The organism is Flavobacterium filum DSM 17961 (assembly GCF_000425465.1).
Taxonomy (GTDB): Bacteria; Bacteroidota; Bacteroidia; order Flavobacteriales; family Flavobacteriaceae; genus Flavobacterium; species Flavobacterium filum.
On sequence record NZ_AUDM01000004.1, the window covers coordinates 1 to 115,343 of the forward strand.

Below are 115,343 nucleotides of genomic sequence, written 5' to 3' on the forward strand. Positions count from 1 at the left end.
AAAAATACCCTGCAATATTTAGGAGCTGGGATAAAAACTGGGATAGACTAGCTAATATTTACAAGTATTCACCTCATTTAAAGAGACTAATGTACACAACAAATCCAATAGAAAGTTATCACAGAATGATACGAAAAGTAACCAAAACTAAAGGTGCATTCTCTTCAGAAAACGCAATCCTAAAACAGGTATACTTAGCTATTATGAATGCACAAACTAGATGGAATGGACAAATTTTTCACTGGTCTGCTATTCAAAATGATTTAAATGCGTATTTTAGTGATAGAATAAAATGAAATGACACAGTTTATTGAACACTCCCCTATTTAACAAAATACAAACCATTTAACCACCAACCCCTTTTAAACTTTTAAACCTTTAAACTTCTAAACTCTTAACTATTCCTCCTTCTGTCCCATCATCATCAAATACGCTTTCAAAAACGCATCAATTTCGCCGTTCATCACACCTTCAACATCACTGGTTTCGTGAGCGGTTCGAACGTCTTTGACTAATTTATAAGGATGCATCACATAGTTTCGGATTTGTGAACCCCATTCAATTTTCATTTTCCCGGCTTCAATATCGGCCCGTTGAGCCATTCGTTTGTTCAATTCAATTTCATACAATTGCGAACGAAGCATTTGCATCGCCCGTTGACGATTGTCTTGTTGTGAACGCGTTTCAGAGCATTGAATTTGAATTCCGGTTGGTTTATGAAACAACTGCACTTTCGTTTCTACTTTGTTCACGTTTTGTCCACCTGCACCACTCGAACGAGAGGTGATGATTTCTAAATCGGCCGGATTGATTTCAATTTCAATCGTATCATCCACTAACGGATACACATATACAGAAGCAAAAGAAGTATGGCGTTTGGCGTTACTGTCAAACGGTGAAATACGCACCAATCGATGCACACCGTTTTCCCCTTTGAGGTAACCAAAGGCATAATCGCCTTCAATTTCAAGGGTTACGGTTTTGATTCCGGCCACATCGCCTTCCTGAAAGTTCAATTCTTTTACTTTGTAACCTTCTTTTTCGGCCCACATGAGGTACATTCGCATGAGCATCGAAGCCCAATCACAACTTTCCGTACCACCTGCACCGGCAGTAATTTGCAATACGGCACTCAGGTTGTCGCCTTCCTCAGAAAGCATGTTTTTGAACTCAAGGTTTTCAATTAAGGTATTGGTTTGCTCAAAAACGGTATCTACTTCTTCCTCAGTAGCATCGCCGTCTTTGAAAAATTCAAAAACCATTTGTAATTCTTCCGATAAATTGACTGCTTTTTGGTAATCTTCTACCCATTTTTTCTTGGAACGTAAGTCGCGGACCACGATTTCAGCTTCTTTTGGGTTGTTCCAAAAGGTAGGGTCGAAGGTTTTTTCTTCTTCGTTGGTAATTTCAATTAACTTCTTATCGATGTCAAAGATACCTCCTCAACGCACCAAGGCGTTCTACAATACCTTTTATTTGTTCGGTATTTGTCATAATTGTTGTAGTTTTGTTCTTTGCAAAGGTAGGGACAAGATGTGATTTGTCCTAATCAAAAAGAAAAGTGATTTTTTGCCATAAATAATAATGAGCTTTGTCAAATTAAAAATAGAAATGCTATTGATTTAATGATTGGCTAATACTTAGATTTTTTGGTGATTATTTTGTTTAAACCATATAAGGCATATTAAGGATTGTAAGGGTGAAAATGAAGTAAATATAAAGTACAAATAAGAAAAAGAATATAAGCAATACAGTGTTTTACGCATGGAAATAAATTTAATTAGTGATACGGTAACCAAGCCTTCTTTAGACATGTTAAGGGCGATGTTTACGGCAAAAGTGGGTGATGATGTATTCAAACACGACCCTACGGTTAATGAATTAGAAGCCTATACGGCTGCTTTTTTTGGGATGGAAAAAGCCTTGTTTTTTCCTTCCGGAACTATGGCGAATCAAACCGCCATCAAATTACACACCCAACCGGGAGAGCAATTGATTGCCGATAAATATGCCCATATTTTTAACTACGAAGGAGGAGGAGTTTCCTTTAACAGTGGGGTTTCCTGTCGTTTATTGGAGGGTAATCGCGGGATGATTACAGCCGAGCAAGTGGAAGCCGCCATCAACCCACCGGATTTTTACCATAGTCCGTTAACCACATTGGTTTCCTTAGAAAATACAACCAACAAAGGTGGAGGAGCGTGTTATGAAATAGAAGATTTAATAGCCATTCGTAAAGTATGCGACCGTCACGGATTAAAATACCATTTAGACGGAGCACGATTATGGAATGCCTTGGTAGCCAAAAACCAAGACCCGTTGCAATTCGGGATTTTGTTTGACACCATTTCGGTTTGTTTTTCTAAAGGAATGGGAGCACCAATTGGTTCCGTTTTGTTGATGAGTGAAAAGGATTATCCTAAAGCCTTACGCATTCGAAAAGTATTGGGCGGTGGCATGCGACAAGCCGGTTATTTGGCAGCTGCGGCACTATATGCGATGGAACACAACATTGAGCGATTGACAGAAGACCATCGACGTGCAAAGGAATTAGGGGAGGTGTTATCCAAAACAAATTGGGTACAATCGGTGGAAGAAGTAGAGACGAATATTGTGATTTTTTCCGTTTTACCGCACATCAAAGACGAATTGGTGATTGAAAAATTAAAACAGAAAAACATTTCCATCAGTTCGTTAGGCAAAGGAAAATTGAGAATGGTGACCCATTTGGATTACAAAGAAGTGATGCATTCGTATGTAATGGAAGCGTTAGAGAAGATGTCGTTTTAGTGAATTATCCCGATTTAGAAAGCCATCTGAAAATGCCATTTTCATAGATAAGTTTACCGGAATATCTTCGTTTATCACCGGTATTTTGGTTGGTAATGAAATATTGATATTCCACCATTTTGTTTTGGGGGTTAAATTTCATACCAAAAGGAGTTCCGTCTTCCAATTCGGATTGTCTGGCGGTTATTTGTATTTCAGTTTCATTTTTGTTGCTTTGATGCATATTGGAAAGTGAAAATTTTCCAATCTTTATTTTGTTTTTGTTAAGCGTAATTATAGTTGCTACATAGTGTTCTTCTGAATAAATTCCGCCACCATCATAGCCTGAGTGTAAGACAATGTAATTTGATTCGTCCATTTGGATAATTTTATCAATTGGGAAGAAATTCGTTTCTACGACAGTTGGATATTTCTTATCTAAATTAAAATGGAGAAAAGAATTGTAAAAAGTATGGCAATTTGCCCCACAACTTTCTCCTTTGAAGATAAAGATTTTGAAACGGTTGTCAGGAGCATAAATGACTTTTCCATCCTCTATTCGATCATGTTCCGGTTGATCTACAAAGTTTTTCTTTACCAAATAATTTTGATATGTCGTGAGTATTTTTTGGTCTTTTAAGCCTGATATTTCGATTAATTCGATTTCCTTTTTGGGTAAAAAGTCATCATCATCTATGCCGTATTTCAATTTCTGTTTATTTATTTCTTTCAACAGAAAATTTTCTTTTTGTTGGAAGGTTTGGTCGCTAATAGAAGTCAATAATGCATTGTAGTAGTTGGATTTACTATTCTGGATGTCTAATCTTGTAAGCTTTTCTTCTTCGATGAAAAAAGTACCTTCTTTAAATGACAAATGTTCAATAGCAAATTGTTTTCTGGTTCCACCTTTGGTTTTAAAAACCAATTGCATGGTATCTTTTTGTTTGATAATATCAATAATCAAATCATTATAAACTACGCTTCCGCCCACCGAGAAGGTTTTGTTAGTTGGGTTAAAATGATAATTTGGGTGTTTATTTTTATGCTTGGATGGGTTGATAATGATATACTTTTTATCAAATTCTTTAGGTGTTAAGGGTTTATCATTTTCAAAGAATTTAAAATCAACAGATATGTAAAAGGAAGGTTGAGCAAAAGCACTAAATTGTACAACCACCAAAAGGAGAATGAAAAGATGTAGGCTTTTGCTCATTACTTTGTTTATCGAAACATATCCATACCAGGGATATTCGGCATACCTTCTTTGGCAACGGCAGCTAATTCAGCTTCATTTACGTTGGTTGCTTTTTGAATCGCTTTGTTCATAACCAAAATAAAATAGTCCTCTAGTTGTTCTTTGTCATCCAATAGAGAAGGATCAATTTCAATTGATTTTACGGTTCGATTAGCCGTTAACGTCACCTTTAAAAGTCCGTCATTGCTTTGTTCATCAATTAAAACGTGGTCTAATCGCTTTTTTGTTTCTTCAATTTTTTGCTGGGTTTCTTTCAATTTACCCATCATGCCCATTAAGTCGCCAAACATGTTAATAATTTTTATCGTTATTCATTTACAAATGTAGTATATTGCATAGTTTTGAGTAAGCATTTTTTTATGAAATTTACGATACGTTTAAGTTTAGTTTGCATTATTTTTGCAACTTCTTGTGCTAAAAAAGAGACAACCATGTCAGAAAACCTTGTTCCGCCGATGGCGGCGAAAAAAGATACCGTTTTAGAGAAACACGGTGACAAGCGAATTGATTCCTATTATTGGTTAAACGACCCCGAAAATCCTGAAGTAATTCAATATTTAAAGGATGAGAATACCTATTATGAAAAAATGACAGCTCATACGAAAGATTTTCAGCAACAATTATTTGATGAAATGAAAGCCCGAATCAAAGAGGATGATGAGTCGGTTCCGTATTTATACAATGGTTATTATTACATTACCCGTTTTGAAAAAGGGAAAGAATACCCCATTTTTTCAAGAAAAAAAGGAAGTTTGACCGCCAACGAAGAAATCATGTTTGATTGTAATGAGATGGCCAAAGGCAAAGCCTATTTCAAACTATCCGGACTCAATGTAAGCGAAGACAACAAATTGGTTTCTTTTGCTACGGATGAAACGGGGAGAAGAATTTACACTTTACAAGTAAAAAATTTAGAAACCGGTGAAATTTTAGCGGATAAAATTCCGAATGTAAACGGAGAGTCGGTTTGGGCAAATGATAACAAGACGTTATTCTATTCTACAAAAGATAAAAAGACGTTGCGTTCGGATAAGATTCACAAACATGTATTAGGAACGGATGCCAAAAAAGACGAATTAGTATATTTTGAAAAAGATGAAACATTCACCGTATATGTTGCCAAAACTAAATCGAAAAAATTTATTGTGATTGGGAGTACCAGTACGTTGACGTCAGAATTTCAAACTTTAAATGCAAATGAACCGAATGGAAAATTTAAGGTATTTCAACCGCGTGTGAGAGGATTGGAGTATAATATTTCACATTATAATGATCACTTTTATATTGTGACCAACAAGGATAAAGCGACTAATTTTAAAGTGATGAAAACACCGGATAATGCCACTGCTTCTTCCAATTGGGTGGATGTTATTCCACATGATGAAAAAGTGTTGATTGAAGGAATTGAGATTTTTAAAAACTATTTAGTAGTAGAAGAGCGTTCAAATGGTTTAAATAAAATCCGAATCATGCCATGGGACAAGAGTGGAGATTATTATTTGCCGTTTGACATTGAAACCTATTCAGCAGAGACAAATACCAATATCGACTTTGATACCGATATTTTACGTTATGGCTATCAATCATTGGCCACGCCATATTCCGTGATTGATTTTAACATGAAAACCAAAACCAAAGAAATCAAAAAAGAGTATGAGGTTTTAGGAGGAAAATTTGATAAGAACAATTATAAAGAAGAGCGAGTTTGGGCCACTGCGACGGATGGAACCAAAATACCGATTTCAGTAGTGTACCGTAAGGAAATGAAGAAAGACGGTAATAATCCATTATTGTTATATGCATATGGTTCGTATGGTTATTCAATGGAACCCAATTTTGATTCCACTATTTTAAGTTTGTTAGACAGAGGGTTTATTTATGCTATTGCTCATATTCGCGGAGGAGAAGACATGGGTAGACAGTGGTATGAAGACGGAAAATTATTGAAAAAGAAAAACACGTTTACCGATTTTATTGACTGTTCAAAATTTATGATTGAACAAAAATTTACAAGTTCAAAACATTTGTATGCACAAGGTGGATCTGCCGGTGGCTTATTAATGGGAACTATTGTGAATATGGCTCCTGAATTATACAATGGTGTGATAGCGGCTGTTCCATTTGTAGATGTCATTACCACTATGTTAGATGATTCTATTCCGTTAACAACCGGAGAATATGATGAGTGGGGAAATCCGAATGATAAAGTGTATTACGATTATATGAAGTCCTATTCGCCTTATGACAATGTTAAGGCTCAAGATTACCCAAACATGTTGGTTACCACAGGCTTACATGATTCGCAAGTACAATATTGGGAACCGGCAAAATGGGTGGCAAAGTTGAGAACTTTAAAAACAGATAAGAAAGTTTTGTATTTAGACACCAACATGGATGCCGGTCATGGTGGGGCATCCGGAAGGTTTGAAGCCTTGAAGGAATTAGCAAAAGAATTTAGTTTTTTATTAGATTTAGAAGGAATTAAGAAATAAATCAATTTTTTTTATACATTTGCATGGTTCTAAGGTTTACAAAAATTTTATAAAAATTTTACCTTGACTAACATATTTTTTATGAAAGAACAAATCAAAGCTTATAATAGTGTGTTGGATTTAATAGGAAACACTCCTCTAATAAAGCTCAACAACGTCACATCAAATCTAGAAGGTAATTATTACGCTAAAGTAGAAGCATTCAATCCTGGTCATTCTACAAAAGACAGAATAGCACTTTATATTATTGAAGAAGCTGAGCGTCAAGGAATACTTTCACCAGGAGATACCATCATTGAAACTACTTCAGGAAACACAGGATTTAGTTTAGCGATGGTAAGTATCATCAAAGGTTACAATTGTATTTTAGCGGTAAGTTCTAAATCATCTAAAGATAAAATTGATATGTTACGTAGTATGGGAGCAAAAGTGTATGTTTGTCCCGCACACGTTTCAGCTGATGATGAACGTTCATATTATAATGTTGCTAAACGTTTACACGAAGAAACGAAAGGTTCAATATACATCAATCAATATTTTAACCAATTAAATATTGATGCCCACTACAAAACAACCGGTCCGGAAATCTGGGAACAAACCAACGGTAAAATTACTCATTTAATAGCCTGCAGTGGAACAGGAGGAACATTATCCGGTACTGCAAAATATTTAAAAGAGAAAAATCCGAATATCAGAATTCTAGGCGTTGATGCGTATGGTTCAGTATTAAAAAAATACCATGAAACGAAAGAGTTTGATAGCGAAGAAATTTACCCTTACCGCATTGAAGGTTTAGGAAAAAATTTAATTCCTACAGCTACTGATTTTGACGTAATTGACAAATTCATTAAAGTAACCGACGAGGAAAGTGCTCACACTACTCGTGAAATTGCAGTTAAAGAAGGATTATTTGTAGGATATACCTCAGGTGCAGTAGTACAAGCCATTCGTCAATTTGCTGAGGAAGGGGAGTTTGATTCCAATTCTAATGTAATTGCGATTTTCCCTGATCATGGTTCACGTTACATGAGCAAAGTATTCAGTGATGATTGGATGAATGAGCAAGGCTTCTTTGACAGCATAAACATGGAAGAAGTTCAGAAAATAGAATTTATTAAGTAAGCTTATTTTTTAGATAATAGAATATAGATAAAACGCCAAGTGATTTGCTTGGCGTTTTTTTATTCTGAAAATTGAAGATTACTCAAGTTTTTATAGATACCATTTTCAACTTCCATTAGTACTTTGTGTGTTCCTTGTTCAGCAATAATTCCATTATTCAATACCAAAATGGTATCCGCTGTGCGAATAGTGGATAAACGATGAGCAATGATGATACTCGTTCTGCCTTTCATCAGTGTTTCCAGAGCTTCTTGAACTAGTTTTTCACTTTCACTATCAAGAGAAGAAGTTGCTTCATCTAAGATTAAAATACTTGGATTTTTAAGTAATGCACGGGCAATTGCAATGCGTTGACGTTGTCCGCCCGAGAGTTTAATTCCTCTTTCGCCTACGAGGGTTTCAAATTGTTCCGGAAATCCGTTAATGAATTCTAAGGCATTAGCTTGTTGAGCAGCCAACTTTATTTCTTCAAAAGTAGCATCCGGTTTGCCGTAGGCGATGTTTTCTTTGATACTCCCACCAAAAAGAATGACGTCTTGTGGCACGATACTCATGTTTCCACGAAGTTCAGCTAAATCATATTCTTGGATATTTTTTTCGTCAATGATAATTTCACCTTTGTCCACATCATAAAAACGAAGCAGTAAAGCGGAAATAGTGGATTTTCCGGCACCACTCGTACCCACTAAAGCAATTTTTTGTCCAAATGTCGCTTGAAACGAAACATCGGATAAAACCGTAATTTCTTTTCGGGAAGGATAACTAAATCCCACATGATTAAACGATACATTACCTTTTAATTTTAAAGAAGTTCCGTTTTGAGTATTTTTGATACCTTCAGGTTTTTCGTCTAATAGTTCAAAAACGCGTTCTGTTGCTCCAACCGCTTTTTGAATTTGGGCATATAATTCAGCTATTCCACCAAAAGAGGCTCCCACAAAAGTAGAATACAAAACAAACGTAATCAATTGACCTACAGACATTTCCCCTTCAATACTTAAAGTGACACCAAACCAAACTACACCCACAATAGCACCAAATAAGCAAAAAATGATGAAAGAAGCAAAATAGCCCCGGTATTGTCCGCCTTTAATGGCAATGGACACAATTTCTTTAATTTTCGATTGATAGCGGTCTATTTCATACCATTCATTTGAAAAGGCTTTAACGTTAGAAATACCCTGTAATGTTTCTTCCACAATCACTTGACTTTCTGCCACGGTATCTTGTACTTTTTTAGAATATTTTCGAATAAAACGACCAAAAATAACCGCCGCAACAGCAACTAGGGGCACAATGGCCAACATCATCAAGGTAAGCTTAATGCTTTCACTAGCTAAAAGAATTACACCGCCGATAATTAATATGAATTGTCTCAGAAATTCTGCTATGGTTGTTGTTAAGGTATCTTGTATTTGGGCAATATCAGAACTGATTCTACTGTTTAATTCACCTACTCTTTTTTGCGTAAAAAAGTTCATAGGCAATTTGATTAAGTTGGCATACAAAGCAAAACGCAAATTAGCTAACGTGTTTTCGGTAAAATTGACAAAAAGAAAAATTCTAAAAAAGGAAAAAAAGGATTGCAAGAATAAAATTCCGAGTAATAATAAGGCAACATTGTTGGCAGCACTAAGGTCTTTATCTTTTACACAATCTACTAGCATTCCCATGAGTTTTGGAAAGGCTAGGGCAGTACCACCGGTGAACAATAAAAAAAGTAAACCTACAAAAAACTTCCAGCGATGTGCACCTGCATATCTAAAAATGGTAATTGCTTTGTTTAATGAAGTTGTATTTATTTTTGATTTTGGTAAATCATTTTCTTTGAATCGGGCCATTTTTTTGTTGTAAAGTAAATAATAAATAAATTAAGAAATGGGTCAACAATGTATAAATTACCATTGTTTACTAACTAAAAAAACTCCTTTTGAAGGAGTTTTATATATAGCTATTCAAGTTGATTTATTCCTGCATGGTGTGGTACACATTCATCACATCATCATCTTCTTCAATTTTTTCCAATAGTTTTTCTACGTCTGCCACTTGCTCAGGGGTTAATTCTTTGGTTACTTGTGGAATGCGTTCAAAACCGGAAGATAAGATTTCGATATTACGGTTTTCCAGTTCTTTTTGAATGGCACCAAAACTTTCAAAAGGAGCATACATTACGATTCCGTCTTCATCAGCAAAGATTTCTTCTACACCAAAATCAATCATTTCTAATTCTAAATCTTCTACATTTTGACCTTCAGCCGGTATTCTGAAATTGCAGGTATGATCAAACATGAATTCAACAGAACCTTGTGTGCCTAATGCTCCATTACATTTATTAAAATAACTGCGAATATTCGCTACGGTTCTATTGTTGTTGTCGGTAGCTGTTTCAATTAAAATAGCAATTCCATGAGGAGCATAGCCTTCAAAAAGTACTTCTTTAAAGTTAGCAGTATCTTTATCGGAAGCTTTTTTAATCGCTCTTTCCACATTATCTTTCGGCATATTCGCCGCTTTCGCATTTTGAATAACCGCTCTTAATCGTGAATTGGTTTCCGCATTCGGACCACCTTCTTTAACGGCCATTACAATATCTTTTCCTATTCGGGTAAATGTTTTGGCCATGGCTGACCAACGCTTCATTTTTCGTGCTTTTCTAAATTCAAACGCTCTTCCCATTTCTATTTATTTCAAAGTTCTGTATTCGTTTTCCAAAGTTCAAAATTGTGGTGCAAAAATAGTATTTAAACTAAAATTTCAAAAACTTTTACTTCTTATAAAAAGGCATTTTGACCACTTTTGCCAATACTTTATTATTTCTGATTTGGATATAAATTTCAGAATCAATTGCTGAATGTTCTGTTTTTACGTAACCCATTCCAATTCCTTTTCCAACAGTAGGAGCCATTGTACCGGATGTTACAATTCCAATATTGTTTCCATTCGCATCTACAATCTCGTAGTCATGACGCGGAATTCCTCTTTCCAACAATTCAAAACCTACCAATTTTCGAGAAACACCTTCTTCTTTTTGTTTTTTCAGGTTTTCGGAATTGACAAAGTCTTTGGTAAATTTGGTTATCCACCCTAAACCGGCTTCAAGTGGAGAAGTCGAATCGTTGATGTCATTTCCATACAAACAAAATCCCATTTCCAAACGCAAAGTATCGCGAGCCGCTAGACCAATTGGTTTGATACCAAAAGGAGCACCTGCTTCAAATACTTTGTTCCATATTTGTTCTACTTCGGAATTTTTACAATAAATTTCAAATCCGCCCGAACCGGTATAGCCGGTAGCCGAAATAATTACATGTTCAATTCCGGCAAAATCGGCCACCTCAAAATGATAGTATTTGATTTCTGATAAGTTCACTGAAGTTAAGGCTTGCATCGCTTCAACCGCTTTTGGTCCTTGAATTGCTAACAAGGAATAGTCATCCGAAAGGTTTTTCATGTCCACACCTAAATCATTGTGAGACGAAATCCAATTCCAATCTTTTTCAATATTGGAAGCATTTACGACCAATAAATATTGTTCCTCTTTCATGCGATACACAATCAAATCATCTACAATTCCGCCCTCTGCATTAGGTAAACACGAATATTGGGCTCTACCTATGGTTAATGTTGACGCATCATTAGAAGTCACTTTTTGAATCAAAGCCAGTGCATTTGGTCCGGTTAGTAAAAATTCACCCATGTGGGAAACATCAAAAACCCCAACACCGTTCCGTACGGTTTCATGTTCTGCTGTTACTCCTTCATATTGTACCGGCATATTAAATCCGGCAAACGGAACCATTTTTGCTCCTAAACTTTCGTGAATATGCGTTAACGCTGTATTTTTCATGTGTAATATTTGTAAAATTTGAAGTGGCTAATGTATTAAAAATAATGCGATTTTGAGGTGGTATTTTGTACATAAATTTGATAATTGTGAATAAAAAGAGGCTTTGCTTTTCATTCTTTCAGAAATGCATCAACCTGAAAAAAAATTTTTTATCATGAGCGGAAAGGCCTATATTTACTCATTATTAAATTTTGAATACGAATTACCTCGTACTATGAAGCCGGAAGAAAATACGCTATCGCACCAAACAGAAAAAGAAATCATTGATCCTCAACTGAATATCCTGCTTACTACCGATGAAGATGATGACCGACCGGTGTATATTTCAGGGAATTTTAACCAATGGATTACGCAAGATAAGCGTTTCCAAATGGATAAAGTGGCCAAAGGTTTATACCATTACACATTTGCTCCTGATTTTGTATATCCTGAAGAATTATTATACAAATTTACCCGTGGCGATTGGAGTGAGGTTGAAATTGACAAATACGGAAACCGAACCGAAAACCGTTCGTGTAAACAACATTCCGGAGTACGAAAAGAACATGTGGCCAAATGGCGACACAACTGGTTGCCTTTTAAACCCAACTTTTTACCCAAAGTTCACTTAATTTCGAAAGAGTTTGAAATTCCACAGTTGAACAAAACCCGCAAAGTTTGGGCCTTGTTACCGCATGATTATGAAACATCAACCGAACATTATCCGGTGATGTATTTACAAGATGCTCAAAATTTATTCAATGAAAAAGCCCAATACGGCAATTGGGAAATTGATAAAAAACTCGCTGTTATGGCAGAGTATAAAATCGGTAAAATCATTGTTATTGCTGTTGAGCATGCTGATAATGAACGAATCATCGAATACAATGTGGGCAATACCGTTTTAGGTGCCGGTCAAGGAAAAAAATACATTCGTTTTTTAACCGATACGTTAAAGCCTTTTGTAGATACTAATTTTCGCACCAAACCCGAACGGGAGCACACCGGAATAGGTGGGAGTTCGATGGGAGGATTAGTGAGCATTTTCAGTGGCATTATGTATCCGGAAGTGTTTGGGAAGTTGATGATTTTTTCGCCCTCATTGTGGGTAGTACCAAAAATAAAATTATCGTTTTTAGATATGGAAGAACCACAAGAAACCCGCATTTATTTGTATGCCGGCGGAGATGAAAGTGCAACTATGATTGACCATGTAAAAAACTTTAAAAAGCGATTATTAAAACGAAAATCGTTAGAAGACAAAATGAAAGTGCGATTAAGCATCAACGAATTTGGCAAGCACAATGAAATCTATTGGAGTGACGAATTCCCCAAAGCAATCGAATGGTTGTTTTTTAGTACAAAAGAAGAATAAAAATTATGAAAATAAAGCATTTAAACAAAGTTAGTTCAACAGAAAGTTTAGTATTGGTTCCCGTTTTGGAGATAGAGGAAACTGTTCAATATTTATCGTTATCGGTTTCTAATTCTATTTTTTCCGGAAAGAAAGATACCCATTATGCGTTAGAGAAAGTGGGTGTTGTTTATCTTTTTATTGGTTTGGGAAAGAAACCGATGGTAACCGATTTTAAGAAAATATTCAGACGTGTGGCTCAAAAGCAAGCCTCTTTTTTTCAAAAAGAAACGTCTCTGTTTTTACCTGACTTTTTTACGGATGAATGGGCTGCTGCGGCTGTGAACGGATTAGTTTTAGGCACCTATCAATTGGGACATTACAAAAAAGAGAAAAAAGTACATCCGTTACAGGAAGTGCGATCGGTATTGAATATTGTGAGTGCCACCAATCGCCAAAAAGCAGTTGAATTGGGTTTAAAAACGGCTCAAGCTCAATTGGAAACTTTTCATTTGGTTGATTTGCCACCTAATAAAATTACCCCTAAACATTTGGCCAATTGGTCAATCGATTTAGGCAAAAAATTCAAATTGGAAGTGGAGATCATCGGAGCAAAAAAAGCCAAAGAAATCGGATTACATGCCTTTATTTCTGTTGGAAAAGGTAGTGCCAATGAAGCCCAATTTATTGTTTTAGATTACCAACCGAAAAACGCTCAAAAACATTTTGGTTTGGTGGGTAAAGGCATCACGTTTGATACGGGAGGTTTGAACATTAAAACTGCCGGAATGGTACATATGAAATGTGATATGGCGGGTGGTGCGGCCGTTTTAGGTGCCATGCAATTGATAGCCGATTTGAAATTACCACATCGTGTTACGGCAATTGTACCGGCTTGCGAAAATTCAGTAGATGCTCAATCCTTTTTGCCTAGTGATGTCATAGAAAGTTATAGCGGACATACGATTGAAATCATTGATACCGATGCCGAAGGCCGTTTAATTTTAGCAGATGGATTATCATATCTCATCAAAAATTACAATCCCGAAACGATTATAGATATTGCTACCTTAACCGGAAGCAGTGTAGCTACATTTGGTTATGAATGTGGTGCTTTGTTTACGAATAATGAACAACTATCTAAAAAACTTCAAGAGGCCGGAACCAAAACTGGGGAACGTTTGTGGCCTTTGCCACTTTGGGAGGCGTATCAATCTGATATTGAAAGTGAAATTGCCGATGTAAAGAATTATTCCGGGAAACCGGTTGCCGGAGCGATTTCAGCTGCGAAGTTTTTAGAATTTTTTACTGACAATCATCCTTCTTGGGCACATTTGGATATTGCCGGAGTGTCATTTGTGGACGATGAATTTGCCAAAACCAAACATGCCACGGCATTTGGTGTACAATTAATTACTACTTTTATTCAAAATCAATAGGTTATGGAGCAAACTACCAAAACATTTATTTGCATTTCCAATTATTTTAAGGGAAATGATTTTTTAATTAACATGAAGCGATTAGGAAACAAGGTATTCTTGATTACTTCCGAGAAATTACGGGATAAACCTTGGGCATTTGATTCCATTGATGAAATTTTTTACATGCCCGGACAAGATATCGATTGGGATTTGGATATGCTTTTGCACGGTGTGGCCGGATTGATGCGAAAAGAAAAAGTAGATGCCATCGTAGCGTTAGACGATTTTGATGTGGAAAAAGCTACTTTTTTGCGAGAAAATCTACGAATGGCAGGTATGGGACAAACCACCGGAAGGTATTTTAGAGATAAATTGGCCATGCGGGTAAAAGCCCAATCTGAAGGTGTACCTGTGCCGGCATTTAGTGCGTTGTTCAATGATGAGTATATCAATCACTTTGCGGATACTGTTTCTCCCCCTTGGGTGTTGAAGCCCCGTTCTGAAGCTTCTGCTTCCGGAATTATGAAAGTGCATACTAAAGAGGAATTGTGGCAAAAAATTCACGAATTAGGAGATAATCGTATCAAATATTTAGTGGAACAATTCAAACCCGGAGCGGTGTATCACTGTGACGGATTGAATTTTAACGGAAAAGTGTTGTTTAGTATTACTTCACAATATTTGGCTACGCCAATGGAAATTTCGCAAGGCGGTGGGATTTTCAGAAGTGCCAACATTCCGTACAATAATGCTGATGATAAAGCGATAAAAAAAGTAAATGAGCAAGTAATGAAAGCGTTTGGAATGAAACACGGTGCCACGCATACTGAATTTATCAAATGTAATGAAGACGGAAAAATTTACTTTTTAGAAACGTCTTCCCGAGTAGGTGGAGCTCATTTAGCGGAAATGGTGGAAGCCGCTTCCGGAATTAATTTATGGGGTGAATGGGCTAAAATTGAAGATGCATTAGTTCGTTATGAAACCTACAAAGTTCCAACTCCTAAAAAACAATATGCCGGAATAGTGTTGACGTTATCCAAATACGAACATCCAGATTTGAGTGGGTTTAACGATAGTGAAGTCTGTTTCAGAGTACCTTTAGAATACCATGCCGGATTGATTGTAAAATCAGATAAGCACGAACGTGTTCGGGAATTGTTAGACGATTATGCAGAACGATTGGTGAAGGATTTTGCGGCTGTTGCTCAACAACAGGAAGTGAAGAAGTTGCATTAATTTATTTTTTAGCCACGAATTACACGAATATACACGAATTATCTGATTGACAAACTGTTATTTTTTTAAATTAGTGAAAATTCGTGAAATTTGTGGCAAATAACTTTATGAAGAAATATTCAGCTTTAAACTTCCACAAACACTGTTTTTGCTTTTAAAAATTATGTTTACACCTGACAGGTTTCAAAAACCTGTCAGGTGTAGTTAACTTAGAGAAAATATTTTTATGATTAGATTAAGTTGCCTTATTTTTTTTGTTGCTATTTAGTTGCAAAAACGAAAAAGTTTTCAAAGAGTCTGATTATGATAAAAAACAGGCCTTGGTAACAGAAACTAAAATAGTATATAAATCTTTTCGAATAAAAGAATACCTTTTAAACTATAAAGTATTCATAGATTCAAATTTAACTTTGTCCAAAAAATATTTGGAAGGAGATTTTAGAACAAATGAAAATCAACCTATTGTAGTTTATATCAATAAAAAAGATTCTTCCGATTATTTCATTGCACATAAAGGAATAATAGATAATGATTTGTTGTTTAATTATTTAAAAAAGGAAAGAGTTCCATATTACATAAAAAACATAAAAAGAATAAATCTCAAACATTGAAGAAATATTCAGCTTTAAACTTCCACAAACACACTTTTTGCCTTTGGAAAGAAGTTTCGCAATCGGATTTTGATTTACAGCAATCGCAGTTCAAAAGCAAGTCGGGAAGTGAATATTATTTTACAGAAGAGGGTGTTTATCGGATTTCTAATCATTGGGGTAGGGTGGCTAATTGCCGTTGGCGTTTGCTTCCGTTAAGTGATTATAAAAATCAACATACAAAAATTGGTTTTGCCAATTGGATCGATTTTTATGCGAATGATGAAACCGCCAACTTATTTTTTATTCAAGTCAATTGGGAACAGAAAACAGCTGACTTTTTTCATAAAGACATGCCTTTTTATAATGGAAAAGCTACGTTGCGAAATGCATCAGAAACCGCCAAAACTCTCAAAAAAATCAAACTCATTTTGAATGAAGATACTTGGGCGAAGTATTTGAATTATGAGAATTTGGAGGAGTTGAGAATAGAAATGGTGAAGAAATTAATCTAAAATTAAACATTAAGCAATTAAGAAAAATTAAGGTATTCATTAAGGATCAATGAAAAAAAATTAATTTCTTTATGTTAAAAATTATCGCTCAAACATCCCAACCGTTCCACCCACCCAATCTTTATCTTTATTGAATTTCACGCCAATCATTTCGCCACGGCTTAAACGCACTAAATTCGTTACCGGAATAGGAGCAGGGGCATTATCGGGCCAAACACAAAGAATGCGAACTTCTGCTTTGACTTTACCATCCGGTGATTGAATGATTGGGATGTAATTCACTTTTTTCTGTAATATGTATAAGTCTTTTTCTACAACCGCTTCGATATCTTCTTTTTTAACATGGAAAATCACACCACTACCGGAGAAAGAAAACAAAGGTTTCAGCACATAATTCTCTAAATCGGTTGGAATTTCTTTTAAATCACTCAACAAAGTCGTTTCAATGAAATAATCTCCTTTCAAATATGATAAAATGAACTTACTGATGCGGAAAAACCAATTCGGATGTCCGGCCCATTCTACATCTAAATCATCTGAAAAATCAAAGTTCAATTGTAAATCGGTACGCAAATCTAATTCGTCAAAAATAACCCGATTGTAGATGCGTTTTACTTCAATTTCTTCACCCTTTTTGTTGGTATAGTAGAGATTTTTACCTTTTTGAAAGAGTTCTGTGACACATACAATCGGAATACCAAAGTCGCGTTGACAGTAATAAAAATCGATTTTAGTGTTTTGTTTTTCCGGTTCAATTTCCAATAGAATTACTTGCTCTTTGGGATGACGGTTTAGTAGTACTTCTTCCATTAACGCCAAATAACTTTCATGTGTATAACCACTTAAAAAAGGGGTTAATTCATTAAGAAAAGGGTAGAGGTTAACAAATTTCTTAGATAATTCATTCTGAAAATTAAACAAGGATGGAAAGCCTTGCACTTCGATCAATTTTGGAATAATTTTTCCATTATCTTCACAAATACCAAAATCAATCGCCAAGAAAGTAGTATGTTGATCTTCATTGGGTACTTTACGGTTGAGTTCTAAAGCTTTGTTGGTTAAAGATTTGAAATCCGGTTTTTGTATAAAATCAATCACCTCTTGGCATCCTTGCAACAATTGTGCTTTCAATTCATTTGGAATGAAAAAAGGAGTTTCACCAATACGAAATGTAGGACGATAATCAAAATCGTTTGTGATAGAATCGATGAGTTGGTTGTATTTTTCTTCTGAAAATTGTGCGTTGAATACCTTTCTATAATGTTGATTCATACTATTTTGGTTTTAAAAAAGGCACAAAAGAAAAACTTGAGTGCCTTATTTAGTGTTGTGTATCGATTAATTTGATAATGTCTTTTTATGCTTTAATAAATCATTAATAGAGGTGCGAAGAAAATTGGGGATGATGGTTTCATTGGTCAAATAAATTTTATCTTCTTCCACTAAGTATTCCAACATTTTTGAATATTTAACTTTGCCTTTCATTTCAATAATTTTTTCTCTAAAAGCTCTGTTTTTCATATGTGCCAGGAAACTCAGCGGATCGGCTTCCGGGTGGAATTGAACACCCACAAACTCCTTTGAAAAACGGATTCCCATGATAGCACGTTCGTATTGTACATGGTCGCGAATTTTTTCCAACGCAATAATTTGTGCACCTAATTTCTTAATGTTTTTAAGGTGAGGTTGTACCACTTGAAAATCACGACTATCAATCGTATAAAACGGATTTTGGAGGCCTTCAAAAAGTATGTCTGTCAATCCTTCATTTACTTTGTGCGTGGTCATAATACCAAAAGAAGTATCTTTTCGCTTGTTGATTTCGGCTAAGCCAAAGTGTTTACAAGCCATTTGAAAAGAATGACAAATGAACAAAACATGTTTCTTCATTTCATTTTCTTTATTCCATTTCCATAAGGCATCAATCAATTCATAATATTTTTTATCCCAAACACCGTCACCTTCTAAAGGATTTCCGGGACCGCCGGTTGAAATATAGATGTCAAATTTTGTTATATCCGGAAATTCTTTTTTTCCTCTGATATCAAAGATTTGAAACGAAACCATTTGATTAAAACGGTTAATGATATCGATGATACACCGCATTCCCTGGTTGGGTTCGCCATTGTACATGTCTAACACCGCTATTCTGATATGTGAATTCATAAGGTCACAATTAATTGATGCAAATATACCAATTTTGATTTAGTTGACTTCTAAGCTTTTATTGTTCTTTATTCAATAGAAATTAACATTATTTATTGAATACTGATTTTATAGATTTTTTCAAGATTTACATTGAAACTTTGCTAAAGATTCAAAATGTGTAAACATTTTTGCCCGTAAAGACGGGAGATTCCTCTTTCGACTTCGTCATCTTTTCGGAATGACAAAAATGCTTTTAAATTCCTTTTGTAAATTCACTCGTAATAAAATCTACTACTTTGGTTAAATCTTTTGTTTCTTCATAAACGGCTAATTGTTTAGCTGCTCCGGTTCCGTCTCTCAGAATATTGTGGACGTAATTGATTTCTTCACGGCTTCCGAGTTCATCCACTACATCATCAATAAAATCAAGCAATTCTAGAATTAACTCTTTAGTTGGTACTTCTTTTTGCAAACCAAAATCAATCATATTTCCTTGTACACCATAACGAGCTGCCCTGAATTTATTCTCCTTAATTAACGCCAAGCGATACACATTAAAACTTGTATTAGCCGTATTTAATTTATACAATTTTGCTACGATAGCTTGAATAATTGCAACGATACAAATGGTTTCATCTACTGTCAGACTCATATCGCAAATGCGGAATTCAATGGTATTATAGAATGGGTGCAAACGTAAATCCCACCAAATTTTTTTGGGATTGTCGATACAATTTGTTTTCACTAATGTTTCCAAGAAATTGTCATACGATTGAACAGAGTCAAAATATTCCGGTAATCCGGTACGGGGAAATTTATCAAATACTTTGGTTCTAAACGATTTATATCCCGTATTTCTTCCTTCCCAAAAAGGTGAATTGGTAGAAAGTGAAAAAATATGGGGTAAAAAATAACAGGCTTGATTGATTAGCTGCAACCCAATTTCCCGACTTTCGATTCCCACATGGCAATGCATACCAAAAATCAAATTGGAACGAGCCGCATCTTGCAATTCATTTACAATATTATGGTAACGAGGGTCATCCGTAATGGGTTGATCTTGCCATTTAGAAAATGGATGCGTTCCGGCGGCACCTACTACTAATCCTTGTTTAGCAGCCAATTCCACAATCTTTTTTCGTAGAAAAGTGATTTCCTCTCGAGCTTCTTTAACGTTTTTGCAAATATTGGTTCCGACTTCTACCACCGATTGGTGCATTTCGGCTTTTACTTGCTCTTGTAAAATAATTTTGGCTCCATCCACAATTTTCGACATGTGCGATCGAAGGTCACGCGTTTCGGGGTCGATAATTAAATATTCCTCTTCTACACCTAATGTAAAAACAGGTAAAGGTTTCTTCACACTCATTTTAATTCAATTAGCAGTTTTTTAAAAACGTTTAGCGTCATTTACGGAATCTTTCATAAATGTTCCCCAAGTAAGGTTCATCTGTCCTTCTTTGTGTTTTTTGGCGTATTCAATGGCCATTTTAGCGGCTTCTTCTACTACCCATTCAAAATTTTCTTTACCTACCGAAGTAATTTCAGCATCGGGAGCCGGATTTCCAAAGTCGATTGCATAGGGAATACCGTCACGTACGGCAAATTCAACTGTATTGAAATCATACCCCAATCCTTTACAAAGTCGAATCGTGTAGTCTTTAATCGTAGCCAATAATTTTTTATCTGCCGGAGGACCATCCACTACATAACGCAAATGATGCGGATTTCTGGGTTCATAAGGCATAATTCGCACCGACTTTCCGCCCAAACAATATACTCTGAAATAAGATTCAAACACAATTTCTTCTTGTAAAAGCATCACTAATTGTCCGGTTTCCCGGTGAATATCCCAAAACTCATCACGGTTCTCCAAGCGATATACATTTTTCCATCCGCCACCGGCATATGGTTTCATATAAGCTGGAAACTTGACATAGTCAAAAATGGCTTCCCAGTTGAGTGGATATTTTAAATTACGAAAAGATTTACTGGAAGTATCGGTTGGATGTTCAGCAGAAGGTAAAATTACTGTATTGGGTAGCGGAACACCTAAAACATCAGCAAGGCAATTGTTGAAAAACTTATCATCGGCACTCCACCAAAATGGATTATTGATTACGGCAGTACCGGTGAGAGCAGCATTTTTTAAATAGGCTCTATAAAAAGGTACATCTTGTGATATACGGTCAATGATTACGGCATATTCCGTAGCTTTATTTTGAACCACTTTATCGATGGATACTGCTTCTGCTACGATTCCTTTTTCATTTTTTGAATTTACGCGGTCTATAAACGCTTGTGGGAAGGTATCTTCCATTCCGAATAAGATTCCAATTTTTTTCATATTGTTTTGTTTTTAGTGCTGTTTAAAAATATTTAATTCTGGATAAATAATGAGGAAACATTTCCCGCCACACCGGCCAATCGTGTTCTCGGTCCTGTCGAATATCCAACCAATGTGGAATATCACGATGAGCAAGCACTCTACTGAGTTTTAAATTGGCATCGAGACAAATATCCCAATTGGAAGTACCTAATATAATATCCATGTTCCAAAGTTCGCGGTCATTTAAACCATGAAGAAAATCTTCTGGACTATTATAAAATACATTTTCGTCATGATAACCATCCATAAAGCTTTTAATGCTGAATGCTCCACCCATTGCAAACACATGACTTACATAGCCTGGATGTCGAAAAGCAAAATTGGCAGCATGATAACCTCCAAAACTGCAACCTGCTACAGCAACTTTTCCGGAGTAGGTGTTATTTTTGACTTTCTCTACAATTTCATGGCAAATCATTTTATCATACCAAACATGGTTTTGGATGCGATGGGAAGGATGAATTTTCTTGTTGTAAAAACTATCTTTATCAATGCTATCCGGACAAAATATTTGAATTAGTCCTTGTTCAATATACCATTTTGCCGATTCAATTAAACCTTGGTCTCTATTTTCATGATAACTTCCCATAGAGGTTGGGAATAAAATCACTGGATAACCAGCATGACCAAAAACTAACATTTGAATTTCCCTACTTAAATTGGGGGAGTACCATTTGAAGTATTCTTCTCTCATATCAATCGTTTTAACAATAATAATGAAAAAATATCAGTATTTTACATAAATAATTAAGTTCCTTAAATTTTTATCATTAAGCTTTACACACATGTAAAACGATGGTAAAAAATCAAAAAAAACGATAAAATGGAGTATTGAATTTCAGTTTTTTCAATAAAATTAGCTCTCTGCAAAGTCCGAAAACAATAAAATTAAGAATTGTTTACACCACAAAACAACTTTTTTTGGTGTCGTAGTGAAAAACATGTTATCATTATTCATCAAAATTGAGTAAATTTATAGTTCAATATAAATTTGACTAATATGAAAAGAATAGTAATTATTTTGTTTTTTATCGGTTTTTTAAGTTGTGAAACTACTAAAAAATCATCTTCTACTATAATGACAAAAGAGGCAAATTTGTTAAAGTCTAAAGAGGAAGGATATTTTAAAGCAGTTGGAAAAGATTCAATGTGGATATTAGAAATTTCTGAACAACAAGTTCGATTTAAAAATAGTCAACAACAAATTGATTTTACTGCTCTTCACGTTGAACCCATTCGAGCAGCTGATGCGAATATCAAATTATATACTGTTCGATCCGGTGATGAAAACGTACAAATTTCTATTTATGCACAATCTTGCGAGGGTTATAATAATCAAAAAAGTGATTATAAAGTTGAAATAAAATGGAAAAAAGGGTTTAATTCTGAGGAAGAATTATTTTCTGGTTGTGGAAAGTATAGTATTGATTATCGATTGTATGATAATTGGATTTTGGAATCTTTAGAAGGAAAAGAATTGGACAGAACACTATTCCAAAACAATATGCCATCAATTGAAATTAATTCTTCTACCAAAAAAATTAGTGGATTTTCAGGATGTAATCGATTTAACGGAAGTATTTTTCAAGAAAGAGATTTACTCCGTTTTACACAAATAATTTCTACTAAAATGGCGTGTAATAATTTAACTTTTGAAACTACATATTTTAAAGTCATTCAACAGTCAACAGGTTATAAAATTAAGTATAACCGATTATTTCTAACACAATCCGATCAAGTTATTGCTGTTTTTAGAAAAATCGATTAAGATGCTTGTTGAGAATCAAAAAGGATAAGTTGACTTTTTAAACGTTCAATTAGCATATTCATCATACGTTTATTTAGGTTTGATGAATTTTTTAAATATTCAGCATATTCCTCAACTGTAAATAAACCAATTACCATTCCTTTTAAAGCATTTCTAAATTTGATATCTTTTTGAATAGACGTTTCTATAAATTGATTTTTCTTTTCAATTGAATAACTATAAAAATCATTTTTATGCTTGGTGATGTAGTTTTTAAAAACTTCAATAAATAAATCATTTTGCAATTTAAGAATAGGGCGGATGGTTGCATTTTGAAATCGTTCTTCCGCTGATGAAAACTCAGTAATCATTCCAAGTGATTCGCCTCTGTTTTCAGTGATATAAAGATCTCGCGTAGTCATGATATTTTTTCTTTTAAAAGTATAAAAAAACCTCTGTTAAAAAACAGAGGTTAATTTATAGTTATTAAGAATTGACTGTTAATTATTTCACTTTGAAAGTTACTCTTCTTACCAATCTTCTTGCACCAGCAGAATCTTTATCAACAGAAGCATCTTCTCCTTGTGAAACTACGTTTAAACGATTTGGATCAATACCAGCTTTAACTAATATTTCTTTAACATTATTTGCTCTATCGTTAGCTAACTTATCGTTGTAAGGTGTTTTACCGATTTCATCTGCATGACCAATAATATCAACAGTTGATTCAGGATTGTTTAACAAATAAGTACGGATAAAATCTATACCTTCTGTAGAAACATTTGTAGGTTGCTTTTTGTTGAAATCAAAATAGGTAGCAACATAACCATCATTGATGAATTTAGCCATCATTTCAGCATTATTATTTCCTGAATTATACGTTTCATTGGTAACATATGTATTGTTCAAGAATTTCTCCAATTCATCAGGAACACCATTTTGATTAATATCAACCATTCTTCCTTTTGTATCAACCGCTACACCGGCAATAGAGTTTGGTTCAACATCAAGATAATCAGGCACCCCGTCTTGATCACTGTCCGTCATGTTGTTCTCAATTTGTCCAACTCTTTTCTCAAGAGCAGCAATTTCTTCTTGTTGTTTATTGGTTAACACAGCCCAATCACCGTGGATTTTATGAGCACCAAAAGATACAGAAACACCCATAGAAATAGTATACATACTACCTGCTAAATTGTTATTAGCATCTGAATAAGCACCATCCCAATTAAAATGTTGTCTCACATTTGATAACATTGTAAAATCAGCATTTAGTGCAAAGTTTTTAGTAATTCTGAATTCCGGAGTAAAACCGAACATTACACCACCATTCCATTCATCTCTACCTTCGTTTATGCCCATTTTAGGAGTCATTTGTGCAACTTGAACACCACCATGGAAAAGGAATGAGAAGCGACCCAATGATTCTTGAATGTCGAATAAACGAGCTCCATTAATTACTCCTTGAAAACCAATTCTAATGTTTTGCATTTCAAATTCTAAACTTTCATCACTCAAGTTCTTTAAACGATCAAAACCAAAATCTAATTTTAATCCAAATTTTGGACTAAACATATATCTAACACCACCATTGTAATTATTAATTGTTACTCCACCGAAAAACTTTCCTGGGTCACTTCCAAAATAACCAATAGAATAAGGTTTAATACCTTTGCTTTGTCCAGCATTTAATTCAAATGTCCATTTGTTGTATTCATCTGTTTTTTCTTCTTGAGCCTTAACATTAAAAGTACTGAAAAGCAAAACTGAAAAGGAAAGAATAAGTAAACTTTTTCTCATTGTTCGTTAATTATTGATTATAAATATCATTTAAACTAGTGCAAATATAAATGAATTGTTCAGATAATCTAATGATATGTTAAAAAAGTGAGTGTTAAATGAAAGGTTTTTATAGATTAAATGCAACTTATTCCTTATTACGTATGAACTTTCTTAAAAAAAATGTCTCATTTTCGTTTCTTAATAATAAAAAATAAAAAAATAGTAATTTTGAAAAAAAAAGATATGCGATTTCATACCAGAAAATGGGTTAAACCCGAAGATTTAAATCCAAATGGTACATTGTTTGGTGGACGATTATTAGCGTGGATAGACGAAGAAGTTGCTTTATATTCTATTATTCAGCTAGAAAATCCAAAAGTTGTCACCAAACACATGTCAGAAATTAATTTTAAAAGTTCTGCTAAACCCGGAGATATTGTTGAAATTGGAATTGATGTAGTTAAATTTGGTAAAACATCAATTGTCTTGACTTGTGAAGTGAGAAATATCATGACAAGAGAAACCATCATTACTGTAGAAGCAATTACCATGGTTAATTTAGATGAAAATGGAAAACCAAAACCTCATGGCAAAACCCAAATTGAATTTATCCAAGACCGCTTAAAAAAGGATTAAAGGTATTTTTTTTCTAAATAAAATGTTCCAAATGGTATAAGTGAAGCCAAACAAACTATCATAAATAATTTAGTGTTCCACTTTTCGGTGTATTTTAAAATTATGGCTAAGAAAATATAGGCTATAAATAAAATTCCATGAGCCATTCCTATTATTTGAACATATTCTTTTTGATCCATCACATACTTCATTGGCATGGCAAAAAAGATTAGTAATAGCAATGAAAGTCCCTCCAACAAAGCAATTTTTTTGAAAAATGATAACATAGTATTATAACATTTGATAAATGGCAAAACCGTAAATGATAAAGCGAAGTAATCGCAACAAAGCAAACAAAAGGAAATTTTTAAAATTAAATTTAATCATTCCTGCGGCCATAGATGCCATTGCAAATGGTAATGGTAATAATGCTCCTACTGCAATTAAAAACCCACCCCATTTTCGCATGTTGGTAATGTGTTTACTCATTTTAGTAAACATAAATTTGTTAACTGAGGGTATCAATAGCATCGCTTTTCCTGACAAATAAGATACAACTCCGCCCAAGTATGACAATAGTGCTAGGATTGATAAAAATAGTATTGGATGATCTGTATTTTTGGTCCATGCAATAAAAATATCTGGAGGAATTAAACCTAAAATGGATTCTGAAGCAAAAAATACTGAAAATATGGCAAAGTCACTGTAATTTTGAGTAAAATTTACTAATGCAACATTGATATTGATTACATTATAATGAACATAAAGAAGGGCACCTACAATAATAACGGTTGGCAAGAAAGCACTCTTTAAACCTTCTATTATGAATTTATAAAATCCTGTATAGGTATAATATAAATGTAATTGTTTCCATTTATTTTTTTTGATTCTATCTTTTTGCATATTAATGAATGTCAGAAGGTTTAAGTTTAGATTTGGGATGACTAAAATATAAAAATGTAAATCCTATAATTCCGCCAATTAGCGAGGCAATTAGAATTCCGATTTTTGCTTGATGAATATAAATTGGATTTGTAAAAGCCAAATTAGCAATGAATAACGACATTGTAAATCCGATGGATGCTAAAAATCCTACTCCAATTAAATGTTTATAGTTCATTCCATCAGGAAGTGGTGCTAGCTTTAACTTTACAAATAGGGAAGAGGTGCCAACAATTCCGATGAATTTACCCAATAATAAACCAAGAGCAACACCTATAGCTACATAACTTGTGCCTGTTTCTGCTGTTTCAGCTGATAAGGTTACACCGGCATTGGCAAGTGCAAAAATTGGCATAACAACAAATGTTACAAAGGGATGCATTCCGTGTTCTAAACGTTGAAGTGGTGTCATGGCTTGTTTAGAAAGGGTACGCATATCTTCAAGAATATGAAGTTGCTCAGGTGTAACCGTAGGAACGTCATTAGGATCTGCTTCTTTAAATTTTTGCAAATATTTTTTCATTTTTTCAATGAACCCAACTTCATCAATTTTTACGTTTGCCGGAATGGTAAATGCAGCTAAAACGCCAGCAATAGTTGCATGAACACCAGAAACTAAGAAGGCAATCCATAAACCACCTACACCTAATAACCCGTAATAAAAGGTATTTCTAACGCCAATTTTATTTGAGAAAATGAGCAATAATAAAAATATTGAACCAATGATTAGACTCGTGAAAGAAATATCAGAAGTATAAAAAAAGGCAATCACCAAAACGGCACCTAAATCATCGGCAATGGCCAAAACAGTTAAAAAAACTTTCAAAGATGTTGGAACTCTTTTACCTAACAGAAAAAGTACACCAAGAGCAAAGGCAATATCTGTAGCCATTGGAATTCCCCAACCACTGTGAGCTTCACCGGTTTGGTTAAAAAGCAAATAAATCAAGGCAGGGAAAATCATACCGCCTAATCCGGCAACAATTGGCAAAATGGCTTTTCGAGGATTGGATAATTCACCACCTATTATTTCTCTTTTTAATTCGAGACCAACCACAAAAAAGAAAACGCCCATTAATCCATCATTAATCCAATGATGCAACGTTTTATCGAGAAGTATATTTTCACCAATTCCGAAACTTATTTTATGTTCCCAAAAATGATGATAAGCATGTTGCAACGGTGAATTAGCCAAAATTAAAGCAACAACAGCCGATAAAAACAAAACAATTCCACCTGTTGTTGATTTACCGATAAATCGGTTAACAGGATCTATAATCCATTTGTCAACAGGTGTTATTTTTAATTTATACTTCATAAAACGACTGAAAAGGCTTTTAAAGGGGCGTAAAAATAATAAAATCAGTAGTATTATTTGTAAATTTTGAAATGAATAAATAATTTTTAAGTATAATTTAACCTTTTTATGAACAAAATGTAAATTTTCAACAATTAATGCTATAAAATTATTATTTAGGGTTTTAACTGATTATTTTTGCAAAATTTTATTTTTCAAATCAATGTCAAAAAAAGATATTTTATTGGAAATAGAGGAGAAGAAAAAACTCTATGGCTATCAATTAAGTGATATTGATCTTATTTTTGACAAAATAGAAAATTCTTCAGTCAATCATCATTTACTTTATCAATTACCAACCGGAGGAGGAAAAACGGTAATATTTTCAGAAATCGTTCGTCGATATCTTGAAAAGTATGATAAAAAGGTAGTGGTGCTCACTCATCGAATAGAGTTGTGTAAACAAACTTCTAAAATGTTAAAAGCATTTGATGTAAAAAATAAAATCATCAATAGTTTAGTTAAAGACTTGCCTGATCAAGATGATTACAGCTGTTTTGTTGCCATGGTGGAAACCTTGAAAAACCGCTTAAATGATGAAAAATTATTGATTCATGATGTAGGATTATTAATCATTGATGAAGCTCATTTTAATTCCTTCAGAAAATTATTTCATGCTTTTAAAAACTCCTTTTTTCTTGGAGTTACAGCTACACCATTGAGTTCAAATATCAAACTTCCGATGAAGGAGAATTATCAAGAACTTTTGGTTGGTCATAGTATTGATTCTTTGATAGATAATGGATATTTAGCCAAAGCAACAACGTATTCCTATGATGTAGGTTTAACTTCTTTAAAAGTGGGAATCAATGGTGATTACACCGTTAAATCATCTGATGAATTATATACCAACATGATGATGCAAGAAAAATTGATTCATGCTTATCAGTACCATTCGCAGGGAAAAAAGACATTGATTTTCAACAACGGAATTATAACCTCTCTTCATGTTTTGGATAGTTTTAAAGAAGCCGGATACAAGAATATCAGGCATTTAGACAATACTAATAACAATGAAGAACGTAAAGAAATATTGAAGTGGTTTAAAGATACACCGGATGCAATTTTAACTTCAGTAGGTATTTTGACCACCGGATTTGATGAACCTACTGTTGAAACCATTATTTTGAATCGAGCAACCAAATCATTGACTTTATATTTTCAAATGATTGGAAGAGGGTCAAGAAAGCTACCCAATAAAGATAAATTTACGATTATTGATTTAGGTAACAATGCAGCCCGATTTGGCTTGTGGACCGATCGAATTGATTGGCAACATATTTTTAAATTTCCGGAACAATACATTCATAATCTAAAAGGAGATGCAGAAATTGAATTAAATTTTACCTATAAAATGCCGGATGAATTAAGGCAAAAATTTTCTAAGACAGAAGAAATAACTTTTGATATTGAGGAAGCTTACAGATTGGCTATTAGAAATCAAGAACGACCTAAAGTTGTGATTGATAAATCGATTCGCCATCATGCACAAATGTGCGTAGATAATTCTGAAACCCTTAATGAAGCCAAACAATTAGCCAAAGAGTTAGCTGATGATATTGAAAGCAGAGTGCGTCATTTTACTACTTGCTTGGCTAACTCCACCAAAAACTATCGCGATTGGTTAATTGAAGATTATAAAGTCCGATTACTAGTTGAAATAGGCAAATTACACCGTGAAAAAATATTTGCTTCTGAATAGTTTATTCTTACTAAAAAGACTCCATTAAGTTTGTTAAAATCAATAGCTTACTACCGTTAATCGGTAATATATGCAACTGGTCTAAAGCATAGTGCATTTCATCGATAAAATGAGTGTTTTCAACAGATTTCAGAGGATTTATTTTGTGCTCTTTTATATTCAATTTACATTTGTCTAAGATTTAAAACATGAATCAATTACAAATAAAATGTTAATGATTGATGAATTAAATTCAGATTAAGTCGTCCCCAAAAACCGGCGTATCAAAAATACCACAAACCACCCTAAGATTGTTTAAGTGCATCAATTTGCTATGTTCTTATTGAAAGAACCTATGGCGTATGGAATTTTATTAAGTAAGCGTTATGAAAAGAAAGCACGATGTAATGTTAATTTTAGAAGGTACGTATCCTTTTAATGGTGGTGGAGTTTCTACTTGGGCTCACATGCTCTGTAATGATGTGAAAAATTCTAATTTCACTCTTTACTCTATCAATGCAGATTTCGAATCTAAATCAAAATATACACTAAGTGATAACGTAACTAACGTTATACAAGTTCCAATGTGGTCACCGCTTGAACCACAAGAAATGATTGACTATGGAAAAAAATATTTTAAAATCATTTCTATAAAAGAAAAAAATGATTTGAAAAAAATCAATGAAATTTTCATTCCAATTTTTCAAGATTTATTGCGTCATATTTTTTCTAACACTAGAGATGTAAGAGCTTTTGATGAAACGATGAAAAAAATGTGGCGTTATTTTCAAAAGCATGATTATAAAAAAACCATGAAGAGTGAATCGGTTTGGAGAACTTTTTGTTACATGGTAAGTGAGTTAAATGGAGATGATGAGAATGAAAAAGTTACTTTATTTGATTTAACTTCGGGAATGCGTTGGATTTATCGCTTTTTGATTCCACTTTCCATTAATGTTCCAAGAGTTGATGTTTCACATTTGACCTTATCCGGGTTTCCTGTAATTCCTGCTTTGGTTTTAAAATATAAATATGGAACACCAATGGTTGTAACTGAGCACGGCGTATTTATTCGTGAGCGATTATTAGCCATCAATTCTTCAGAATATTCATTTTTCTTGAAAAAGATGTTGATTAAATTCTCAGAATGTGTTACAGAATTGGTGTATTACAAAGCAGATAAAATTCTCTCAGTAAACAAATTCAACATGAAATGGGAGAAATTATATGGAGCTGACCCTAAAAAAATTGAAGTGATTTATAATGGTATTGATCATCAATTATTCAAACCACTTCCAAAACCAAGTCACTTAAAAGATGTACCAACTGTTGTTGCTGCTGCTCGTATATTTGATTTGAAAGATATCATTACGATGATTAGATCTTGTGCTGTTGCTCAAAAACAAATTCCAAACATTCAATATTTGGTATATGGTGATAATAATGCCGTACCTGAATATACTGCTGAATGCGAGCGTTTGATTGATGAGTTAGGTATTAGAGCTAATTTCAAATTAGCCGGATATCACAGCAAACCACATGAATTATTTTGTGAAGGCGATATTTCTATTTTGACTTCCATTTCAGAAGGCTTCCCTTATACCGTTTTAGAATCAATGAGTTGTGGAATTCCGGTTGTTGCTACTGATGTTGGTGGAGTTACCGAAGCATTAGATGAAAACTGTGGATTTATTTGCAAGCCAAAAGATTATGAAGAAATCGGAAACAGTGTAGTGATTTTATTAAAAGATAAAGCGTTAAGAGATAGAATGGGTGAGTATGCCAGAGAAAAAGTAATTCGTAACTTTACCATTGATAAATTTATTAATGCTTATGAAAATGTTTACGAACAAGTTGCCAATAAAGAAGTTAAAGAAGTTCAATTACCAATTATAACAATAGAAGAAGAACAAACAATTAAAGCCTCCTAAAAAATCTACCGCCCCAATTTATTTAACCTAACAACAATAGAATATGAGTTCTACTAATGCATCATGGAAAAGCATAGTGAAAATATAAAGATATTAATAGAAAATGTAAAAGATAAAATAGGAAAACCGGTAAGCAGCAGAGTTGTTGCCGCAACTATTGAGTCTTTTGGTATTCGGGATATTGATACGGAAGCTGATTATGGCGTATCAAATATTCAAGATTTGGCTGTATATATTTACAGACAATTAACTACTTCGATTGAGCACAAAGAAAGTTTGAATGCAAAAGAGAAAGAGTTTGTTGCTACTAATCCTGAAACCATACAACTTTCTGATTATATGAGGGTTAAAGCTAAGCTTTTTGCCCAATACTACCCATTAGGAATTTTTCATCTTTTACCGGTATTTCTTCAAATTGCTGCTATTGTAGCTTTTGGTTATTCGTTATGGACACACGTTCATTTTAATCATTTACAATCTACAGCTGTTGTTTTAGGGGTTATTATTGGTATCGTTTCTACCGGTGGATTTGTACAAGTTATTGGACGGCAAGCAACTTTTTATTGGAATTATCACGATTATTCCATGACAAAGAAAACGGTAGATTCTTTATTGAAATTGGGCGTAAAGACATTATTAGTCGTTTTTGCTTCCATTTATTTTATCAATGTATTTTTTCATATTTTTCCATTTAAAGTTTTATTAGTCATTTTTGCTTATGCTTTTTTAATTGGAACTTTATTATTAGTCTTAGCACCTTTACATACCATAAGACAACGATGGATGATTACCATTTCAATTGTAACCGGAACAGTGATTACAATTGCTTTAAACCAATTTTCAACTTTACTTATATATTATACCCATTGGATTGGAATTGCTGTTGCAATTTTAATTACTAAAATTTATCTATCTTTATTCTTCCGAAAATATCTAAAAAAACATCCCCCTAAAGCTGATTTAACAATTAAAGATACAGTATTAATTTATCAAAATCATCGTTATTTCTTGTACGGCTTTTGTGTTTATTTGTTCATATTTATTGATCGAATATTAGCATGGTCAACCTCTAAAGACGGACAATTACCCTTTATCGTATATTTTGAAAAAAACTATGAACTTGGAATGGACATGGCTATTTTAGTATTTCTTTTATTGGCTGGAGTTTTAGAATACAGTATAGCTTCATTTACTCGCTTTTTGGACATCACTCAGAAAGTAATCAATTTTCAAAAACCAAAACAATTTAATAAAGAGTTGTTCAAATTATATTGGCAAAATGTAATTGTTTTATTAGTTTCAACATTAGTCATTTATTTGCTTATATATCAAGTAATGTTTGCTTCATGGGGTTATAAAGGTCAGTTTAATGAAGAGCTTGATAATTTAAGTGTAATGGTATGTTATATTGGAGGAACTGGCTATTTCTTTCTGGCTTGGGGCATGTTAAACACCCTTTATTTGTTTACACTTGGACAAACTTTACAACCTGTTAAGGGAATTATTTATGCTATTGTAATCAATTTTATGGTTGGTTTTGTGTTAAGTAGATTTGTAAGTTTTGAATATAGTGTAGTAGGGATGTTCTTAGGCTCTCTATTTTTTATGGGATATACAATGAAACATATTTTTCATTTTTTCAAAAAATTAGACTATCATTATTATGCGGCGTATTAATTTATTTTTTTGGCTTTTGCCATCGATAATGATAGCATATTTATCTGAATCAAAGGTAAATAAGAGTTCCGTTTTTGTTTGCTATGGTAAAATCAAAACAGATCAAATCAAAGGCTATTCTTATGTCATTTTAGAAGAAAAACATTATAATAAAGAAGAAATACGCCTTTTGAAAAAGCAGAATAAGCATGTAGTTGCTTATATTAGTTTAGGAGAAGTAAATAGCAATGCTACACATTTCAACCTATTAAAGGATAATACTTTAGGAAAAAACAACAATTGGAACAGTCATTATCTTGATTTATCAAAAGATAAAACTGTAATTGTATTATCACGATTAGTAAAAAAATGTTTAGACAAAGGTTTTGATGGAATGTTTTTAGATAACATTGACAATTTCACCTCATTTGGTCCACAAAAAAATCAAAAAAAGGAATTATTTTCTTTATTAAAAAAAATTAGACAAGCCAATCCGGATGCTTTCTTTATTCAAAATGCAGGTTTTGAATTAATAAACGATACTAGTTTATATGTAAATGCAGTGCTATTTGAATCTGTATTTACCAATTATCAATTCTCTACCAAAAAATATCAATTAAGAGAACAAAAGGAAACAGATATTTATCTAAATAAATTAAAGACAGTTACAGAAAAATATAATTTACCAGTTTTATTGGTTGAGTATGCTGATAATCAAGAACTGTATAAAAATATACAACAAAAGATAAATAATTTAAATGTGAGTTATTTTATCGGAAGCATCGATTTACAAGGAATTCCCTCTTTTAGTAATAGTAAAAAATGATTTTATCAAGCTCCATATTAATAGGTTTTATAAGGATGGTTTTACTAATACTATTCTTATATTATTGTAATAATAAATTAGTAAAACGTGAAGGAAGTCACACACTTATACAATTTATCGTAAATGAATGGTTTAAGTATGGAAGTCTTACTTTAATAATAGTATTTGTCCTGATTCAGTTAAACGTTTACAGTTTAATTAACTTCTTGTTTGTCATTTTAATCTTTATTCTATTAGATGTTGTTGGGATAAAATACTTTAAAAATCCATTGAAATTTTTCAAAAAATCATCAAAAAACAGATTTTTTGAATTTTTAAAAGATACAGAAAATAAAAAATCAATCATAGAACGAGTAAAGCTTGAGCGTCCAAAAAACCTAAAAGATGACCGTGTTTATGTATTTTATTGTACATTAATATTGATAACTCTCGCATTCTTAGGAAGATATTATTTTTACACTTACGATACCTTCTTATTATCTGATTTATGGATAACAGATTTATATAAAATTATTCAATTTGATAATTTTCACTGGTTTGAAACAACAGTAGAGGTGGAGGGTGAGTTGGCTTTTGCTAATATTTATTCTAAACTTGTTGATGTGAGTCCGGAAACGGGCTTGCAAACATTAGTTATTATTGAAGATGTATTACTAAGTATTATCGTTTTTTGGTCCATTCGGAAAATTACCGTTTCTGCTGTATTTGCTCCTATGATTGGTTTCTTTGCCTATATTTTTCTTTACTTTTTATCACCGGTAGAAATTCATTATTTATTGCAAAATCATCCTGTTTTATTAGCCTTAACCCTTGCTTTACCGGCTATGATTTATACTTTGAGACCAGATGTTATTAATTTTAAGAAGACCAATTTTTTCTTTAGTTTAACAACCTGTTTTTTCGCGATTGGATTAATTGATTTGTTTACATTACTTATTTTAATTCCTCCTTTTTATGTCATATCAATTCTTTTTGTAAACAAAAAATATCTATATTTTAAATGGCTATCATTAGCGGCTTATTTGGTTGGAACTGCTCTAATTTTAGGTGCCTACTTTTTAGCTTGTATGCATAAGCAAAATGATTTCATGATTTTTCTTCAATCTAGTTTGATATCTGTCAATTCATTTACTTATATGCCAAATCTGATGGTTCCATTTGAAGAGTTAATTACCTATTATCAATATGGTTCAATATTTGGAATTATTATTCTTCCCATTTTAATTTGGATCAAAAAAGAAGAATGGAAACCTTCTTTAGTATTTTTACTTTATTTTAATCTATTAGTAGCTTTATATTTCTTGGGTTATGAATGGATTGACAAAGATTCACTTCGTTTAGCTTTGTCTGTTTTTATCCCAATTTGTTTTGGAATAACTGCGGCAATTCTTTTGCGATTGTTTTCATTCTTAACCAAATATTTATATAAATTCAAATATACTTTTGCAACATTTGCTTCCATAGTATTACTCACTGGCATTATATATTTCCAAAAAGATATTTTTAATAACGTTAATACTTCTGACAAAACACCTAGGATGGTTTTAGATGCTTATGATGAAATTCTCCACGAATATTTCCCTTTTTCGTATGCAGTAGTTAATGATAATATTGCTCAAACCATGAGTATTAATAAACATTTCTTCATCAATTATGAAGATTTCCTATATGGATATTTGGAAAGTGATGAAATGTATCATAAGAACAAGAAAAAGCCCAATTTCTTAGTTGAAAATCCTCAATATGTCATTCCCAAAAGCATATTAGTATTTGTATATCATGATAATTCGGAACGAAACAATCATTTTGCAGATCAAAGTGAAATTGAACCGCTATTAATGGACCAAATTGAAACATTAAAAAAGCGTGGTCGAGAAGTTTCTTTATTTTATAAAAGCCCTTATGTAAATGTATATGAGATTGTAAATGAACCCAAATCAAGTAAAATTGATGACCTAATCTATTAAGTATGAAAAACCGTGCATTTTTAACTTCCATACCAAAAGCAGTTTTATTTCTGTTTATGATGCTGTCATTATTCAGCTGTGCTGATTTTGATGCTTTAAATCCTTTAAAAAATGATTTGTTTTCTAGCGAAAAAGACAAATTATCTAATTTAAGAAGATATAATGATGCTGATTTAAATTTACCTCCAGTGGTTGAATATATCATTGATTTTGAAAATCCGATAAGTGTAAAATACAGTAATCATTTGAAAAAAATGTGCAATTACACTAAAATGCCTTTTCGAAATATAAATGTTAAAAGTTGGAATGCTAATTTAGCTATTCAAGAATCAACTCGCGTCATCTGTGTTTTAGAAACAAAAAAACTATCGGATGCTTCTGTAGAAAAGCTATTAAAATTTGTATCCGATGGAGGAACCCTTTTTCTACCTTTTGCCTGCGAAGACAAACGTTTTGGTTTTATGGCAGGAATGAAAGTTAATGCAGAATACTCAACCGATATTACTTCTCTGGGAATCAATTTCACGGAATCATTTCTTCCAACTATGAAAAATTCCGAAGTAAGAAAAGCGATTACTCATTATGGAATGAGCGGAGAAAATTTTGATAAAACAAAAGTAAAGATCCATGCAACGGCTATTAATAATACTTCATTCCCTTTTATCATTGAAAATAAAATAGGAGTAGGGAGGGTTATCAATTTCAATACCACTTTTGAATTAGAAAAAATGGATCGCGGATTGTTATATTCCGGAATCATGATGGGCTTAGAAGCAATTCCATATCCGGTTGCCAATACCAATACTATCTTTTTAGATGATTTTCCATCTCCATTATACGATACCAAAATGGAACCTATTAAATCTGAAATGAATTTATCTATTTCTGATTTTGTTAGAAAAATCTGGTGGCCGGATATGAAAGAATTAGCTAAAAAATACCAAGTGAGCTATACAGCTGTACCGGCATTTGATTATAATGTAAAAACCAATCCTCCCTTTCTTTTTTCACAATGGGATGAGAAAAAAGTAACCTTAAGCAATAGAGTAGAACCGGTTAGTAGTTGGCTCATGCGTGATTGTTTGAAAAATGGTCACGAATTAGGTTTTCATGGTTATAATCATGTTTCATTAGTAAAAAGAGATTGGAAAAAACCAGAATTTATTGTTACTGCTTTAGAAGGGGTTCAAAAAAAATGGAAAGTCAGTAGTTTTGGTGATTTGCCGGTTTCTTATGTTCCTCCTTCCAATTATATTGATCAAATGGGGTTAAAACAATTAAAAGAAGGTTTACCAACCATTAATTATATGTGTAGTTTGTATTTAGGTGAAACTTACGAAGGTGGAAATAGAGAATATGATTTTGATCCTTATCATCACAACATGTTTGATTATCCTCGAATTTCAAGTGGTTTTGTGGTAGATGATAATTCTAAATACAATATTCATTCTTTGTATTTATATTCCGGTATATGGAATCACTTTGTACATCCTGATGATGTCTATCAAATACCTAGTCCATTTAACAAAAGTGCCGGTAATTTTGAACTACGCAATGCAAAAGGATTAGGCTGGAGAAAAACAAAAGGAGTAGAGGGTGGGCTTTTAGCAGAATTTGATGCTTACATGAAAGAATTTACGCGTGCTTTTCCTCATTCACGCTTTTTAAACGCTGCTGAAGGTGGTCCGGTTACATTAGACTGGAGAGCTTCTAAGTTCAATCATAAAATCTACAATGGTCAATACATAGTGGAGGAAATTAATCCGGAAACTTCTTTGTCAAACAGTCAATATTGGTTTTTATATGGCACATTGGAAAAAGCTGAAAACATCGAATCACAATTGAAACAAAATGCTGTTACTTTTTCAAAAACACCTTACTTAAATGGATATTTATATTCAATTTACACCAATGAACCAAAATTGTCCTTAAAAGATTATCGAGAATACCGAGACAAAGAATTGGATTTTATTTTCAGTAAAATCAAGTCCGATTATTACACGTATGTTGTAAAAGTTAGAGAATTTGAAAATGGTGCAGATAGTTTTGATGATTATGAAGAACAACTACGAATCGAAAAAGAAGCTTTGAAACAACGAATGTTGAGCGAATCAAAAATTGATTATGCCGTTTGGAACAAATATGCAGAGTACATGTCATGGGAAAATAAAGGAGAGGATGTATGGAAAATGTTAGAAAAACATTGCTCCAAATATCCAACCAAAGAAAATGTAATGTATTCTCAAGAGTTGGATAAATTAATTGGTTATCCGAATGATTTAGCTATGGAAAAATGGATAAACGCACAATTATTAGTAAATCCAAGAGATAAAGATTTACTCAATCGATATGTGGCCGACTTTAATACTCCTGAAAATAAAGAAAAAATTAAACAAGCCCTAATCACTTTATTAAGCGTTGATACAGGAAAAGAAAGTTTATTTAATTATATTCAACATTTGTTGTGGTATGAACCGCAGACTGCTTTACAAGAATTAGAGAAAATTCAACCCAATTTAGATTTTAAAGATTTGGCCACCAACATAACCTGGTTATATGCGAATGAAAAACAGTTTCAAAAAGCATATGATTGGTCGTTTTATAGTAATGAAATTGATTTTGCTACAAAAATGGAGTGGTTAATGGAGTTAAAGCAATATGATATCCTGATCAGTGAATATAATAATTATATCCAGACTAATCCAGATGATTATAAAACAAAAGCCTTGATGAGTAATTATTATCATGAAATGGGTAAATTCAAAGAATCATGGGTCATTGCAAATGAATTACCAGATTCCAAAGAAAAGGAAAGCCTACGAAAAATGCTTAATGAAGATGTTATTTATCAAGATGAAATGTTACAACAAGATTTATTACAAAATCATTCTGAATTGTTTTATGATAACGTAAAAAAATCACTCACAAAAACCAATCGACTTAAATATGGCAATTTTATTGAGTCTGAAAATGAATTGCAAACCAATCAAACTCGAAGAGCTTCAATAGCAACAAGACATTCTTACAATTTTTACGATAAAAAGAAAAACTTACATCGTATTGCTGCAACCTATTCTGAGTTTTACCCTTTAATTCGTTCAACTATTGATACGATTATTGTTGATCCAACCTTTACAAGAATGATGAATAGAGCAGAGGAGGAGACAACTATTCCAATTTCTGAACAAAATAAATTTAGAAATCTTTTCGGAATTGAGTATCAGTATAAAAATCCATTTTCTTATGATAAATTTCAGTATTGGTCAAGAATTCGTTTAGAAATGGATAATTTTAACGAGCTTTATATGCAATTTGGAGCGGGAATTAGTAAAACATACAATAAAAACTTTAGTTCTGCTCAAATAAATGTTATGCCTGTTCAAACCGCTCCTGGTCATGCTAAAGAAATTTATCATGTACAAACAAACCTTTATCAGAGTATGTATTTTTATAAAAAGATAAATGTTAGTTTGGCAATTGAATCAAGCTATTATTCAAAAAGTAATTATAATACTGATTTTATAACCGATAATAATATTGATATTACGTTTACCTTAAGAACCGGTTGGGATGATGGAGAGGAAAAACAATTTAAATGGGTTCCATTCCTTGAATCTTCATTAGTAAGAGGATCTACAAATTTAGGTGACGGTTATCCGTATTGGATGTTAGATAAACGATTTTTTGGTGGTGCTGGATTGTCTTTTAGTTATGGTTTGGAAAAAGATGATTTTAAAGCAAAAGCTGAAGCCGCCTATTTCTTAGATGATTATGCAGATGAATTTCAACGTTTCTCTGGAACAATTTCCTATAGATTGTTTAATTACACTGCTCTAGTTGGTAGTTTTGAAATCTTTAACCAAGATAAGTTTTATTCCAATACTATTCAATTTGGGTTAAAACATAGTTTCAAAGAAAAAAAGAAAAAATAAAAAAATAGCCGTCCAAAATGAGACGGCTATTTTATTTCAATTAATTTATTATTTAGTGTTTCACAACAAAACGTCTTGAATCTTTGGTTTGTCCATTCTCAAATTGAAGGAAATAAACTCCGTTGTTTAGATGTTGTACATCAAAACTAACTTTGTTACCAACTTGAGTTGCATTCAATTTAATTTGTTGCCCTACTGAATTGTAAATAGTAAAAGTATAGTCTTCAATTGTATCCATTTCTACAAACAACTCATTAGATGCCGGAACCGGATGTAAAGTAACTTTAGCTCTATCATTATCTGTCAAACTAAGTGCTTGATTTACGATAATGGTATGTTTTAAATCGTTATATCCTGTTGACGATTCCCACATATTATTGTTTGCAAATCGTATAGCGTATTCAGGTCTATTAGCAATGGTTTCATAAATATCCGGTAAATGTAAATATACTTTATAACTTCCCGGAACCATATTTGTTGGCAATGTTAAATTCTCAGTTATCGATTTTGTTCCCATCCAATCTCTTGGATCTGCTTCTAGCATTAAAGAATAGGTTTGATTTGTAACTGCATTTTTCAACACGATATATGCATATCGTTCATTAAATGGGGCAGAATATCCAACATTTTTCAGATTTAAAGTTACCGGTAAAGTACTGTTAGCAGTTATACTTTGTGGAAAAACTGCAGATGTCAGTTCAAAACGATACCCCAATTTCTTTTGAATATCACCAAAACAATCACTTGTTTGCCATCCATTAATAACATTTGGATGATAATCTAAATTTAAATACGACCAATGAAATTTTGCCATTTCTAATTGTGCAGTTGCACAATTTGTTCTGGATTCAAAAACAGCACACGTTTCACCACCCATTGGTAGAAATTTAGTTTCTTGTTCTAAATATGGATATTCTGTATTCACATTTGTGTAGGTACCAACATCTGTATTACTTGATAAAAAACAATCATTATGGTGACCAATTCGAGCCAAAGAAGAGTTTGTAAATGCTTGATTTGCAGGTAGAGGAGAAGTTGCATTATACATTTGCTGTTTCATTTTTGGGTAACGAATTTGAACGGCTCTTGTATTGGGTAATGCTGCTAAAATGGCATTCGTAATGTCCTTTCTATGATTATAATTAGCAGTGGTTAAATTTGTTTGATTATATCCCCAACCGCCAAATTCTGCTTGGTTGGTATAATACCATTCTCCCCAAGCTCCAATAAATCCAGCTTGCATTACAGCAATTACATCGGTATTGGCAATTAAAATTGGTTTAAGTTGATTGATATGCTCTAAAATTCTTGTTTTAGTTGCATCTAGATATTGAGCATTTTCATCATCAGAATAGGCAAATCTAATAACAGCTTTTAATCCTGCATTTCTAATCCGATTAAAATCAGTTTGCATGTTATTTAAATACGATTGAGGAATTGTTGTATTCACAAAATCATTCAAATAAAAATACCTAAAAACTAAAGAAATATTCTGACTAGTTCTATAATTGGTTAATGTTGATTGGTTAATCAAATTATAACCACTTGAAGATTGTGTGTCACTGTATTTGTAAAAACCTCTTTCCGGATTAGGAAAGTTTGCAGTCGAAGGGCTGTAACTAACTGTTACATTTTGTGCCGCAAGTTGTAAACACAACATGGCACTCAAAAAGGTAAATGCTTTCTTCATAGTAGTAGGTTAAGTTGCTAAATTTGGGTTTAGCGGGTTACACGGATTAGTTTTTTTCTCTGTTAAACAACTTGTGGTTTATTGTTTCAACAATTCAAATATAGATGAAATGCATTTTAATATCGATTAAATGCGTTAAAAAAATGCTCAAAAAATCGATGAAATGCAAAAAAATATTTTTTTTGTAATATATAGATTACGTAAAATTTTTATATCAGCATTTTATTTTCGATGTATTAGAACTATAACTAATTGTTAATAAGTTGTTTATAACTATACTAGCTGAAGACAATCTGTAAGTTTTGTTTTATCAATAAATCTAAATTATTCAAAATGAATTATAATTTATAGTAAGTAAAATAAAACGTATATTATTAAATGATTTAAATAAAATTAAATCATGGCAAAAAAGCAATTAACAATGTCCGAATTTGAATTTATGATTTCTCAAATGAGAGAAACTTCAAAAGTTAATCTCAACACATTAGTGAATTTTTTAAGAAAATTTTGTAATACTAAACGCTCCGGTAATTATTTATTAATTAGACCAAAAAAACAAAATAAAGTTGCAATATTTTGCACTTTTAACATCAATGATGGTTTAGTCGAAATTAGAAAAGCTTATTCAGACCACACATATAGATTAAATGTAAAAAACAATAAAGAATTTTTAAAAAAAATAGTTAAACACGAACTTTTAAAAACTGTAATATGTCAAAATTAACAATTGAGACAGTTTTTTTAAAAGATTTGGTTACTATGTCTTTGATAGCAATTACAAATCTTCCTAAAGATAAACTTTTCTTTCATCTACAATCTATAGATAATAGAATACAAAAAGGCACACTTTTAGAATCTGAATTGTCATTTCAATTATTAAATGCTTATCATTATTATATTTTATATATGCCTATAATTGACAAAGATCATTACCAAAAAACTAGGCAATAATTGATTGATACAATTGAAATAGTATTGCATGATATTAATTCAAAAAACATTCATTTAGATAAACCATCTGGTTACGATTTTAAAAGTGATTTTAATCATCAGTTATATGATAGATTGTTACATTACCAATCTGTATATATTGAAAGACAAAAAGCTTTTATAGCAGAACAAATACATATTGAACCTGATGGAACTGAATTTAAAAGAAAATCGATACCTAAAGATTTTGTTTTAACTAAACGTGAAGGAATATTTTTTGATGGCATGAACGGAACGGATTTATTTTTTCGTCCCGTACGTGGTTCATTAAACAATCCATCATCTGATTATCGCGTTCAGTTTTCTGCTAATGAAAATATGGACGCTATTACATTTTCTTTTTCAATACCTAAATATATATATAATCATAACATTGCTCAATTTGTACCCAATATAGAAAGTCAACGTTATAAAAATAACATTTTCACTATGCGAAATTGGAGTACCCAAATTGAGCATATACGTCAAAGATTAATTGAATTTTTATATACTTTTTTTGACGACCTTTCTATTATTTTAAATCTTCCTGATTTAGCAAATTTTTCTTTAAATAACGTTGAAATTAAACGTTTAGACTTATGCTATAATCAATATTTTTCTGAGCATGCAATGGTACTTGATTATTTGAATGCTCAACGTAAATTTTATCGGACCAAAGTACGCTCCAATACTATTGTTAAAGATGACCGAGATACATCCTTTTTTTATAGGCATTCTAAAGATGGTTTTTTCTTCAAAATATATTCTAAAGGCGAAGAATTTCTAGTAAATGATTTCCCAAAATTATTTAAAGAAAATGAACAGTATTTTGAAGTAAGAAAAGCAGATTTAATGCCAAAAGCAAAAAAAATATTTGAAAAATATTTCAATCAAACTTATAAAAAATTGAATGGCAAAGTTGAAGATTTAATATTTTCTTATTATAAAACATATCTTCCAAAAAATGAAAATATTTCATTTTGTGAAGATTTAGACAATATTTTAAAATGGAAAATAAAATCTTTAATAATTGAATCTAATAAAATTTTAAGGTATGAAATGTCTTTTACTAGAACGTATCTTTCCACTTTATATAAACAAAATTTTTTTAGAAAGTCATGTAAATATTGGAAAGTTTTTCAAAATTCATATAATTTAATAACTAGATATAATCTTCTATTATCTCAAGGTAAGTTAAATCAGGCTAAAGCTTTTAAATTAAAAAATCTTATCACAACAAAAACTTTTAAACAATACGAAATATACGACCGTTCCATTAATAAAAAACATGAGTTTTTTTTACTTACAAATAATAATTTAAAAAATCATGAAAATGAATTTTTAGATTATAAAAATACAATTATTAACCAAAATTATAAAATCATTGAAATGAAAGAGGCTTCTTTTAATGATCAATTATTTAAAATAATTTTTAAAAGATTTCAATCAGAAATTGAATATTTTAAAGTAAAAGAATTTACTGAAGTAAAATCAATTTTGGAACAAATTGATTTATATAACAAAAAGGTAGAAAAAAGAGTTGAACAATGGAAAAAAGATTTTCCCGAAACTTTTAAAAATCTATCTACAACAAAAAAAAGAAAAGCAAATTTGATTAAGTTAAATAAACCTCGCATGAAACTTATATTAGATTTAATGGATAAAGAATTTTCTATTAATCAAGTTGTTCAACAATTAGGAATGTCAAAAAGTACTTATTATGAATTATTAAAACAACTTGAAAAATTTAACATACACAAACAAACTATCAAACATAAATATGACTTCACTCATATAAAAACTGATTTTTCATCATATTACGAAAAATTTTATATAGAATCTCATTATCATAGAAAAATATTTCATAATCCTTATTTGATTTCTTATGACGCATTAAGGCAGCATAATCATTAACCTTAAATAAATGTTAAAAAAAATCAAAACACTTGACAAAACTAAAAACGTAGTTATCTTTTTATTCTCTTCATTAAATAAAATAAAAAAATATGAGATTTTTATCACGTTTGCCTTGGCTAACATTGTTAGCCGTTGCGGGTCTTGTCATGTATTTTCACAGTGACATCAAAGAATTCATCAATTCAAAAATGCCAAGTTTGGGCAATTTTTTAACTAAAAAGTAAAAACATGAAAATTATTGTTGCACCAGGCGAAAGCAGATTTGAAGTGTTTGAAAAAGGAACTACAGCTGGTTTATTAATTTCTATTGAAACTGATGAAGCTGCACTTGTTTCTTCAATGCTTGCTAATATGCAAATTGAAGTACATAATACTTTAGATGGTCAAAAAGTACATCAAATCACACCAAACAACTTCAAGTTAAACCATTTACATGGAATTATTTTTGCAAATAACGCACCGTTATCTGAAAAAACTTTTGAAGTTGCAAAAACTATCAACGGTACTAAAACTTACATTTTACCTTTCTACTTTGGCACAAATGAAGTGTTAAACAAACAACGTGGTTTGTATGTTGAAATTAAAAACGGTAACCTTTCCGGTTCTTCTGAAGATGCTACTGTTGTAATTGAAACCATTCCTTCTGTAGGATTGAAAACCTCTCAATTAACAATTGAACGTTTAACTTTAGAAGCTACAAAAACTAACCACACATTAAAACTTGGCTCTTTTGTTAATCAGTTGGTGTATTTTCCTCCGGCTGATGACGATGTGTTTTCAGTTGATGAATTGGAAGTTTCTTCTGATAAATTAAATGAAGAATATTCTGCTCGTCAAATTTACAACCAATTGAATAACACAATTGAGCCGGATATTGCTTACGCAAAAACTCCGATTAATTTGATTAAAGAAGATATTGGCTTAAATGGAGTTTCAATTGATATTGACTTCCTTACTGCTAAAGCCAGTAGAGAGTTGTTTATTGTACGTCGTATTGTAACTCCCCAAATTGCAAACGAATTAGTTACAAAAACTAACGAGCATTCCTCAGAAAACATCCAATTTATCAAGGCTACTACCTTGAAAAGTGCTTGCGGTTGTAATTAAAAAAAATATCACACAAATAACAAAAAACCCTGATTTTATCAGGGTTTTTTTTAAATAAAAAAATATTATGTCTGCATTTTTAGAAATTGCCGGAAGTCAATTAAATGGATCGGCTGGTCAGGCTGCAACTAACGCAATGAATCAAGGAATTGCGGGTATTACTTCATTTGCTACTAATCTCTTTTCTTCAACATTGGGAGCTGTTTTTGCAAATGGTTTCGATTTATCATGTTGGGGTGCTTCCCTAACTCCGGCTGATGCAAAAAAAGAATTAGAAGATATTTTTATCCCACATCTAACAGTTTTAAACAATAAACTTTCAAATGCATCATCTAAATCAGATATGCAATTGTCAATGAATGAATTGTTAAAATATGTATTTGTTTGTGATGAGTATTTTACAAATGTTAAGCGAAAAATGGCTTCTTGGTCTGCATGTTCAATAAAAGGAATCAATGCACAAAGAGATTATTTCAAAGGCATTATAACTGAAATTAACACTCTTTTAGAGTCTTATATTTCCAAAGGTGCAACTACTTCACAAGTTCAAGTTGCCATTCCTTATACAATTCCCGCTTCATCAACAAAAAGCGGTTCTGCTTATCCTTTTGCAAAAAATCGTCAGGAAAAAGTCACTTATCCAAATGTTAATTTATCTAACTATAACCTACAATCACAAAGTCAAAATTTTGACGGTTCAAACGGTTCTACTGTAGATACTCCTGATTCAGAAACAAAAAAAGAAGGTAGTTCTGTACCTTTATTGCTTGGACTTGGTTTATTACTTGCAAAATTATCTTAAAAAAAATATTATGAATTTAATCAAAATTTTTCAAAGAATTTACCTTGAGCAATTTGGATGGGCTTTTGAAGATGAAATGTCAATGACTAGAACGTTTAACGATTTGGATAATTTTCATAATCGGGCTTTACCCGATTCAGAAAATAAAATTGAAGCGATTTACGCAAAGCTTTTCAAAAACAATCTTTTTTATCTTTTAGCACCAATTTTATTTTTATACTTGAAATATCTCGCGACTAAATTTACTCATCCTGAGTTTTTAAATAGACTTGTTGAGAAAGAAATGGAAGAGTAATTTTCACGTAATAAAAAAATCGTATCCGGATTGATCTAAACAAATAAAAAAATAAAATAACGTGATTATCTTTTACCTGGTTTAATCCGGAAAACCATTTTCACGTTAAAATGTTTAACTTTAAAATAAATAATCATGGGAATGTTTTCAAATGATCCACTTGCTAAAGCTCTTGGATTTGGTAAAAAAACCACTCGTAAAAGACGTAAAAAAGGCACAAAAACTGCCGCCGAAAAAAAAGCCTATTTAGCTGGTAAGCGTACCGGATTGAAAGTAGGACAAAGAAAAGGTTACAGAAGAGGCAAAATGTCTGGAATGATGTCTCGCCGAAGATATTAATCTAAATCAATATATATGTCTTTAAATTATAAAACTATCCGTCATTTATCTTTAAAAAAGAAAATGACGGAATTAGAAAAACTTACTTTACAAGAGTTAAAAGATTTTCTAACGAATTATAAAATACCTTTTCCAAAAGGTAAAAAAGCAACGAAAGAAGCTTTATTAAAAATCATTTTAGCAAAAACCTAGATTATGCCTAATTTTACTGTTATAGCTGTTTTAATCGTTTCTTTTTATTTTTTGTTTACAAAAAAAAAGAAAGTAGATTTATCAGATTTAGTTATTACTAACCCTGATGGAACGATTCAAGGTTTTGGATTGCCTACAATTAACCAAGCAAAGGCAAAAGGTATTGCTAACCGTCTTTGGGATGAAATGGGCTCAACTTTTATAACAAGTGAATCTAAAGTGCTTGCCGAGTTGCAAGGACTTAACCAAGCAGACTATGTACTTGTTTTTGATGCTTTTGGTTTAAAACCTTATGATACTATTTTTTCCGGTAGTGGTACTTTTTGGGGCAAAGACCAAAATTTAACACAATGGATTTCACATGAAATTACTAGTTCATCAAACCTTGCTAAATTGAAAACTTGGTTTCCATCATTTTTTTAAGATTGGTTTTGCAAAAGAAGTATTGCCGTTTGAAATTTCCCCAGTAAGATGGCAATACTTTTCTTTATAATGAATGTTTTTATAAACATTCCATTTTGCAAAAGCTTCTTTACAAAATGGTTTATTCGGATTGAAATTTATTTTAACTCCGGTTCGAATACAAAAACCAATTTTATTGTCAAGTTTATTTGACAATTTTTCTAAAAAAGAATTTTCTATAATTTCTGATGCTGCATTTAAAATTTCTTGATATCCTTTTTCATTTTTTTCAAATAAAACACTTAATTCAAAATTGTTTTCTTCTGAAAATTTGTAAAAGTTCATACTTGAAACGATACATATTTTATCGCTATAATATATTTTAGCGTGTAAATTTTCACAAAATAAGATGCTTAAGTTTTTTATTGAATGTAGATTATTTTCAAGTTCCGGTAACATATCTGTTTTACCGTAAACAATTGTTATATCTATTTTCTTATTAATAATTTCATCTAAATATTTGTTTTTTATCTGTAGATACGGACTTATAATACCGACAAATTCATCAGCTTTTTTTATCATTTCAAGTATTTTTTTACTTGTTTCTTTTGTTTTTAAAATTTCCACATTAATAAATTTATTTCAAAATTATGAAATTTCAATATATTCTGATTTTAATTTTAGCTTTTTTCTTTTTTTCTAAAAAGAAAAACACACCAATTGTTGAAGGTGGCGGTTTGGTTTTAGATGGTGTTACTGATGACTTTGGCAATACTATTGCCGCTGTCGGCAATTATAACACACCTGAACAAATTGCAGATAATACACCTAAAGTATCTATTCCTAATGTTCCAAATTTAGTTGTTGTTGAAACAACACCACCACCGAAAACAAGTGATTTTTCAACGATTCCACCAAGTACATCAAATCCAAAACAACTTATATCACTTGATATAAACCCTTTTGAAATTGTTATTGAAAAATTAGTAAACCATTACCAGTAAAAAAATGAGAAACAATTATATCATTATTGCTGTAATTGTTTTGTTTTATTTACTTTTTAAAAAAGTTAAAATGAAATATCCAATTATTATACCCTTTCGAATTACTTCGAAATATGGTAATAGAAAACATCCCGTTTCTGGAAATATTTCTTTCCATAATGGTATAGACATTGCTGTTCCTATTGGTACTCACATTATCAATCCATATAACGGTGTAGTTAAAAATATTAATACTCATTCTACTGGTGGAAAACAATTAATCATTCAACATGATAATGGTTTTACAACCGGTTACGCACATCTTGAAAATAATTCTTTTTTTCAAATTGGTGATAAAGTAAAACAAGGTGAAGTCATTGCCACTACTGGAAATACTGGTATATCTACCGGACCACATTTACATCTTACTTTGAGAAAAGATGGTGTTTTAGTTAACCCTGAAAGTTATTTCAATGTTTAAATTTTTTTTATCTCTGATAATTTTAGCTTTAATTATAATTATTTTAACAGCTATTGTCCTGATTTCTCCATTTATATGTATATATGCCACAACTTCACTATTTGTAAAGCCTAAAATAGAACAACCTAAAAGTGGTTTTTTAGGCTCAATTATTAAATCATTTATCCATGAAAACAACTCAAAACGGAATACAACTACTCAAAAATCATGAAGGTTTACGTCTTCGTGCTTATGATGATTTACAGCCCAATCTTACAATAACATCAGCTTCACAAATCAAAGGAATTTTAACTATTGGTTACGGTCATACTGGTACTGATGTTTATGTTGGTCAAACAATTACAGAAGCGAAAGCAGAAGAATTTTTAAAAGCTGATTTAATCAGATTTGAAAATAATTTAAATGCGAAAGTTTTAGTTCCAATTACATCAAATATTTTTGACGCTCTTATTTCCTTTTCTTACAACGTAGGAAATGGAAATTTTAATAAATCTACTTTATTGAAATTGTTGAATCAGAATAATTATACTGATGCAGCTGAAGAATTTTTGAAATGGACAAAAGCTGGTGGAAAGGTATTAACTGGATTAGTTCATCGTAGAAATGATGAGCGTGAATTATTTTTAAATGGTATTGGTGTACTTCAAATAGAAACACCCTCAAAAAATGGATTATCTGCACTTGCAAAAGCTGCAATAACTTTAACTTTATTAGGATAATGAAATCATTAACTATATACTACCTTGTTATATCTTTAACTTTTATTGAATTTTTCAATATTTTTAATCCTTTGATACTTGGTGCTATTTATGTAGCATCATTTATATATACATTATTCAAAGCTTTTAATGAGATACATAAGTACTTAATCAGAAACAATAATGATAAAAAATAGATATAGACAAAAATTTGTTTATTTCAAATTTGAAGTCGAAACTGATAAAAATCGATCTTGGGATAAAAAGTATTTTGTTTATAACAAAAAACGTAAAAGAGTACAAATATCTCAATTAAGATTTGATGAGGCTTTACAAAAAGCCTATTCTTATTCAACATCTTTTGCCGATGCTTATTTTTTTACAATTAAGCGTTATACAATGAAATTCAAAATCTAATGGAAAAAATATTAAAAGTAATAAACGGAATCTTTTCTTCTCCAATTCAAGGCGTACTTGATAAAATATTTCCAGATAAAAATGAAAAACTAAAATTTGAAATGCAACTTCGAGAAATTATTTTTAAAGAAATGGAGCTTGAATTTAAAGATTTAGAAAATGCTAGACAGATGCAAATTGAAGCATTACGACAAAATGATTTATTTTCAAAAAGATTTGTTTATTATCTTTCATTAGGTGTATTATTAAATTCTTTTTTCGCTGGTGCAATGGCTTTTTTTGTCACATTTCCATCTGAAAATAAAGAATTAGTAATGATGTATTATTCTTTTAGCTTTATTATAGCTGGTAGCCAAATTATGCAGTTTTTTTTCGGTAGATCTAAACACGAAAACTAAAATTTATGAAAAAAAAATATATAAAACAATTAATTGAACTTGTTTTAAAAGGTCACGACTATCAAATAGTTCCTTACTATAGTCACACAAATAAACCAAATCATACATTTAATGAAAGCAATATTATTTATATTGCTAAAATATCTGAGGTTGGTGCATTGTTATTTTTGCAAGACAATTTAATCAAACCATTAAATGAAAATATTTTTTACATATTTGATTCATGCAAAAGCAATCAAAATTTAACAATTCAAGGTTATTGCATAAAAACAAATGATAAAATTTTATTAACCAAATTACTTTCAGAATATTTTTATAAAGGTTAAAATAAAAGCATCTACTATTTTAGTGGATGCTTTTTTTTTGGCCAAATTTTGCACTTTTATTTTAACGTTAATTTAGTAACCGGTTCTGGAGATCTTTTTACCAAAATCACGTTAAAAAATTTATCTACAGATATTACCCGGATAATAAAATCACGTTAAAAGTAAAATTCCGCAAGCAAAGCACACCCGGAACTTAAAATTTAATCACGTAATAAATTTTTTAAATCAATAATAACATCTTTATATTTTTCTAATTTTTCAATTTTTTCAATTAGCAATTTATTATTTTCTTTTAATTTTTTTATTATTTCTTTTTTTTCATTTCTATCTCTCAAAGCAACTTCTAAAGCTTTTGAAGCTGTTTTAACTTCAAATTCTTTCATAACATCTTTGATGTTATTCTCAAAATCACTATTAATATTTCTGACATCTATATTCATTATTACACATTTATATAATTAAACATTAACCAATAAAATAATTCGTATAAGCAGTACATAATAACTGCTAAAACAATGTAAGGAATACAACCAAAGTACATTGGTAAATCTTCTTCTTTATTTTCAAATTCTTTTATTTCCAATTCTGTAAAACTTCTATTAAAATCTTCTTTAGGATTTTTAATATTTTTTTTATGATTGTATTTTTTTAAATTATTCATTTTCATTAATTTTTGAATTAAACATTTTTGTTTGAATACCTAAACCTTCACTTATTTCATATTTTTTTATCCACTTCATTATAATTAAAGCTTCTTCTTTTCTAGTCTTATCAGCATTTAAATGAATATAGTTAACTGAATCATTATTTTTTGCTAAAATTTTTGTGTTGTTATCTTCAAATGATATGTACCAATATTTAGAATATTCTTTTAAAATATCTTTACATATATCCACCATATCAAACACACTTTCTTTTCTTTTTAATACTGCTTCATTTACACGAATTCTTTCAATGTTACACACACTATTCAAAATTCTTTGTTCATACGTAGAATCTATTCTAAATGCCTTTTTTAGTCTTAAATGATTATCACTTACATTTTGTAATAATACTTTTTCTATACTTTTTAATATTTCTTCCATAATTTCTAAAAGTTATTTTGTTATAAATTCAATTTTAAGGTGGTTTCTAAATTTTTTGCTATATACTTGAGTTTTACAATCAATCGCCTCGTTAAAAGCTTTATTTGCTTCTATTTTACCAATTATCTTATGTAGATTACCAGCACCAACTAAAAAAGTTCGTGTAGGATTCTCAAAAAATCTATATCTAATCAAAAAGTTACGATTAATCAATTTAATCATTAAAGCATCTTTAGAAAGCAATCTTTCTAAAGATTCCGCTTTGGGCGGGTCGGGTGGGAATAATACAGGATTTTTTTCAAATCCTGTATTCATTAACTTTTTATTCTTCATACATTCTTCTTTTATCAAACAATTCTTTTATTTCTTCTGCACATCCTATCCAACTTTTATAATTTATGAAACTAACCTTTCCTTCATTTACTTTTTTTTCATCTTCTTTTAATAGGTTATCTTTTTCACTAATAACTATATCTGCAAAAGTCTCTAATCCTTGCATTATAAAAGCTTGTTGTAATGCTCCATACTTTGATGAGTTCATCAATTTATTAATCAATTCTGTATTTGTCATATCTATAAATTTTTAAATTAAATTTTCAGCTACCATACTCAAATAACCATTTTTCGTCAAAATAATATGGTCCATTACCATAATATCTAATAACATCAAACATTTTTTAATTTTTTCAGTGATTAAAATATCATTCTCACTTGCTTGTAATTTTCCTGATGGGTGGTTGTGAGCTAATACAACACTTATTGCTAAACTTTCAACGGCATATTTCGCCACAATACGTACATCTACTACAGTCCCGGTAATACCTCCCTGAGAAATTTTTGCATAACCTATTGTTTGATTTGAAATATTTAACATCAGTATGAAAAAAGATTCAAAAATTTCAATGTCATCATTGTATAATTCCCGTATAAATTTTGCCGCATCTTCATTTGTTACAATTTTTACTCTTGGAAAATTCGTTTGAATAGTTTTTAATTCGTACATTTTTGCATTCATAATTTTTAAGATTTTAGTTAAACTTTTTTTTGATACATTCAGATTTTAGATTTTAGATTTTAGAGCCTAATTTTTATTTCCTTTTCTGAACTGATTATTTTTAAGAACTTTTAATACATTCATCTTTTTGAGTTTTGAGTTTCTTCGCCTTTTACATTCCACCATATGAAAATTCCATTTTAATAAGCAATCGAAAGCCGTTTAAATCTAGATTTTAAGCCTTTTTTTTCTTTCAATAACATTGAAAAAAAAGGCTATAAAATCTTTTTAAGGCGGCTTGCGTAATTGTGTTTAAAATGGAATTTTTCAACTTTGAATGTAAAAAGCGGGGACACTCAAAATTCATGAATGTGTTAAAAGCTTAAAAAAGAAGTTCAAATTAAAAAAGGAAATACTCTACAGCGTAACGAAGTGAAGCGTTCCAAAAGCGTAGCGATAAAGAAAATAATAACTCTTAAAATTATGTTAAAATCTAAATTTTAAGTATCACAAAAAAATGTTGACGTCGCCAGTAACTACGTCAACTTACAGTCCGAATCTCGGAATTAAAAACGAATGTAATTATTTGTCTATAAGTGAATTAAACAAAAAAACAACTAAATGTTAAAAAACCCTTAAAATCTTTTGTTTTAAAATGTTAAAAACATTGTTAATAATTTAAACAACAATAAAAAAATGAATTTTCTTTTCATCGTTAAATTTACATACACAAAGCAAACCAATTCAATTAATCAATCATTCTAATAACATACTGATATTGAACTATAATTTATATTATGTAAAATAGAAATTATTAATAATTAAATTCGTTTATTACTGATATAAATGAAAACAATTGATGTTAGAACAAAAAGTATTGTTACACCTACACTATTTAGAAGAACAACTTTATAACCAATTGTATTCACATCTAAAAATGGATATGGATAATGTTTAATAAAAAAACCAAGAATTAATACCAAAGACAAATAAAATAATGGAAAAATTAAAATTTTGAATATATAACGATATGGAATTTGATAACGATTATTATTTTTAAACCATATTATAATAAATAATACAGGATTAATGACATGTAATAATTCATCTAAAATTTTACTTAATCCGGTTGGATTCCAAATAAACCTTAAAATACAATTATAAACAATAGCCACGATCGTAATATAAATTACAATTGTGATTTGAGTTGTATAAGAAATTAATTGTGATTTTTTATAAAATAAGCAAAAACTATAAAATAACGTAACCATTAGATTAGATAAAATGGTAAAATAAGTAAAGAATTTGAGATTTGTAACCAAAACATTTGTCTCACTATTTTTCACAAATATGATGTACTGAGCAATTAAAGTAAACCACCCCAATAAAAACCCAATTCGAATCAGATTGTTTTTTAAATTCATGTAAAAATATTTTCATAAAGTTAATAAATATGGTTTAATTTTTGAAATAAATTGGTCAATTTGACTAATTTTATAGTATAATTTACTTTTTGTATGAAAAATTCAATTGCTGAACGTATTGCCGATTTTTTAAAAAATTACCCCCCTTTTACTAGCTTGATTTATAGCGAATTAGTCGATATTTCAAAACAGATTCACGTGCTTCATATGGAGAAAAATCAAGTACTTTTTAAAGTTGGCGATCAAACGCATGGCTTTTTTTATGTTGTAAAAGAAGGTGCAATTGGACTTTCAGTAAATTCTGACACAGAAGAAACGCTGATTGATAAATGTGATGAAGGTGATATTCTTGGACTTCGTCCTTTTTTTGCAAAAAACAATTATTTAATGACCGCTAAAGCTCGAGAAGAGTCCCTAATTTATGCTATTCCAATCGAAATTTTTAAACCGTATGTAAGTCAAAATGCTGAAGTTTTAAGTTTCTTATTGGAAAGTTTTGCCTCCAATACAAGAAATCCTTATGACAAAGAACATAAAGGAAAACTGATTTCTGAAAATGTAATTTACAATGAACAAAGTTCTGAAATACAATATTTTCAGCCCATTAAATATACGTCTACTCCTATTACAGCATCCAGAAAAAATAGTGTTAAAGAGGTTGCAATAACAATGACACAACATAAAATTGGTAGTGTAATTATTCAAGAAAATAATTTACCTGTTGGAATTGTTACTGATAAAGATTTACGTTCAAAAATTGCCACCGGAAAATTTTCTATTGATATTCCAATCGAACAAATAATGTCAGCACCTGTAATTACGGTTTCTGAAAACATATCAATTGCTGAAACGCAATTAATCATGTTGAAACAAAATGTTGGTCACCTTTGTGTTACAGCTGACGGAACTACAAAATCTAACATTATCGGAATTATTTCTGAACATGATGTTGTAGTTGCACAAGCCAACAATCCCGGTGTTTTACTAAAGGAAACCAAGCGTGCCACTCGTTCAAAAGAGTTGAAATTGGTGCGTGAAAAACTGAATGATTTAATTCAAAATTCATTGGATAAAAATATTCCTATTCAACATATTTCAAATCTTGTTGGTGAAATCAATATTGCCATTACCAAAAGAGCAGTTGAGTTAGCTATTGAGAAAATGGATGAACAACCCCCTACTCGATTTGCTTGGATGAATATTGGCAGTCAGGGTCGTAAAGAGCAATTATTGATGACTGATCAAGACAATGCCTTAATTTTTGATGATGTAGAGGAAAACCGCTATGACGATGTGAAAAAATATTTTGTTGAATTAGCTGAAAAAGTAACCAAAACATTGAATAAAATAGGTTACGAATTTTGTCCGGCAGAAATGATGGCAAGCAACCCAATGTGGTGTAAATCAGTAACGGATTGGAACAAGCAATATAATTCCTGGATCAACAAACCTGGAGAAAAAGGAATCTTAATGTGTTCAATTTTCTTTGATTATGATTTCATTTATGGGGATGAAAACCTAGTGAATCAAATTACTGAAAACATCTTTGCTAACATTCATAATAATCAATTGTTTTATGCTTATTTAGGGACAGATGCATTGAAAAACCCACCTCCATTAGGCTTTTTCCGTCAGTTTTTGGTAGAAGATGACGGAGAACACAAAGATACTTTTGACATTAAAAGTAGAGCTTTAATGCCCTTGATAGATGCTGCACGATTATTGATTTTAAGTCAAGATATCAAAGGAATCAACAACACCTATCAACGGTATAAAAAAATGGCTGAATTAGAACCTCAAAACGCCGATTTATTTGAAAGTTGTGCAGATGCTTTTTCTACACTTTCTCATTTTAGAACAGAAGAAGGTTTAGCAAACAATAGCAACGGTAGATATTTGAATTTGAATGAATTATCTAAATCAGATAAAGTAAAACTTAAAAACACTTTTCAACCGATTCGCGAAGTACAAGATGCCATAAAAAATCGTTTTCAACTGACTTATTTTACTTAATTTATGGTATTTAAATGGTTTAAAAAAGTAAACAAAGAGTATCCTAAATTTTGGGAGAATTACCTCGAATATTTTGAGCAAGAACCTAATGATTCTAAACCAAAACGCTTTGTAGTTTTTGATTGTGAAACAACTGGCTTGGATCATCGCAAAGATGTTATATTATCCATTGGTGCAGTTGCAGTAGTTGAAAATGCTGTTATTGTAAATGATGCATTGGAAGTATTCCTAAAACAAGATGTATATAAACCTGAAACTGCCTCTATTCACGGCATTTTAAAAGAAGGAAAGGAAGAAAAAATTGTAGAAGCCGAAGCGGTCATTCGCTTTTTAGAATTCATTAAAAATGCTACTCTCGTTGGTCATAACGTGAATTTTGATATCGAAATGATTAACCAAGCTCTTAAACGCATAAACGTTGGAAAACTCAAAAATGACAGCATGGATACGGATGCCATGTATCAAAAATTCAAAGGTTTGCAAGAGGATCAACATTCAACTTTAGATGAACTTTGCAAAGTATTAAAAGTAGAAAAAAGCGACCGACACACCGCATCTGGAGATGCGTATATTACGGCTCTAGTTTTTTTAAAACTAAAGAAAAGACTTTTGATATAAACTAGTTAAGATAGTTGGCTAAAGCTAAATTTTGTTTTCATACTTCACTCACAAAAAGTTTGCAAATTTCTGTTGCTCCCAAAGCTGACAAATGCATAATATCTGTAATTCCATCCAGAAAATAAGCGTTTTCTCCTTCGGTAAAATGTAAACGTAATTTCTTTGATTCTTCCACATCAAATGAAACTTCCATTTGCTCTGTAAGATATTGTAATAAATGAACGGAACATTTACTTCCTGATCTATGCAAGGTATAATTTCCTTGTGCATCTAACAAAACACCTTGGGGATTAAATTTTCTTCTGGTAATCGATAAAAAAAATATTCCTCTTACCAACATAACTGCTATCGCTAATAAAATCAATTTTTTTGATGATTTAGCATTTTTGCTATAGCTTTAAATTTTAGATTTTGATAAATCTTACTCTTTCATAGAAAATCAAATTTATTGTTAAAAAATTAAATTTTTAATTAACAATAAACTTTTCTGTCAAAATTTTATATTCTGATTCTAATTTTAGAATATACATTCCGTTTGAAAGTCCATCAACATAAATTGTATTGTTGGTATTTAAATATCCTGATGAAACCGTTTTTCCCATAACATCAATTATAGAGTAATTTGAAACAACTCCATCAAAACCAACTTTTATAAGATCATTGGTTGGATTGGGAGAGATTGTAAATGAAGTGGATTTATTGTCGTTCAAAACTAAAACACCATATCTGCTAGCTGCAAAAATTGAATTATCACATTCGAATTCCAAAATATATTCTGATGGCAATGGCAGATTATCAACGATTCCTGTTACTGTATTTACAACTTTCAAATCGCGTTCACCAACGGTATCCACACCAACAAAAATAAATGAATCGGTTTCTTGGTCAAAAGTTTTGTTGCCCATTTCATATCCCGGAGTGTCAACCATGTCAACTATTGTAGAGACAGTGGCGTTTAGAGGATTTAAGACACCAATTTTAACAGAGATTGGTGTTCCAAATTCATATGAGTTGTTATACATGGTGTATATTGTATTCGTTTTGTTGCTAAATTCTAATCCGTAAAAATCTACTAACGTTGAATCCGTAATTGGAAGAATTGTATAAGAAAAAGGCTGAGAATTTACATTTACGGTAACTAGCTCCTTGACGCCATCTTCTTTTAATACCGTAAAATAAAATATTTTTAAATTAGAATCAAAACAGGAAGAATCATGATAATAACTTCTAAACGAATCAAAATTTATAACTCCTAAAGTGGTAGTGGTTAATGTTGATGGATTAAACATTTTAAATTCAGGGTTGTTAGGGTCTGAAAAATCATAACTGTAAACTAGACCACTCTCCATGTCTACTTCGCTTCCGCCGTTGAATAAGCTACTTTGTGGAGAAACAGTAATTATTTGAGAATTGGTATCATAACTAAAAAGTTTATTTTGATATTCTCCTGAATCATACTGGATTGCATTGACATAGAATTTTGCACTTCTAACATCAAAAGTTGAAGTTCCCATGTAAACGGATTGAATTGTGGAAGGTATACTGCTATTAAACGAACTAGAACCGGCATTCCACTTTACAATGTCCAATTCATTATTTTCTGTTATATTAAAACCAATTAATTTGATTTCCTGGGCATTTATAATTAGAAAATTACTGAGAAAAACGCAAATTGTAATAAATAATTTTAAGTAATTTTTTGTTTTCATAATAGTTTGATTTACAGAATAATAAATCAAAGTTACTTACATAATTTAACATCCATCATTAAACATAAGTTAAATGTTTATAAAATAAAAAAAACAATAAAAATCTATCCCAAAAAAAAGGGCTTATTGAGTCTGTAAACTTCAATAAGCCCGAAATAATTTTTTACAACTTCCCTTCTTTAATCTCCTCCACAATTTCAGGATTCAATAACGTAGTTATATCTCCAAAATTAGAATAATCTCCTTCCGCAATTTTACGTAAAATTCGTCGCATGATTTTTCCGGAACGTGTTTTAGGTAAACCACTTACAAACTGAATTTTATCCAATTTAGCAATTGGTCCGATTTGATCAGAAATTTGTTGGTTTATTTCTTTACGGAGATTTTCTTTATCACGGGTTTCACCGGTTTCTTTTAAAATCACAAAGCCATATAAAGCATTTCCTTTGATATCATGTGGGAAACCAACAATTGCACTCTCTGCCACTGCAGGGTGTTCGTTGATAGAATCTTCAATTGGAGCGGTTCCCAAATTATGACCGGAAACAATGATTACATCATCTACTCTACCTGTGATTCGGTAATATCCTACTTCATCACGTAAAGCACCATCTCCAGTGAAATATTTCCCTGGGAAAGCAGAAAAATAGGTTTCTTTATATCGTTGATGATCTCCCCATATTGTTCGTGCCATTGATGGCCAAGGGAATTTAATACACAAACTTCCAGTGACTTGATTGCCTTCAATTTCGTTTCGCAATTCATCCATCAAAACGGGTTGAATTCCCGGTAATGGTAAAGAAGCATAGGTTGGTTTTGTGGGTGTAACAAATGGAATAGGTGAAATCATAATTCCTCCCGTTTCCGTTTGCCACCATGTATCGACTAGTGGGCATCGCTTCCCTCCTACGTGGTCATTATACCAGTGCCAAGCTTCTTCGTTTATCGGTTCACCAACAGAACCAATCACTTTTAATGATTTTAATGGAAAACGTTGAACGTAATCCAAACTTTCTTTAGCTAAGGCACGAATGGCCGTTGGAGCGGTATAAAATTGAGTAATTTTATGTTTTTCAATCACTTCCCAAAAGCGACTGAAATCCGGATAAGACGGAACACCTTCAAAAATAACCGTAGTAGCTCCATTCAATAATGGGCCATATAAAATATAGGAATGTCCGGTTATCCAACCAATGTCAGCTGTACACCAATAAATATCATTTTCTTCGTAATTAAATACATTTTTAAACGTATAGGCGGTATAAACCATGTAACCAGCCGTGGTATGCAACATTCCTTTTGGTTTTCCGGTTGAACCGGAAGTATAAAGAATGAATAACGGATCTTCTGCATCCATAATTTCGGCAACATTATTGGGAATAGCATCGTCTAAAAGCGGTTGCAACCAAAGATCACGACCCCCTTTCATGTTCACGTTTTCGTTAGTTCTTTTTACGACCAAAACTTTTTCTACGCAAGGTGATTTTTCTAATGCTTCATCAATAATACCTTTTAAATCAATGGTTTTATTTCCACGATAACCTCCGTCCGACGTTATAACCATTTTACATTCACTATCGTTAATTCTGGCAGAAACAGCCGAAGCTGAAAATCCTGCAAAAACCACTGAATGTATCGCTCCAATTCGTGCACAAGCTAAAACAGCAACAGCCAATTCAGGAATCATCGGCAAATAAATACAAACCCTATCCCCTTTTTTGATGCCTTGATCACGCAATACATTCGACATTTTGGCTACTCTACCATATAAATCATTGTATGTAATATGTTGTGCTTCTTCGTCGGGATTATTGGGTTCAAAAATAATGGCCGTTTTTTCACCTCTTTTAGCCAAATGACGATCAATACAGTTTTTGGTAATATTTACTTTAGCATCTAAAAACCATTTGAATTTTGCTTCTTGCATATCAAATTCAAATACTTTGTCCCATTTTTGGTACCAAGTGAAATTCTCATCAGCAATACGGTCCCAAAATTTTCTGGGCTCACGTACCGATTTTTTATACATTTTGAAATAATTCTCGAGGTCATGTATTTTATAGTAACTCATATTGTTTCAACTTTAGTTTTAATATCATGTAAATTTATGTATTCTATCCTTTAATAGCAATATATCTTTGCTAAAAAGATATAGCTTATTTTATGAAATCTGTTTTATTTTTGCTTTGAATTTGTATATAACTCAATTACTCCTTGAATTTCGTCAATAATTGCTTCATCGTCAATTGTTGATGGAATTTGAAAATTTTCTTTATCAACAATACTTCTCAATAACTTTCTTAAAATTTTTCCTGAACGCGTTTTGGGTAAACGTTGAACAACCATTACATTTCGCAAACAAGCTACCGCACCAATTTTTTCACGAATCAAATGAACAATTTCGTATTCCAATTGAAAATGTTCCATTTCATTACCGGTTTTTACTACTATCATGGCTAAAGGAATTTGTCCACGAAGTTCATCATTTACACCAATTACGGCACATTCAGCCACCGCCGAATGCGAAGCTACAATTTCTTCCATTTCGGCTGTTGACAAACGATGTCCTGCCACATTGATAACATCATCCACTCTTCCGGTAATGAAAATATATCCTTCTTCATCTTTAAATCCTCCATCTCCTGAAAAATAATAACCGGGAAATTTTTGTAAATAGCCGGAATGAAATCGTTCAGTATCGTTCCATAAATCCAACATCGTTCCGGGTGGTAAGGGTAATTTAATGGTTACAAATCCTTCTTCATTGGAATTCAATTCTTGACCGTTTTCACCCAAAATTTGAATAGCATAACCGGTAACTGCTTTTCCGGCTGAACCAGGTTTGATTGGCAAAAACTCCACTCCCATCATATTAGCAATCATCGGCCAACCAGATTCCGTTTGCCACCAATGGTCAATGGCCGGAACCGGAATATGCTCATTATACCATTCCAAAGTAGCAACATCACAACGTTCTCCAGCTAAAAATTGGGTTCGTAAACACGACAAATCGTATTGTTTGATAAATTCCCCATTCGGGTCTTCTTTTTTGATGGCTCGAATAGCGGTTGGAGCAGTAAACATCACTTTTACCTGATGATCTGATATCACTCGCCAAAAAGTTGAAGCATCAGGAGTTTTAATTGGTTTTCCCTCAAATAAAACAGTTGTATTTCTATTGATGAGAGGACCATAAACAATGTAACTGTGTCCGACTACCCAACCTACATCTGAAGCGGCCCAAAAGACTTCACCGGGTTGAGCTCCGTAAATGTATTGCATAGAAAATTTAAGTGCGGTTGCATAACCACCTGTATCTCTGACAATTCCTTTGGGTTTTCCGGTTGTTCCCGATGTATATAAAACATATAACGGATGAGTCGATTCCACCGAAACACAATCAACTTCTTCTGAACCATACACTAACGCATCATAATCGACATCGTATTTTTTGAAAGGAACTCTCGCTCCTAATTTTCGGTTTAAAACCACCACTTTTTTGGGTTTATGACTCGCTAATTCAATGGCTTCATCAACTAAAGGTTTATAGGCAATCAAACGATCTACTTCAATACCGGAAGACGCCGTTAAAATAATTCTTGGTTTACAATCATCTATTCGGATTGCCAATTCATGAGGAGCAAATCCGCCAAAAACAACGGAATGAGTGACTCCAATTCGAGCACAAGCCAACATGGCAAAAGCGGCTTGCGGAATCATTGGCATATAAATAACCGCCGTTTCCCCTTTTTTAATGCCTAATGAAAGTAAACCTCCGGCAAGTTTTGCCACTTCTGTTTTTACTTCATTATACGTATATTTTTTTACGGTTTGCGTAACCGGAGAATCATAAATAATGGCAATTTGCTCACCATAACCGTCTTCAATGTGTTTATCTATTGCCAAGTAACACGCATTTAATTCGCCATCGGCATACCAAAGTGGATACTCGTTTTTGTCTTTTGATAAAATGGTTTGCGGTTTTTTAAACCAATGTATAGATTCAGCTTGATCGCTCCAAAATTGTTTAGGATTGTCAAGACTTTTTTGATATAATGCTAAATATTTCATTTTTGTGTGTTGTTTCTAATATTGTAATTCATTCTTCACTACTTACTAAGGACTATGAACTAAGGACTGAGAACTGAGGACTATGAACTAGTAGCAAGCAATTCATTCACTTGATCCACTAATTTTTTAATTGAAAAAGGTTTCGTCATATAGGCATTAGCTCCTAATTGCATACCTTTTTCAATATCACTTTCTTTGTTTTTGGCAGAGAGAAAAATGACTTTACAATGGGTTAATTTTTCATTCTTTTTAATCGATTCAATGGTAGCATAACCATCAACATTGGGCATCATGATGTCGAGAATAATTACATCCGGTTGTTCTGTTTTTAAAATATCCAGAGCTTCTTGACCGTCACGAGCGATAAATACTTCAAAATTTTGTTTTTTGAACGTATATTCCAACGACATGATAATGTTGGGTTCGTCATCTACTAATAAAATCTTTTTCATCTTTATTGTATTTTTTTAGGAAGAGTAAATGAAAAGGTTACGCCATTTTGAACGTTTTCTGCCCAAATTTTGCCTTTATGAGCTTCAATGATTTGCTTGCAAATGGCTAATCCTAAACCGCTTCCGATTGGTTTTTTAATATTTTGATTGCTGGATTGATAAAATTTGTCGAAAATAGACTCTAAATCCTCGGGATTGACTCCTTTTCCGTTGTTAAAAACATTCACTTTCAGATATTCATCTTCATGCTCAGAAAGGGTGATGATAATTATTCCATCCTTTTCATCAGCAAATTTAATAGCATTGGAAACCAAATTGGTAATCACTTGAATGATTCTTTCTTCATCAAAAGAAATAAAAGTGGTATTCTGATTTTCATCAAATTCAACGTGTATTTTTTTATTAGAAATCAATTGTTGCAAAGGCGATAGTGATTTTGAAATGGTTTGAACTATACTCCCTTGAGTTGGATAAATTTTCTGCTTACCGGTTTCAAATTTTTCCAAATCCAAAATTTTATCAATCAAACGATTTAAACGATCTGATTCGGTAATAATATTTTGAAGAAATTGCTTTTTCAATTCATCCGGAATTTCATCATCGTCATGTAAAATTTCGCTTGCGGCACGAATGGCGGTTATTGGCGTTCGTAGTTCATGCGTAACAGTATCCAAAAATTCATCTTTTTGTTTGTCTTTCAAAACCAAATTCTCATTGGCTTTTTTCAATTGAGAAGAAAGCTCTTTTAATTCATTGGATGTTTCCGTTAATTTTTTGTTGATAATAAGATTTTCTTTCGATTCCTCTAATATTTTTAAGACTTCCGGTAAACTGATTTTGTCTTCTTTGGTTACACTTTCAATTAAAATTTTAGCCGAAGCAGTGCCAATGTGTCCGGTTAGTAAGTTTTCTGCAAATTTGACTAATCGTGCATCTGCCATCAAATTATCAGGAGCGATATTATATTTCATTTTGAAAATAGAAAGTGCACGATTGGTTCGCTCTTCACCTAGAAAACGCTTTAAAACTTTTTGAATATCAGATACATAAGCCGTTCCTTTCCACACAAAAGCATTTTCGTGATTGTTGATGTATTTGTCGATATCAACATACATTTCTGCATAATTTCGTTCGCGATAATTTCCTTTGAAACTAACAGAAACAGCCATATAAACCAATACATTAAATAGCAAACTCCAAAAAAGAGCATGTGGAATAGGATCCAGATAATCCAATCCGAAAAGCTGAAAAGGTTGTAATATCGTGAATCCGAAAAAACCTTCTTTAAAGAAATTACTTCCCGGATTAATTGAACTCAGCAAAAAAGGCAACATGATGGTGTAAAAGCAAATTAACATTCCCACCACAATACCGGCAACTGCTCCGTTTAGTGAGCCTCTTTTCCAAAAAATAGCTCCAAAAAAAGCGGGACCGAGTTGGGCAACAATTACAAATGAAATCATTCCAACCGATACCAACGAAAAATCCATGATAAAGTAGCGGTAATAAATAAAAGCTAAAATGATTAGAAGAAATATACCAATTCGTCTAATGTTTACAATTCTTTCGCTATTGCTTTCCTGATTATCTTTTTGTAACGAACCTAAAACGCCATACGGAATCAATAAATTATTACTCAACATAGTTGAAAGCGTAATCGATGAAACCACAATCATAGAAATGGCGGCAGAAAATCCTCCCAAAAAGACCATTACTGTCATGATTGTATTGTCAAAAAGTTGTGGAATCAAAAGGGAAAACATATCCGGATTAACATTTTTTCCTTCAAATAAAATATTTCCACCCCATGCAATTGGGTAAACGAACAAATTGAACAACAAAAGATACAGTGGAAATAACCAAATGGCAGTTCTAATGTGCTTTTCTCGGTTGTTTTCTACAATTGACATATGAAATTGTCGAGGTAATAAAAATATCGAAAAGAACGATAAAACAATGAGCATCATCCAGTTCATTCCGCCTTCTAAACCATGAATTGTATTTCTTTCTTCGAAACTTTCCATCAAAGAAGCTTTGGCATAAATGGCATCAAAACCATCAAAAACATAAAAAGTAACATACAATCCAAGTATAATGAAAAAGAATAATTTGAGTAATGATTCCATTGCCACAGCCGTTACAATTCCTTTTCTCTTTTCGGAAGCATCTACGTAGCGAGTACCATAAAAAGAAGCAAATACGGCTAAAACAATCGCAACATAAGTAGAAGTATCAAAAAATACATTGTTAGATTCCTCAGAATTTGTAACAATATGAAACGTTTCAGAAATAGCTTTTAATTGTAAACCGATATAGGGTAAAATGGCTATTAATGCGATTAGTGTAACCAAAGCCCCCATGAATCGACTGTTGCCATATCGTAAGGAAATAAAATCGGCAATACTCGAAATTTTATTGACTCTTGAAATGCGAATTATTTTTCTTAGAATCAAAATCCAAGCCGGAAAGGCAATAACCGGACCGAGATAGATGGGAATAAAATTCAAACCTGAATTGGCTGCCACACCAATACTTCCGTAGTACGTCCAAGTGGTACAATACACCGCAAGTGAAAGTGAATAAACATAGGGATTATTTGTCCATTTTGAATTTCCTTTTCCTTCTGCCCATTGTGCAATAAAGAAAAGTAATCCAAGATATAAGAGTAATATGACTAATAAATACCCGCTATTCATTGTATTTTTTTAAAAAATAAAAGGATAAAATGATGGATAAAGTCCAAACAGAAAAAATATAAAAATAGATGATTGGAATTCCAAAAATTGCATCGGAGTTATTGAACAGCAATAGAATTGGGAAGTTAAACGCTACCCAAAGCAACAAACTAAGAATTACAAATTTTTGAAGATGCCTTTTTTTCATATTTTCATTTTTCATTTTATAAACAAACTCTGCTCTTGATATTCAAAAGCAGAGTATGTTATAAAACATTGATTATCAGTTAATGGTCAACAGCTTCTCCTGCTCCAGAGGGAATTCGAATGTTTTCCACAATTTCCTGAACATCATGAGGTGGTTCCGGTGTAAATTTATTCACTACCAAAGCTACAACAAAGTTGGCAATCATAGCTACTGTTCCGAAACCTTCCGGTGAAATACCAAACCACCAATCAGGTTTTAACGAATCTACTACTTCTTTTCCACCATCGAAGATACCGAATTTAAATTTCAACATGTAGTAAATCATCAATAACATTCCAACTACCATTCCACTAATTGCACCTTCTTTATTCATTTTCTTATAGAAAATACCTAAAATAATGGCCGGGAAGAATGAAGCTGCGGCTAATCCAAACGCTAAAGCCACTACGGCAGCAACGAATCCTGGTGGATTGATTCCGAAATATCCTGCAATACAAACCGCAACAGCAGCAGATCCACGAGCAGCCCATAGTTCACTTTTTTCTGAAATGTTTGGGTTGATCATTTTCTTAATTAAATCATGCGAAACAGAAGAAGAAATCACCAACAATAATCCGGCAGCCGTTGATAATGCAGCAGCTAAAGCTCCTGCCGCTACTAATGCAATTACCCAATTGGGCAAATTCGCAATTTCGGGATTAGCCAATACCATAATATCATTGTCAATTTTTAATTCGTTGGCATCTTTATCGGCTACATATTGAATTTTTCCGTCTGCATTTTTGTCTTCAAAAGTTAACAATCCTGTTTTTTCCCAATTCACAAACCATTGTGGCATAGAACTATATTCTTTATCACTTACAGTTTGAATTAAATTAGTTTTAGCAAATACCGCAACAGCTGGTGCAGTAGTATAAAGAATCGCAATTAACAACAATGCCCAACCTGCTGATTTACGGGCGTCTCGTACTTTTTTAACGGTGAAAAAACGAACAATAACGTGAGGTAATCCTGCAGTTCCAACCATTAATGCTAATGTTATAGCAAATACATCAATCATTGATTTAGAACCGCTTGTGTATTCATCAAATCCTAATTCTGTTTGCAATCCGTTTAATTTATCCAATAAATACGTTCCTGAACCATCGGCCATTGTTCCTCCCATTCCTAATTGTGGAATTGGATTACCTGTCATTTGAATGGAAATAAAAATAGCTGGAACCATAAAAGCAAAAATCAAGACACAATATTGAGCCACTTGTGTATACGTAATCCCTTTCATTCCACCTAAAACAGCATAAAACAATACGATTATCATCCCGATAATTACTCCTGTATTAATATCTACTTCTAAGAATCTGGAGAAAACTACTCCTACTCCACGCATTTGTCCCGCTACATACGTAAACGATACGATCAAAGCACAAAAAACTGCCACTGAACGAGCTGTTTTGGAATAATAGCGATCACCTATAAAATCCGGCACCGTAAATTTTCCAAATTTTCTGAGGTAAGGAGCTAATAATAAGGCTAATAAAACATAACCACCGGTCCAACCCATTAAGTAAACCGCTCCATCATATCCGGCAAAAGAAATAATTCCCGCCATTGAAATAAAGGAAGCGGCTGACATCCAGTCTGCAGCAGTTGCCATTCCGTTTGCGATAGGTGAAACACCACCGCCGGCAACATAAAATTCTTTAGTTGATCCGGCTCGAGACCAGATTGCAATTCCGATGTAGAGAGCAAATGTGATCCCTACTATAATATATGTCCAAATTTGTACATCCATTTTGTTTATTTTTTTGAGTTGCTGAGTAGCTGAGGTACTGAGCAGCTGAGTTACTTAAATTTTAATATTTTACAGAAAACTGATAACCGACAACAGAAGACTATTCCTCGTCGTATCCGTATTTTTTATCCAATTTATTCATTAGTCGAACATACACAAAAATCAAAATCACAAAAACATAGATTGACCCTTGTTGTGCAAACCAAAACCCGAGTGGAAAACCACCAATTTTGACTGCATTTAATGCGTCTTTAAATAATATCCCGGCTCCGTAAGAAACTAAAAACCAAATGGATAATAAAATTAGAAGGTATTTTAAATTTTCCTTCCAATAGGCTGTAGCGTTAGCTTGGTTACTCATGATTAGTTTGTTTAAGATTATAAATATATTTGTAATTGCAATAAAAATTCACCTTTATATGAATCTATTTTATCAACCGCAGTATAAACAGGACGGTTTGAATATTGTGCAGTTATTTTAGCATGATGACCATCTAAAAAGAAATTAGTTCCAAAATCAAATTGATTACTTGATTTTTCTAATGCTTCAAAATTTTTGTGACTTAATGCAGCATAAGGTTGAATTCTTACTTTAGGTTTCTCGCTTGAATTAGGCAACAAAAATCCTGCTTGGGTGTACCAAATTGTACCTGTTCCAATCATTGGTTGAAGATTTCCCGGACCAGCCAAAGCTTTATTACCGGTAAAAGCTGCATCAGCAACACCTTCGTTCATGATACCAATATTTCTCAAATAGTTTGGCCCAAAATCATACGAATAAAATACACTGTAAGCAGTTACAGCCATTTTTTTCTCTTTTTTTCCAACAGGTAAATCTAAAAAGACATCACCGGCAAATAAATTGGTAGCATGTTTTTCAATTTCACCATTTACAGAAATAACAGTCGAGCTTGGTGCGGTATAAAATCCGGCACCAACGTTAAACATCTTTTTAGTTCCTAAATACGTTCCCACTTTAAAAGGTAGGAAATTCGATTCTTTATCAAAAAAGTGATATTCAAAATAACCTGCTTTTGACCATTTGGCATTGTGATTATTATCTACAGCTCTTGCCAAATCTGAATTTGTTACATCAACCGGAACATTGTTGGTAGCAAAAGGTTTATTTAAACTCAAACGGTATTCAAAACGATCGTATTTTCCTTTTGCAAAAATTCCGATTTGACGTGCAAATTGATCGGAGTTTTCAATCAATGGCCAATTAAATATTGGTGCGTCAATGGTCAAATAATTCAACGTTGATGACATGGTCATACGAGACAATCCCATGTAATAATGTAAACCTCCACCTAAACTTAAACTAAAAGGTTTGTTTTCTTTTGGTAACACAACTGCGTATTCATTCCATGCGTCATGGAAAAACAATCCCGGTTTTTTACCATTACCATAACCGCCGGTTCCACCTGAACCTGAGGCACCGCCATTAATAAAGGTTTGATTGTTGATACCAATATGCGTTACAATCATATAACGCGGAGAAATTTGTGCGTAAGCCAATAAACGCAGACGTCTAAGACCAATGTCTTCTTGTTTAGTAATTGCTTCATCTCCAATCATGGTTCCCGGATTCATTTCAGAAGAACGCAACCAAATCTGATTCCATGCAATAAAACGCATGTATTTGGTTCCTTCCGGATTTAAATTAAATTTTAGTCCACCTCCGTAATCCGTTGAGCCTTGTGAAAAAGCAAAGCCGAATGACATCAAAAGACTAATTGTAAATAATACTTTTTTCATAAATAGAATTTTGGTTAAATAAGGGTTAGTTTGTCTATTTTGACAGCACTAAATTCTATTTTAAAAATCCAGAAAAAAATTTTGTTATATATTTTTGTAAACTACTATAGTTAATCTTTGAAACGTTCCCATTTTATAAGCATAAATTTATCACCTAATTCAGTAATAATCATCCCGGCTCCTTTGAGTTGATCCTTGTTTTTTAGGAATTCTACTAATTCTAAATGATTGTAAATCTTATAAGTGGGATGATAATCGGTGTGAGCCGGTTTTTTGATTTTAAACTCTTTTACCCAATTGCTCACGGTAACATGGGAAACTCCAATAATCCGTTCAATTTCACGGTAACTCAGGCCTTCCAAATACAATTGCAATGCTTTAGTTACATAGTAATCATCTATCTTTTTTCCTAACTTATTGACTGTAAAGTAATAGTTACATTTTTTGCACAAATACCGCTGTCTGTCTTTGATAATACCGCTTTTTACAATTTGATTATTTTGACATTTCGGACACGCTAAAATCTCCATATATAAAAATTTTGCATAAATATATTAATTTAGCAATAATATAAAAACATTATTTATATTTTATTTTAGGAAAATTTACGAAGTGCTTAAATTTATTAGGAAAAAATTACATTTTGTATAAAATTATGCTATTTTTAAAATAGTTTGATTTTAGGATGTTTAGAGCATCGTTAATAACTTACTATACATTTTTAGCTTTTGAAATGAAAAGATATTCAGTCAATTTTCTTTAATTTGTAGAAACAACACTAAATCTATGCAATTCAATACAAATGAAACAGATCCATCTGTTTTGTATAAATTATTAACCGGAACAATCATTCCAAGACCAATTGGTTGGATTTCAACAATTGACAAAGACGGAATCAATAATCTCGCCCCTTTTTCTTATTTTAATATGATTTCGAGCGATCCGCCGTGTGTAATGTTTTCCACCCGAAGAGATAATAATCAATACAAAGACACGCTGAATAATGTGTTGCACAATGGAGAATTTGTTGTGAATTTGGTAACCATGGATGTTGTCGAACAAATGAATGCCACTTCTGCATCGGTTCCATCCGATGTAGATGAATTTGAATTGACCAACCTTACTCCTATCGACTCTGTTTTCATCAAACCCAAACGTGTAAAAGAAAGTCCGATTCATTTTGAATGTGAAATGATTCATCACTATTTTATGGATAATAATGAGGGTGGCGGTGCTTGTATTGTCATTGGAAAAATAAAAACCATTCATATTGATGATGCTATTTTGATGGAAAACAATCGAATAAATTTAGACGTTTATAAACCCGTAGCTCGTTTAGCAGGTTCGAATTATAGTACGTTGGGAGAACTTTTTTCGATTAAAAGAGCGTAATTTAATGTTTAAGAAATCAGTGTAAATCGGTGAAATCCGTGTCAAATTAAAAATGAAAAAAATAACAGTAATCGGTGGCGGCCCAGGCGGACTCTACTTTTCCATACTAACCAAAAAAGCAATGCCAAATTGCCAAATTGACGTGTACGAACGCAACAAACCCGACGACAGTTTCGGTTTTGGCGTGGTATTCTCAGATGAAACGTTAGGCGAATTTTTAATGCGAGATTTAAAATCCTATGAACTCATTCGAAGCGAATTTGCCTATTGGGATGATATCATTATCGCCCGTGACGGTCAAAACGTAAACATTTCCGGAAACGGATTTTGTGGTTGTTCCCGAAAAACGTTACTAAAATTATTGCATCAACGTTGTCGTGAAGAAGGTGTCAACCTACATTTTGAACAAAATGTTGATGATTTAAGTCAGTTTGCTGATTCGGATATTATTGTCGCCTGCGACGGAATTGGAAGTGCCATTCGAACACAATATGCTTCTGAATTCGGCACCAAAATCGAACTCAAAAAGAACCGTTTTGTTTGGCTAGGCTCCACCAAACCCTTGGATGCGTTTACCTATTTTTTCAGAACAACACCTTTCGGCACCATCGTGGCTCACACCTATCAATACGAAGAAGGTATGAGTACCTGGATTTTTGAATGTAACGATGAAACTTGGCAAAATTTTGGTTTTGAAGTCACTAACGAGGAAGATACCATTCAAAAAATGGCTGAAATCTTCAAAGATGAATTAGACGGACATCCACTTATTTCTAACAAATCACATTGGCGACAATTTCCGCACGTAACGAACGAAAAATGGTTTTACAACAATATCGTTTTACTGGGTGATGCGAAAGCTACGGCCCACTACTCCATTGGTTCCGGAACAAAATTGGCGATGGATTCCGCAATTGGTTTGTCAGATGCTGTAATTGCAAATCCCAACAATGTGCAAGCCGCTTTTGAACAATATGACAAATCACGTAGAAATACGGTGGAAATGATTCAATACGCCGCTTTGGTTTCGTTGGATTGGTTTGAAAATATGGATAGACACATGCAACATCCTTTCTATCAATTTGCTTTTGGATGCATGACGCGTTCCAAAAAAGTGACATTTGAAAATCTACAAATTAGAGATAAATCATTTACGGATAAGGTTTTGAATGAATTTTTTGAAACTCAAAACTCCCAATTCTCAACTCTCAACTCAAAATCAGCGGCATTTTCTACTTTTAAATTAAGAGATTTAGAATTACCAAACCGAATTGTGATGGCTCCGATGGGTCAATACTCCGCCGAAAACGGTTTGGTGAACAATTGGCATTTGGTGCATTACGGAAGTCGAGCAACGGGTGGAGTTGGATTGATTTTAACCGAAATGACTGCGGTTTCTTCAACCGGACGTATCACTTTAGGTTGTACAGGTATTTACAATGAAAATCAAGTGATTGAATGGAAAAAAATTACGGATTTTATTCATCAACATACACAAACAAAAATAGGAATCCAACTCGGACATTCCGGTAGAAAAGGAGCCATCAAAAAACCTTGGGAGGGGCAAAATGAACCGATTGATGAGGCTTGGGAATTACTTTCCGCCTCTCCTATTCCATTTCATTCCAACTTGGCAACGCCAAAAGAAATGACTTTGGAAGATATGGATAAAATCACTGCAGAATTTGTTCAAGCCGCCAAAAATGCCGACCAAGCCGGTTTTGATATGATTGAATTACAAGCTCATCATGGATTTTTATTAGCTTCGTTTTTATCGCCATTGACAAATTGTCGTTCAGATGAATTTGGAGGAAATATCGAAAACCGAATAAAATTTCCATTAAGAGTATTTTCAGAAATGCGAAATGTTTTTCCGCAACACAAACCCATGTCAGTTCGAATTTCTGCTTGTGACTGGGCGGAAAACGGTATTTCAGAGGAAGAGGTGATTTATATTGCCAATGCATTTAAATCTGCCGGAGCAGACATTATTAATGTTTCCACCGGAAATACGGTGGCAAACCAAAAACCGCAAATGGGCAGAATGTGGCAAACGCCTTTTTCTGATTTGGTTCGAAATACGGTTCATATTCCCACCATAACAGCCGGATTTATCCAAGACATTGATCAAATTAATACGATTATTTTGAATGGAAGAGCTGATTTAGTGGCATTAGGCCGACCATTATTGGCGGATGCTAACTTTGTTAGAAATGCTCAAGCGTATGAAAATGTGCAAACGGATGATATTCCGTTACCATATAAAATGGGAAGTTCTCATTTATATTCGTTAAAAGCAGCTGAACGGAAGCAATTGGAAGGAATGAAAAAAGCATTGAAGCCGAAGAGTAATAAGAAATAACAATATCAATGACAATGACAAAAATCAATAGGAATTTTTCGTCCATAAGAAATGCTCTATTACTTTTGATGATAGTACTATTTTCTTCTTGTAAATCAACTCCTTTTATTGAAATAAAAGAAAACGAAAATGCTTATTTGATTCGAAATAACAATAGTATTGGAGAAGTCTTTAATGAAAATTTTGAATCCAATGCAATTGAAAATTCACTTAAAAGATTTACCCCTACTATTGAAGAAGTTAATCTAGCTGAGCATATTTTAAGATTAGGTTTAAAAAAATTAAAAAGTAAAGATGGAAGATTCATTTCCAGAAATTTAAAGGATTATAAAAGACAATATTTAGGCTATATTAATTCTGATGGTGATAAAATGCTCCATATTTCATTTTATTTAGACAAGAATAGTAAAAAACAAGATAATCGATTTTGGAAAGAAGAATATAAAATGATTTTGGACGGCGGAATTTCCTATTGGATTATGAAAATAAATTTGAACACAAATAAACTAGAAAATATCGCAATTAACGGTGTTGCCTAAAATCTCTGCAACTCAGTTTCTAAGCAATAAAAAATGAAAGAAAAAAAATCTAAAATAGAAGTTCAAGGTTTTGAAATTACTATTTCATCAAAAAATAATGATGACTATATTTCATTGACAGATATGACTGCCAAATTTGGCGGTGATGACCTCATTTACAGCTGGATGCGAAACAGAAATACATTGGAGTTTTTAGGTATTTGGGAACAAATACACAACCCAAATTTTAAAGGTGGCGGATTCGAGACCTTTAAAAAGGAAGCCGGTTTAAATTCTTTTCACTTAACACCAAAAAAATGGGTTGAAGCAACAAATGCAATCGGTATTTATTCAAAATCAGGTAGGTATGGCGGAGGAACATATGCTCACAAAGACTTGGCTTTTGAGTTTGGTAGTTGGTTAAGTCCTGAATTTAAATTATATTTAATCAAAGAATTCCAACGATTAAAAGAAAGTGAAAACGATCGTTTGAATTTAGAATGGAATTTACAACGTACGATTTCAAAAATTAATTATCACATTCATACGGATGCGATTAAGGAAAATTTAATTCCGCTTGAAATTACAAAGCAACAAGTGAGTTTTGTTTATGCAAATGAAGCGGATTTACTGAATGTAGCTTTATTTGGAATTACAGCCAAAGAATGGAGAGAAAATAATTTGACTCAAAAAGGAAATATTCGAGATTTTGCCACTTTGGAGCAATTAGTAGTCCTGAGTAATTTGGAAAGTATAAACGCACTACTTATTCAACAAGGTTTGTCACAAAGTGAACGGCTTATTCAACTCAATAAAGTTGCCATTACTCAAATGAAATCGCTAGTTCATTCTAAAGAAGTAAAAAAATTAAAGTAGTAGCTCATGAAACATTTTGACGACAACTTCGCCCACAATTTCCTTCCAAGCATCGACTTGCAGCCTACTTATTTAAAAGGAAAGTACGAAACCGAAATGCTCAATTGTGTCGAACGTCTTTTAGATGCTCACATTCTAAATGGTCATGGTAATGCTCCATGCCTTCGTACTTTTGAAGAAACCTGGGCGTATCAAGGCTTATATGAAAAAGCAAATCAAATTGCACATGTTTTGATTGACGATTTAGGATTGCAATCCGGAAATAGGGTTTTATTACGGTCTGCCAATAATCCCATGATGGTTGCTTGTTGGTTTGCAGTCTTAAAAGCAGGCGGAATTGTTGTTGCAACAATGCCTTTACTGCGTTCGAAAGAATTGACTACCATTATCGATTGTGCTGAGATTTCTATTGCCTTGTGCGATAAAGAATTGGAAGAAGAAATGCATTTAGTAAAATCGAATTTTCTTCAAAAAACGTGCTTCTACGGCAATGCACAATTAGAACAATTAATGGCATTCAAACCGAAAACATTTGACAATTTTCATTCCAAATCAGATAGTGTTGCCTTAATCGGTTTTACTTCGGGAACAACCGGTTTGCCCAAAATGACAGCTCATTATCACAAAGATATTTTGAATATTTGTGAGGCTTTTCCAGTTTATTCGCTTCAACCGAAAACAAATGATGTCTTTACAGGAAGTCCGCCCATCGGTTTTACCTTTGGTTTGGGTGGATTGGTTTTGTTCCCAATGTATTTTGGTGCTTCCACATTTTTAATTGAAAAACCAACGCCGGATATTTTGTTGCAAGCCATTCAAGACCATAAAATCACGATTTGTTTCACAGCTCCAACGGCTTGGCGAATCATCACAACAAAAGTAAAAGACTATGATATTTCCAGCTTACGCAAATGTGTCTCTGCAGGAGAAACCTTGCCTTTAAAAGTGTGGGAAGATTGGCACAACGCGACCGGATTAAAAATTATCGACGGCATTGGAGCTACCGAAATGTTACATATTTTCATTTCATCCAACGAAGAAAACATGAAACCCGGAGCCACCGGAGTCGCTATTACTGGTTATGAAGCAAAAATTATTGATAGTAATGGCAATGAAGTTTCCAGAAACGAACCCGGCCGATTAGCCGTTCGTGGAATTACAGGTTGTAAATACTTGAATCGTACAGAAAAACAGCAAGAATACGTTCAAAATGGTTGGAACATTACCGGAGATATTTTCAAGCAAGATGAAGAAGGTTACTTTTGGTTTGTGGCTCGTGGCGATGATATGATTATTTCTTCAGGATATAATATAGCGGCAATTGAAGTAGAATCCGTACTTTTAACCCACGAAGAAATTCTGGAATGTGCCGTAGTAGGTTTACCCGATGATGATCGTGGCATGTTAGTTTGTGCTCATATTGTTCTAAAAGATAAAGCTAAAGCAACAGACAATATGAAAAACCATATTCAACACTGGTTCAAAGAAGTAGCTGCTCCATATAAATATCCGAGAGTGATTTACTTTACGGAAGCTTTGCCTAAAACGGAGACAGGGAAAATACAGCGGTTTAAATTAAAGTAGCCACGAATTACACTAATTTACACAAATTAAATTCGTGAAAATTCGTGTAATTCGTGGCTAAGAAAAACAAATAAAGATGAATAAAACTTTCACCAAACAAGAAAAAATAAAATTCAAACACATTGACTACGCAGGCATTGTGTTTTATCCACGATTTTTGGAAATGCTCAACGATTTAGTAGAAGATTGGTTTGAAGAAGCACTCGACCGACCGTTTTCAAAAATGCATGAAACGAATGGTATTCCAACTGTTGATTTAAAAATCCAATTCAAAAATCCAGCTCGATTGGGAGAAGTGTTGACCAAAAAATTATGGGTAAAAGATATCGGTTTTGCCTCTGTATTATGCGGATTTCAATTTGTGAATGAAAAGGAATTAACCGTTTTAGAAGGCGAAGTAACTCTCGTTAACGTAAAAATAGCCGAAGACCGAGAAAAAATCAAAGCAGAATGTTTTTCTGAGGAAATGAAGGAGAAAATTTCAAATTTTAAAATATAAAATGGGAACACGGATTTGAAAAATTAGAGAAATCAGAAAAATACAATTATTCAAATTTTTAAAATTTCTTAAATCTGTGTTAAAAAAAATATTAATTATGATTCAATTCCACAAATTCAAAGCCGCCGCCGTTCAAACCTCACCCGTTTTTTTAAACGTTGATAAAACCATTGAAAAAGCGATTTCTTTCATTAAAGAAGCCAGTTCAAATGGTGCTAAATTAATTGCATTTCCGGAAGTTTTCGTTGCCGGATATCCTTACTGGAACTGGATTATGACACCTGTGCAAGGCAGTAAATGGTACGAAGAATTGTATAAAAATTCAGTTGCTTTATCAGATGAGTCGATGAAACCGATATTTCAAGCTGCAAAGAACTTCAATATGCACGTGGTCATCGGAATTAATGAACGTGGCGATAGTTATGGCGAAATTTACAATACCAATCTCATCATCGATAACCACGGAACGCTTATCGGAAAACACCGAAAGTTAGTCCCCACTTGGGCAGAAAAACTTACTTGGTCAAGCGGTGATGGTTCCTCCTTAAAAGTATATAAAACCGAAATCGGTCCCATCGGCACTTTGGCGTGTGGTGAAAACACGAATACATTAGCTCGATTTACGTTATTATCACAAGGCGAATTGATTCATATTGCCAATTATATTTCGCTTCCCGTTGCTCCACCCGATTACAACATGGCGGAAGCAATTAAAATTCGTGCCGCAGCTCATTCGTTTGAAGGGAAATTGTTTACCATTGTTTCCTGTTCCACGATTTCAAAGGAAATTATGGACGTTTTGAAACCGGATGTTCCGAATATCGAAGAATTATTGACACGAAAGAGTTCTGCTTTCTCGGGAATTATCGGTCCTAACGGAGCTGTTGTGGGCGAACCTTTGATTGATGACGAAGGAATTGTGTATGCCGACATCGATTTGGAAAAATGCATTCAACCAAAACAAATGCACGATATTTTGGGACATTACAACCGATTTGATATCTTTGATTTACGGGTAAATACCGCTCCAACGAGAAAGATTACGTTTATTGATAATCAGGAGGAGTTTAATAAGAAATAAATATTAATGTTTCTACACCTGACAGGTTTTTGAAACCTGTCAGGTGTAAAAAAATTTAAATAAACAATGGACGCAAAACATTCAGACGACGTTTACGGAAGAGCACGAGTGCAAGATTCTGATGAACTAAAAGCTTATTACAAAGAATTAAAAAATCTGGGTGCCGGTGCTTTATGGACGGTTGCCAATGATATAGAACCTTGGGAACCACGTGCCAATTCTGTTCCGATGCTATGGAAATATGACGATTTACGAGAATTGGTCCTTAAATCATCCGAACTTGTTACGCCTGAACAAGCCGGACGTCGTGTGGTGTATTTGGTCAACGACAAACGTAAAGACGTTGCCGCTGCTGTGGGATGGTTATACACCGGAATTCAAGTCACTCGTCCGGGTGAATTTACATCTGCTCATCGGCATCGTGCTTCTGCCCTACGTTTTATTATGGAAGGCGAAAAAGGATATACCGTTGTAGATGGTAATAAAATTATGTTGGAGGTGAATGATTTTGTCATCACACCCAACTCTACTTGGCATGAACATGGTGTTGAAGAAGGTGGAAAAACCTGCATTTGGCAGGACGGACTCGATATTCCGTTGGTGAATGCTCTAGAAGCCAATGATTATGCAGTTTATGATGGTAAACAACCCTTGACAGCTCCATTAAACTACTCACCAATGACCTATGGTTGTGCCGGACTCATTCCAGCTGATAAAACGTGGAACAAACCCTATTCTCCTCTTTTTAAATATTCGTGGTCAAAAGTTTATCCATCATTACTTGAAACACAGAAAGTGAAAGAACCTAATCCTTTTGATGGAATTTTCATGAAATATTCTAATCCGTTAACCGGAGGTCATGTGATGCAAACGATGGGAGCTTCGATGCAATTATTGCCTGCCGGATTTAAAGGAAAAGCTCATAAGCATACCGGTTCATTTGTTTACCAATGTGCCAAAGGAAAAGGCTATTCTATCATCAACGGGCAACGTTTTGATTGGAAAGAGCGAGATATTTTCTGTGTTCCATCTTGGGCTTGGCACGAACATCATAATCTTTCTGAATCTGAAGATGCGTGTTTATTTGCCTTTAATGATTTACCTGTGATTGAAGGATTGGGATTGTATCAGGAAAAAGAGTATTCTGAAAACAATGGTTTTCAATAATATAAAAAATATATGTAAATGATAAGATTAAGCAAATTACTGGTATTTTTATTTCTATCAAGTCCATTATTTTCCCAAAAATTAGCTTTAGATAAAGGGAAAATTAATCAAAAAGATTATTATCAGGAAATTGATTTTGAGATAGTCAATGATAAAATTATGCTTCCTGTGGTTATCAATAATAAAACGTATTCATTTTTGTTAGATACCGGTGCTCCCAACGTCATTTCAAAACGAGTTTTAGAAGATATAAATTCTACAAAATCAAAAAAGATAAAAGTATCTGATGCCAATAGTCAATCAGATGAAATGGAATTAGTAGCCATTCATTCAATAGAACTTGGTGATTTATCTTTTGAAAATAATGTAGCATTAGTTAGTGATTTAGAAAATCATTTTATATTGAAATGCTTTAAAATGGATGGTTTTATTGGGAGCAATTTATTTCATAAATCAATTCTGAAAATCAGTTTAAAAAACAAAAAGATTATTGTTACTGATGATATCAAGAAATTAAATCCACAATCTAAGCCTTCAAAGTTATTATTAATTGGACAACAAAAATCACCATATATTGAAGTGGATTATTCTTCGGATAAAAAAAATCGTGTAGTTGAAGATGTCTTAATTGATACCGGAATGGATGGCTTTTTTGAAATGTCAAAAAGGGCTTTCGGCATACTTTCCAAAGAAAATATTTGGAACGAATTATCAAGAAGTTCCGGTTCAAATGGTATTGGCCTTTTTGGAACAGCTCCTGTTAGCGAACAAGTACTATTTAATTTACCGTTTTTCAAATTAAATAACACCACCTTTAAAAACCTGATAAGCAATACTACTGATGATAATAATTCTCGAATTGGATTAGATTTATTACAACATGGCGATATCATTATTGATTTTAAAAACAAAAAATTTTATTTCGAAGCCAATGAATCTGTCGTATTAGATCAAAAAGCTCCAATGTATAGTGCAACAATTATGGATAATAAATATTCCATTGGATTTGTTTGGAATGAACAGCTTCGCGAAAAAATTAAGTTTGGAGATGAAATAATTAGGGTAGATTCTTTTTATCTTGAACAAATGGATTTTTGTGATATTGTGAAAATCAAAAAATTTCGTAAAAGTAATCAATCCTATGAATTGGAAGTAAAATCTAAAGAAAATTCTACCACTCAAATTTTGAAAATAGAATAATACGTTTTCACTTCTACATATAACCTTAATACCTTAGAACCTTAATAAATGAAACTACTTACCTATAAAACACCTCAAACCGAACCCCGATTAGGCTTTTTACACAACAATCTTATCATTGACATGGAAGATTTTGGAGAAATATCCAATTTTCCGTTACCAATTGATATGTTAGATTTAATTGATTTGGGATTTGAAATCATTGAAGAAATCACAGAAATGATCAAAGAAACCCGTGAAATCGACTTTGAACAAATTGGTTATACGTTTGAAGAAGTTGAAATTTTGGCTCCTATTCAGCGTCCACGAAAAAACATTATCGGAATTGGTTTAAATTATACAGAACATGTTGCAGAAAGTGCAAGAACTCTCGACACGACAGGTAAACTTCCTCAAAAACCCATCATATTTTCAAAACCACCTACAACGGTAACCGGTACTAATACCAATATTCTGTTAAACCCAAAACTAACCCAACAACTAGATTGGGAAGTGGAATTGGCCGTTGTGATTGGAGAATATGGAAAGTATGTACCCAAAGCTGAAGCTTTAGATTATGTGTTTGGTTATACGGTTATCAACGACATTTCCGCTCGTGATTGCCGGAGAGAAGGACAATGGATTGTTTCCAAAGGACAAGATACATTTGCCCCGATGGGACCGTATTTGGTTACGAAAGATGAAATTCCGAATCCGCATAACTTGAATTTGTCATTGAAAGTTAACGGTGTGGAAAAACAAAATTCCAATACCCAATTCATGCTGTTTAACATCAATGATTTGATTGAAGATTTAAGCACTGTTTTCACTTTAGAACCCGGTGACATCATCGCTACCGGAACACCAGCCGGAGTAGGTGCCGGACGAAATCCGCAAGAATGGATGTGGGATGGCGATGTGGTGGAAGCGACTGTGGAGGGAATTGGAACGATAATTAATACCATCAAGGAAATATAAATTTCTGAACACAGATTTAAGAAATTTTTAAAATTATTATAATTTCTAAAATCTGTATTCCAAAAAAACAATTATAAAAAACAAATAAGATTTTTAAAATTTCTCAGATTTTATCAATCTGTGTTCATAAAATTATACCAAATGAAATACAAAATAGGCCAAATCGTCCCTTCCTCAAACATAACAATGGAAACTGAAATTCCTGCCATTTTCAGAGCAAGGGAAACCATTTTACCGGAACGATTCACCTTTCACTCCAGCCGTATGCGAATGAAAAAAGTCACTAAAGAAGAGTTGGAAGCCATGGACGCCATGAGTTTAAAATGTGCTCAAGAATTATCCGATGCTCATGTAGATGTGATGGGCTATGCTTGTTTAGTAGCCATTATGAGTATGGGTCGAGGTTATCACTGCGTTTCCGAAGTGAATTTGCATCAAGAAACCATTGCCAACGACTTCCCTACTCCTATTGTGACCTCTGCAGGAGCATTGATTAACGGATTGAAAGTACTAGGAGCGAAACAAATTTCCATCATTACACCTTATATGCGTCCGCTTACCGATAAAGTGGTAGATTATATTGAACACCAAGGCATCAAAGTGAAAGAAAGCATTGCCCTGGAAATTCCTGATAATTTAGAAGTAGCGGCTCAAAATCCAATGAATTTATTGGAAATCTACAAACAATTGGATTTAACGGATGTAGATGTTTTAGTGACTTCCGCTTGTGTGCAAATGCCTTCGTTAGAAGCTATCGATTTGATTCAAGCCGAATGTGGTATTCCGGTAACCTCTGCTGCGGTTTGCACAACCTATGAAATGATGAAAAAGTTAGGAATTGAAGCCAAATCAACTATTGGAGGCGAATTGTTGAATGGAAAATATTGATTGAAACAATTGATATTTATTTATAAAAATTTAATCAAATGAGACTTTATTTTACTTTACTATTAATTTTTGCTTTGACTGTAGTAAATGGTCAAACTTTTTCCGGAAGTATCGGAAACATTACGGATGACGGTCAACCAAATAATTTTAATTTATCAGTAAATGATGTTTCATTAAATTCTTTATCTTCAAACTTAGGCTTAAAAGAAGTTTGTTTGAACATTACTCATACTTGGAATTCTGACTTAAATGTATTTCTAATTTCTCCATCCGGTACTCAGGTTAATCTGTTCTCTGGAATTGGTGGTGATGGAGATAACTTTACAAACACTTGTTTAAACCAAACAGCTACTATATCAATAAATTCAGGAAATCCACCTTATACGGGTCAGTTTAAGCCTCAAGAAACAATAGGGAATTTTAATAATAATCAAAACGGTAACGGAGTTTGGATATTGCGTATCATCGATACCTATCCGGATGCTGATACAGGTTCAGTTTTGAATTGGTCAATCACATTTGGTGAGGAAGCTCCAACTCCATTTGTATTTACTTCCTCCAATCTTCCAATAATAATTATCAATACAAATGGATTGACCATACAAGATGAGCCGGAAATAAATGCAACAATGGGTATTATTTATAATGGAGAAGGTAATATGAATATGATTACTGATATACCAAATGAATATAATGGAAATATAAATATAGAATACAGAGGGAATTATTCTCAATCATTACCACAAAAGCCATTTAAAATTGAAACGCTTGATGCATCATTTCAAGAATCAGATGTTTCGGTTTTTGGTATGCCGGAAGAACATGATTGGGTATTGATTGCCAGTTATAATGACAAAGCCTTTATGCGAAATACACTTGCTTATTCACTATTTCAAAATATGGGACATTATGCTGCTCGACATAAATTTTGTGAAGTTGTTATAAATGGAACATATCAAGGAGTTTATATTTGGATGGAAAGTATCAAAAGAGATAATAATCGCGTCAATATTGCCAAGTTAGACCCCGATGAAAACACAGGACTTGACTTAACCGGTGGGTATATTTTAAAAAATGATTTATGGAATCAAAATGATAGTTGGCAATTGAATTATAGTCCAATTGACCATCCTGAATTAGATGTTCGATTGGTTTATCACTATCCGAAACCGGAGGATATTAGTGCACAACAGCAAGCTTATATTCAGTCTTTTATTAACGATTTTGAAACTGCTTTGTATAGTCCAAACTTTACTTCTTTAACAGATGGTTATCGAAAATATATGGATACAAATTCATTTATCGATTATTTTATTATTAATGAATTATCCAGAAATAACGATGGTTTCAAAAAAAAGTAGTTATTTTCATAAAGATAAAAACAGTAATAATCAATTGGCCAAATTAAAAGCCGGACCAGTGTGGGATTTTGATTGGGCCTGGAAAAACATTAATGAATGTGGAATATTGGCTACAACAGATGGTTCCGGTTGGGCACATTTGATAAATGATTGTAATCCCGATAATAATTCTACCGGTTGGTTTGTTCGCCTGCTGCAAGATCCAGCTTTTCAAAATGAATTAAAATGCAGATGGCATAACTTACGTCAAACACTTTTGAGTGAAACTGCACTAAATGCTTATATCGATTCAAATGCTTCCTTTTTACAACAAGCACAAGCAAGACAATTTGAACGTTGGGGAAATCTAGGAATCAATACGGGAACGCCTGAATTGGAGAATGACCCTACTACTTTTGAAGGACAAATTATAAAATTCAAGAATTGGATAACAACCAGAATGAATTGGTTAGACAATAATTTACCAGGTGATTTGACGAATTGTTCTCTATCATTGTCAGATATAAATGTTGAAAAAATCAATTTATATCCCAATCCAACAAATGAATCATTTTATATTCGTTCTGAAAATATAACTGAGTACGAATCTATTTCTTTATTCATTTATGACTTAACTGGTAAAATTATTAAAAAATATATACTTGAAAATAAGTTTCAAAAAGTAGATGTTTCTTATCTTTCAAAAGGTACTTATTTTGTTAATATTATTTCAGAAAAAGACAATGTAATGAAGAAACTTATAATTGAATAATTTAAAAATAATTCTTTATTTCCCTAACTAAATCATTTTTAAAAACCAATCCCGATTGTCGCCAAACCTGCTTACCGTTTTTAAACAGTAACATGGTGGGAACTCCTCTCACTTGGTATTGTGCTGCTAATTGTTGATTTTTATCTACATCAATTTTTAATATGCTAACGTTGTCACCCAATTCGTCTTTCACTTCTTTTAGAATAGGAGCCAATTGTTGACATGGACCACACCACGTGGCAAAAAAATCAACCAAAACAGGTTTTTCTGATTGTATCAATTCTTGAAAAGTTGCCATTTTATTCTATATTTAATTCCAAGCCATGTAACCACCTTGTAAATCTATGATTGAAGTAAAACCCATTTCAGACATTTTTTTGGCTGCCTTTTGACTTCTGGCACCACTTCTGCAATAAATATAAACCGGTTTTGATTTGTCTAATTTTTGAATTTCTTTTTCAAAAACGGCATCATTTGTTACATCAATGTTAACCGCTCCGAATATTGCTCCAGCCGAATATTCACCGGGTGTTCTTACATCAACTAATTGCACCTTTTCTTTTGAAATTAGTGTTTTGTATTCTTTCGCAGGAAGTACTTTCACTTTAGGATTTTGTTGCGATTGACAAGCGATTGAAACAAAAGCAAGCAACACTAAAACTATTTTTTTCATATTTTTTCAATTATAAAGTACTAGGACAAACATAAGCGGTTCTTGAAATTCCGGTATTTTTAATAGCGGCAAAACCACCTTTTACATCAATAACATTGTGATAACCTCTAGCTTTTAAAATAGATGAAGCAATCATACTCCGGTAACCGCCGGCACAATGCACATAAAAATCTTTTTCTTTTGGAAATTCGCTTAAATGTTCATTCAAAAAGTCTAAAGGAGTGGATGGAACATCAACAATGTGTTCAGAAGCATATTCGCCCGGTTTGCGAACGTCAAAAACCAATGCATTTTCATTTATTTTTTCTTCTAAAACAGTAGCATCAACTGAAGTAACCGTGTCATATTCCATTCCGGCCTTTTTCCAAGCTGCAAAGCCACCTTTCAAATAACCAATCGTATTGTCATATCCAACCCGAGCCAAACGAGTAATCGTTTCCTCTTCTCTACCTTCTGGTGTTACTAGCAAAATAGGCTGTTTGTAATCTAAAATCAATGCACCAACCCATGGAGCAAATTGTCCATCAATGCCAATAAAAATAGATTTTGGAATATGACCTTTTGCAAAATCATCCTGGTGACGAACATCTAATACTAATGCATCAGTGTCATTAGCAACCGTTTCAAAAACATTGGGTTCAAAAGCTTGTGCTTCTTTGATGATGTTTTCAACATTTTCGTAACCTTCTTTATTCAATTTTACATTCATCGGAAAGTACGCTGGTGGTGGCAATAATCCATCGGTAACTTCTTTGATAAACTCATGTTTTGTCATGTTGGCTCGTAAGGCATAATTGGTTTCTTTTTGTTCGCCAATCGTACCAACCGTTTCTTTACTTAAATTTTTTCCACATGCTGAACCGGCTCCGTGTGCAGGATAAACAATTACCTCATCTGCTAATGGCATAATCTTAGTACGTAAACTATCGAATAGTAAACCGGCTAGTTCTTCTTGTGTCATAGAAGCTGCTTTTTGAGCTAAATCCGGACGGCCAACATCGCCAAGGAAAAGTGTATCCCCACTAAAAATAGCGTAATCTTTTCCGTTTTTGTCTTTTAATAAATAGGTTGTACTTTCCATCGTGTGTCCAGGAGTGTGCAAAACCGTAATGGTTATTTCACCCAATTGAAAAACCTCACCATCTTTTGCAATATGAGCTTTAAAAGAAGGATTAGCATTTGGCCCAAAAATAATTGGAGCACCTGTTTTTTCAGCTAACGTAACATGCCCACTCACAAAATCGGCATGGAAATGCGTTTCAAAAATATATTTAATCCTACCATTGGCTTTTTCAGCTTTGTCTAAATAAGGCTGTACTTCACGCAAAGGATCTATAATCGCAATTTCACCTTGACTTTCAATATAATATGCTCCTTGAGCTAAACAACCGGTATAAATTTGTTCTATTTTCATAATCGTATTATTTTGGGTAAAATTACATTTCTTTCTCAAAGTAAGATGTAACATTAGTTACAAAGATAAAAAATAAAAAAAGCCCAAACGAATCTGTTTAGGCTTTGACAAAATTTTATGATTGCAATTACAATAAGGTAGAAGGACAAACAAATTCTGTTGTTGGAATTCCTTCATTTTTGATAGCATTGAATCCGCCAATTACATCTTTAAAATTGGTAAAACCATTTTGTTTTAAGATGGAAGCCGCAATCATACTTCTATAACCTCCGGCACAATTTAGAATAAATGGTTTTCCTTTTGGTATTTCATTTAATCGGTTGGCTAATTCGTTCAACGGAATATTGATAGCGTCCAAAACATGTTCGGCATTGAATTCACTTTTCTTTCTCACATCAATAAGTGGAATATTTTTTTCTAATTCATTTTCTAAATGATCAGCAGTTATTCGGTTGACCGTGTCGATTAGCATTCCTGAATTTTTCCAAGTTTCAAATCCACCTTCAAGGTAGCCGATTGCATAATCATATCCAACTCTTGAAAGACGAATAATGCTTTCTTCTTCTTTTCCGGGATAGGTTATCAATACAATTTTTTGTTTGATATTTGGTATCAACTCGCCTACCCACATGGCAAAATTACTTTCCAAACCAATATTTAAACTGTTTGGAATAAAACCTTTGGCAAAATCTTCTGCTCGACGCGTATCTAAAAGTAAAACTTCTAAAGAGGTTGATAATTTTTCAAATTCATCTAAAGAAAGAGCTTTATTTCCTCGTTCCATAATCGTATCCAAACTTTCGTATCCTTGAATATTCATCAACACATTTTTAGGAAAATACCCTGGTGGTGTCGTTAATCCGGTGAGCAATTCTTTTACAAATTCATCTTCGGTCATATCCGGACGCAAGGCATAATTGGTTTTCTTTTGATTGCCTAAAGTATCGGTTGTTTCTTTACTCATCATTTTTCCACAAGCTGAACCTGCACCGTGATTGGGATAAACTATCAATTCATCGGATAAAGGCATAATTTTATTTCGCAACGAATGAAACAACATTCGGGCTAATTTTTCTTACGTTAAATCGGCAATCACGTGTTGAGCCAAATCCGGACGGCCAACATCACCAATAAATAAAGTATCGCCAGAGATAATTCCGTGTTCTTTCCCTTTTTCGTCAATCAACAAATAAGTTGTACTTTCTAAGGTATGCCCGGGTGTGTATAAAACTTTTACGGTATAATTTCCCACTTTAAATTCTTGATTATCTTCGGCTACTAAAGCTTCAAAACCCGGTTTTGCGGTGGGTCCGTACACAATTTTTGCTCCTTCTTTTTGGGCTAAATCCAAATGGCCTGAAACAAAATCGGCATGAAAATGGGTTTCAAAAACATATTTGATTTTAGCATTGTCTTTTTTTGCTCTATCAATGTAAGGCTGTACTTCACGTAAAGGGTCATAAATAGCCGCTTCGCTATTACTTTCCAAATAATAAGCTGCATGAGCAATGCAACCGGTGTAAATTTGTTCTACTTTCATCTTTTTAAAAATTTTGATAAAAATAGTTGACAATAAAATGGTATAAAATGATATTTATCAGTTCTTTAGAAAAAATATACCCAAAAGAATGAGGGAAATTTGAAATAAGAAAATTAGTAATCCGTAAAATAATCCTTTTTTTCCGGATTGGATTAAAGCGGAAAAACTAACTTTCAATCCGATGGCTGTCATGGCAATGGTTAAGAGAATTTTTCCGGTTTCTGATGAAAATTTCAAAACAGAATCGGTAACGGGAAAAATGGAAACCAAAATAGTAATGAGAATGAAACCCCATAAATACCAAGGCAATTGAAAATAACTTTTCCAATTTTTAGTCGCGTTTTTATCTCGAGTAAGAAAATTAAAAAATATTAATCCCGGTGACAATAGAGCTACTCTAGCCAATTTAATGGTTATGGCTTGCTCACCAACAGCATCAGAAACTGCAAATGCGGCTCCGGCAACATTTCCAACGGAATGCAAAGTTCCACCAAGAAGTAGGCTAATTTCTGTGGTTGACAATGAAAATAATCCAATTAAAACAGGTAAAAACAACATGCCAAGTGTACCAAAAAGATTTACAACAGCCAATGCGATTCCGGTTTCTTCTTTATTGTTTTTCAAACTTGGAGCCAAAGCTGCAATGGCACTTGATCCACAAATAGCGGTTCCAAAACCAACCATCCATCCTACTGTGCTGGGACAATTCATTTTTTTGGATAGAAAAACACTGAAAATGAGTGCCAGGAAAACAACAATTCCTACCAACAAGAAACTTTCCCAACCAATTTTTCCCATATAAGTATAATTAATTCCAACCGCTAAAAAAAGAATGGAAAATTCTAACACTTTTGAACCCGAGATACTAATTCCCGATGAAAATGGAGCTGGAAGTTTAAAAAAATTCCCAATGATGATTCCGAACAGTAAGCCCATTAAAATGCTATTTAAAAAAGGAAAAATCAAGCAAACAATCCATGCAAAAGTGGCAATGAACAGTGTAAACAAAATTCCGGGATAGGTTTCTTTTGAAATCATTTGCAATTATAAAACTAATTCTTTTAGAATAATATAAATTCCCATCAAAAGTACAAACCAACCAAAACCGGTTTTCAGTTTGTTTCCATCGATTTTTTTGGATAGAAAAATGCCAATGAAAATACCAATAATTGAAGCTAAAGTAAAGTAAAATAACAGGTGCCAATCGATTGCCTGAGTTCCTTTTAAATCTCCTAAAAATCCAATTAATGATTTTGCGGCAATGATAAATAAGGATGTGCCTACTGCTAATTTCATTGGCATTTTGGCCAATAAAACCAATGCAGGAATAATCAAAAATCCACCTCCGGCACCTACTAATCCGGTTAAAACACCAACTACTGTTCCTTCCAAAAAAATCATGGGTAGATTATAATTTATTGAAACATTTTCATCGCTTTTCACTTTGGATGGTTTAATCATAGAAACAGAGGCCATAATCATCACAACAGCAAATAAAAGCATTAAAGCGATGGGTTTTGTAAAACTAAAATCACCAATTGTAAATAGTACTTCTGGTATAAATGGCACAAGAAAAGCACGTGTTAAATACACTGCACCAATAGACGGGATTCCAAAAATGAGCACTGTTTTAAAATCAACTTTTTTGAGTAAAGCATTTTGAATTCCACCAACCAAAGCGGTTGAACCAACAATAAATAAGGAATAAGCAGTAGCTAAAACTGGTTCAACAGCCATGATGTAAACTAATATCGGAACGGTTAATATAGAACCTCCACTCCCAATTAGTCCTAACGAAACACCGACTAAAACCGCTAATAAATAACCAATAAGTTGAGTGATTTCCATTTTAAATTTTTTGTCAAATGTAAAGGAGTTTAGCGGATAGAAATGTAACTTTTGATACTCAACTTAATTCAATTCGATAGAAGCTCGATGCAGTTTTATTCTTCCTTCTTTTTCTAATGCTTTCAACAATCTGGAAATTACGACTCTTGAAGTATGCAAATCATACGCAATTTCTTGATGGGTAGTATGAATTTCTTTGGAATGTACAATTTTTGATTTGTCTTGTAAATAGCTGATTAATCGCTCATCCATATTCATAAAAGCCAAGTTATCAATGGCGTTCAACATTTCCTTCAAACGATTGTTATAACTATTAAAAACATAATTTCTCCAGCTTTTGTATTTTCCGAGCCATTCTTCCATTTTATACACCGGAATCATAATCACTTTTCCTTTGGTTTCTGCAACGGCCCGAATTTCACTTTTTGTTTCGCCCATGCAACAGGCCATTGTCATGGCACACGTGTCGCCTTTTTCGATAAAATACAAAAGCAATTCACCTTCATCAAAATCTTCTCTTAAAATCTTAATTGCACCTTCTAACAACAATGGCATTTTTTTGATATAATCGCCAAAGTCAATCAAAATATCACCTTCTTCAAAATCCCGAAGTAAGGAAACAGAAGCTATTTCTTCAATTAATTTTTCTTCAAATACAAATCCGTATGTTTTTTGGAGTAGTTCTTTCATGTGTAAAATTATTCAACTGTAAATTTAGGAAAATAAAAATTGAAAATCCTACGGGTCTTTTTTATTGTCTTACACATTTTCTCCTTTCATCATTTTATTCCAATACAAATGTGGCAGCATATATTTTTTTAAGAACCATAAACGCCAATGTGGTTTATTACTAGTAAACACAAGCATTTGTTTCAACTTTGGATCCGGAGTAAATTCATTTTTATAATTAAATTCAGCTAAAATCATTTTTCCGTAACCAACAACCAAAGGACAAGAAGAATAGCCCAAGTAGCCTTGATTATCAGCAGTTTGATTTTTTAATACTTTTAAAATATTATCTACAACAACCGGCACTTGTTTACGAATAGCTGCACCTGTCTTTGCTGTTGGTAATCCGGCAACATCTCCTAAACCAAAAATAGTTGTGTGTTGATTGTGTTGTAATGTATTTATATTCACATCCAACCATCCGGCTTGATTCACTAAAATTGAATTTTTGATAAAAGCAGGTGGAGCTTGAGGAGGTGCTAAATGCAAGAAATCAAACGGAATTTCCATAATTTCATTTCCGGTATGCTTTTCACGCAGAATATTATTTTCATTTACCACACACTTATTTTCACCTGTGCTCACTTCCTTGAAATAAACAATTTTTTGTGTAGCATCAATTTTTATCGGAGCATAAAACGTTTTTAGATGAATGTTGTAATTTCCGATAACCTTCATCAAGGCATCAGCAATAATTTTCACCCCAAAAATAACAGAACCCGGAGTCGCATATACGATATTGGTTTTATTTGAAATTCCTCTTTTCTTAAAATAATCCGCAGCCATATAAGCTGCTTTTTGAGGAGCTCCTCCACATTTAATGGGTGTGGTGGGTTGAGTAAACACGGCATTACCTCCTTCAAATTTTTGCAGCAATTCCCATGTTTTATTAGGGTCAACATAATTACTGCACACGACTCCTTTTTCAAGTCCTTCTCTAAGACCTTCAATTCCATCTAAGTCATTCACTAATCCGGTTGCAACTACCAAGATATCATAAGTCAAATTACCTGAGTTTTTTGTACTAACCTCTTTTGAATCCGGATTAATTTCTACTGCAAAATCCTTAATCCAATTAACACCTTTTGGAATTAAATCTTTTGTATAACGTATTGTTTTTTTATAATCATAAGTCCCTGCTCCTACTAATGTAAAAGCCGGTTGATAATAATGTTTTTCTGATGGTTCTATTATAGAAATAGATAACGCATTATTTTTTTTCATTAATTGAGCCGCTGTCATAATTCCGGCAGTTCCGCCCCCAATAATCAAAATTTGTTGATGTGATTTCATACCTAGTTGATTTAGTTTGGTAAAACTAGATAAGCTGTTCATTTAATTTTGTAACTTTTGTTACATTTCAATTAAATTAGCAATAAATAAATGTCATTTTTTTATTTTGTTTAATTTGTTGGTGAAAAAATTATGTTTTTTATACTATTTATCTATTCCCTTTAAATGTTAAAATAAAAAATTATCCAACATTGAATGTTAAACTTTTTGTACTTTAACCAAAAAAATAAAGATGAAAAAAGTTGTTCTTCTGTTGCTATTGTTATCATTCAAAATGAATGCTCAGCTAAAACCAATTTCCTATCAAGATGGCAATCAAAAATTAAATGGTTTTGTCATTTCACCGTCTAAATCAATAGCTAATCAACCCGGAATTTTAATTCTTCCGGCCTGGATGGGAATTGATGATCACGCAAAAGAAGTGGCTCAAAATTTAGCTAAATTGGGCTATCATGCTTTTATTGCTGATATTTATGGGGAAGGAAATTATCCTACCAATTCAAAAGAAGCGGGACAACAAGCCGGTTTCTACAAAAATAATGTAGCGGATTATCATCGAAGAATTCAATTGGCTTTGGATCAATTAATAAAAAATGGAGCAAATAAAAACAACATTGTTGTTATTGGCTATTGTTTTGGAGGCACAGGTGCTATCGAGGTCGCCCGAGCCGGAATGAATGTAAAAGGAGTCGTTTCTTTTCATGGAGGTTTAGGAAAAGCTTCAGATAGAAAAATAACTGAAATAAAAGCTAAAGTTTTAGTACTACATGGTGCCGATGATCCTTTTGTTCCGGAAAAAGAAGTGTTGGCTTTTCAACAAGAAATGAAAGAATCCAAAGCCGATTGGCAAATGATTTATTATTCAGGAGCTGTTCATTCGTTTACCAATAAAAAAGCCGGAAATGATAATTCTAGAGGAGCAGCATATAATGAAACTGCAGACAAACGTTCTTTTGAGCATTTTTTATCCTTTTTAAAAGAGGTTTTGTAAGCTAACTTTGTTATTTTTGTCCATCTATTAATTAATCAAAAAATGAAAAAATACCTTTTAAGTGCATCTTTAATCGCACTATTATTGGTTGGATGTTCTTCTAACAAAAATTCATCAAAAGAAGTTACTCCGGAAAAATATCTTTCCGAAATCAAAGCTGAAAATTTAAGTAAACACCTCTATATTGTTGCCTCTGATCAAATGGAAGGAAGAAATACAGGTGAACCGGGACAAAAGAAAGCAGGTGAATATCTGATTCAACAATATAAAGCAATGGGAATTTCTTTTCCAAAAGGTGCTTCAACTTTTTATCAACCTATCCCTTCAGAATTTTTCAAAACACAATTTAGTCCAAAATTGGGTGATTCAGAAAACATTTGGGCATTTATTGAAGGAACGGATAAAAAGGATGAAATTCTAGTAATTTCAGCTCATTATGACCACGTTGGTATGAAAAATGGAGAAGTCTATAACGGTGCTGATGATGATGGTTCTGGAACGGTTGCTTTATTAGAAATTGCTGCTGCTTTTCAAAAAGCAAAAAAAGCCGGTAATGGTCCTCGACGTTCTATTTTGTTTTTACACGTAACCGGTGAAGAACATGGTTTACATGGTTCTCGATTTTATGCAGAAAATCCATTGTTCCCTATTGCCAATACCATAACCAACATCAATATTGATATGATTGGAAGAAGAGGCTATGAAAAGGAAAACAATGATAATTATGTGTATGTAATTGGTTCAGACCGATTAAGTAGTGATTTACATCGAATTTCCGAAGAAGCCAACACCAAATACATCGGAATGGAATTGGATTATAAATACAACGATTTGAATGACCCAAATCGATTTTATTACCGTTCTGACCATTACAACTTTGCTAAGAAAGGTATTCCGGCAATTTTTTATTTTAACGGCGTTCATGATGATTATCACAAACCAACCGATACACCAGATAAAATTGATTATCCTTTGTTAACCAAACGAACAAAATTAGCTTTTGCTGTGGCTTGGGAATTAGCCAATACTCCTGAACGACCAAAGGTTGATAAAGATGGAAAGTAATTCAATTTAAAATACTTAAAACGCATTTCTTAGGGAATGTGTTTTTTTTGTAACTTTAAGGAAGAATTTACAGTTATGGATAATAGTACACTTCTATTATTTTTGTTACTCACTTTATTTGCAGAAATAATAGGCACAATTGGTGGATTTGGTTCTTCAGTATTTTTTGTGCCATTTGCAACCCTATTTTTCGATTTTCATACCGTTTTGGGAATTACGGCTGTATTTCATTTATCTAGTAACATATCTAAAATCTATTTGTTTCGTAAAGGTTTAGATAAAAAACTGATTCTACAAATGGGCATTCCATCCGTTATTTTTGTAATTATTGGTGGATATTTAAGTTCATTTTTTAATAGTCAACTATTAGAAATCTCGCTTGGTTTTTTTCTTATTTCGCTAAGTTTACTTTTTTTGGTAAAAGACAAACTTATCATTCCTCCTAGAAGAAAGGAAACTGTTTTAGGAGGTGCAATTTCAGGATTTTCAGCTGGTTTAATTGGAACCGGTGGTGCAATTAGAGGCTTGACAATGGCGGCATTTAATTTAGAAAAAAGTGTATTTGTTGCCACCTCCGCATCAATTGATATGATGATTGATCTTACAAGAACTTTTGTTTACTATGACAACGGATACATTACAAAAGACATTTTGATGTACATCCCCTATTTATTTATCATTGGTTTTATTGGCAGTTGGTTGGGACAAAAACTTTTGGAAAAAATTCCACAGGAAAGATTTAAAAAAATTGCTCTTGTTCTAATTTTCTTGATTGGAATATTTTCACTTTATCAAAGTTTGAAATAAAAAAGCCCTGATTATTCAGAGCTTCTCATTTCAAATGTATAATGATATATATTATTCTAATTCTTCTTTTACAGTAGCATCCGGTGCATTTTTAGCAACAGAAGCAATCCCGTTATCACGAGCGGCAACCGATTCATACATTTCACTATTCCCAATAATTTGTCCGTTTGTGGCCTTCAAATTGAAATAAGGCTTTCCATTTTTTGCTTCTAAACGATCAAAACGTGCGTCAACTTGCGAATTCTTACGAACAGATTCAATTCCGTTTTCACATGCTGCTTTGGTAGTATAGCCCTCGCTTGCTAAAATAACTTGACCGTTTCCGGCTTTTAAGACAAACTGAAATTCTCCGTTTTTTCTTTTACTGATTACAAATGATCCCATAATTTTTCTAATTAAAATTTGACATTTAAAGGTACAAAAAAAATCTTTCGAATCGAAAAAATAGTTACCATATTTATAATCAAACAAAAAAAGCTCCGAGTTTCCTCGAAGCTTTGCATTTCTGGGTGAAAGACGGGTCTCGAACCCGCGACCTTCGGAACCACAATCCGACGCTCTAACCAACTGAGCTACAATCACCATTTGATTTTGCGAGTGCAAATATAGTGTAAACCTTTAATTTTACAAAGATTTTTACAATAATTTACATTAAATCTTCTAAGCTGTTGACAGCCACATATCTTTCAACAGTAAACCCTTCAGCAAAATCAGTTCCGATGAGTCTTCCTAAGTCTTGCGAACGGTATTTTATGCTGTCTAAAAAGTTTTTGGTAGCAATTGGCGTAACCATTTCGTCAGAATTTGGATTATAAAATTGAGAATCATACGCCATAATTGCTTGTACTTTTTTATCCATAAATCCTGTTATATCCACCACAAAATCCGGTTTTAAATCTTTCCATTGTATGTAATGATAAACAACATTTGGTCGCCATGCTTCTTGTTTTTCGCCATTCAAAACGGTTTCAATTCGTTTTAATCCGGATAAAAAACAAGCATCAGAAACCAATTTTGCTCCTTTTCCGTGATCGATATGACGGTCGTCGACTGCATTACACAACACAATTTTCGGACGGTATTTTCGAATCATTTTTATCACTTGCATTTGGTGCTCTTCATCATTTTTGAAAAAGCCATCTCGCATTTTTAGGTTTTCACGAACAGAAATACCTAATATTTCAGACGCTTTTGAGGCTTCTTTGTAACGAATTTCAACCGAACCTCGTGTGCCTAATTCGCCTTCTGTTAAATCGATGATTCCAACTTTTCTTCCTAACGAAATTTCTTTGGCAATTGTTCCGGCACAACCTAATTCTACATCGTCAGGATGAGCACCAAATGCTAAAATATCAACTTGATTATTCATTTATAAAATACTTTTCATGATTTGTGATTTATGTTCGGTTTCCAAAAATTCTTTTTCAGGGTTGCTTTCACCGGTGATTCCGCAACCGACATAAATGTTTATTTTATTTTCCTCAACTTCTAAACAACGTAAATTTACAAAAAGATTGGCAGATGCTTCCTGTTCATTCCATAAACCTAAATAACCGGCATAAAATTTTCGGTCGTAACCTTCATTTTCATTGATAAATTGTAATGCTTTTTCTTTTGGAAAACCGCAAACTGCCGGCGTTGGATGTAAATTTTGAATGATATTTTTGGTGTTTTCTATCGAATGAACATCGCCAGTGATAATGGTTTTTAGATGAACTAACGAACCGGCTTCCACCGTAAATGGTTCGCTAACTTTCAAAGAAAGCACTTCTCTATGCAAACTATCCAAAATATAATCAGTCACAATTTGTTGTTCTTGAATTTCTTTTGACGACCATTTTTCAAAACTACTTTTTTGATGCGTTCCGGCCAATGATACGGTTTCAAAATGATTGTTTTCGACTTTAATCAATTGTTCAGGTGTGGCTCCCATCCAACAACCAATTTGCGGATGATAAAATAATGAACGAAAAGCAGTTGGATAACGATTGACTAAACGCAAAAAAGTTTCAATCAAATCAACTTTCTTTTCCATTTCAATTTTTCTAGAAAGAACCACTTTTTCAAAGTCGCCTTTTTGAATTGAATTTACAGCTTTTTGAACAATATCTTCAAAATGCTTCTTTTCATTTTCTGAATAATTCATCAAAACTTCAGACTGATTTACAGCATCAAAACTAAATTCTTCTTCAATAGAATATGAACTTTCTGAAGGAATTACATATTTTTTATTATCATCAAAGGAAGCAAAAACAAATCCACTTTGACCTATAAAATCGTGAATAGAATTGTCCTTTTGAAACAATCCACAAAGTTTAGTTTGATTTGGAAGAACATACAAAACAAAAGGTAAATTTTGTTCCAACTGCATTTTAACTTTAGACAAAATTGCCATCGTTAAGAAGTCTTTTTAGGTAAAACAATGTTTGACAATTTGCAAAGACAGATTAGTTTTCCTTCTTCATCTTCAATTTTTATTTCCCACAAATGAATACTTCTTCCTTGGTGAATAATTTTAGCGGTTGCAAAAACAGTTCCTTCTCGTTTACTTCGTAAATGATTGGCTGAAATTTCAATTCCACGCACTTCTTGTTTTTCGGCATTTACAAACAACATCGAAGCTGCACTTCCAACACTTTCTGCTAAGGCAACCGAAGCTCCTCCGTGTAACAATCCCATGGGTTGATGAATGCGTGAATTTACCGGCATTTTGGCTTTTAAAAAATCTTCTCCTACATCAATAAACTCAATTTCAAGGGTTTCCATTAAGGTGTTTTTACTGAATTCATTACAATTTTGAAGTATTTGAGCTTTATCTAGAGTCATTATTGTTTTTTTTTGGTAAAAATAAAGATTTTTCGGAGGTGCATAAACTAAAATTCTCTTAATTTCGTTATCCATTTAGTTTTTGCAAATTCAATTTAATGGTTAATTTTACCAAAAATCAGGCTCATGCGTAATTTACTTTTTTTATTTTTCATTATTTCAGCTATATCCTTAACTTCTTGTCGCAACGATTTTGAATTTGAACCCAGTCAAGGCGGACTAGAATTTTCAAAAGATACCGTTTATTTAGATACCGTTTTTACAAACATTGGCTCGAGTACCTACACCTTAAAAGTATATAATCGTTCCAATAAAAATATCAGCATTCCTTCTATTCGATTGGGTAAAGGATTGGATTCTAAATACCGCATGACCGTTGATGGAATAGTTGGGAACAACCGTATTTTTGAAAATGTAGAGATGCTTGCTAAAGACAGTATGTACATTTTTATTGAAGTCACCGCTGATGTTGCTGCAGCCAATCCGACCGATTTTTTATATACCGATCAAATTCTTTTTGGCAATGGAACTACTGAACAAAAAGTGGAATTGGTTACGTTAATTCAAGATGCTTATTTTCTTTATCCGCAACGTTTTGACGATGGAACGTATGAAAATATTAATATCGGTGATAGTCCGGTTCGAGGATTTCTTTTAGATGAAAACGACCCAATCAACGGAAATGAATACATTTGGAACAATACAAAACCGTATGTAATATATGGTTATGCTGCTGTACCTGCCAACAAAACATTGGTAGTAGAAGCGGGTGCACGCATTCATTTTCATGCTGAATCAGTTTTGATTATTGGTGACCAAGGAAGTATAAAAGTCAATGGAGAGATTTCAAATAATCCTGAAAATCCATTACAAAATCATGTCATTTTTCAGGGTGATCGATTGGAACCGCTTTATGAAGATGTACCCGGTCAATGGGGAGCAATATGGTTGACACAAGGAAGTAAGAACAATGAATTTACAAACTGTATCATCAAAAATGGTATAGTTGGATTGTTGATTGATGGAAATACGGGTTTATCTAACTCAGAAGCAGATGTAAAACTCAAAAATGTTCAAATTTATGATCATTCTAATTATGGAATTTTAGCCAGAAATGCATATATGAAAGGTGAAAATGTTGTTATTAATAGTGCGGGACAAATTGCTTTAGCTTGTTCGTATGGTGGAAAATACAATTTCAATCATTCTACATTTAATAACAATTGGGCTAGCTCAAAACAAGTTTCCGTTTTTTTAAATAATTTTATAGAAGGAGCTGATCCGGAAATACTTCCGTTGGAAGAAGCTACTTTTACGAATTGTATTATTTATGGTTCCAATCAATTGCAAATGTTAATCAATAAAAAGGACCATCCAACTTTCAATTATAAATTTGATCATTGTTTGATAAAGTTCAATAATATTAATAATGTTTATAGCGATAATCCACTTTATCAATTCGCAACAGATACTACTCATTATGTAAACTGTATCATTGCAACCAATAATTCAGTTGCCAATCCACGATTTTTAAATATTGTGAAGAATAAATTGAATATTGGTGATGACTCGGCGGCAAAAGGCCAAGCTAATGCATTATTTTCAATTTTTCCTGATATTTTGAATAATCCTCGAAATCCTCCTCTAGATATGGGAGCCTATAATTCTACGGTTTTTGAAGAAGATTAAAGTTATTTTCATAATTTTACATGACAAACCTAACAAAACAGTAAAATTATGAAACTAAAATTTTTATCCCTAATTGCGATTATTTCGCTTGTTTCTTGTGGAAAAAAAGAAGAAACTAAATCCGATAATTCAACAGTAAAAGACACAACAAAAGTTGAGGAAACAAATGTAACTATTCCTGATTCAACAACAATTTCCAATGCATGGAATGACTATATGACACCAGGCGAACCTCACAAAATGTTGGCTATGGAATCCGGCACATGGAATGAAGAAATGACCATGTGGATGGAACCTGGTGCAGAACCAATGAAAAATAAGATGACAGCTGAATCAAAAATGATTTATGGAGATCGTTATCAGGAAACAATTCACAAAGGTGACTTTATGGGAATGCCTTTTGAAGGAAAAAGCATATTGGCTTATAACAATGCTTCACAAGAATATACATCTACTTGGATTGATAATATGAGTACAGGAATTATGATTATGTCTGGAAAATATGACGAAGCTACTAAAACCATAAATTTCTCAGGAACTACAGTAGATCCGGTTACTAAAAAGGAAAAAGCGGTTCGGGAAATCTACACAATTGTAGATGAAAACACCCGAAAAATGGAAATGTTTGATGTGGATTACAGCGGAAAAGAATACAAAAGCATGGAAATCATAATGACCCGAAAAAAATAAATTCACTTTTAATTCTTTAAAAAGACTGTTTTTAAAAAACAGTCTTTTTTTGTTTACAACTTCGTGAATAACTATACTTTGAAACTACCTTTTTTCAACGTAAATTTGCACCAACAACAACACAAATATTTTTTATATGATTCATTTCTTCGGAAACGAAAGTTCAACTGTTTTTGCCGTTCAATCGCAAAACGAACTTTCGGCTCAGGACATTTCAAAATTAAACTGGCTTTTTGGCAATACAAATAAAATAGAAAAATCCGTTTTAGCGGATTTTTTTGTTGGTCCTCGTGCCGCTATGATTACACCTTGGAGTACCAATGCTGTGGAAATCACACAGAACATGGGTATCGAAAGTATCATTCGCATTGAAGAATTTCATAAAATTGAAAACAATCATTCCGATTTTGATCCGATGTTGTTTCAAAAATATACGGAATTACATCAAGATATTTTCACCATCAACATTCAACCCGAAGCCATCAAAGAAATTGAAGATATCGCAGCTTACAATAAACAAGAAGGATTGGCATTAAGCGAAGAAGAAGTCAATTATTTAAACACGTTAGCAATAAAACTCAAACGCAATTTAACGGATTCCGAAGTTTTTGGTTTCTCACAAGTGAATTCAGAACATTGTCGTCACAAAATTTTCAATGGTACATTTGTGATTGATGGTGAGGAAAAACCGTCTTCCCTATTCAAATTAATCAAAAAAACATCTGCCGAAAATCCAAACGATATTGTTTCGGCATACAAAGATAATGTCGCTTTTATCAAAGGGCCAAAAGTGGAACAATTTGCTCCCAAAAGTGCCGATAAACCTGATTTTTATCAAACAAAAGAATTTGCTTCGGTTATTTCGATAAAAGCCGAAACACATAATTTCCCAACTACAGTTGAACCATTTAACGGAGCAGCAACCGGTTCGGGTGGAGAAATCAGAGACCGACTTGCCGGTGGACAAGGTTCACTTCCGTTAGCCGGAACTGCGGTTTACATGACTTCTTATTCTCGTTTGGAAGAAACTCGTCCATGGGAAAATGCCATGGAAGAACGTAAATGGTTGTATCAAACTCCAATGGATATTTTAATCAAAGCCTCCAACGGTGCTTCTGATTTTGGTAATAAATTCGGGCAACCGTTAATTACCGGTTCGGTTTTAACATTTGAACACGAAGAAGAAGCCCGAAAATTAGGTTTCGATAAAGTAATCATGTTAGCAGGTGGAATTGGCTACGGAAAAGCCGATCAAGCACAAAAACACGAACCAAAAACCGGAGATCAAATTGTGATTTTAGGTGGTGAAAACTACCGAATCGGAATGGGTGGAGCTGCCGTTTCTTCAGCGGATACTGGAGCTTTTGGGTCAGGAATCGAATTAAATGCCATCCAACGTTCTAATCCGGAAATGCAAAAAAGAGCCGCCAATGCCATTCGTGGTTTGGTGGAAAGTGACGAAAATCCGATTGTTTCCATTCACGATCACGGTGCGGGAGGACACTTAAACTGTTTATCTGAATTAGTAGAAGCGACTGGTGGATTAATCGATTTGGATAAATTGCCTGTGGGCGACCCTACCTTATCTGCCAAAGAAATTATTGGTAACGAAAGTCAGGAACGAATGGGATTGGTTATCGGTCAAAAAGACATTGAAACCTTGCAACGCATTGCCGAAAGAGAACGTTCTCCTATGTATCAAGTGGGAGAAGTTACGGGCTATCATCGTTTTACTTTCGAATCAAAAACTACCGGAGCCAAACCTATGGATTTTGAATTGGCCGATATGTTCGGAAGTTCTCCAAAAATGATTATGAAAGATGTTTCAGTAGAACGCAATTTTACCGAAATAAACTATAAAGAAGCCGACTTTGAAACCTATTTAGAACAAGTTTTGCAGTTAGAAGCTGTGGCTTGTAAAGATTGGTTAACCAACAAAGTCGATCGTTGTGTTGGTGGAAAAGTAGCCAAACAACAATGTGCCGGTCCCATTCAATTGCCGTTGAACAATGTGGGTGTAATGGCGTTGGATTATAAAGGAAAAGAAGGGATTGCTACTTCCATTGGCCACTCGCCTATTTCGGCGTTAATCGACCCAAAAGCCGGAAGTCGAAATGCGATTGGTGAAGCCTTATCCAACATTGTTTTTGCACCTTTGAAAGATGGTTTAAAAAGTGTTTCGCTTTCTGCCAACTGGATGTGGGCTTGTAAAAACGAAGGTGAAGATGCTCGTTTATATGAAGCCGTTGAAGCGTGTTCTGAATTTGCAATCGAATTAGGAATCAACATTCCAACCGGAAAAGATTCCCTTTCCATGAAGCAAAAATATGCCGATACCGAAGTTATTGCTCCGGGAACCGTAATTATTTCTGCTGCCGGAAATTGTAATGAAATTACAAAAGTAGTTGAACCCGTTTTTCAAAAAAATGCTGGTTCGATTTACTATATCAATTTGTCGCAAGATGAATTCAAATTGGGTGGTTCATCCTTTTCACAAATTAGAAATGCGATTGGAAAAGAAACGCCAACCATCAAAAATGCAGCTTTCTTTAAAAAAGCATTCAATGTGATTCAGGAATTAATCAAAAACGATGAAATTGCTGCCGGTCACGATATTGGAAGCGGTGGATTGATTACCACGTTATTAGAAATGTGTTTTGCGGATAACCATTTGGGTGCGAAACTCGATTTTACTCCCGAAACTTCGGGATTTGAAGAAAAAGATTTGCTGAAAATTTTATTTGCTGAAAATATCGGAATTGTGCTTCAAGCGAATGATGACAGCGTTTTTGAATCATTCTTGAAGGAAGAAAATATCACTTTCTACAAATTAGGAAAAGTAACCGATTCGAATAGTTTAGCGATAGGAAATTATTCGTTAGACATTGAAAAATACAGAGATACTTGGTTTAAAACATCTTATTTATTAGATCAAAAACAAACCCAAAACGGTAAAGCGGCAGCCCGCTTTGTGAATTATAAAAATCAACCGTTACAGTATCAATTTCCATCTCATTTTAATGGTAAAAAACCGGAGATTGATGCTTCAAAACCAAGACCAAAAGCAGCCATAATTCGTGAAAAAGGAAGTAATTCTGAACGCGAAATGGCAAACGCCATGTATCTAGCCGGATTTGATGTAAAAGATGTGCACATGACCGATTTGATTTCGGGTCGTGAAAACTTAGAAGACATTCAGTTTATTGGTGCGGTGGGTGGTTTTTCCAATTCAGATGTATTGGGTTCTGCCAAAGGTTGGGCAGGAGCTTTTTTATATAACGAAAAAGCAAAAACTGCATTGGATCATTTCTTCAAACGAGAAGATACTTTATCTGTCGGAATTTGTAATGGTTGTCAATTGTTTATGGAATTAGAAGTCATCAATCCGGAACATGAAATTCACGGAAAAATGCATCACAACGACAGTCAAAAACACGAAAGCGGATTTACTTCTGTAAAAATTCAAGAAAATAATTCGGTGATGCTTTCTACATTGGCAGGAACAACTTTAGGCGTTTGGATTTCGCATGGCGAAGGAAAATTCAAGTTGCCATATGAAGAAAGTCAGTATCATATTGTAGCCAAATATGGTTATGAAAATTATCCGGCCAATCCGAATGGTTCCGATTTCAATACAGCCATGATGTGTGATAAAACGGGTCGTCATTTGGTAATGATGCCTCATATTGAACGTTCCACTTTCCCTTGGAATTGGGCACATTATCCAAAAGACAGAAACGATGAAGTTTCGCCTTGGATAGAAGCGTTTGTGAATGCTAGAAAATGGATTGAGAAAATTAAGTAATTATTAAGTTTTTATAAATATATTTTACTTATAATTTCATATTTTTGGTTTTTTTAACATTTTTATGAAATTAATTACTTTTCTAAAACCAATTTTGGTTTTTATCTGCTTAGGTTTAATTATTTTAAATCTAAGCAGATTTTTTTTGTTCATCACTCATTTGGAACGTGTTACAGATGTAGAATCTTACGGACAATTATTTTTAATCGGATTGCGATTTGATATTATTCTGTTGAGTTATCTTTCAATTCTTCCTTTTTTAATATTGCTGATTACTCCAAAAAAATGGTTTCAAGGTGTAGTTAAACTACTATCGTATTACTTTTTAGTTTTTTTACTTTTACTTTTATTTAGCGAATTAGCTACACCAGATTTTGTAAATCAATATGACACACGACCCAACCGAATCTTTCTTGATTATTTAATTTATCCCAAAGAAGTTCTAGGAACATTAGTAAATGGCTATCTAACTTCAATAATTATTACTTTTATTACTCTTGGAATTGCCATTTTTTTAGGACTTAAGTTCAGAAAAAAATTATTTTACACAACCGCTCAAAATTACAAAGAGCGATTAATTGTATTTCCAGTTATCGCATTTTTATTGGTTTTTGGAGCTCGTTCAAGTTTAACATCCAAACGACCAATCAATGCAAGTAACGCTGTTTTTTCCACTGATCAAATGGTTAATTCATTAGCCTTAAATTCTTTATATACTATTGGTTTTGCGGCTTATTCAATTAAGGATGAAGAAAACATCATAAAAATGTATGGTAAAATGTCTATTGATGAAGCGGTAAGTCGTGTGCAAAAATATACTGATTTTAATCCCAAAAAAATCAAAAGTAATGATTATGATTTTTTTCATCCAACAGCAGTTGTAAATGATAACAATCAAAAATACAACGTTGTAATCTTTTTGCAAGAAAGTTTGGGAGCTGAGTATGTGGGTGCTTTAGGAGGGTTACCGCTAACACCTGAATTGGATAAATTAACTCAAGAAGGACTTCTTTTTACCAATTTATATTGTACCGGTACCCGAAGTGTGAGAGGAATTGAAGCGGTTGTAAGTGGCTTCATGCCCACTCCATCAGAAAGTGTAGTTAAATTAAGTAATGCTCAAAATGACTTTTTCACACTTGCATCAATCTTTAAAAAAGAAGGATTTGATACCAGTTTTATTTATGGCGGAATGGCTAATTTTGACAATATGGCTTCCTTTTTTAGCGGAAATGGATTTGAAAATATCATCGATGAAACCGATTTTGATGCAGATGGCAAAAAATATGCATTCAAAGGGACTTGGGGTTATTCAGATGAAGATTTGGTTACTAAAGCCAATGATTATTTCAAAACGTTAGGCGATAAACCATTTTTCTCTCTACTTTTTTCAACATCCAATCACGATCCTTTTGAATTTCCTGATAATCGGATTGAATTGTATGATAAAAAGAAAAATACAGTAAACAATGCAATAAAGTATGCCGACTTTAGTATTGGAAAATTTTTAGCATTAGCAAAAAAAGAAGCATATTTCAAGAATACTATTTTCGTTATTATTTCTGACCATAATACGCGTACCTACGGAAATAATTTAGTCCCAATAAAAAAATTCAGAATTCCAGCTTTACTTATTGGACCAAATATTCCGAAAGGTCAACGATATAAAGAACAAGCTAGTCAAATTGATATTCCAACTACTATTTTAGGCTACTGTGGGATGAAAAATGAAACGCCAATGTTAGGAAGAAATTTAACTCAAGATAAAGTATTAAAACCACGAAGTTTGATGCAATTTCATGATAATTTTGGCTTTAGAGTAGAAAATGATTTGGTAATCTTGATGCCAAAAGCAGCACCTAAACAATTTAAAGTAGAAAAAGATAGTCTATTACTGCCCAATAAACTTAATAAAGAGCTAGCCAATGATGCTCTAGCACACTTGATTTTAGCTGATTATCTCTATAAATCAAAAAAATATAGCACAAGTAAAAAATAAATTCGAATATGAATCAATAAAAATCAAGGAGTTGACAATTTTTAACTCCTTTTTTTATTAAAATGGTTTGAAAATCATTGTTTTTTCTCTAATTTGCATAAAATTCTATAAAAAGATGATTTCAATAACCCGCCTTTTTGATTTTCCCTATTATCAACTGGAAAAAAATAATATTCCGGACTGTTTAGTTACCAAATACAATGGTGAATGGGTAAAAACTTCTACACAAGAATATATTGATAAATCGAATGCTATTTCAAGGGCATTTATTCGATTAGGAATTCAAAAAAATGATAAAATAGCCTTAATATCCTCTACTAATCGAACGGAATGGAATATTTTTGACATTGGTTCGTTGCAAGTAGGAGCTCAAACGGTACCTATTTATCCTACTATCGCTTCAGAAGATTACGAATATATTTTAAATCATTCTGAATCGAGTTATTGCATCGTTTCAGATCAAGTTGTTTATGATAAATTAATTGCAATAAAAAATAATGTCCCAACATTAAAAGATATTTTTTCTTTTGATGAAATTTCAGGTTGTAAAAACTGGAAGGAATTATTAGCATTAGGCTCAGATATTTCCAATCAAGATGTGGTGGAAGACCGTAAAAACAATGTAAAACCTGAAGAATTAGCGACTATCATTTACACTTCAGGAACTACAGGAAGACCTAAAGGTGTAATGCTTTCTCATCACAATATTGTTTCCAATGTTTTAGATAGTGCTCCCAGAATTCCTTTTAAAGAAGGCACAAGTACCGCCCTAAGTTTTTTGCCTATTTGCCATATTTTTGAAAGGGTAATTTTGTACATCTACCAATACTATTCCGTTTCTGTATATTTTGCAGAAAGTATCGAAAAATTAACTGATAATCTAAAAGAAGTACATCCCAACGTAATGACCGTTGTGCCAAGATTATTAGAGAAAGTATATGACAAAATTTATGGAAAAGGTGCAGAATTGACCGGTATCAAAAAAATGCTTTTTTTCTGGGCGATTAATCTTGGCTTACGCTACAAACCCTACAGACAAAACGGTTGGTGGTATGAAAAACAATTGGGTATAGCCAGAAAATTAATTTTCAGTAAATGGAAAGAAGCTCTTGGCGGAAAATTAGATGTTATGGTTTCAGGAAGTGCCGCACTTCAACCTCGCTTAGCTAGAGTATTTGCAGCTGCCGGAATTCCGGTAATGGAAGGTTATGGCTTAACCGAAACATCTCCGGTTATATCTGTAAACGATATGCGAAACGGACTATTTAGAATTGGTACCGTTGGAAAATTAATAAAAGGTGTAGAAGTAAAAATTGCGGAAGACGGAGAAATTCTTTGTAAAGGACCAAATGTGATGATGGGTTATTACAAAGACCAAAATTTAACAAATGAAGTCATTAAAGACGGTTATTTTCATACGGGAGATATTGGCGAATTTGATAATGATGGTTTTCTCAGAATTACCGATCGTAAAAAAGAAATGTTTAAAACTTCCGGTGGAAAATATATTGCTCCACAGTTAATCGAAAATCGTTTAAAACAATCTTTTTTCATTGAACAAGTTATGGTTATTGGGGATGGCGAAAAAATGCCGGGAGCTTTTATTCAACCTAATTTTGATTTTGTAAGAGAATGGGCAAAAAGACACCATGTTGATTTAACAGAATCAAATGATGAACTTGTTAAAAATCCTAAAGTGATTGAACGATTTCAAGAAGAAGTGAATGAAGCCAATGAAAAATTTGGAAATTGGGAAAAAATCAAACGATTTGAGTTAACTCCTGATGTTTGGTCAATTGATGGAGGTCACCTCACACCTACCATGAAACTGAAACGGAAAATTGTAAAAGAAAAATACCAACACCTTTACGATAAAATTTATAAAGAATAATTTTTTATTCTTCTTCCGGTTGTTGATGGGTTTTGGAATAATTTCTCCATTTTTCAATGCATTCCGTTAAATCAGCTGGAATAGGCGAATCAAAACGCTTAAATTCCTTTGTAGTAGGATGCTCAAAACCAAGTGTTTTGGCATGTAAAGCTTGACGCGGAAGAATTTTAAAACAATTTTCAACAAACTGTTTGTATTTTGTAAACGTTGTTCCTTTCAAAATTTGATCTCCACCATATCGTTGGTCGTTAAATAAAGGATGACCGATATGCTTCATGTGAGCACGAATTTGATGTGTTCTTCCTGTTTCTAATTTACAAGAAATCAAAGTTACATAGCCAAATCGTTCTAGTACTTTATAATGGGTAACTGCTGGTTTTCCGTGAGCTTCGTCTTGAAAAACTGCCATTTGCATGCGGTCTTTCAAATGTCTTCCAATAAAACCTCGAATCGTACCTTCTTCTTCCGAAGGATTCCCCCAAACCAAGGCAATGTATTCTCTTTCTGAAGTCTTATCGGCAAACTGTTTGGCTAAATACGCCATGGCATGATCTGTCTTAGCAATTACCAATAAACCAGAAGTATTTTTATCAATACGATGCACCAAACCCGGTCGTTCGGAACTATTCATCGGTAAATTCTCAAAATGAAAAGCCAATGCATTTACTAGTGTTCCGCTATAATTGCCGTGACCGGGATGTACAACCATTCCGGCTTCTTTATTTATAACCAACAATTGATCATCTTCATAAATAATATTCAAAGGAATATCTTCCGGTTCCAATAAATATTCATACGGCGGATGTGCCATCAAATAACGAATGACATCAAAGGGTTTTACCTTGTAATTTGATTTTACCGCAACTTCATTAACCAAAATATTTCCTTCTGTTGCGGCTTGTTGAATTTTATTTCTAGTCGTATTTTCAACTACTTGCATCAAATATTTATCAATGCGAACAATTGATTGACCTTTCGGTACTTCAAAACGATGGTGTTCATACAACTCATCTTCAGATTCCAAATCAGTAGATTTAAAATTACTCATTACTGAACTTCAATTTCTTGTTGATTTAAAAGGCTGTCTATTTCGGTTTCATCAAAAGCTACTTTTCCGTCACCCAAAACTAAATCAATTTTAGAAGTTTTCATGATTTTTGTTCCTGGTTTCACTTTTTGACCATTATATCGCATTTCTAATACCATATCTTTACCCAAATAGGGTTTATACGTTATGCTGCCTACTTCTAAACCAATTGATTTTAAAGTTGGTTCTGCTTGACGGTAGGTTTTTTCAATTAAATCTGGTAGCATAACAAATGCATAACCATCAGCGTTAATTTTGATATAAACTTTTCTATTTGCTTTTACTTTGGCTCCTGCTTTTGGTTCTTGTTCAACAACCGCAAATTTTGGAAAATCTTTGTTATAATCTAATGTATCTAATAAAACATATTCTAAATCGAGGTTATCTAATTTTTCTTCTACTTGTTCAATTGTCAATTTTCCTAAATTAGGTACAGTGATTTCTTCACCATGATTAGTAAAATAAGAAAGCATATTAAAGAACACAAATGCAATGACCAAAACAATAGAAATTGCCGCAATCATTTGTTTGAAGAAAATTTTACTCGTTAGATAAGCTCTTAGACTCATGTTTATTTTATTTGTTGCAAAGATATAAAATTATAAACCGTTTTTTGTTTCAATAAATAATGATAATTTTGTTTATCATAAACCTAACCTTTCAAACGCAATCAAATGAAAAATGTTGCCATCATCATGGGTGGATATTCCAGTGAATATCAAATTTCGCTAACCAGCGGCGGCGTTGTCTATTCTTATTTAGATAAATCAAAATACAAGGCTTTTAAAATTCATATTTTCAAAGAAAAATGGGTTTATGTAACCGAATCCGGTACTGAATATTCCGTTAATAAAAATGATTTTTCTGTAGATGTAAATGGAGATAAAATAACATTTGATGTCGTTTTTAATGCCATTCATGGTACACCCGGTGAAGACGGCCTAATGCAAGCCTATTTTGAATTATTAGGAATTCCACAAACGAGTTGTGATTATTACCAATCGGCTTTGACCTTTAACAAAAGAGATTTGCTTTCGGTTTTAAAACCTTATGGAATCAAAACGGCTACTTCCTATTATTTGAATTTAGGCGATGTAATAGATGCCGATTTAATTATCAAAACGGTAGGTTTACCTTGTTTTGTAAAACCCAACAAATCCGGTTCGAGTTTCGGAATTTCGAAAGTTAAATCGTTAGAAGAACTTCTTCCGGCCATAGAAAATGCGTACAAAGAAGATAACGAAATCATCATCGAAAGTTTTTTAGATGGTGTAGAAGTTTCGGTTGGAGTGATTAATTACAAAGGAAAAGTAACCGTTCTTCCTATCACAGAAATCGTTTCTGAAAATGATTTTTTTGATTACGAAGCCAAATATTTGGGAAAATCGCAAGAAATTACTCCGGCCCGAATTAGCGATGAATTAAAACAAAAAGTAGAAACAGTTGCCAAAAGAGCTTATGAAGTTTTGAAAATGAAAGGCTTTTCTCGAAGTGAATTCATCATAGTAAATAACGAACCCTATATGCTGGAAATGAATACCATTCCGGGGATGACAACCGAGAGTATTTTGCCACAGCAAGCTAAAGTTGCCGGAATTTCGTTAACGGAATTGTTTGATAACGCCATTGAATTGGCATTGTTACGATAAAATATTTATCTTTAAACAAAAAATCATGATTGATTATAAAAAATATATCACCATTAATGCTGAGGTTCGTTTTGGAAAACCTATCATTTCCGGAACAAGAATTACGGTTTATGATGTTTTAAATTGGTTAGCAAATGGAATGAATGTAAGTGATATCATAAAAGATTATCCTGAACTCAATGAGGAACAAATAAAAGCATGTTTGGCTTATGCTGCCGATAAGGAACATAAAATACAAATAGCATCGTGAAATTACTTTTCGATCAAAATATTTCCTTTAGAATTCTATCTAAAATAGATATAAATTTTCCTGAGGCAAAACAAGTGAGACAGCTAGGAATTGAAAACTTCACGGATATTGAAATTTGGAAATATGCTCATAAAAATGACTTTACAATTGTAACATTTGACGGTGATTTTTATGATTTATCAAAGTTTAAAGGTTTTCCACCCAAGATTATCTGGTTACGTTTCGGTAACACAAAAACCGATTTCATTGCCTTAATTTTAAATTCAAAACACGCTCTAATTTCTGATTTCATTCAATCTGAAGCGTATTCTGAAATAGCTTGTTTAGAAATCAAATAAAATCTATTGAAATGAAAAAAGCAATATTCCCCGGTTCGTTTGACCCAATTACATTAGGGCATTTTGATATCATACAACGTGGTATTTCATTGTTTGATGAAGTCATCGTTGCTATTGGAGTTAATGCTGAAAAAAAATACATGTTTTCGCTAGATGAACGCAAAAAATTTATTGAAGAAGCTTTCAAAGATGAGCCCAAAGTTCGCGTCATTACCTACGAAGGATTAACCATCGATTTATGCAAAAAAGAAAAAGCAGAGTTCATTTTGCGTGGTTTACGCAATCCGGCCGATTTTGAATTTGAAAAAGCCATTGCCCATACCAACCGACGATTATCAAAAATTGAAACCGTTTTCTTGTTGACGGCCTCAAAAACTTCGTATATAAGTTCAAGCATCGTTCGCGATGTTATCAGAAACGGTGGCGACTTCACGGTTTTAGTTCCCGAATCAGTAAAAATAAAATAACTTTATGTTCCAATCAAAACTAGCTTTTTTTCTATTTATTTTACCCTTTTTTGTTTTTGCTCAAAATTCCAATTGGCAAACACCTTATGAAAAAGGAAATAAAAATCAAACCGCGACTTATGAAGAAGCGATGCTTTTTTACAAAAGATTAGCTGCTCAATACAACACATTAGAAATCAAAGAAATGGGACTAACCGATTCTGGTGAGCCTTTACATCTTTTGCTGTATAATCCGGTTCGCAATTTTGATCTTTCAAAAAATCAATCGAAAGCCATTTTATTGATTAATAATAACATTCATCCTGGTGAACCCGATGGTGTGGATGCTTCAATGATGCTTTTTCGGGATTTGGTTTTTCAAAAAATTCCAGCTCCAAAAAACACGATTGTGGCCATGATTCCTTTTTATAATATTGGTGGAACATTCAATAGAAATTCCTTTTCAAGAGCCAATCAAAACGGTCCGGAAGCGTATGGTTTCAGAGGAAATGCCAGAAACTATGATTTGAATCGTGATTTTGTAAAATCAGATACCAAAAATGCTAGAAGTTTTGCCGAAATTTTTCATCTCGTAAAACCGGATGTATTTATTGATAATCACGTGAGCAATGGTGCCGATTATCAATATGTGTTTACTTATATTCAGACACAACATCAAAAATTAGGTTCAGATTTAGGCCTCTTTTTACAAAATGAAATGACACCGGCCCTCAGAAAACAGTTATTGAAAAAGAAAATTGAAAGTATTCCGTATGTAACGGTTTATGGATCAACACCGGATAAAGGGTTTTCACAAATGATGGATTTACCCAGATATTCAACCGGTTATACCTCTTTATTTCATACAATAGGATATATGCCGGAAACACACATGCTCAAAAAATATGAAGATCGGGTTAAAGTCACCTATGAATTTATGGTGGAAACGTTGAACTATACCGACAATAATTTTCAAAAAATTAAAACGTTAAAAAAGGATAATGCAAAGACCTTTTCTGTCGGAAAATCTTATCCTTTACAGTGGAAAATTGACAGTACAAAAGTGGAACAAATTGAATTTTTAGGTTTTGAATCCGGTTACAAGAAAAGCGAAATATCCGGTAAAGACCGACTGTTTTATGACCAAAAGAAACCCTTTAAAAAGCAAATACCTTATTACACTTCTTATGTTCCCACCAAAAGCGTAACTATTCCATCAGCCTATGTAATTCCGAAATCGTGGTGGAATGTTCTGGGTTTGTTAAAACTCAATCAAATTGAAATGACGCAATTGGAAAACGACACTATTATTGAAGTAGAAAAATATAAAATTGCAGATTACAAGACGAGTTCAAATGCTTATGAAGGGCATTACCAACATTCGAATACAACAGTAACTAAATCCATAGAAAAAGTTTCATTCCAAAAAGGAGACTATATCATTTCCACTCAACAATTTGGCGTGAAATATTTATTGGAAACATTAGAACCCGAAGCTCCGGATTCCTTTTTTAATTGGAACTTTTTTGATGCGGTTTTGCAACAAAAAGAAGGTTATTCTGCGTATGTATTCGAAGATTTGGCTGTTGAGATTTTAAAGAAGAATCCATCTTTAAAGGAAAAATTGGATAAGAAAAAAGTCGAAGACAAAGCATTTGCTGAAAATGGCTCGGCTCAATTGGACTGGATTTATAAAAATTCGGCTTATTATGAGGCCTCTCACCTTACCTACCCGGTTTATAGAATTTTAAAATAATTAAATCGTTTCTTTCTCAAATAACAGTTTAATATTTTCATAAGAATTGGTCAAACACGAAGCAATGTTTTCAGGTTTGACCCATTCTACTTTTTCAATGCCTTCTTCCAATTGCCCTGTCATTTTTCCGGAAAAGGACGTTTTCATTTCAAACCAATGGGTAATTTTCAATTTATAACGACCGTTACGTTTGAAAATATGATAGGTTTTCGATAATTTACGTGTGATCTTCAAATTTTTTACTCCGGTTTCTTCTTCTACTTCACGAAGGGCTGTATCTTCAATTTCTTCACCTTTTTCAATTCCACCTTTAGGTAAGTCCCATTTTTTATTGCGATAAATGAATAAAACTTCATTTTTATCATTAAAAACCAATCCGCCACCGGCTTTTTCAACCGGAATTTTAGCTTTCAATTTTTTAAGAATTTCTTTTTCATCCGGATGGTATAAAAAAGCTTTATCCACTTTATTTTTAAAGATTTTGATGATAAGTTGTTTGATATCAACACTATCCAATAAAAACAATTGAAAATCAGTTTCTTTTTGTATCTGATTTGTCAAAAAAAGTGGCTTGTCGTTCACAAAAACTTTATACATTTGTACTATGATTTTTAATAAAGATACAGCTAAAAAAACAGCCGAATTGCTTTTACAAATAAACGCAATTAAATTAAATCCAAAAAATCCTTTTACATGGGCTTCCGGATGGAAATCTCCTATTTATTGTGATAACCGCGTAACGCTCTCATTTCCACCGATTCGAAATTATATTCGGGAGGAATTTTCCAAAAACATTGAAAAAGAATTTGGAAAACCCGATGTTATTGCAGGTGTCGCCACCGGTGCCATAGGTATTGGAATGTTAGTTGCCGAATACATGGGACTACCCTTTGTTTACGTTCGTCCGGAACCTAAAAAACACGGTCGTCAAAACCAAGTAGAAGGTTTTTTGCAAAAAGGACAAAATGTGGTAGTGGTAGAAGATTTAATCAGTACCGGAAATAGTAGTTTATTGGCCGTTGAAGCCTTAAAAGAAGCCGGTGCAAATGTAAAAGGAATGGTTGCTATATTTACTTACGGATTTGATGTTTCGACTGAAAACTTCAAAAAAGCTAAAGTAACGTTGCATACGTTGTCTAATTATGACAATTTATTAGAATTGGCCGTTGCCAAAAAATACATCACCGAAGAAGAACAACATACTTTGCAAGAATGGCGAGTAAGCCCATCTACTTGGGGTGTGGAGGTTTGAGAAAAGAAATTAGAATATAGAGAATAGAATATAGAAAATAGATTATCCGTTTACCGTCAACAGACAACAGACAACTGAAAAAAAAAATGAATTTAGAAAGCCCAAAAGTTACCGTAGAAAAATCAGCTCAGTATTTATTTGAATCCTTGAGTGATGTTCGCAATTTTGAAAAATTAATGCCGGATACCATCGCCAAATTTGAAGTAACCGGAGAAGATTCTTTTATCTTCGGTTTAAAAGGAATGCCGGAAATCAAATTGAAAATGAAGGAAAAAAATACTCCAAGTCAAGTTGTTTTGGGAGCTGCTTCTGATAAATTACCCTTTACTTTAACCGGAAACATTCATACATTAACTGAAAATAGTTCGGAGGTGCAATTGGTTTTTGATGGTGATTTCAACCCTATGATGGCGATGATGATCAAAGGGCCAATCTCAAAATTTATTGAGACACTTGCGTCCAATATGAAAAAATTATAGACTATTCTATTATTTGATAATCGCATCGTAAATCACTTGCTGTATATTTTCTCTTATGTTATTTTGGGAAAGTAAGTTTTTATCCGCATTGGGATAGGTTCGATTGGATAGAAATATATATACTAATTCTTTTTCAGGATCTGCCCAAGCCATAGTTCCCGTAAATCCGGTATGGCCAAAACTAGTCATTGATGCACATCCACATGTTGGACCGGACTTACCCAATTGAGGTTTATCAAAGCCTATTCCGCGTCGGTTGCCTTCCGGACAGTAATAACAAGTATTGAACACATCAAAGGTTTCTTCAGAGAAAAATTGCTGACCACCATAATTACCTTTTTGGAGAAAAAGTTGCATCATTTTAGCCATATCCATTGCATTGGAGAAAATTCCGGCATGTCCACCTATTCCACCTTCCATTGCTGCAGCCATATCATGTACATATCCTTGAATGGTTTGGTATCTAAAATAATTATCTTCTTCTGTGGGCGGAATAACACTCATATCAAATTTTTTCAACGGATTATAAAGTGTATTATTTGCCCCTATTTTGGCATAGAACCCTTGTTCACTTAATTCATCTAATGATTTACTTGTAGATTTTTCGATAAAATTTTTCAGAATGATAAATGTAAAATCACTGTATTTGTATTCCTTTTTGGGCAACAACTTACTATTTGCAATGGTTTGTAATATCGAATCTTGATAATCTTTTCTCAAATACAAATTTTCAGCAACTTGATAAGGAAATTCTTCGCTGTATAGCTTTCTATAATATTTATCAGATGGCTTTCTGTCGGCTGTTAGTGTTTGCTTGTA

Annotated in this window: 114 protein-coding genes, 1 tRNA gene and 1 pseudogene (1 of these 116 running past the window's edge); 63 read left to right on the top strand and 53 right to left on the bottom strand. The window is 32.9% G+C overall.

Annotation, left to right across the window (positions count from 1 at the left end; genetic code table 11):
- Window positions 1-296: transposase (locus tag H601_RS15000; protein ID WP_035655361.1), on the top strand; the 296-nt coding region annotated here is incomplete at its 5' end.
- Window positions 297-398: 102 nt separating this feature from the next.
- Here the strand turns inward: H601_RS15000 and prfB are convergent.
- A protein-coding gene (gene prfB, locus H601_RS0101385; RefSeq protein ID WP_156900315.1) for a peptide chain release factor 2 occupies window positions 399-1,494 on the bottom strand; the annotation gives its coding sequence in 2 pieces (ribosomal slippage) (window positions 399-1,430 and window positions 1,432-1,494; 1,095 coding nt in all).
- A gap of 270 nt (window positions 1,495-1,764) precedes the next feature.
- Here prfB and H601_RS0101390 point away from each other — a divergent pair.
- A complete protein-coding gene (locus H601_RS0101390; RefSeq protein WP_026709851.1) occupies window positions 1,765-2,790 on the top strand; it encodes a threonine aldolase family protein in 1,026 nt (341 codons plus the stop codon).
- A gap of 4 nt (window positions 2,791-2,794) precedes the next feature.
- On the opposite strand, the gene H601_RS0101395 is transcribed toward H601_RS0101390, so the two are convergent.
- Entirely contained in the window at window positions 2,795-3,982 is a 1,188-nt protein-coding gene (locus H601_RS0101395; RefSeq protein WP_156900316.1) for a hypothetical protein, read from the bottom strand.
- Window positions 3,983-3,990: 8 nt separating this feature from the next.
- Window positions 3,991-4,314: a YbaB/EbfC family nucleoid-associated protein gene (locus H601_RS0101400; RefSeq protein ID WP_026709853.1), complete on the bottom strand. Its 324-nt coding sequence runs from the start codon at window positions 4,312-4,314 to the stop codon at window positions 3,991-3,993.
- Between the two features lie 141 nt (window positions 4,315-4,455).
- Here H601_RS0101400 and H601_RS0101405 point away from each other — a divergent pair, with 141 nt between their 5' ends.
- Both H601_RS0101405 and capA read left to right on the top strand, forming a co-directional pair.
- Window positions 4,456-6,516 (top strand): S9 family peptidase, encoded by a 2,061-nt coding sequence (locus H601_RS0101405; protein WP_156900317.1) that lies wholly within the window; start codon window positions 4,456-4,458, stop codon window positions 6,514-6,516.
- 81 nt (window positions 6,517-6,597) lie between these two features.
- Window positions 6,598-7,638, top strand: coding sequence for a cysteate synthase (capA, locus tag H601_RS0101410; protein WP_026709855.1), 1,041 nt, complete (start codon window positions 6,598-6,600; stop codon window positions 7,636-7,638).
- A 59-nt stretch (window positions 7,639-7,697) separates the two neighbouring features.
- On the opposite strand, the gene H601_RS0101415 is transcribed toward capA, so the two are convergent.
- From H601_RS0101415 to gcvT, 3 genes are all read right to left on the bottom strand, one after another.
- The gene (locus tag H601_RS0101415) at window positions 7,698-9,479 is read right to left on the bottom strand and encodes an ABC transporter ATP-binding protein (protein ID WP_026709856.1); all 1,782 of its coding nucleotides are present in this window, start codon (window positions 9,477-9,479) and stop codon (window positions 7,698-7,700) included.
- 124 nt (window positions 9,480-9,603) lie between these two features.
- Entirely contained in the window at window positions 9,604-10,314 is a 711-nt protein-coding gene (locus H601_RS0101420; RefSeq protein WP_026709857.1) for a YebC/PmpR family DNA-binding transcriptional regulator, read from the bottom strand.
- 88 nt (window positions 10,315-10,402) lie between these two features.
- Complete coding sequence (gene gcvT / locus H601_RS0101425; RefSeq protein ID WP_026709858.1) at window positions 10,403-11,485, bottom strand: glycine cleavage system aminomethyltransferase GcvT; 1,083 nt, start codon at window positions 11,483-11,485, stop codon at window positions 10,403-10,405.
- A 154-nt stretch (window positions 11,486-11,639) separates the two neighbouring features.
- Between gcvT and H601_RS0101430 the strand changes: the two genes are divergently transcribed.
- The 5 genes from H601_RS0101430 (at window position 11,640) to H601_RS15005 (ending at window position 16,583) form a co-directional block, all read left to right on the top strand.
- On the top strand, window positions 11,640-12,839 hold the full coding sequence (locus H601_RS0101430) for an alpha/beta hydrolase (RefSeq protein WP_245571596.1): 1,200 nt from the start codon (window positions 11,640-11,642) through the stop codon (window positions 12,837-12,839).
- A gap of 5 nt (window positions 12,840-12,844) precedes the next feature.
- A complete protein-coding gene (locus H601_RS0101435) occupies window positions 12,845-14,257 on the top strand; it encodes a leucyl aminopeptidase family protein (protein WP_026709860.1) in 1,413 nt (470 codons plus the stop codon).
- Window positions 14,258-14,260: 3 nt separating this feature from the next.
- Window positions 14,261-15,478 carry an ATP-grasp domain-containing protein gene (locus tag H601_RS0101440; RefSeq protein WP_026709861.1) on the top strand — a complete coding sequence of 406 codons (1,218 nt, stop codon included), beginning with the start codon at window positions 14,261-14,263 and terminating at the stop codon, window positions 15,476-15,478.
- Between the two features lie 320 nt (window positions 15,479-15,798).
- Entirely contained in the window at window positions 15,799-16,089 is a 291-nt protein-coding gene (locus H601_RS0101445) for a hypothetical protein (RefSeq protein WP_156900318.1), read from the top strand.
- Window positions 16,086-16,583, top strand: a complete 498-nt coding sequence (locus H601_RS15005; RefSeq protein ID WP_035655396.1) for a hypothetical protein — start codon at window positions 16,086-16,088, stop codon at window positions 16,581-16,583. Before H601_RS0101445 ends, H601_RS15005 begins: the two co-directional genes overlap by 4 nt.
- A gap of 81 nt (window positions 16,584-16,664) precedes the next feature.
- Here the strand turns inward: H601_RS15005 and H601_RS0101455 are convergent, their stop codons facing one another.
- From H601_RS0101455 to H601_RS0101480, 5 genes are all read right to left on the bottom strand, one after another.
- On the bottom strand, window positions 16,665-17,855 hold the full coding sequence (locus tag H601_RS0101455) for a hypothetical protein (protein WP_026709863.1): 1,191 nt from the start codon (window positions 17,853-17,855) through the stop codon (window positions 16,665-16,667).
- 66 nt (window positions 17,856-17,921) lie between these two features.
- Complete coding sequence (locus H601_RS0101465) at window positions 17,922-18,749, bottom strand: type 1 glutamine amidotransferase (protein ID WP_026709864.1); 828 nt, start codon at window positions 18,747-18,749, stop codon at window positions 17,922-17,924.
- A gap of 235 nt (window positions 18,750-18,984) precedes the next feature.
- The gene (locus tag H601_RS0101470; protein WP_035655365.1) at window positions 18,985-20,100 is read right to left on the bottom strand and encodes a carboxylate-amine ligase; all 1,116 of its coding nucleotides are present in this window, start codon (window positions 20,098-20,100) and stop codon (window positions 18,985-18,987) included.
- Between the two features lie 21 nt (window positions 20,101-20,121).
- The gene (locus H601_RS0101475) at window positions 20,122-21,078 is read right to left on the bottom strand and encodes an ATP-grasp domain-containing protein (RefSeq protein ID WP_026709866.1); all 957 of its coding nucleotides are present in this window, start codon (window positions 21,076-21,078) and stop codon (window positions 20,122-20,124) included.
- A 22-nt stretch (window positions 21,079-21,100) separates the two neighbouring features.
- Window positions 21,101-21,814, bottom strand: a complete 714-nt coding sequence (locus tag H601_RS0101480) for an esterase family protein (protein WP_026709867.1) — start codon at window positions 21,812-21,814, stop codon at window positions 21,101-21,103.
- A 306-nt stretch (window positions 21,815-22,120) separates the two neighbouring features.
- Here H601_RS0101480 and H601_RS0101485 point away from each other — a divergent pair, with 306 nt between their 5' ends.
- Window positions 22,121-22,888, top strand: a complete 768-nt coding sequence (locus H601_RS0101485) for an META domain-containing protein (RefSeq protein WP_026709868.1) — start codon at window positions 22,121-22,123, stop codon at window positions 22,886-22,888.
- Here the strand turns inward: H601_RS0101485 and H601_RS0101490 are convergent.
- Window positions 22,885-23,289, bottom strand: a complete 405-nt coding sequence (locus H601_RS0101490) for a hypothetical protein (RefSeq protein WP_026709869.1) — start codon at window positions 23,287-23,289, stop codon at window positions 22,885-22,887. The two genes, H601_RS0101485 and H601_RS0101490, sit on opposite strands and share 4 nt — an antisense overlap.
- Before the next feature lie 82 nt (window positions 23,290-23,371).
- Window positions 23,372-24,667 (bottom strand): OmpA family protein, encoded by a 1,296-nt coding sequence (locus H601_RS0101495; RefSeq protein WP_026709870.1) that lies wholly within the window; start codon window positions 24,665-24,667, stop codon window positions 23,372-23,374.
- A 225-nt stretch (window positions 24,668-24,892) separates the two neighbouring features.
- On the opposite strand from H601_RS0101495, the gene H601_RS0101500 reads away from it, so the two are divergent.
- Window positions 24,893-25,285 (top strand): acyl-CoA thioesterase, encoded by a 393-nt coding sequence (locus tag H601_RS0101500; RefSeq protein WP_026709871.1) that lies wholly within the window; start codon window positions 24,893-24,895, stop codon window positions 25,283-25,285.
- Here the strand turns inward: H601_RS0101500 and H601_RS0101505 are convergent.
- The 3 genes from H601_RS0101505 to nhaA are packed head-to-tail and all read right to left on the bottom strand — an operon-like array spanning window position 25,282 to window position 27,524.
- Window positions 25,282-25,551 carry a DUF3817 domain-containing protein gene (locus H601_RS0101505; protein WP_026709872.1) on the bottom strand — a complete coding sequence of 90 codons (270 nt, stop codon included), beginning with the start codon at window positions 25,549-25,551 and terminating at the stop codon, window positions 25,282-25,284. The genes H601_RS0101500 and H601_RS0101505 overlap by 4 nt on opposite strands.
- Window positions 25,552-25,555: 4 nt before the next feature.
- Window positions 25,556-26,167: a YqaA family protein gene (locus H601_RS0101510; protein ID WP_026709873.1), complete on the bottom strand. Its 612-nt coding sequence runs from the start codon at window positions 26,165-26,167 to the stop codon at window positions 25,556-25,558.
- A gap of 1 nt (window position 26,168) precedes the next feature.
- Window positions 26,169-27,524, bottom strand: coding sequence for a Na+/H+ antiporter NhaA (gene nhaA / locus H601_RS0101515; protein ID WP_026709874.1), 1,356 nt, complete (start codon window positions 27,522-27,524; stop codon window positions 26,169-26,171).
- A gap of 202 nt (window positions 27,525-27,726) precedes the next feature.
- Here nhaA and H601_RS0101520 point away from each other — a divergent pair, with 202 nt between their 5' ends.
- The 6 genes from H601_RS0101520 to H601_RS0101545 all read left to right on the top strand — a co-directional run bounded on the left by H601_RS0101520 (window position 27,727) and on the right by H601_RS0101545 (window position 39,556).
- Window positions 27,727-29,265 (top strand): DEAD/DEAH box helicase, encoded by a 1,539-nt coding sequence (locus tag H601_RS0101520; protein WP_026709875.1) that lies wholly within the window; start codon window positions 27,727-27,729, stop codon window positions 29,263-29,265.
- 365 nt (window positions 29,266-29,630) lie between these two features.
- Complete coding sequence (gene pelF, locus H601_RS0101525) at window positions 29,631-31,175, top strand: GT4 family glycosyltransferase PelF (protein WP_026709876.1); 1,545 nt, start codon at window positions 29,631-29,633, stop codon at window positions 31,173-31,175.
- Between the two features lie 63 nt (window positions 31,176-31,238).
- A complete protein-coding gene (locus H601_RS0101530) occupies window positions 31,239-32,852 on the top strand; it encodes a hypothetical protein (protein WP_026709877.1) in 1,614 nt (537 codons plus the stop codon).
- 28 nt (window positions 32,853-32,880) lie between these two features.
- Window positions 32,881-33,657, top strand: a complete 777-nt coding sequence (locus H601_RS15010) for an endo alpha-1,4 polygalactosaminidase (protein WP_051220620.1) — start codon at window positions 32,881-32,883, stop codon at window positions 33,655-33,657.
- 269 nt (window positions 33,658-33,926) lie between these two features.
- On the top strand, window positions 33,927-35,624 hold the full coding sequence (locus H601_RS0101540; protein WP_156900319.1) for a hypothetical protein: 1,698 nt from the start codon (window positions 33,927-33,929) through the stop codon (window positions 35,622-35,624).
- A 2-nt stretch (window positions 35,625-35,626) separates the two neighbouring features.
- Window positions 35,627-39,556: a DUF2194 domain-containing protein gene (locus tag H601_RS0101545; protein ID WP_026709879.1), complete on the top strand. Its 3,930-nt coding sequence runs from the start codon at window positions 35,627-35,629 to the stop codon at window positions 39,554-39,556.
- 52 nt (window positions 39,557-39,608) lie between these two features.
- On the opposite strand, the gene H601_RS15015 is transcribed toward H601_RS0101545, so the two are convergent.
- Window positions 39,609-41,246 carry a T9SS type A sorting domain-containing protein gene (locus H601_RS15015; protein WP_051220621.1) on the bottom strand — a complete coding sequence of 546 codons (1,638 nt, stop codon included), beginning with the start codon at window positions 41,244-41,246 and terminating at the stop codon, window positions 39,609-39,611.
- Between the two features lie 400 nt (window positions 41,247-41,646).
- Here H601_RS15015 and H601_RS0101555 point away from each other — a divergent pair, with 400 nt between their 5' ends.
- The 10 genes from H601_RS0101555 (at window position 41,647) to H601_RS0101600 (ending at window position 47,290) form a co-directional block, all read left to right on the top strand.
- A complete protein-coding gene (locus H601_RS0101555) occupies window positions 41,647-41,970 on the top strand; it encodes a hypothetical protein (protein WP_026709880.1) in 324 nt (107 codons plus the stop codon).
- The gene (locus tag H601_RS0101560; protein WP_026709881.1) at window positions 41,958-42,197 is read left to right on the top strand and encodes a hypothetical protein; all 240 of its coding nucleotides are present in this window, start codon (window positions 41,958-41,960) and stop codon (window positions 42,195-42,197) included. Before H601_RS0101555 ends, H601_RS0101560 begins: the two co-directional genes overlap by 13 nt.
- Window positions 42,198-44,129, top strand: coding sequence for a hypothetical protein (locus H601_RS0101565; protein ID WP_026709882.1), 1,932 nt, complete (start codon window positions 42,198-42,200; stop codon window positions 44,127-44,129).
- A 92-nt stretch (window positions 44,130-44,221) separates the two neighbouring features.
- Entirely contained in the window at window positions 44,222-44,356 is a 135-nt protein-coding gene (locus H601_RS16865) for a hypothetical protein (RefSeq protein ID WP_281170565.1), read from the top strand.
- A gap of 4 nt (window positions 44,357-44,360) precedes the next feature.
- A complete protein-coding gene (locus H601_RS0101575; RefSeq protein WP_026709883.1) occupies window positions 44,361-45,239 on the top strand; it encodes a hypothetical protein in 879 nt (292 codons plus the stop codon).
- 67 nt (window positions 45,240-45,306) lie between these two features.
- Window positions 45,307-46,041 (top strand): hypothetical protein, encoded by a 735-nt coding sequence (locus H601_RS0101580; protein WP_026709884.1) that lies wholly within the window; start codon window positions 45,307-45,309, stop codon window positions 46,039-46,041.
- Between the two features lie 10 nt (window positions 46,042-46,051).
- Entirely contained in the window at window positions 46,052-46,336 is a 285-nt protein-coding gene (locus tag H601_RS0101585) for a hypothetical protein (protein ID WP_156900320.1), read from the top strand.
- Window positions 46,337-46,471: 135 nt separating this feature from the next.
- Window positions 46,472-46,675, top strand: coding sequence for a hypothetical protein (locus tag H601_RS0101590; RefSeq protein ID WP_026709886.1), 204 nt, complete (start codon window positions 46,472-46,474; stop codon window positions 46,673-46,675).
- A gap of 15 nt (window positions 46,676-46,690) precedes the next feature.
- Complete coding sequence (locus H601_RS16430; protein ID WP_156900321.1) at window positions 46,691-46,867, top strand: hypothetical protein; 177 nt, start codon at window positions 46,691-46,693, stop codon at window positions 46,865-46,867.
- Between the two features lie 3 nt (window positions 46,868-46,870).
- The gene (locus tag H601_RS0101600) at window positions 46,871-47,290 is read left to right on the top strand and encodes a hypothetical protein (RefSeq protein ID WP_026709887.1); all 420 of its coding nucleotides are present in this window, start codon (window positions 46,871-46,873) and stop codon (window positions 47,288-47,290) included.
- Here the strand turns inward: H601_RS0101600 and H601_RS15970 are convergent.
- Window positions 47,279-47,896: a phospholipase D-like domain-containing protein gene (locus tag H601_RS15970; protein WP_084139913.1), complete on the bottom strand. Its 618-nt coding sequence runs from the start codon at window positions 47,894-47,896 to the stop codon at window positions 47,279-47,281. The two genes, H601_RS0101600 and H601_RS15970, sit on opposite strands and share 12 nt — an antisense overlap.
- 23 nt (window positions 47,897-47,919) lie before the next feature.
- Here H601_RS15970 and H601_RS0101610 point away from each other — a divergent pair, with 23 nt between their 5' ends.
- The 6 genes from H601_RS0101610 (at window position 47,920) to H601_RS0101640 (ending at window position 50,572) form a co-directional block, all read left to right on the top strand.
- Window positions 47,920-48,273, top strand: coding sequence for a hypothetical protein (locus H601_RS0101610; RefSeq protein WP_026709888.1), 354 nt, complete (start codon window positions 47,920-47,922; stop codon window positions 48,271-48,273).
- Between the two features lie 70 nt (window positions 48,274-48,343).
- Entirely contained in the window at window positions 48,344-48,733 is a 390-nt protein-coding gene (locus H601_RS15025) for a M23 family metallopeptidase (RefSeq protein WP_211223530.1), read from the top strand.
- 167 nt (window positions 48,734-48,900) lie between these two features.
- Complete coding sequence (locus tag H601_RS15030) at window positions 48,901-49,452, top strand: lysozyme (RefSeq protein ID WP_084139914.1); 552 nt, start codon at window positions 48,901-48,903, stop codon at window positions 49,450-49,452.
- 162 nt (window positions 49,453-49,614) lie between these two features.
- Window positions 49,615-49,848, top strand: coding sequence for a hypothetical protein (locus H601_RS0101630; RefSeq protein WP_026709889.1), 234 nt, complete (start codon window positions 49,615-49,617; stop codon window positions 49,846-49,848).
- Window positions 49,848-50,246, top strand: a complete 399-nt coding sequence (locus tag H601_RS15975) for a hypothetical protein (RefSeq protein ID WP_051220623.1) — start codon at window positions 49,848-49,850, stop codon at window positions 50,244-50,246. Before H601_RS0101630 ends, H601_RS15975 begins: the two co-directional genes overlap by 1 nt.
- 5 nt (window positions 50,247-50,251) lie before the next feature.
- The gene (locus H601_RS0101640) at window positions 50,252-50,572 is read left to right on the top strand and encodes a hypothetical protein (RefSeq protein WP_026709890.1); all 321 of its coding nucleotides are present in this window, start codon (window positions 50,252-50,254) and stop codon (window positions 50,570-50,572) included.
- A gap of 200 nt (window positions 50,573-50,772) precedes the next feature.
- Here H601_RS0101640 and H601_RS0101645 read toward each other — a convergent pair whose 3' ends face one another.
- From H601_RS0101645 to H601_RS0101675, 7 genes are all read right to left on the bottom strand, one after another.
- The gene (locus H601_RS0101645; protein ID WP_026709891.1) at window positions 50,773-51,012 is read right to left on the bottom strand and encodes a hypothetical protein; all 240 of its coding nucleotides are present in this window, start codon (window positions 51,010-51,012) and stop codon (window positions 50,773-50,775) included.
- 2 nt (window positions 51,013-51,014) lie between these two features.
- Window positions 51,015-51,233 (bottom strand): hypothetical protein, encoded by a 219-nt coding sequence (locus H601_RS0101650; protein WP_156900322.1) that lies wholly within the window; start codon window positions 51,231-51,233, stop codon window positions 51,015-51,017.
- Window positions 51,226-51,657 carry a hypothetical protein gene (locus H601_RS0101655; protein ID WP_026709893.1) on the bottom strand — a complete coding sequence of 144 codons (432 nt, stop codon included), beginning with the start codon at window positions 51,655-51,657 and terminating at the stop codon, window positions 51,226-51,228. The genes H601_RS0101650 and H601_RS0101655 overlap by 8 nt, the downstream gene beginning before the upstream one ends.
- Before the next feature lie 12 nt (window positions 51,658-51,669).
- Window positions 51,670-51,990 carry a hypothetical protein gene (locus H601_RS0101660; protein ID WP_026709894.1) on the bottom strand — a complete coding sequence of 107 codons (321 nt, stop codon included), beginning with the start codon at window positions 51,988-51,990 and terminating at the stop codon, window positions 51,670-51,672.
- The gene (locus H601_RS0101665; RefSeq protein ID WP_026709895.1) at window positions 51,980-52,228 is read right to left on the bottom strand and encodes a hypothetical protein; all 249 of its coding nucleotides are present in this window, start codon (window positions 52,226-52,228) and stop codon (window positions 51,980-51,982) included. Before H601_RS0101665 ends, H601_RS0101660 begins: the two co-directional genes overlap by 11 nt.
- A 12-nt stretch (window positions 52,229-52,240) precedes the next feature.
- The gene (locus H601_RS0101670; RefSeq protein WP_026709896.1) at window positions 52,241-52,672 is read right to left on the bottom strand and encodes a JAB domain-containing protein; all 432 of its coding nucleotides are present in this window, start codon (window positions 52,670-52,672) and stop codon (window positions 52,241-52,243) included.
- A gap of 800 nt (window positions 52,673-53,472) precedes the next feature.
- Window positions 53,473-54,075, bottom strand: a complete 603-nt coding sequence (locus H601_RS0101675; protein ID WP_026709897.1) for a Pr6Pr family membrane protein — start codon at window positions 54,073-54,075, stop codon at window positions 53,473-53,475.
- Window positions 54,076-54,168: 93 nt separating this feature from the next.
- On the opposite strand from H601_RS0101675, the gene H601_RS0101680 reads away from it, so the two are divergent.
- A complete protein-coding gene (locus tag H601_RS0101680; RefSeq protein ID WP_026709898.1) occupies window positions 54,169-56,088 on the top strand; it encodes a DUF294 nucleotidyltransferase-like domain-containing protein in 1,920 nt (639 codons plus the stop codon).
- Between the two features lie 3 nt (window positions 56,089-56,091).
- Window positions 56,092-56,706 (top strand): 3'-5' exonuclease, encoded by a 615-nt coding sequence (locus tag H601_RS0101685; protein ID WP_026709899.1) that lies wholly within the window; start codon window positions 56,092-56,094, stop codon window positions 56,704-56,706.
- Window positions 56,707-56,743: 37 nt separating this feature from the next.
- On the opposite strand, the gene H601_RS15040 is transcribed toward H601_RS0101685, so the two are convergent.
- From H601_RS15040 to H601_RS0101740, 11 genes are all read right to left on the bottom strand, one after another.
- Window positions 56,744-57,070: an SGNH/GDSL hydrolase family protein gene (locus H601_RS15040; protein WP_156900323.1), complete on the bottom strand. Its 327-nt coding sequence runs from the start codon at window positions 57,068-57,070 to the stop codon at window positions 56,744-56,746.
- A gap of 103 nt (window positions 57,071-57,173) precedes the next feature.
- A complete protein-coding gene (locus H601_RS0101695; protein WP_026709900.1) occupies window positions 57,174-58,415 on the bottom strand; it encodes a T9SS type A sorting domain-containing protein in 1,242 nt (413 codons plus the stop codon).
- Window positions 58,416-58,578: 163 nt separating this feature from the next.
- The gene (gene acs / locus H601_RS0101700; RefSeq protein WP_026709901.1) at window positions 58,579-60,486 is read right to left on the bottom strand and encodes an acetate--CoA ligase; all 1,908 of its coding nucleotides are present in this window, start codon (window positions 60,484-60,486) and stop codon (window positions 58,579-58,581) included.
- Between the two features lie 104 nt (window positions 60,487-60,590).
- A complete protein-coding gene (locus tag H601_RS0101705) occupies window positions 60,591-62,486 on the bottom strand; it encodes an acetate--CoA ligase (RefSeq protein WP_026709902.1) in 1,896 nt (631 codons plus the stop codon).
- 80 nt (window positions 62,487-62,566) lie between these two features.
- Window positions 62,567-62,938, bottom strand: coding sequence for a response regulator transcription factor (locus H601_RS0101710; protein ID WP_026709903.1), 372 nt, complete (start codon window positions 62,936-62,938; stop codon window positions 62,567-62,569).
- 2 nt (window positions 62,939-62,940) lie between these two features.
- Complete coding sequence (locus H601_RS0101715; RefSeq protein ID WP_026709904.1) at window positions 62,941-65,634, bottom strand: ATP-binding protein; 2,694 nt, start codon at window positions 65,632-65,634, stop codon at window positions 62,941-62,943.
- Window positions 65,627-65,821, bottom strand: coding sequence for a hypothetical protein (locus H601_RS0101720; protein WP_026709905.1), 195 nt, complete (start codon window positions 65,819-65,821; stop codon window positions 65,627-65,629). Before H601_RS0101720 ends, H601_RS0101715 begins: the two co-directional genes overlap by 8 nt.
- A gap of 79 nt (window positions 65,822-65,900) precedes the next feature.
- Window positions 65,901-67,613 carry a sodium:solute symporter family protein gene (locus H601_RS0101725; protein WP_026709906.1) on the bottom strand — a complete coding sequence of 571 codons (1,713 nt, stop codon included), beginning with the start codon at window positions 67,611-67,613 and terminating at the stop codon, window positions 65,901-65,903.
- Window positions 67,614-67,713: 100 nt separating this feature from the next.
- Window positions 67,714-67,974: a DUF4212 domain-containing protein gene (locus tag H601_RS0101730; protein ID WP_026709907.1), complete on the bottom strand. Its 261-nt coding sequence runs from the start codon at window positions 67,972-67,974 to the stop codon at window positions 67,714-67,716.
- Window positions 67,975-67,991: 17 nt separating this feature from the next.
- Window positions 67,992-69,371 carry a hypothetical protein gene (locus H601_RS0101735; RefSeq protein WP_026709908.1) on the bottom strand — a complete coding sequence of 460 codons (1,380 nt, stop codon included), beginning with the start codon at window positions 69,369-69,371 and terminating at the stop codon, window positions 67,992-67,994.
- A gap of 110 nt (window positions 69,372-69,481) precedes the next feature.
- Complete coding sequence (locus tag H601_RS0101740; RefSeq protein ID WP_026709909.1) at window positions 69,482-69,901, bottom strand: IS1/IS1595 family N-terminal zinc-binding domain-containing protein; 420 nt, start codon at window positions 69,899-69,901, stop codon at window positions 69,482-69,484.
- A 256-nt stretch (window positions 69,902-70,157) separates the two neighbouring features.
- On the opposite strand from H601_RS0101740, the gene H601_RS0101745 reads away from it, so the two are divergent.
- The 13 genes from H601_RS0101745 (at window position 70,158) to H601_RS0101805 (ending at window position 84,007) form a co-directional block, all read left to right on the top strand.
- On the top strand, window positions 70,158-70,763 hold the full coding sequence (locus tag H601_RS0101745) for a flavin reductase family protein (RefSeq protein WP_026709910.1): 606 nt from the start codon (window positions 70,158-70,160) through the stop codon (window positions 70,761-70,763).
- Window positions 70,764-70,815: 52 nt separating this feature from the next.
- Window positions 70,816-73,125, top strand: a complete 2,310-nt coding sequence (locus H601_RS15045) for an oxidoreductase (RefSeq protein ID WP_035655368.1) — start codon at window positions 70,816-70,818, stop codon at window positions 73,123-73,125.
- 14 nt (window positions 73,126-73,139) lie between these two features.
- A complete protein-coding gene (locus H601_RS0101755) occupies window positions 73,140-73,664 on the top strand; it encodes a DUF2461 domain-containing protein (RefSeq protein WP_169628242.1) in 525 nt (174 codons plus the stop codon).
- A gap of 33 nt (window positions 73,665-73,697) precedes the next feature.
- The gene (locus H601_RS0101760) at window positions 73,698-74,519 is read left to right on the top strand and encodes a KilA-N domain-containing protein (protein ID WP_026709912.1); all 822 of its coding nucleotides are present in this window, start codon (window positions 73,698-73,700) and stop codon (window positions 74,517-74,519) included.
- Window positions 74,520-74,525: 6 nt separating this feature from the next.
- Window positions 74,526-76,103 carry an AMP-binding protein gene (locus H601_RS0101765; protein WP_026709913.1) on the top strand — a complete coding sequence of 526 codons (1,578 nt, stop codon included), beginning with the start codon at window positions 74,526-74,528 and terminating at the stop codon, window positions 76,101-76,103.
- Between the two features lie 76 nt (window positions 76,104-76,179).
- Entirely contained in the window at window positions 76,180-76,602 is a 423-nt protein-coding gene (locus H601_RS0101770) for an acyl-CoA thioesterase (protein ID WP_026709914.1), read from the top strand.
- A gap of 97 nt (window positions 76,603-76,699) precedes the next feature.
- On the top strand, window positions 76,700-77,683 hold the full coding sequence (locus H601_RS15050; RefSeq protein ID WP_035655409.1) for a carbon-nitrogen hydrolase family protein: 984 nt from the start codon (window positions 76,700-76,702) through the stop codon (window positions 77,681-77,683).
- Window positions 77,684-77,749: 66 nt separating this feature from the next.
- Complete coding sequence (locus H601_RS0101780; protein WP_026709915.1) at window positions 77,750-78,850, top strand: cupin domain-containing protein; 1,101 nt, start codon at window positions 77,750-77,752, stop codon at window positions 78,848-78,850.
- A gap of 18 nt (window positions 78,851-78,868) precedes the next feature.
- Entirely contained in the window at window positions 78,869-80,050 is a 1,182-nt protein-coding gene (locus tag H601_RS0101785; RefSeq protein WP_026709916.1) for a retropepsin-like aspartic protease, read from the top strand.
- 48 nt (window positions 80,051-80,098) lie between these two features.
- Window positions 80,099-81,007, top strand: a complete 909-nt coding sequence (locus H601_RS0101790; protein WP_026709917.1) for a fumarylacetoacetate hydrolase family protein — start codon at window positions 80,099-80,101, stop codon at window positions 81,005-81,007.
- Window positions 81,008-81,148: 141 nt separating this feature from the next.
- Window positions 81,149-81,895, top strand: coding sequence for a maleate cis-trans isomerase family protein (locus tag H601_RS0101795; RefSeq protein ID WP_026709918.1), 747 nt, complete (start codon window positions 81,149-81,151; stop codon window positions 81,893-81,895).
- A gap of 38 nt (window positions 81,896-81,933) precedes the next feature.
- Entirely contained in the window at window positions 81,934-83,256 is a 1,323-nt protein-coding gene (locus H601_RS0101800; protein ID WP_026709919.1) for a CotH kinase family protein, read from the top strand.
- The gene (locus H601_RS0101805) at window positions 83,237-84,007 is read left to right on the top strand and encodes a CotH family protein (RefSeq protein ID WP_169628243.1); all 771 of its coding nucleotides are present in this window, start codon (window positions 83,237-83,239) and stop codon (window positions 84,005-84,007) included. Before H601_RS0101800 ends, H601_RS0101805 begins: the two co-directional genes overlap by 20 nt.
- A 1-nt stretch (window position 84,008) precedes the next feature.
- Here H601_RS0101805 and trxA read toward each other — a convergent pair whose 3' ends face one another.
- The 8 genes and pseudogenes from trxA to H601_RS0101845 all read right to left on the bottom strand — a co-directional run bounded on the left by trxA (window position 84,009) and on the right by H601_RS0101845 (window position 91,504).
- Complete coding sequence (trxA, locus tag H601_RS0101810) at window positions 84,009-84,305, bottom strand: thioredoxin (RefSeq protein ID WP_026709921.1); 297 nt, start codon at window positions 84,303-84,305, stop codon at window positions 84,009-84,011.
- A 12-nt stretch (window positions 84,306-84,317) separates the two neighbouring features.
- Window positions 84,318-84,680, bottom strand: coding sequence for a rhodanese-like domain-containing protein (locus H601_RS0101815; protein ID WP_035655369.1), 363 nt, complete (start codon window positions 84,678-84,680; stop codon window positions 84,318-84,320).
- Between the two features lie 10 nt (window positions 84,681-84,690).
- Complete coding sequence (locus tag H601_RS0101820; RefSeq protein ID WP_026709923.1) at window positions 84,691-86,094, bottom strand: MBL fold metallo-hydrolase; 1,404 nt, start codon at window positions 86,092-86,094, stop codon at window positions 84,691-84,693.
- A gap of 127 nt (window positions 86,095-86,221) precedes the next feature.
- A pseudogene (locus tag H601_RS15055) lies at window positions 86,222-87,634 on the bottom strand (MBL fold metallo-hydrolase).
- A gap of 57 nt (window positions 87,635-87,691) precedes the next feature.
- Window positions 87,692-88,672 carry a YeiH family protein gene (locus H601_RS0101830; RefSeq protein ID WP_156900324.1) on the bottom strand — a complete coding sequence of 327 codons (981 nt, stop codon included), beginning with the start codon at window positions 88,670-88,672 and terminating at the stop codon, window positions 87,692-87,694.
- A 6-nt stretch (window positions 88,673-88,678) separates the two neighbouring features.
- Complete coding sequence (locus tag H601_RS0101835; RefSeq protein ID WP_026709925.1) at window positions 88,679-89,482, bottom strand: sulfite exporter TauE/SafE family protein; 804 nt, start codon at window positions 89,480-89,482, stop codon at window positions 88,679-88,681.
- Window positions 89,483-89,545: 63 nt separating this feature from the next.
- Window positions 89,546-90,172 carry a Crp/Fnr family transcriptional regulator gene (locus H601_RS0101840; protein WP_026709926.1) on the bottom strand — a complete coding sequence of 209 codons (627 nt, stop codon included), beginning with the start codon at window positions 90,170-90,172 and terminating at the stop codon, window positions 89,546-89,548.
- 69 nt (window positions 90,173-90,241) lie between these two features.
- The gene (locus tag H601_RS0101845; protein ID WP_026709927.1) at window positions 90,242-91,504 is read right to left on the bottom strand and encodes an NAD(P)/FAD-dependent oxidoreductase; all 1,263 of its coding nucleotides are present in this window, start codon (window positions 91,502-91,504) and stop codon (window positions 90,242-90,244) included.
- Window positions 91,505-91,736: 232 nt separating this feature from the next.
- Here H601_RS0101845 and H601_RS0101850 point away from each other — a divergent pair, with 232 nt between their 5' ends.
- The 3 genes from H601_RS0101850 to H601_RS0101860 all read left to right on the top strand — a co-directional run bounded on the left by H601_RS0101850 (window position 91,737) and on the right by H601_RS0101860 (window position 94,367).
- Window positions 91,737-92,495 carry a dienelactone hydrolase family protein gene (locus H601_RS0101850; protein ID WP_026709928.1) on the top strand — a complete coding sequence of 253 codons (759 nt, stop codon included), beginning with the start codon at window positions 91,737-91,739 and terminating at the stop codon, window positions 92,493-92,495.
- 42 nt (window positions 92,496-92,537) lie between these two features.
- The gene (locus H601_RS0101855) at window positions 92,538-93,560 is read left to right on the top strand and encodes a M28 family metallopeptidase (protein ID WP_026709929.1); all 1,023 of its coding nucleotides are present in this window, start codon (window positions 92,538-92,540) and stop codon (window positions 93,558-93,560) included.
- Window positions 93,561-93,635: 75 nt separating this feature from the next.
- Window positions 93,636-94,367 carry a sulfite exporter TauE/SafE family protein gene (locus H601_RS0101860; RefSeq protein ID WP_026709930.1) on the top strand — a complete coding sequence of 244 codons (732 nt, stop codon included), beginning with the start codon at window positions 93,636-93,638 and terminating at the stop codon, window positions 94,365-94,367.
- 51 nt (window positions 94,368-94,418) lie between these two features.
- Here H601_RS0101860 and H601_RS0101865 read toward each other — a convergent pair whose 3' ends face one another.
- The 5 genes from H601_RS0101865 to H601_RS0101885 form a co-directional block, all read right to left on the bottom strand.
- Window positions 94,419-94,751, bottom strand: coding sequence for a YegP family protein (locus tag H601_RS0101865; RefSeq protein ID WP_026709931.1), 333 nt, complete (start codon window positions 94,749-94,751; stop codon window positions 94,419-94,421).
- Window positions 94,752-94,874: 123 nt separating this feature from the next.
- Window positions 94,875-94,950: transfer RNA gene (locus tag H601_RS0101870), tRNA-His, on the bottom strand.
- Between the two features lie 63 nt (window positions 94,951-95,013).
- Window positions 95,014-95,736, bottom strand: coding sequence for a bacillithiol biosynthesis deacetylase BshB1 (bshB1, locus tag H601_RS0101875; RefSeq protein WP_026709932.1), 723 nt, complete (start codon window positions 95,734-95,736; stop codon window positions 95,014-95,016).
- Entirely contained in the window at window positions 95,737-96,762 is a 1,026-nt protein-coding gene (locus H601_RS0101880; protein WP_051220626.1) for a chorismate-binding protein, read from the bottom strand.
- 2 nt (window positions 96,763-96,764) lie between these two features.
- A complete protein-coding gene (locus H601_RS0101885; RefSeq protein ID WP_026709934.1) occupies window positions 96,765-97,193 on the bottom strand; it encodes a PaaI family thioesterase in 429 nt (142 codons plus the stop codon).
- Between the two features lie 126 nt (window positions 97,194-97,319).
- On the opposite strand from H601_RS0101885, the gene H601_RS0101890 reads away from it, so the two are divergent.
- The 5 genes from H601_RS0101890 to H601_RS0101910 all read left to right on the top strand — a co-directional run bounded on the left by H601_RS0101890 (window position 97,320) and on the right by H601_RS0101910 (window position 107,267).
- Complete coding sequence (locus H601_RS0101890) at window positions 97,320-98,882, top strand: hypothetical protein (RefSeq protein WP_026709935.1); 1,563 nt, start codon at window positions 97,320-97,322, stop codon at window positions 98,880-98,882.
- Window positions 98,883-98,930: 48 nt separating this feature from the next.
- Window positions 98,931-99,572 carry a DUF1579 domain-containing protein gene (locus tag H601_RS0101895; RefSeq protein ID WP_026709936.1) on the top strand — a complete coding sequence of 214 codons (642 nt, stop codon included), beginning with the start codon at window positions 98,931-98,933 and terminating at the stop codon, window positions 99,570-99,572.
- A 136-nt stretch (window positions 99,573-99,708) separates the two neighbouring features.
- Window positions 99,709-103,377, top strand: a complete 3,669-nt coding sequence (purL, locus tag H601_RS0101900; protein WP_026709937.1) for a phosphoribosylformylglycinamidine synthase — start codon at window positions 99,709-99,711, stop codon at window positions 103,375-103,377.
- A gap of 64 nt (window positions 103,378-103,441) precedes the next feature.
- Window positions 103,442-105,376 (top strand): LTA synthase family protein, encoded by a 1,935-nt coding sequence (locus H601_RS0101905; protein ID WP_026709938.1) that lies wholly within the window; start codon window positions 103,442-103,444, stop codon window positions 105,374-105,376.
- 115 nt (window positions 105,377-105,491) lie between these two features.
- The gene (locus H601_RS0101910) at window positions 105,492-107,267 is read left to right on the top strand and encodes an AMP-dependent synthetase/ligase (protein WP_026709939.1); all 1,776 of its coding nucleotides are present in this window, start codon (window positions 105,492-105,494) and stop codon (window positions 107,265-107,267) included.
- A gap of 4 nt (window positions 107,268-107,271) precedes the next feature.
- On the opposite strand, the gene H601_RS0101915 is transcribed toward H601_RS0101910, so the two are convergent.
- Window positions 107,272-108,315: an RluA family pseudouridine synthase gene (locus H601_RS0101915; protein WP_026709940.1), complete on the bottom strand. Its 1,044-nt coding sequence runs from the start codon at window positions 108,313-108,315 to the stop codon at window positions 107,272-107,274.
- Window positions 108,315-108,923, bottom strand: coding sequence for a PASTA domain-containing protein (locus tag H601_RS0101920; RefSeq protein ID WP_026709941.1), 609 nt, complete (start codon window positions 108,921-108,923; stop codon window positions 108,315-108,317). The genes H601_RS0101915 and H601_RS0101920 overlap by 1 nt, the downstream gene beginning before the upstream one ends.
- A 105-nt stretch (window positions 108,924-109,028) precedes the next feature.
- Between H601_RS0101920 and H601_RS0101925 the strand changes: the two genes are divergently transcribed.
- The 5 genes from H601_RS0101925 to H601_RS0101945 are packed head-to-tail and all read left to right on the top strand — an operon-like array spanning window position 109,029 to window position 112,793.
- Window positions 109,029-110,003, top strand: coding sequence for a D-alanine--D-alanine ligase (locus H601_RS0101925; protein ID WP_026709942.1), 975 nt, complete (start codon window positions 109,029-109,031; stop codon window positions 110,001-110,003).
- 25 nt (window positions 110,004-110,028) lie between these two features.
- Window positions 110,029-110,253: a DUF433 domain-containing protein gene (locus H601_RS0101930; protein WP_035655373.1), complete on the top strand. Its 225-nt coding sequence runs from the start codon at window positions 110,029-110,031 to the stop codon at window positions 110,251-110,253.
- Complete coding sequence (locus H601_RS0101935; protein WP_026709944.1) at window positions 110,250-110,591, top strand: DUF5615 family PIN-like protein; 342 nt, start codon at window positions 110,250-110,252, stop codon at window positions 110,589-110,591. The genes H601_RS0101930 and H601_RS0101935 overlap by 4 nt, the downstream gene beginning before the upstream one ends.
- 11 nt (window positions 110,592-110,602) lie before the next feature.
- Complete coding sequence (gene coaD / locus H601_RS0101940) at window positions 110,603-111,058, top strand: pantetheine-phosphate adenylyltransferase (RefSeq protein WP_026709945.1); 456 nt, start codon at window positions 110,603-110,605, stop codon at window positions 111,056-111,058.
- A 4-nt stretch (window positions 111,059-111,062) separates the two neighbouring features.
- On the top strand, window positions 111,063-112,793 hold the full coding sequence (locus H601_RS0101945) for a M14 family metallopeptidase (protein ID WP_035655375.1): 1,731 nt from the start codon (window positions 111,063-111,065) through the stop codon (window positions 112,791-112,793).
- Here H601_RS0101945 and H601_RS0101950 read toward each other — a convergent pair whose 3' ends face one another.
- Window positions 112,794-113,390, bottom strand: coding sequence for an NUDIX hydrolase (locus tag H601_RS0101950; protein WP_026709947.1), 597 nt, complete (start codon window positions 113,388-113,390; stop codon window positions 112,794-112,796). It lies immediately after the preceding gene.
- 7 nt (window positions 113,391-113,397) lie between these two features.
- Between H601_RS0101950 and pyrE the strand changes: the two genes are divergently transcribed.
- Entirely contained in the window at window positions 113,398-114,045 is a 648-nt protein-coding gene (gene pyrE / locus H601_RS0101955) for an orotate phosphoribosyltransferase (RefSeq protein ID WP_026709948.1), read from the top strand.
- An 86-nt stretch (window positions 114,046-114,131) separates the two neighbouring features.
- A complete protein-coding gene (locus H601_RS0101960; RefSeq protein WP_026709949.1) occupies window positions 114,132-114,524 on the top strand; it encodes a hypothetical protein in 393 nt (130 codons plus the stop codon).
- Window positions 114,525-114,533: 9 nt separating this feature from the next.
- On the opposite strand, the gene H601_RS0101965 is transcribed toward H601_RS0101960, so the two are convergent.
- On the bottom strand, window positions 114,534-115,343 hold the 3' end of the coding sequence (locus H601_RS0101965) for a serine hydrolase domain-containing protein (protein ID WP_026709950.1). 2,196 nt of this gene lie beyond the right edge of the window; only the last 810 of its 3,006 coding nucleotides appear in the window; its start codon lies beyond the right edge, outside the window; its stop codon occupies window positions 114,534-114,536.

Coding starts and splice junctions, on each gene's coding strand:
- H601_RS0101390 (WP_026709851.1), top strand. CDS start 1,765: ATGGAAATAAATTTAATTAGTGATACGGTAACCAAGCCTTCTTTAGAC.
- H601_RS0101395 (WP_156900316.1), bottom strand. CDS start 3,982: ATGAGCAAAAGCCTACATCTTTTCATTCTCCTTTTGGTGGTTGTACAA.
- H601_RS0101400 (WP_026709853.1), bottom strand. CDS start 4,314: ATGTTTGGCGACTTAATGGGCATGATGGGTAAATTGAAAGAAACCCAG.
- H601_RS0101405 (WP_156900317.1), top strand. CDS start 4,456: ATGTCAGAAAACCTTGTTCCGCCGATGGCGGCGAAAAAAGATACCGTT.
- capA (WP_026709855.1), top strand. CDS start 6,598: ATGAAAGAACAAATCAAAGCTTATAATAGTGTGTTGGATTTAATAGGA.
- H601_RS0101415 (WP_026709856.1), bottom strand. CDS start 9,479: ATGGCCCGATTCAAAGAAAATGATTTACCAAAATCAAAAATAAATACA.
- H601_RS0101420 (WP_026709857.1), bottom strand. CDS start 10,314: ATGGGAAGAGCGTTTGAATTTAGAAAAGCACGAAAAATGAAGCGTTGG.
- gcvT (WP_026709858.1), bottom strand. CDS start 11,485: ATGAAAAATACAGCGTTAACGCATATTCACGAAAGTTTAGGAGCAAAA.
- H601_RS0101430 (WP_245571596.1), top strand. CDS start 11,640: ATGAGCGGAAAGGCCTATATTTACTCATTATTAAATTTTGAATACGAA.
- H601_RS0101435 (WP_026709860.1), top strand. CDS start 12,845: ATGAAAATAAAGCATTTAAACAAAGTTAGTTCAACAGAAAGTTTAGTA.
- H601_RS0101440 (WP_026709861.1), top strand. CDS start 14,261: ATGGAGCAAACTACCAAAACATTTATTTGCATTTCCAATTATTTTAAG.
- H601_RS0101455 (WP_026709863.1), bottom strand. CDS start 17,855: ATGAATCAACATTATAGAAAGGTATTCAACGCACAATTTTCAGAAGAA.
- H601_RS0101465 (WP_026709864.1), bottom strand. CDS start 18,749: ATGAATTCACATATCAGAATAGCGGTGTTAGACATGTACAATGGCGAA.
- H601_RS0101470 (WP_035655365.1), bottom strand. CDS start 20,100: ATGAGTGTGAAGAAACCTTTACCTGTTTTTACATTAGGTGTAGAAGAG.
- H601_RS0101475 (WP_026709866.1), bottom strand. CDS start 21,078: ATGAAAAAAATTGGAATCTTATTCGGAATGGAAGATACCTTCCCACAA.
- H601_RS0101480 (WP_026709867.1), bottom strand. CDS start 21,814: ATGAGAGAAGAATACTTCAAATGGTACTCCCCCAATTTAAGTAGGGAA.
- H601_RS0101485 (WP_026709868.1), top strand. CDS start 22,121: ATGAAAAGAATAGTAATTATTTTGTTTTTTATCGGTTTTTTAAGTTGT.
- H601_RS0101490 (WP_026709869.1), bottom strand. CDS start 23,289: ATGACTACGCGAGATCTTTATATCACTGAAAACAGAGGCGAATCACTT.
- H601_RS0101495 (WP_026709870.1), bottom strand. CDS start 24,667: ATGAGAAAAAGTTTACTTATTCTTTCCTTTTCAGTTTTGCTTTTCAGT.
- H601_RS0101500 (WP_026709871.1), top strand. CDS start 24,893: ATGCGATTTCATACCAGAAAATGGGTTAAACCCGAAGATTTAAATCCA.
- H601_RS0101505 (WP_026709872.1), bottom strand. CDS start 25,551: ATGTTATCATTTTTCAAAAAAATTGCTTTGTTGGAGGGACTTTCATTG.
- H601_RS0101510 (WP_026709873.1), bottom strand. CDS start 26,167: ATGCAAAAAGATAGAATCAAAAAAAATAAATGGAAACAATTACATTTA.
- nhaA (WP_026709874.1), bottom strand. CDS start 27,524: ATGAAGTATAAATTAAAAATAACACCTGTTGACAAATGGATTATAGAT.
- H601_RS0101520 (WP_026709875.1), top strand. CDS start 27,727: ATGTCAAAAAAAGATATTTTATTGGAAATAGAGGAGAAGAAAAAACTC.
- pelF (WP_026709876.1), top strand. CDS start 29,631: ATGAAAAGAAAGCACGATGTAATGTTAATTTTAGAAGGTACGTATCCT.
- H601_RS0101530 (WP_026709877.1), top strand. CDS start 31,239: ATGGAAAAGCATAGTGAAAATATAAAGATATTAATAGAAAATGTAAAA.
- H601_RS15010 (WP_051220620.1), top strand. CDS start 32,881: ATGATAGCATATTTATCTGAATCAAAGGTAAATAAGAGTTCCGTTTTT.
- H601_RS0101545 (WP_026709879.1), top strand. CDS start 35,627: ATGAAAAACCGTGCATTTTTAACTTCCATACCAAAAGCAGTTTTATTT.
- H601_RS15015 (WP_051220621.1), bottom strand. CDS start 41,246: ATGAAGAAAGCATTTACCTTTTTGAGTGCCATGTTGTGTTTACAACTT.
- H601_RS0101555 (WP_026709880.1), top strand. CDS start 41,647: ATGGCAAAAAAGCAATTAACAATGTCCGAATTTGAATTTATGATTTCT.
- H601_RS0101560 (WP_026709881.1), top strand. CDS start 41,958: ATGTCAAAATTAACAATTGAGACAGTTTTTTTAAAAGATTTGGTTACT.
- H601_RS16865 (WP_281170565.1), top strand. CDS start 44,222: ATGAGATTTTTATCACGTTTGCCTTGGCTAACATTGTTAGCCGTTGCG.
- H601_RS0101575 (WP_026709883.1), top strand. CDS start 44,361: ATGAAAATTATTGTTGCACCAGGCGAAAGCAGATTTGAAGTGTTTGAA.
- H601_RS0101580 (WP_026709884.1), top strand. CDS start 45,307: ATGTCTGCATTTTTAGAAATTGCCGGAAGTCAATTAAATGGATCGGCT.
- H601_RS0101585 (WP_156900320.1), top strand. CDS start 46,052: ATGAATTTAATCAAAATTTTTCAAAGAATTTACCTTGAGCAATTTGGA.
- H601_RS0101590 (WP_026709886.1), top strand. CDS start 46,472: ATGGGAATGTTTTCAAATGATCCACTTGCTAAAGCTCTTGGATTTGGT.
- H601_RS16430 (WP_156900321.1), top strand. CDS start 46,691: ATGTCTTTAAATTATAAAACTATCCGTCATTTATCTTTAAAAAAGAAA.
- H601_RS0101600 (WP_026709887.1), top strand. CDS start 46,871: ATGCCTAATTTTACTGTTATAGCTGTTTTAATCGTTTCTTTTTATTTT.
- H601_RS0101610 (WP_026709888.1), top strand. CDS start 47,920: ATGAAATTTCAATATATTCTGATTTTAATTTTAGCTTTTTTCTTTTTT.
- H601_RS15025 (WP_211223530.1), top strand. CDS start 48,344: ATGAAATATCCAATTATTATACCCTTTCGAATTACTTCGAAATATGGT.
- H601_RS15030 (WP_084139914.1), top strand. CDS start 48,901: ATGAAAACAACTCAAAACGGAATACAACTACTCAAAAATCATGAAGGT.
- H601_RS0101630 (WP_026709889.1), top strand. CDS start 49,615: ATGATAAAAAATAGATATAGACAAAAATTTGTTTATTTCAAATTTGAA.
- H601_RS15975 (WP_051220623.1), top strand. CDS start 49,848: ATGGAAAAAATATTAAAAGTAATAAACGGAATCTTTTCTTCTCCAATT.
- H601_RS0101640 (WP_026709890.1), top strand. CDS start 50,252: ATGAAAAAAAAATATATAAAACAATTAATTGAACTTGTTTTAAAAGGT.
- H601_RS0101645 (WP_026709891.1), bottom strand. CDS start 51,012: ATGAATATAGATGTCAGAAATATTAATAGTGATTTTGAGAATAACATC.
- H601_RS0101650 (WP_156900322.1), bottom strand. CDS start 51,233: ATGAATAATTTAAAAAAATACAATCATAAAAAAAATATTAAAAATCCT.
- H601_RS0101655 (WP_026709893.1), bottom strand. CDS start 51,657: ATGGAAGAAATATTAAAAAGTATAGAAAAAGTATTATTACAAAATGTA.
- H601_RS0101660 (WP_026709894.1), bottom strand. CDS start 51,990: ATGAAGAATAAAAAGTTAATGAATACAGGATTTGAAAAAAATCCTGTA.
- H601_RS0101665 (WP_026709895.1), bottom strand. CDS start 52,228: ATGACAAATACAGAATTGATTAATAAATTGATGAACTCATCAAAGTAT.
- H601_RS0101670 (WP_026709896.1), bottom strand. CDS start 52,672: ATGAATGCAAAAATGTACGAATTAAAAACTATTCAAACGAATTTTCCA.
- H601_RS0101675 (WP_026709897.1), bottom strand. CDS start 54,075: ATGAATTTAAAAAACAATCTGATTCGAATTGGGTTTTTATTGGGGTGG.
- H601_RS0101680 (WP_026709898.1), top strand. CDS start 54,169: ATGAAAAATTCAATTGCTGAACGTATTGCCGATTTTTTAAAAAATTAC.
- H601_RS0101685 (WP_026709899.1), top strand. CDS start 56,092: ATGGTATTTAAATGGTTTAAAAAAGTAAACAAAGAGTATCCTAAATTT.
- H601_RS0101695 (WP_026709900.1), bottom strand. CDS start 58,415: ATGAAAACAAAAAATTACTTAAAATTATTTATTACAATTTGCGTTTTT.
- acs (WP_026709901.1), bottom strand. CDS start 60,486: ATGAGTTACTATAAAATACATGACCTCGAGAATTATTTCAAAATGTAT.
- H601_RS0101705 (WP_026709902.1), bottom strand. CDS start 62,486: ATGAAATATTTAGCATTATATCAAAAAAGTCTTGACAATCCTAAACAA.
- H601_RS0101710 (WP_026709903.1), bottom strand. CDS start 62,938: ATGAAAAAGATTTTATTAGTAGATGACGAACCCAACATTATCATGTCG.
- H601_RS0101715 (WP_026709904.1), bottom strand. CDS start 65,634: ATGAATAGCGGGTATTTATTAGTCATATTACTCTTATATCTTGGATTA.
- H601_RS0101720 (WP_026709905.1), bottom strand. CDS start 65,821: ATGAAAAAAAGGCATCTTCAAAAATTTGTAATTCTTAGTTTGTTGCTT.
- H601_RS0101725 (WP_026709906.1), bottom strand. CDS start 67,613: ATGGATGTACAAATTTGGACATATATTATAGTAGGGATCACATTTGCT.
- H601_RS0101730 (WP_026709907.1), bottom strand. CDS start 67,974: ATGAGTAACCAAGCTAACGCTACAGCCTATTGGAAGGAAAATTTAAAA.
- H601_RS0101735 (WP_026709908.1), bottom strand. CDS start 69,371: ATGAAAAAAGTATTATTTACAATTAGTCTTTTGATGTCATTCGGCTTT.
- H601_RS0101740 (WP_026709909.1), bottom strand. CDS start 69,901: ATGGAGATTTTAGCGTGTCCGAAATGTCAAAATAATCAAATTGTAAAA.
- H601_RS0101745 (WP_026709910.1), top strand. CDS start 70,158: ATGCAATTCAATACAAATGAAACAGATCCATCTGTTTTGTATAAATTA.
- H601_RS15045 (WP_035655368.1), top strand. CDS start 70,816: ATGAAAAAAATAACAGTAATCGGTGGCGGCCCAGGCGGACTCTACTTT.
- H601_RS0101755 (WP_169628242.1), top strand. CDS start 73,140: ATGACAAAAATCAATAGGAATTTTTCGTCCATAAGAAATGCTCTATTA.
- H601_RS0101760 (WP_026709912.1), top strand. CDS start 73,698: ATGAAAGAAAAAAAATCTAAAATAGAAGTTCAAGGTTTTGAAATTACT.
- H601_RS0101765 (WP_026709913.1), top strand. CDS start 74,526: ATGAAACATTTTGACGACAACTTCGCCCACAATTTCCTTCCAAGCATC.
- H601_RS0101770 (WP_026709914.1), top strand. CDS start 76,180: ATGAATAAAACTTTCACCAAACAAGAAAAAATAAAATTCAAACACATT.
- H601_RS15050 (WP_035655409.1), top strand. CDS start 76,700: ATGATTCAATTCCACAAATTCAAAGCCGCCGCCGTTCAAACCTCACCC.
- H601_RS0101780 (WP_026709915.1), top strand. CDS start 77,750: ATGGACGCAAAACATTCAGACGACGTTTACGGAAGAGCACGAGTGCAA.
- H601_RS0101785 (WP_026709916.1), top strand. CDS start 78,869: ATGATAAGATTAAGCAAATTACTGGTATTTTTATTTCTATCAAGTCCA.
- H601_RS0101790 (WP_026709917.1), top strand. CDS start 80,099: ATGAAACTACTTACCTATAAAACACCTCAAACCGAACCCCGATTAGGC.
- H601_RS0101795 (WP_026709918.1), top strand. CDS start 81,149: ATGAAATACAAAATAGGCCAAATCGTCCCTTCCTCAAACATAACAATG.
- H601_RS0101800 (WP_026709919.1), top strand. CDS start 81,934: ATGAGACTTTATTTTACTTTACTATTAATTTTTGCTTTGACTGTAGTA.
- H601_RS0101805 (WP_169628243.1), top strand. CDS start 83,237: ATGGTTTCAAAAAAAAGTAGTTATTTTCATAAAGATAAAAACAGTAAT.
- trxA (WP_026709921.1), bottom strand. CDS start 84,305: ATGGCAACTTTTCAAGAATTGATACAATCAGAAAAACCTGTTTTGGTT.
- H601_RS0101815 (WP_035655369.1), bottom strand. CDS start 84,680: ATGAAAAAAATAGTTTTAGTGTTGCTTGCTTTTGTTTCAATCGCTTGT.
- H601_RS0101820 (WP_026709923.1), bottom strand. CDS start 86,094: ATGAAAATAGAACAAATTTATACCGGTTGTTTAGCTCAAGGAGCATAT.
- H601_RS0101830 (WP_156900324.1), bottom strand. CDS start 88,672: ATGATTTCAAAAGAAACCTATCCCGGAATTTTGTTTACACTGTTCATT.
- H601_RS0101835 (WP_026709925.1), bottom strand. CDS start 89,482: ATGGAAATCACTCAACTTATTGGTTATTTATTAGCGGTTTTAGTCGGT.
- H601_RS0101840 (WP_026709926.1), bottom strand. CDS start 90,172: ATGAAAGAACTACTCCAAAAAACATACGGATTTGTATTTGAAGAAAAA.
- H601_RS0101845 (WP_026709927.1), bottom strand. CDS start 91,504: ATGAAATCACATCAACAAATTTTGATTATTGGGGGCGGAACTGCCGGA.
- H601_RS0101850 (WP_026709928.1), top strand. CDS start 91,737: ATGAAAAAAGTTGTTCTTCTGTTGCTATTGTTATCATTCAAAATGAAT.
- H601_RS0101855 (WP_026709929.1), top strand. CDS start 92,538: ATGAAAAAATACCTTTTAAGTGCATCTTTAATCGCACTATTATTGGTT.
- H601_RS0101860 (WP_026709930.1), top strand. CDS start 93,636: ATGGATAATAGTACACTTCTATTATTTTTGTTACTCACTTTATTTGCA.
- H601_RS0101865 (WP_026709931.1), bottom strand. CDS start 94,751: ATGGGATCATTTGTAATCAGTAAAAGAAAAAACGGAGAATTTCAGTTT.
- bshB1 (WP_026709932.1), bottom strand. CDS start 95,736: ATGAATAATCAAGTTGATATTTTAGCATTTGGTGCTCATCCTGACGAT.
- H601_RS0101880 (WP_051220626.1), bottom strand. CDS start 96,762: ATGGCAATTTTGTCTAAAGTTAAAATGCAGTTGGAACAAAATTTACCT.
- H601_RS0101885 (WP_026709934.1), bottom strand. CDS start 97,193: ATGACTCTAGATAAAGCTCAAATACTTCAAAATTGTAATGAATTCAGT.
- H601_RS0101890 (WP_026709935.1), top strand. CDS start 97,320: ATGCGTAATTTACTTTTTTTATTTTTCATTATTTCAGCTATATCCTTA.
- H601_RS0101895 (WP_026709936.1), top strand. CDS start 98,931: ATGAAACTAAAATTTTTATCCCTAATTGCGATTATTTCGCTTGTTTCT.
- purL (WP_026709937.1), top strand. CDS start 99,709: ATGATTCATTTCTTCGGAAACGAAAGTTCAACTGTTTTTGCCGTTCAA.
- H601_RS0101905 (WP_026709938.1), top strand. CDS start 103,442: ATGAAATTAATTACTTTTCTAAAACCAATTTTGGTTTTTATCTGCTTA.
- H601_RS0101910 (WP_026709939.1), top strand. CDS start 105,492: ATGATTTCAATAACCCGCCTTTTTGATTTTCCCTATTATCAACTGGAA.
- H601_RS0101915 (WP_026709940.1), bottom strand. CDS start 108,315: ATGAGTAATTTTAAATCTACTGATTTGGAATCTGAAGATGAGTTGTAT.
- H601_RS0101920 (WP_026709941.1), bottom strand. CDS start 108,923: ATGAGTCTAAGAGCTTATCTAACGAGTAAAATTTTCTTCAAACAAATG.
- H601_RS0101925 (WP_026709942.1), top strand. CDS start 109,029: ATGAAAAATGTTGCCATCATCATGGGTGGATATTCCAGTGAATATCAA.
- H601_RS0101930 (WP_035655373.1), top strand. CDS start 110,029: ATGATTGATTATAAAAAATATATCACCATTAATGCTGAGGTTCGTTTT.
- coaD (WP_026709945.1), top strand. CDS start 110,603: ATGAAAAAAGCAATATTCCCCGGTTCGTTTGACCCAATTACATTAGGG.
- H601_RS0101945 (WP_035655375.1), top strand. CDS start 111,063: ATGTTCCAATCAAAACTAGCTTTTTTTCTATTTATTTTACCCTTTTTT.
- H601_RS0101950 (WP_026709947.1), bottom strand. CDS start 113,390: ATGTATAAAGTTTTTGTGAACGACAAGCCACTTTTTTTGACAAATCAG.
- pyrE (WP_026709948.1), top strand. CDS start 113,398: ATGATTTTTAATAAAGATACAGCTAAAAAAACAGCCGAATTGCTTTTA.
- H601_RS0101960 (WP_026709949.1), top strand. CDS start 114,132: ATGAATTTAGAAAGCCCAAAAGTTACCGTAGAAAAATCAGCTCAGTAT.